We start from the raw sequence: 115,343 nt of genomic DNA on the forward strand, positions 1-115,343 counted from the left end.
GGATGGCACCACGCTGGCACGGGAAAGCGCCGCGATTGACTATGCCACAGCAGCGCTACTTGCGGGCAAAATTGTGGCGATCAAAGGGCTGGGCGGCTTTCATCTTGCCTGCGATGCTACCCAGCAGCAGGCCGTTATGCGTCTGCGCCAGCGCAAACGGCGACCGGCCAAACCGCTGGCGGTGATGCTGCCGGGCATCGGCTGGCTGGCGCGCTGCGGCAAGAGCGATCGGGCGCGACAGGCGCTGATGCTGTCTGCCGCCGCGCCCATTGTGCTCACGGAAAAAAACGCGACGTCGCCGCTGTGCGCAGCCGTTGCGCCGGGGCTGGATGAAACGGGGCTGATGCTGCCTTTTACGCCGCTGCACCATCTGCTGATGCAGGCCTGCCGGGTGCCGCTGGTGATGACTTCCGGCAACGGCGCCGACCGCGCGCCGGCGCTGACCAACGAAGAGGCGCTGAGCCAGCTTGCTGGCATTGCCGATATCTGGCTGCTGCACGACCGCGATATCATCCAGCGCGCCGATGACTCTCTGGTTCGTCTGGGGCCGCAGGGATTGGAAATACTGCGCCGCGCCCGAGGCTATGTGCCGGATGCCGTCACGCTTCCTCCCGGCCTGACGGCCCGCTCGCCGCTGCTGGCGATGGGCGGCGACCTGAAAAACACCTTCTGCCTGGTGCAGGGCGATCGGGCTATGCTCAGCACGCATTTCGGATCGCTGGCAAACAGCGATATTGCGTGCCAGCGGCAGCAGGCCGTTACCCATTTTCAGCAGCTGTATAACTGCACGCCTACAACGATCGTGCAGGATGCGCATCCTGCTTACGTCGGCAGCCAGCAGAGCGAACGGCCGGTGCTGGAGGTGCTTCATCATCATGCGCATATCGCCGCCTGCCTGGCGGAACATCGCCGGCCGCTGGCGCACGGCCCGGTCATCGGCCTGGCGCTGGACGGGCTGGGCTACGGCGAAAACGGCGCGCTCTGGGGCGGTGAATGCCTGCTGGCAGACTATCACCGCTGTCAGCATCTGGGAGGGTTGCCCGCCGTCGCGCTGCCGGGCGGCGACCGTGCCGCGCGGGAACCCTGGCGCAACCTGTTGGCGCACTGGCTGGCCTTTGTCCCGGACTGGCAGCAGCGGCCAGAGTCTAAGGCGCTGCTGGGCAAGCCCTGGCAGCCGCTTGCGCGCGCGGTGGCCGCTGGCGTTAACTCCCCTTTGGCTTCTTCCTGCGGCCGGTTGTTTGACGCGATAGCCGCCGTGCTCGGCTGCGCGCCTGCCGTGCTTAGTTGGGAAGGAGAAGCCGCCTGCCGCCTGGAGGTTCTGGCCAGGCAGGCAGCAGACATAGCGCATCCCGTTACGCTGCCGCTGCGCCATACGGCAACGGGCACGCGGCTGGACCTGGCGGTGTTCTGGCAGCAATGGCTGGACTGGCAGGCAGCCCCTGCGGCGCGCGCGTTTGCCTTCCATGACGCGCTGGCGCGGGGATTTGCCGCCCTCGCCCATTATCATGCCGGACAAACGGGTCTGGATACCGTCGCGGCTGGCGGCGGCGTCCTGCAATCGCGCCTGCTGCGCCAGCTTTTACAACGCTATTTATCGCCTCTTCATGTGCTGATGCCGCAGCATATTCCCGCTGGCGACGGCGGGCTGGCGCTGGGCCAGGCCGTTATTGCCTGCGCCCGCTTGCACAACGCGGCTCCTCATACTGTTACCAGGGATTGTTATGACTAACTCTGCTTTTTTTTGTACTCATCGCCGGGCTTTCTGGCTGTTAAGCGCCCTGCTGATGGCCAATCTGCTGGCCTGGGGCTGGGCGCTGGTGCTTTTCCGCCACCATGCCACGCTGATTGCGGCGGCCGTGCTTGCCTATGGTTACGGCCTGCGCCATGCGGTAGACGCTGACCACATCGCCGCCATTGATAACGTCACCCGTAAACTGATGCAGCAAAATCAGCGGCCTGTGGCGGTCGGCGCGTTTTTCTCTCTCGGCCATTCCAGCATCGTGGTGCTGGCGTGCGTGGCGATTGCCGCCGCCGCTCTGCTCTCCGGCAGCGAAATCAGCTGGCTGCATCACTATGGCAGCGTTATCGGCACGCTGGTTTCCGCGCTGTTTTTGTTGCTGATGGCGCTGCTGAATACGCTGATCCTGCGTGATGTTTATCACCGTTTTCAGCAGGCGAAACAGAGAAAAACCTTCAGCGATCGGCCTCCCCTGCCGGGCGCTGTAATGAGCAGGCTGTTTGGCCGCGCCTTTACCCTGGTTAATAAAAGCTGGCAGATGTATCTGGTGGGTTTTTTGTTCGGTCTGGGCTTTGATACGGCTACGGAGATCGGCCTGCTGGGCCTCTCTGCGGCAGGCGCTTCCAGCGGGATGTCGGTCTGGAGCATTCTGGTGTTCCCGGCGCTGTTCGCCAGCGGCATGGCGCTGGTGGATTCCCTGGACAATTTTATGATGGTGGGCGCCTATGGCTGGGCGTTTAAGCAGCCGGTACGCAAGCTCTACTACAATATGATGATTACGGCGACCAGCGTGCTGATTGCCTTGCTGATCGGCGGACTGGAAGCGCTGGGATTACTGGCGGATAAGCTCGATTTACACGGCGGGATATGGACAATCGTCAACAATCTGAACGGCAATATGGGCAGCGTCGGCTACCTCTGCGTGGCAATTTTCGTCGCTGCCTGGGGCTTCTCGGTGCTGAACTATCGCCGTAAAAATTATGATGCGCTAAATATTACCCAGCCGTAACCGGGAGCGGCATTGCCGACAGCGGTCGAAAGGCTCGCGCGGTCGGCAATGCTGTGAAAACAACGGCCTCCGCCTCGCCGCTACGCGCTGACCGTAAAGCCAGGCATCATACCGGTATCTTCATGCTCCAGCAGATGACAGTGCGCCATACAGGCCCGGTCCCTGTCCGCAAGATTTTCTAAGCTGCCTGTACGGCAGTGAACTTTTTCCTCTTGATCATCAGAATTACCTCGCCTTTCTAAGCTGCCTGTACGGCAGTGAACTATAAAGCGTTCTTGTTCAACCTCGGGAAGTTTTTCTAAGCTGCCTGTACGGCAGTGAACACCATAGGTGCCGTCGGTTTGTCCGGCTGATTTTTCTAAGCTGCCTGTACGGCAGTGAACCAATTTGCACCACAACGCCGCAGGCCTCGTTTTTTCTAAGCTGCCTGTACGGCAGTGAACCCCGATGACGGAAGACCGCGCACCGTGCAGCTTTTCTAAGCTGCCTGTACGGCAGTGAACAGTTGCATCTTTAGCTTAACCCAATATTTTTTCAGCGAAATTGACCTTAGCCCTGTAAAAACCCTTTTTTCAGCCACGTGATTCAGTGCATTAAAAATCAATCACTTAAGCAAGCCACCAAAAAAAGGGTGCCGTCCGTCAGCCGCTACGCACTGACCGTAAAGCCAAGCATCATGCCGGTATCTTCGTGCTCCAGCAGATGACAGTGCGCCATATAGGCCCGCTCTTTGTCCGCCAGATGGTCAAAGCGCACCAGCACTTCGCTGCGCCAGCCTTCCACCCGAACCGTGTCTTTCCAGCCGCTGCGGTGCGGCGCTGGCGGCTTGCCGTTTTCAGAGATAATACGAAACTGCGTGCCGTGAATATGGAATGGATGCAGCATCTCGTCGCCCTCGCCGGAAATCGTCCACTTTTCCGTCACGCCCTGCTTTACATCGAAAGCGGGTTTGGTCATATCAAAAGCGACCCCGTTGATCTTATTGCCGTTATGAAAATCGTACTGCTCAGGCTGCTGATGCGCCATCGCGTGGTCTGCGCCGCCGTCCATAGCGTGGCCCTGCATTCCCGGCATTGCCGCGTGGTCTACGCCCGTGTCCTCGCCGTCGTGCGCATCGCCGCTCATACCGGCCATCGCCGCGTGGCCGTATCTTTGCATCAATGCCACCATGCCGCGACGATCCAGCTCGGGATCCATCGACAGCTGTAGCCAGCGAGTTTTCAGGTTGGCCTGGGCGGGCAGCGGCGGCACGTCCACCAGCTTATCCGGCAGCGATCCGCTGGCCATCACCCGGAGCGGCTGAATGCTCAGCAGCGGCAGCGGCTGGTTGAAAGGCGCCAGCGACATGCCCATCTGCCGCACCGGCAGCGTCTGCAAATCAAACGGCTTGCCGTCCAGCGTGTCGACCAGCACCTCAAAGCGCTCGCCCGGCATCATCGACAGCTCGGTCACTTTTACCGGCTCGCTCAGCAGGCCGCCGTCGCCGCCAATCACATAAAGCGGGCGCCGATCGCTGGCGGCAATATTCAGCGAGCGGGCGTTACAGCCGTTGAGCAGCCGCAGCCGCAGCCAGCCGCGCGGCACGGCGTGTTGCGGATAAATCGCGCCGTTGGTCAGCATTGTATTGCCAAACCAGCCCACGGCAGCGCTCATCACGTCCAGCTCGTAGTCAATTTTGCTGCCGTCCGCCGACAGTTTTTTATCCTGGAGGATCACCGGAATATCGTCGATGCCCCAGATTTTCGGCAGCAGCAGTTTCTCCGTTGCGTCGTCTTTCAGGATAACCAGACCGGCCAGGCCCTGGGCGACCTGATAGCCGGAGCGGCCATGCTGATGAGGATGGAACCAGCAGGTCGCGCCGGGCTGATCGGGGGTAAAGCTGACGGTGCGCGTGGCGCCGGGGGCAATCTGCGCCTGCGGGCCGCCGTCTACGCCGCCAGGCAGCTCCAGCCCGTGCCAGTGAACCGTGGTGGCTTCCGGCAGCTGATTGCGCAGGTTGATGGTGACCGGCTTGCCGCGCTCCAGCTGGATCGCCGGGCCGAGCAGGCTGCCGTTATAGCCCCAGGTCGGCACCGCTTTATCCAGCCAGCGGGTGCTGCCCTGCTGCGCCGTTACGGTCATCTCGCCACGCGCATCCGGCGTTAATAAGGCCGGAATGGGCAGCGCGGGACGTGGCTGCGCGGCCATCAGCGATCGGCTCCACAGGGGTAGTGCGCTGGCCGCGCCCAGCGCGGTGCTCAGCTTTATAAAATCACGACGTTGCATCAGTCTTCCTCGACCCGGCTCTTATTTATTGCCTGCAGCATAAACCCTTCCCCCAAGGGAAGGTCAAGTTTCACCGCGCCCTGCTGGAAAATTGCGTTTTACGGACATTTCTCTGCTGAAATTGACTGTCGGCCGACGGTAACTGTGCTAACGTCAGAGTATTGACACCCTTTGAGTACAGTTATGAAGAAAAGCATCAAGGCTCTGTTGTTACTGGGCCTGTTTGGCTTCTCATCGACAAGTTTTGCGCTGAGCGAGTCGGAAGCGGAAGATCTGGCGGATCTGACCGCTGTTTTTGTTTACCTGAAAAATGACTGCGGCTATCAGGATCTTCCGGACGGACAGATCCGTCGCGCGCTGGTCTTTTTCGCCCGGCAGAACCGCTGGGATCTGAGCAACTACAGCAGCTTTAATATGAAATCGCTGGGCGCGGACAGCTATCGCGATTTAAGCGGCATCGCCGTGCCCAACGACACCAAATGCAAATCACTGGCCCGCGATTCGCTCAGCCTGCTTGCCTACGTGAAGTAACCCCCGCCGTTTTCCGCCGCCAGTTTGACCGTGCAAGCACGGTCAGAGTTGGCTATCATATCGCGCCCATTTTTCGTGGCTGCTACAACCAGGAGAGCCGTACCATGGCCGAAAAAGAGATGTGGTATGAAACGCTTCATACCGGTTTTGGGCAGTATTTTGCTGTCGATAAAATTTTATACCGCGAACAAACCGGACATCAGGATCTGGTTATCTTTGAAAACGCCGAGCTGGGTCGGGTGATGGCGCTGGACGGCGTGGTGCAAACCACCGAGCGCGATGAATTTATCTATCACGAGATGATGACCCACGTGCCGCTGCTGGCGCACGGCGCGGCGAAGCGCGTGCTGATTATCGGCGGCGGCGACGGCGCAATGCTGCGTGAAGTCAGCCGTCATCAAAACATTGAACAGATTACGATGGTAGAAATCGACGCGGGCGTGGTGACGTTCTGCAAAGAGTATCTGCCGAATCATAATGCGGGGGCTTATGAAGATCCGCGCTTCAGGCTGGTAATCGATGACGGCGTCAATTTCGTGCGCCAGTGCAATGAAAAATTCGACGTCATTATTTCTGACTGCACCGATCCGATTGGGCCGGGCGAAAGTCTGTTTACCTCGGAATTTTATGAAGGATGCCGGCGCTGCCTCAATGAAAACGGCATTTTTGTGGCGCAGAATGGCGTCTGCTTCCTGCAGCAGGACGAAGCGGTCAACAGCCATCGCAAGCTGAGCCACTATTTCCGCGACGTCAGCTTTTACCAGGCGGCCGTACCGACCTATTACGGCGGCATCATGACCTTTGCCTGGGCAAGCGACAACCCGGCGCTGCGCCAGCTGGATACGGCCACGCTTGCGGCGCGTTATCAGCAGGCCGGCCTGACCTGTCGCTATTACAATCCGGCGATCCACACCGGCAGCTTTGCCCTGCCGCAATATCTGTTGAATGCGCTGGCTGACCAGCCGGGCATTTTAAGGGGGTGAACGAAATTGCAAAAGCTTAAACTACATGGCTTCAACAACCTGACGAAAAGCCTGAGTTTTTGTATCTACGATATCTGTTACGCGAATACCGATGCGGAGCGTGACGGCTACATTGCGTACATTGATGAGCAGTACAATGCCAACCGTCTGACGGAGATCCTTAGCGAAACCTGCTCGATTATCGGCGCTAACGTGCTGAATATTGCGCGCCAGGACTATGAGCCACAGGGCGCCAGCGTCACCATTCTGGTGAGCGAAGAGCCGATCGATCCGAAAGATATCGATAAGTCGGAGCATCCTGGCCCGCTGCCGGGTTCGGTGGTCGCGCACCTGGATAAAAGCCATATCTGCGTGCATACCTATCCGGAGAGCCACCCGGAAGGCGGACTCTGCACCTTCCGCGCGGATATTGAGGTGTCGACCTGCGGCGTGATTTCGCCACTGAAAGCGCTGAACTATCTGATCCACCAGCTGGAATCGGATATCGTCACCATCGACTATCGCGTGCGCGGCTTTACCCGCGACGTGAACGGCGTGAAGCACTTTATCGATCACGAGATCAACTCGATTCAGAATTTTATGTCGGAAGATATGAAGTCGATGTACGACATGATGGACGTCAACGTCTATCAGGAGAACATCTTCCATACCAAGATGCTGCTGAAAGAGTTTGATTTAAAACATTATCTTTTCAATACCCGCCCGGAAGATCTGACACCGCAGGAGCACAAGCGCATTACCGACCTGCTGTGGAAAGAGATGCGGGAAATTTACTACGGCCGCAATATTCCTTCTGTAGGCTTTAAAACGCTGTAAGAAGCTGGTCTCTACCACGGGCGGCCTGCGGGCGGCCCGTTTTGCTCAGGGTTTCGCCAGCGTCAGCGTAAACGGCTGCCCGCTCAGCGCCTTCACTTCCTGCTCGCCCAGCAGCTCGTCGGTAATGATATCGGTCAGGCTTTGCAGCGGCGTGGCGCAGAACAGCGACCAGGAACCATATTTGCTGCTGTCCGCTAACAGCACCCTGCGTCGCGCGTTGATCAGCAAATCCTCTTTCAGCCCCGCTTTTTCTTCGGTCGGCGTGGTAATGCCCTTCTCCAGGCTCCACGAGTTACAGCTGACAAACGCGACGTCCGGGTAGATATTCCGCAGCAGCCTGCGCCCGTGCTCGCCAATGCAGGACTGGCTGGAGTCGTCGATGCGCCCGCCGATAATCGTCACCTCAATCTGCCTGAACTCCGACAGAAACAGCGCGATATGCAGGTCGGCGGTGATCACCCGCAGCGGCAGATGCGTCAGCTGACGCGCCAGTTCCAGCATGGTCGTCCCGGCATCCAGCACCACCGCGTCGTTGGCTTTCACCAGGCTGGCCGCCGCCAGGGCGATAGCCTGTTTTTCCGTGAGATGACGCTGCATTTTTTCCAGCGTGGTGGGCTGAGCGGGAATAAAGCGGTTAAGGGTCACGCCGCCGTGCGTCCGGCTGATGACCCCTTCCCGATCCAGTTTGATCAGATCCCGTCGGATCGTAGCCGGCGACGCGGAAATCGCCGCCACCAGCTGATCGACAGTCACCAGATTATGGCTTTTCAGATAGTCCATGATCTGGTCCAGGCGACTTTGTCCCTTCATAGGTCCTTATGCAAGCTGCATCGCTAGCTGAATGGAAATCGCCATGCTCTCAGACTTCGCTTTACCTGTCCAGGCAATATCAAACGCCGTGCCGTGGTCGGCCGAGGTGCGGATAAACGGCAGGCCAGCGGTAATATTCACGCCGTCGTAAAAGCCCAGCAGCTTAAGCGGAATATGCCCCTGATCGTGGTACATCGCCACCACGATGTCGTACTGGCCTTCATAACACTGCAAAAACACTGTATCCGGCGGGCACGGGCCGAAGGCGTTGACGCCCTGCGCTTTCATGGCTTCTATGGCCGGGCCGACGATGGCGATCTCCTCGCCGCCGAACAGCCCGTTTTCGCCCGCGTGCGGATTAACGCCCGCCACCGCGATGCGCGGCTTATCATAGCCGACGCGCCTGAGGAAGGTTTCCGCCATGCCGATCACCGTCTCCACCCGCTCGCGGCTGAGCGTATCCAGGAACTTACGCAGCGCGATATGCGTGGTGACGTGGATCACCTTCAGGCGATCGGTATAAAGCACCATTGCGTAGTTTTTGCTGTCGGTCAGCTTCGCCAGCAGCTCGGTATGGCCGGGATAGAGATGGCCCGCCGAATGCAGCGCTTCTTTATTCAGCGGCGCGGTGGCGATAGCCTGCACTTCGCCCGCCAGCGCCAGCTCGGTTGCGCGCTTCACGCAGCGGTAGGCCAAATCGCCTGCGGCTACCTGCACCACGCCGGGCTTTAACGCATCAGGATCGGCCAGCGGCTCGTCGATAACGTTAATAATGCCCGGCGCAAAGCGCGCTTCGGCCACGCTGTTAACTATCCGCAGCTCCGCCTGCGGCGTAATGCCCATCGTCATAATCCGCCGCAGCGTGCTGGCGCAGCCCACTACCACCGCAGGCGCGCCGGAAAGCTCGCCCTCCGCCAGGGATTTGATGATTATTTCCGGGCCAATACCCGCCGGATCGCCCATGGTAACCGCAATAATTTTACTCACTCGCCTTCTCCTCAATAAAACGAAAAACTTCTACCAGGGTGTTTTCATCACCAAAACCGCCAGCCTTGGTAAGCACCAGCAGGTTGTCGTTACCTTGCAGCAGATGGCCGTAAGGCACGCAGCCCGCCACCTGCCCTGAAATCTGAAAGCCCTGCGCGCCCAGCCCGCGCGCCACCGCTATCGCCACGTCGCCGCCGGAGAGATAAAGCGCTGAAGGCGTAACGTCGCACAGCACGTCGGCGGTCAGTTCCGCCAGATAAGCGCAAATCTGTTCGCCAAGCTGCTGGCGGCTGAGATCGAGCCGTTCGCACAGCGAGGCGATAGCCTGACGCTGCTCCGCCTGCTGGCAGGTGCGGATCACGCAGTGTCGGCCCTGCTGTAGCGCCTCCGTCACCGCCTGTCGCCAGCGCTGTCCCGGCGCGCCGCCGCTAAAAAGCTGACTGATATCCACATCGATCAGCCGGATTGCCTTTTGCTGCATCAGCTGCGTTATCTGCCGCTGCGCGACTTCACTCATCGATCCTATAACCGCCAGCCCGGCCTTTACCGGAGCGGGCGAGCCTGCCATCCCGCCCGGCGCCAGCCTCGTCAGCCGCCTGCCCAGCGCGTCGCTCAGCCCGGCGGCGCCCACCAGCAAAGGGCGCTCGTCCAGCTCGTCCGCCGCCTGCATGATGCGTTGCAGATCGGCGTCCGTTTGCGCATCCAGCACGATCAGCCGCTTGCCGTCAGCAATAGCCGCTTCGATGCGTTGCCGCAGATCCGCCTGCGCCGACAGCGGGATCAGGCCAACCGGCAGCGTGGTTTGCTCGCCAAGGCGCGCCGCTATGCTGGCACTGCTTACCGGCGTTTTAGGATCGCTGGCATATTCCGTTTCCGTCAGCAGGCGGCCATCGATATAGCAGCAGCCTTCTACGGTGGTACGGCCCAGCGCGGGCACCGCTGGCGCTATCAGCGCCACGCGTTTATCGCCTGCCAGTAAAGCCGCTTCGATTTCCGCGCCGGGATTGCCGCGCAGCGTCGAGTCGATTTTTTTAAACAGCCAGCCGTCGCGGGCCACATCCCTTCTGCCCGCTATCGCCGCAGCGGTACGCCGGGCGGCCTGTTCCGCGCTGGTCGCCCGGCTGTCGGTATTGACGACCCAGGCATCGGCCTGTTCCACGGTGGGCGTGGCCGCATCAAACAGCACATGAACCCGCGCGCCGACGTTGGCAAGCCCGACCCCGGCATCGTTCGCGCCGGTAAAGTCATCCGCAATCACCAGCACAGGCATCTTCCATTTTGTGCGCATCTTCATCACTCCCTAAGTTCGACAAGCCGGTTTTCATTGGGAGTGATTATATTCAATCACAATTGATTATATGTGAGCACGGTCAAATTAATCAAAATCAATTTGCCCTATAAATTCCTCCTGCCTGCCGCGAATGAGCAGGTTAATGACCAAATGTAATCAATTCACCCTCAGCCAGGACAGGACTTATGACCATTAACAGCACCGTGATTGCTGGTTACCAGGCGCTTAGCGACATCGGCTATCTGTTGCAAAACCATCGGCACGTGCTGCTGGTGACGGATAAAAACATTGTCGGCATTCCGGCGGTGCAAACGCTGATCCAACAGATTGGCAGCAGAGCGACGCTGAGCATTGTGGACAGCGTGCCGCCGGAGCCGAGCCAGCATGACGTGGCGGCGATAGTGGCGTCGCTGCCGGGGAAAAAGGTGGATATGGTGGCTGGCGTCGGCGGCGGCAGCGTGCTGGACGTCGCCAAACTGCTTTCCGTGCTCTGCGTTGAGGACGCGCCTTCGCTGGAAGCGCTGCTGGCCGGTGAAAAACCGCTGCGCCGCACGGCCTCGCTGCTGATCCCAACGACCGCAGGCACGGGTTCCGAAGCCACGCCAAACGCGATCCTCGCTATCCCGGAGAAAGAAACCAAGGTCGGCATTATCTCGCCGGTGATGCTGCCGGATTACGTGGTGCTGGCGCCCGAGCTGACCACCAGTATGCCCGCGCATATCGCCTCTTCCACCGGCATCGATGCGCTTTGCCATCTGATTGAGTGCTTCACCGCCACCGTCGCCAATCCGGTCAGCGACAACTACGCGCTGATCGGCATGAAAAAGCTGTTCGCCAGCCTGGAAAAGACGATTGCGGAGCCGGATAACCTGGCGGCGCGTCTGGATATGCTCTGGGCATCGTATTACGGCGGCGCGGCCATTGCCCATGCCGGTACGCACCTGGTGCACGCCATGTCCTATCCGCTGGGCGGCAAATATCACCTGCCGCACGGCGTGGCGAACGCCATTTTGCTGGCACCGTGTATGCGTTTTGTCCGTCCTGCGGCGGTCAGCAAGTTCGCCCAGGCTTACGACCTGCTGCCGGACGCTGACGCCTCGCTGAGCGAAGAAGCGAAGTCCGTGGCGCTGGTTGACTATTTCGCCGCGCTGGTGAAGCGCCTGAAGCTGCCTGCCAGCCTGGACGAGCTGGGCATCAACGCTGAGCATCTGCCTTATCTGGTCGAGGCCGCGCTGGACGTGCAGCGCCTGATGAAAAACGTGCCGTGTGCGGTCAGCGCCGACGACGTCCGCGAGGTCTATCTGACCCTGTTTCCGACCCTGAATCACTAAACGAATAATGAGGCCATGATGAACACAATCACCGGCGTACTGACCGCCATCGTCACCCCTTTTACCGCTGACGGCGACTACTGCGAGCAGGCGATGCGCCAGCAGATCCAGCGCCAGCTTGCCGCTGGCAACGGTATTTTTTGCGGCGGCACCAACGGCGAGTTTTTTGTGCTTAACGAGCAGGAAAAGCTGGCGGTCACCGCCACCTGCGTGGAGGAAGTCGCGGGCAAAGCGCCGCTGGTGGCGCACGTGGGCGAAATCTCCACCCGCGAAACCATTCGCCTGGGCAAGCAGGTCGCCAGACTGGGCGTGGATGCCGTTTCGGTTATCACGCCTTACTTCGTGCCGCTAAAACAGGAGGAGCTGATCGCCCATTACGAGGCGGTCGCCGACGCGCTGGAGGTGCCGGTCTTTCTGTATAACATTCCGGCCCGCACCGGCAACACGCTCCAGCCGCAGACGGTGCGCAAACTGGCCGCGCATCCCAATATCGTTGGCATCAAAGACAGCGCGGGCAGTTATGAGAGCCTGAGCGGCTTTTTGCAGGCGGCGCAGGGCACGGAAAATTTCAGCGTGCTGAACGGCCCGGACTCGCTGATCCATCAGGGCTTTGTTGACGGCTGCGCCGCCTGCATCTCCGGGCTGGCCAACGTCGCGCCGAAAGAGATCAACGCCATCTGGGCGCGTTTTAACGACGGCGATATCGAGGGGTCGCGCCGCGCGCAGGAAAACGTGACCGGTCTGCGCACCGACCTTTACAGCGTCGCCTTCTCGCCAGCGGCGGTGAAAAAAGCCGTGGCGCTGATGGGCTATGACGTAGGCGAAAGCCGCTATGCCGTGCGCTTCAGCGCCGAAGAAGAGCAGCGTATTCGCCAGATTGTTAATCAGTACACCCGGTAACCCGACCATTACCGCAGGCGTCGCATCAGGCGCTTAACCCTACAAAGGCGTGAAAAGAGCCGCAAGGCCGCCGCGTCTGCTCATAGTGAGGCATCACAATGAAAGCGTTTTCTACTGAAGGCACGTTGATTATTATCTGTATGGTGGTCGCCTATATTTTATTTACCACCTGGCTGACTTACCGCTTAAGAAGTAAAAGCTCCGGCGACTTTATGGAAGGGTCGCGCGCTATGCCCGCTTTTATCGTGGGTATTATGCTGATGTCAGAATATATCGGCGCCAAATCCACCATCGGCACGGCGCAGGCCGCCTTTGAGGATGGTTTTGCCGCTTCCTGGTCGGTCATCGGCGCGGCAATTGGCTTTCCCATTTTCGGGCTGCTGCTGGTCAAGCGTATCTATAATACCGGCAAGATTACTATTTCCGGCGCGATAGCGGAAAAGTACGGCAGCACCACCAAAAATATTATCTCTATTATTATGATTTATGCGCTGCTGCTGGTGAACGTAGGGAATTACGTCAGCGGCGCGGCGGCTATTTCCACCGTATTAAAAGTTAATCTGCCCGTTGCGGCCTTTATTACCGCTATCGTCAGCACCTTCTATTTCGCCTTTGGCGGCATGAAAGGTATGGCGTGGGTCACCATGCTGCACAGCGCGCTGAAATATGTCGGCATCCTGATTATTCTTGGCGTGGCGCTGAAAATGACCGGCGGCATCACGCCGATGGTCGAGAAAATGCCGTCCTTTTACTGGACGTGGGACGGCCATGTCGGCGCCAGCACCATCGTCGCCTGGCTGATTGGCACCATTGGCTCCATCTTCTGCACCCAGTTTGTGATTCAGGCGATCTCTTCCACTAAAAGCCCGGCGGCGGCCAGACGCGCCACCTGGGTCGCCTTTTTCTTCTGCCTGCCTATCGGTATCGCTATCGCCATGATCGGCGTGGCGGCGAAATATCTGCACCCCGAGATCAACAGCCTCTATGCGCTGCCGGTATTTTTGCAGGATATGAGCCCGTGGCTGGCCGGCATCGTCACCACCTCGCTGGTCGCGTCGATTTTCGTCAGCGTCGGCACCGTGGCGCTGGCTATCGCGTCGCTGATTGTAAAAGATTTCTATGTGCCGTACCGCAACCCCACGCCGGAGCGCGAATTCAAAATGACGCGCTGGCTGTCGCTGGCAATCGGCTTTGCGCCGCTGGTCTTTGTGCTGTTCGTGCCGGAAGTGCTTAAGCTTTCGTTCTTTACCCGCGCCATTCGCCTGTCGATTTCCGTGGTGGCGATCATCGCCTTCTATCTGCCGATGTTTAAAAGCGCGCGCGGCGCAAACTGGGGGCTGATTGGCGCCTGCGTAATGACCTCCGTCTGGTTTGTGCTGGGCGATCCTTTCGGCATCAACAACATGTATATCGCGCTGATTACGCCAGCGGTGATTATGGCTATCGACTATATGATCCCGAGCCGTCAGAGCGTGAAGAAAACCGACAACCGTATGCAAAAAAGTGGAGCCTGAGATGAGTGAAACCCTGACCGTAGAACGCAGCGGCCTTGTGCAGCGCGCGGATAACGCCTCGCGACTGCGCAGCGCCATGCTGCCCTCGCCCTGCCCGCAAAATCACGCGGCTAATCTGCTGCCTTTGCCGGATGGCGATCTGCTTTGCGTCTGGTTTGGCGGCACTCAGGAAGGCATTGCCGATATCTCCATCTGGTGCTCGCGGCTGGCGAAAAACAGCGAGCGCTGGAGCGAACCGCAGAAACTTTCCGACGACAGCAGCCGTTCCGAGCAAAATCCGGTGCTGTTTTTAGCGCCCGACAACGTGCTGTGGCTGCTGTGGACGGCGCAGAAATCCGGCAATCAGGACACCGCCATCGTGCGTTTTCGTCAGTCGCAGGATTTCGGCAAAAGCTGGGGGCCGATCGCCACGCTGCTGGACAAGCCCGGCACCTTTATTCGTCAGCCGATTGTGGTGTTAGCCAACGGCAACTGGCTGCTGCCGGTGTTCTACTGCACCACGCGGCCCGGCGAAAAATGGGTCGGCAACGAGGATACCAGCGCGGTGAAAATCTCCGCTGACTGCGGTAAAACCTGGCGCGACGTGGCCGTCCCGGAAAGCACCGGCTGCGTGCATATGAATATTACCCTGCTGAAAGATGGCTCGCTGCTGGCGCTGTTTCGCAGCCGCTGGGCGGATAATATTTACGCCAGCCGTTCCGTTGATAACGGCGAAAGCTGGTCGGCGCCGCAACCGACGGAACTGCCGAATAATAACTCGTCAATCCAGGTCACGACGCTGACCAACGGCGATCTGGCGCTGGTATTTAACGCCATGAGCGCCGAGGGCGCCAGCGAGCGGCGTCTTTCCCTCTACGATGAAATTGAGGATGAGGAAGGCGATACTGCCGTTACGCCCGCGACGCACGCCGGAAAAACGGCGTTCTGGGGGGCGCCGCGCGCGCCGATGACGCTGGCGATTTCAGCCGACGGCGGCCGCAGCTGGCCGTGGCAACGCAACCTGGATGAAGGCGACGGTTACTGCATGACCAATAACTCGCAGCAGAAGCTGAACCGCGAGTTCTCCTATCCCAGCATCAAACAGGGCATCAATGGCGAACTGCATATTGCCTACACCTATTTCCGCCAGGCGATTAAATACGTCTGCGTGGACGAGGCCTGGGCTAAGGAGGCCCCATGATTACCGGTAATCTGTCGACGCTGAAAATGGCAACGCTGCCGCCCGTGCTTACCGCGCTGCTTGCCAGGCCGGAACATCATCTGGCGGCGCTACAGGCGCGGGATGACGGCCGCATCCAGCCGGAAGGGGAAAGCTGGTTCTGCACGCTGAGTCCGACGCGCACCGCACCGGCGGCAACGCGGCATACCGAATTTCACCGACAGTATCTGGATATTCAGATCCTGCTGGCGGGTGAAGAGATCGTCCACTTTTCCTGTGCCGATGCCCGTAACCAGCAGGCGGAAGAGCGCAAGCCGGATCTGTTTATCGTTGAGCGCCCCTGGCTGCCGCATTCGGTGCGTTTGCAGCCCGGCGATTTCGTGATTTTCTATCCTGGCGAAGCGCATCAGGCGCTTTGCGCGGTCGGCGAACCGGCAGCGGTACGCAAGGCGGTATTTAAGATCCCGCTGGCGATGCTGGAGGCGCGCGCATGAGCCGTCACGCGTTGATCACGGGCGTCAGCTCCGGCATTGGCGCCGCCACCGCCGATAAGCTGTTGGAAGAAGGCTGGCGCGTAACCGGGCTGAGCCGCACGCTGGTTAAGCGCGACAGCGACGCTTTCGTCTCGCTTTCGGTGGATCTGTTTGACACCGCCGCGCTGAAGCGGGCGCTGGTTAGCTTGCCGCCGGTCGATGCGGTTATTCACGCCGCTGGCATGATGAAGGCCGCGCCGCTGGGCGATCTGGATGAGGAGACAAGCGAAAAGCTCTGGCAACTGCATATTCGGGTAGCAGAGGTGCTGGCGAATCAGCTGGCGCCGCAGCTACCCACGGGCGGGCGCATTGTACTGATCGGCAGCCGCACTTCAACCGGCGCGGCGGGACGCAGCCAGTATGTCAGTACCAAATCGGCGATGAAAGGCATGGTAAGAAGCTGGGCGGCGGAGCTGGCGCCGCGCGGCATTACCGCCAATATTGTCGCGCCGGGCGCAACGGCGACGCCGATGTTAAGCCAGCCCGGACGGGAAAGCTCGCCGCCGAAAATGCCGCCGATCGGGCGTTATATCCAGCCGGAAGAGGTCGCCGCGCTGGTCGGCTATCTGCTCTCCCCCGCCGCCGATGCTATCACCGGCCAGGAGCTGGTGATCTGCGGCGGCGGATCGCTGTAGCCGAGGTTTTAAGGGCAAGCAGCTGCCGCCAACGGCAGCTCCTTTGATCTCAGGAAATATGGCAACGGTCAGAAATGCTATAGTGCCTGCCTGTTTTTTATTCAGCATGGAAAGGAAAAAACATGGCGATCCTGAATATTCTGGATTTCGGTGCGGTACCTGACGGAACAACCTTAACAACCGGCGCGATACAAAGCGCCATCAACCAGGCGGCGGCGGGCGACCGCGTCCTTATCCCTGCCGGACGCTATCTTACCGGCTCGCTGTTTTTAAAAAGCGAGATGACGCTGGAACTGGCCGAAGGCGCGGTTTTGCTCGGCAGCCAGCACCTGGAGGATTACCCTAAAATCGCCACCCGCGTTGCCGGTATTGATATGCTCTGGCCGGCGGGGATCGTTAATATCAACCGGTGTCAGGCGGTGAAAATCACGGGCGAGGGCACGATTGACGGCCAGGGCGCGGTCTGGTGGCATAAATTCTGGGGCGAGGATGAAAACGGCGGCATGCTGGCGGAATACAGTCGGCAGGGCTTGCGCTGGGTAGTGGATTACGAATGCGAGCGCCCGCGCAACGTGGTGGTTTACCAGAGCGAAGCGGTAGAGCTGAACGGTTTTCATTCACGCGAATCCGGCTTCTGGAATATTCATCTTTGCTATTCGCATCGGGTCTTTTTACAGGATCTGCGGGTGAGTAACGCGACCGGTCCCAGTACCGACGGCATTGATATCGATTCGTGCGAGCATGTTCGCGTGGAACGATGCGTGGTTTCCTGCAATGACGATAATATCTGCGTCAAATCGGGACGCGGCGCGGAAGCGCAGCGACTGGCAAAAACGACGAGCGATATTGTTATTCGCGACTGTGAGCTGCATAAAGGCTCCGGCATTACGCTGGGCAGCGAAACGTCCGGCGGGATCGAAAATGTGCTGATTGAACATAACCGCTTTTTTGGCACCGGCGTCGGTTTTCGCATCAAATCTGCGCGTAATCGCGGCGGCTGGATCAGGAATATTACCGTGCGCCATCTGCGGCTGGAAGACGTCAGCTATCCCTTTATGATGCAGCTTAACTGGTTTCCGCAGTACAGCTACGGCCAGCAGGTGGGTGAGGATAGCCCCCCGCACTGGCGCAAACTCAGCGAAGGCGTGGAAGGCGCGGCGGGACTCACGCAGGTAGAAAACATTGCCGTTTCTCACGTTACCGGCCGCTTAACCGCGCCGCACCATTTCTCTCGCGCATTTTTTATCGAAGGCGCAGAGGAACGTCCGATCGAACGGCTGCACTTCAGCCATATTACCTTGCAGGCGCAGGAGTTCGGCAAAATCGCTGGCGTGAATAAGCTGAGCTTTGAACAGGTTAGCGTGGATGCCCCCGCCGTCACGCTGGAAAAAAACGACGCTTACGAACGGTAAACCTGATGGGGATGCACATCATCCCCGTATCTTATCCGGCCTGCTGCAATAATTCTCGGGCGCACCGGATTTGCGTTGCTGCCGCAAAAACTTAACGGCAAACCGTGCACCTGCCCTGCATCCCTCAGCCTGTCTATTGCTCGACCTTTTGGGCGGCAACGCTTTGCCGGACGTTGCGCCTGGCTATCCATGAGGTAAATAACGGGGTAAGGATGGCCGTGGTGATCACAGAAGCGGCAATCAGCGGCGTAGCGGCGGAAGCCACGTGCAGAAGAGAAGGATCGGCTTGCGCAATTGCCAACGGGGTGGCAACCGCGTTCCCCGCCGTACTGGAGGCCGCGGCGCCTGCTATTCCCGTTCCGCCAACGAGGCGATCGATACGAACGTTAAAAAAGCCGCCGAAAAAAGTAGTCAGCAGGCCCAACGCGACGCCAGCCAGGCCGCCTTCAATCAGCATCGCCAGATCGATCCCCGTGCCCAGCGCAAAAGCGAAGAAGGGGATCAGCAGCGGCCCGCCAGCGGTAAGAAACTGCCGCATATCGGCATCAAGATTCCCCAGCATCATGCCGACCAGTAGCGGCACGATCACGGCAACCAGCGCCATCAGCGGGACGGAAGCCATACCGGCCGCGCCCAACGCAATCAGCGTGAAAAAGGGACCATCGCTCAACGTCATCAGCGGGATCGCGCCGATATCGCTTTCGCTGCCGAACTCCCCGACCAGCGCCGCATAGAGACCGCCGTTGGCATTGCTCATCGCGGCAATAATCGCTACGCTGCTCAGCCCCCAAACGCCTTCCGCCCCCATGAACTTATCGACAGCAAACCCAAGCGCCACCGCGACGAGCAGCTTAACCAGCGTAATGCTGCCGCCCTGAAGAATGGCGCGAGGTGCCGCGCCGAAACCGATGCCGGCCCCCATGCAGATTAAAAAAGCGCCAATAAGCGGCGCGGCGCCCTGTTTAAACAAGGCCGTGGTGAAGCCGCCGATTTCCAGCAGCTGTGGCGCGAAGGTATTGAGGGTGGTTCCGGCAACCAGCGGCACGACCATCATGCCGCCGGGAATTTTCTCAATCATCCTTTTCAGTTTCATCAGCATCCTGCCTCGTTTTAAGGTTATCCCCCCGTTTGATTCTAATGAATCAAAAGTGAATAAAAACGATCACGATCGCAGATAAAAGCATCCAGATTGATTAAAAAATGTCAAAGAAGGCGGATCAACGCCCCTGAAGAAAACCGCGATAGGCGGCAATCACCGCCAGAAAATCCTCGACGCCGCAGAAGCACAGGCTCTCTTCATCGTAGTAGCTCATGCCCTCTTCCATCTCGTCGCCTTCAATACTGAGCAGATTGGCGCGCACGATCACCTCTTCTTCATCCAGCCAGATCGTATATTCGCGGCCCACGCGCTGCCACTGGCGCTCGCTGCCTTTCACTTCGGCGACGGCGGCCTCTACCTCATCCAGCAGCGCTAAATTGTCCGCTGCCTCTTCATTAAACCAGTGGCCGATAGCTTCATGCCCCATCGACATGCGTACTTTTACCGTGCCGGTAACGTCGCGTAAAAATTCATATTCCATACTGCTTTCCTCTGACCTTACCGGGCTGCGGCCTCAATCTGCCGCCTGCGCCGGCCCGCTCCTGTGAACGGGTTAACCTTTCTATTATCGCAGCATAAGGGCCAAAGAAAAGGAAAGAGAGAAGAAATGAAACAACGATCTCGCAAAAACGGCAGACGTATGATCAACCGCTCGGGCGGCTCTGTCCGGGAACGTAAGATAAACTCGCTATAATGCATATACACTAAACTTCGGGCCGTTCGGCATACAGAAAAGGGCTAAAAACATTGGATTAATTAGCTTCAGTAAAGTAGATCGAGCTGCGAAGGTGGAGAAAGCACCACCAGCTTGCCTGAATTTTCTTTTCGGAAAACGATTTCATATCTGGCATGGCCGATCCCCATAACGTCATTATCCAGATCGGTATAGGCCACTCTGACGGCTTTGTTTTTAGCCCATGCGGGTAAAGCGGTTATCTGGTAGGTAAAATCAACGGTCACCGTGCCATCGTTATGATGATTGAGATCGGTTATCTTACTAACCTTAAAATTACCGTAGCAAAAGTCACCGGACTGGTTGAAAGCTTTTTGGCCGTATGTGGTCAGCCGCCAGTCTATTTTTCCGCCTGTAGTTTTTTTAGTAATCAGACCGGCCTCTTTTAACGCCTCCATTTTTGCATTTATCCAGCTATAGCCCTGCGTATTTGTAACGGCTGGCCAGATTTTCTCGCCAAGACAAAGTGGCGGCTGGTTATCTAATGCCTGCTGTATCGCCGCTTTATAGTTATTATCATTCACGCCAGCGTTACTGGCATGACAAGATACAGTAAATAACGCTGCCGCCAGCATGATAATTGCTTTCATTTAAACTCATCCATATTAATATTTTTAAGCGCTTCGTCCACGTCGTTGAATTTTTCTTTGGTGATGTAGCTTCCCGCCAGGCTCCATTGAAACGCAGGGACGCCCGGATCGTTTTCCCCTTCCGTTATAACATAGCGATTTATCCTGACCAGGCCTGAGTTCAATACGTCGCTGCCATCATTATCAGTAGCGAATTTTTCAGCGCTAACTACAGAATATCCGTTGTGGTAAACGAGCAATCTGTAATCATATATTTTAACGCCAGAGGCGGAAAGCCTGATATCGGCCCATGTAAAACCGCTGGCCTGCGGGCAGGGAACGCTGTTGTAACCACCCTGCTTATTTTTTATAAAAACATTCATCGTCTGGCTGGGATGAGACGTGTTATTTTCATAATCCGCGATAAACAAAATATCTTTCAGACCATCGGCATTAATATCAATAACGTTCTGCCCGCTGTGTAAAGAAACGTATTCAGCCTGAGCGCTGGCGAATCCTGAAAAAAGCAGACCCATCAGTAAAAATTTATTTTTCACTGACGGCATTCCTGACCAGGCGAAAACCGATATCAGACATGACGAATTTTGCACTATGCGAGTCACAGCTTGCCAGGGAAGCAGAATGGGCAATATAGCTTCCTCCGCAAAAATAGTGCATGGCAACGCCTGCCGTCTCACTTTTGTCGTTTATCCATTCATAGACGTTACCGCTCATATCATAAATATCCGCATCATTTGGTTTTAACGAACTTACTTTGGCCGTGCCAAATTGCTGACTGTTAAACGGTGGATACCAGGCAACGCTGTCGGCTCTGTCACTGCCAGAAAAACGATTGCCATAGCGACCTTTGGCTACTGCTTTTTCTCCGCCTCGCGCGGCTACCTGCCATTCATTAATATCAGGTAAGCGATAACCGTCTGCGTGGCTGTCCTCATGCAGGTTGTCAGTCTCTTCAACATTATAGACAATAGCTCCTTTGTTCGTCAGATAGACGGGCTGCAAATGCTGTAACACGCTTAACGCATTGGCAAAGACAACGGCATCGCCCCATTCGATATTAGTTACCGGATGCTTTCCCTGTTCGTAATCAGGCTCGCGACAATCTTCATAAATAGCGCCATTGCAGCCGGGGTTAAACAAATAGTTATTATTCTGCCCCCACGCATAGATCTGTTGATAAAGCGCGTAGCTAACCTCGGTTTGCATGATGTAAAAGCTTTTTATTTTTGCATTGGCATGCTGTGCATAGTCGTGTTTGCCAAAAACGTCGCCTACGTAATAATCACCGCCCTTTATTAAAACTTCAGAGATATCGGGTTGAGCAAAAACCTTATAAGAAAAGAAGCATAGAAAGATGATGAGATTTCTTGCCAGGATGTTCATTGAGCCTCGACATATCAGAAGATAGTTACAGGATATTTTCAAAACCAGTATAGGGACATTCACACAATAACCGAACTGGTCTTTAAAAGGAAGGTTATGCGCTTACCTGCCCTTCCTGAAAAATAATGAGACGCTGTATCATTTTTTTTGCGTAGTGATTTATCATGCGCTAATTTATAAACAGGCAATGCGTGGTTTGTCGGCATAAGTCAGCTTTAGTTTTCAGCCCACATCTATATTATCTTTTCTTGTTGGACTGCGCTTTTATCCGACGTTATTTTTCCTGAGCGTTTGCCGCTACACTATTTTCCTTTTTAAATGGACGGCAAGGTAGCGGCTTATCTGAAGGGGCACAGAAATGTCTCCTGGCGTTCACTTTTGCCATAGGAGGGTAAGAGTGGTGCTTAGGGATAAAAATGGCGGATACGTATCATTCCCTGATTTTAAACTGCCTGTACGGCAGTGAACACTGAGCGCTTTAAAAGCTGCGTAACCGAAATTTTCTAAGCTGCCTGTGCGGCAGTGAACTGCGGCATCGCGCTGCACGACTGGCGCTACGTTTTCTAAGCTGCCTGTGCGGCAGTGAACTGAGATGTGGACTGATGATGGGGCGCAGTTCTTTTCTAAGCTGCCTGTGCGGCAGTGAACCAGCAGAAATTTTTATAACCCTCCCGCTCTCATTTCTAAGCTGCCTGTGCGGCAGTGAACGGCCACGCGCATAGTGCTGCCATCTTTCAGCTTTTCTAAGCTGCCTGTGCGGCAGTGAACTTGAAGTTGCTTATAAAACAACTGGGCAGGGCTTTCTAAGCTGCCTGTGCGGCAGTGAACAGTAACGCTTTCAGTTTAACATCATGTATTGCAGGGAAAATTGACCTATCTCGGGTAAAAACCCTTTTTTTAGCCCTTCATTAAAACCACTTAAAATCAATAGATTAAATAACCACTCTAAAAAAGGGTTTCAAAGAACCTGCCTGATTCCTTCATACGATCCTCTGATTTACGCCCATAAAAAATCCGGGACTGAAAACAGCCCCGGACTTTTATTTACCGCGAAAGCGCTATTCGGCTCTGAATAACGCTTATTGAGGATTTAAACCGCAGTCTGGAAAATCACGCCGTCGGCTTTCTCCGTATACTGGCTCAGCTGATCGAAGTTCAGATAGCGATAAGTATCCACCGCCGTCTTATCAACCTGCGCCATAAACTGCTGATATTCGTCCGGCGTTGGCAGTTTGCCCAACAGCGAAGCGACCGCAGCCAGCTCTGCTGAAGCCAGATAAACGTTCGCGCCGGTGCCCAGGCGGTTCGGGAAGTTACGGGTTGAGGTGGAAACCACCGTCGCACCGTCCGCCACGCGTGCCTGGTTACCCATGCACAGTGAACAGCCAGGGATTTCGATACGCGCGCCGCTCTTGCCAAAGACGCTGTAGTAACCCTCTTCCGTCAGCTGCGCCGCATCCATCTTGGTTGGCGGAGCCACCCACAGGCGCGTTGGCAGCTGGCCTTTATGACTGTCCAGCAGCTTACCGGCGGCACGGAAGTGACCGATGTTGGTCATACAGGAACCGATAAAGACCTCGTCAATCTTCTCGCCCTGCACGTCCGACAGCAGACGAGCATCATCCGGATCGTTTGGCGCGCACAGGATTGGCTCTTTGATTTCAGCCAGATCGATTTCGATAACCGCCGCGTATTCCGCATCCGCATCGCCTTCCAGCAGCTGCGGATCCGCCAGCCATTTTTCCATTCCCTGAATACGACGTTCCAGCGTGCGGCGATCGCCGTAGCCTTCCGCAATCATCCACTTCAGCAGCACGATATTGGAGTTGAGGTATTCAATAATAGGATCTTTGCCCAGCTTGATCGTACAGCCAGCCGCAGAACGCTCGGCGGACGCATCGGACAGCTCAAACGCCTGTTCGACTTTCAGATCCGGCAGGCCTTCGATTTCCAGGATGCGGCCGGAGAAGATGTTTTTCTTGCCCTTCTTCTCCACGGTCAGCAGGCCCTGCTTGATGGCATACAGCGGAATGGCGTGAACCAAATCGCGCAGCGTAATGCCCGGCTCCATTTTGCCCTTGAAGCGCACCAGCACGGACTCTGGCATATCCAGAGGCATCACGCCGGTTGCCGCCGCAAACGCCACCAGCCCGGAACCGGCCGGGAAAGAGATGCCGATTGGGAAACGGGTATGCGAGTCGCCGCCTGTTCCTACGGTATCCGGCAGCAGCATACGGTTCAGCCAGCTGTGGATAATGCCGTCGCCTGGACGCAGCGATACGCCGCCACGGTTCATAATAAAGTCCGGCAGCGTGTGGTGCGTAGAGACGTCAACCGGCTTCGGATAAGCTGCCGTGTGGCAGAAAGACTGCATCACCAGATCGGCAGAGAAGCCCAGGCAGGCCAGGTCTTTCAGCTCGTCACGGGTCATTGGGCCGGTGGTGTCCTGCGAACCCACGGAAGTCATTTTTGGCTCGCAGTATGCGCCCGGACGCACACCTTCCGTACCACAGGCGCGGCCAACCATTTTCTGCGCCAGCGAGTAGCCGCGCGTGCTTGCCGCCACGTCTTTCGCCTGACGGAACACGTCGCTTTGCGGCAGGCCCAGCGCTTCACGAGCTTTAGTCGTCAGACCGCGACCGATGATCAGCGGGATACGACCACCCGCACGAACTTCATCGAGCAGAACGTCAGTTTTCAGCGCAAAGTTAGCTAACACTTCGCCCGTCTCGTGGTTACGGACTTCGCCTTTATAAGGATAGATGTCGATAACATCGCCCATATGCAGGTTTTGCACATCCACTTCAATTGGCAGCGCGCCAGCATCTTCCATCGTGTTGAAGAAGATTGGCGCAATGTTGTTACCCAGCACCACGCCGCCGCCTTTTTTGTTCGGCACGTAAGGGATGTCGTCGCCCATAAACCACAGCACCGAGTTGGTGGCGGATTTACGGGAAGAACCGGTGCCGACTACGTCGCCGACATAAGCCAGCGGGAAGCCTTTGGCCTGAAGCGCCTCGATCTGTTTGATCGGGCCAACGGCACCAGGCTGATCCGGCTCGATGCCTTCGCGGGTATTCTTCAACATCGCCAGCGCGTGCAGAGGGATATCCGGGCGTGACCAGGCATCAGGTGCAGGAGAAAGATCGTCGGTATTGGTTTCGCCGGTGACCTTGAACACGGTGACGGTGATTTTTTCCGCCAGCTCCGGACGGGAAAGATACCATTCGGCATCTGCCCAGGATTGCAGGATCTGTTTTGCGTGTGGGTTGCCGGCTTTGGCTTTTTCTTCTACGTCGTAGAAGCTGTCGAACATCAGCAGCGTGTGGGACAAGGCTTTAGCGGCAATCGGCGCCAGCTTTTCGTCATCCAGCGCGTCAATCAGCGGATGGATGTTGTAGCCGCCCTGCATGGTGCCCAGCAGTTCAATCGCTTTTTCAGGAGTAACCAGAGGAGAGGTCGCTTCGCCTTTGGCGACAGCAGCCAGGAATCCGGCTTTTACATAGGCCGCTTCGTCAACGCCCGGCGGAACTCGATTAATCAACAGATCGGACAGGAATTCTTCTTCACCCGCTGGCGGGTTTTTCAGCAGTTCAACCAGCGCGGCCATTTGGGAAGCATCTAATGGTTTAGGAACGATCCCTTCGGCAGCACGCTCGGCAACGTGCTTACGGTATTCTTCTAGCACGACGTTCTCCTCGCTCACAGTGTAATGACCGGGCGCCTTCAGGCTTATCGCAAATGCTTTGCGCTCTTTTCTGTAGGGTAAGGTGCCCGGTTTCGCGAGGGCCAGCATAGCAGGATTTTGATGCGGTGTTAATCTGTTTACAAAAAAGCAACATCATTAACAGAGTGGATCAGGCACGGATTACTCGACCGGAAAGGCCTTTTAAGCGGCTTGCGGGGACGGCAACTGCACCGTGTTGCCTGGTTATCCGCACTTTTTGTATTGCGAGCGTGGCGGTGGATTAACTAGCCGTTATAGGGATAGCAGGACGGGATATTAATTGGGACGGCCGAGCTGCCTATACGGCAGTGAATAATAAAGGGAACGCCTGCGGCCCCTTGAGCCTACATTTCTGAGCTGTCTGTGCGGCAGTGAACGATCCAAATCAGCGGCGCGTGGTCGAATGTATTTTCTAAGCTGCCTGTGCGGCAGTGAACCCACTGAGCGGGCCGGTATGGCCTTGTCTTGATTTCTAAGCTGCCTGTGCGGCAGTGAACTTTCGGTAAAGACACATGGCCGCGCCGCTTAATTTTCTAAGCTGCCTGTGCGGCAGTGAACTAGTTTTTCTTCGGTAGCCGCCTCGTTCTCAGTTTCTAAGCTGCCTGTGCGGCAGTGAACAGCCTGGTTACTGAAATCCAGGCACTGCTATCTTTCTAAGCTGCCTGTGCGGCAGTGAACTTGGAGCATGCCAGGCTGCGTACAGAACTGTTTTTCTAAGCTGCCTGTGCGGCAGTGAACGGCTCTTTCTATTGCGGTGAAGATGCAATTAATTTCTAAGCTGCCTGTACGGCAGTGAACAATAATATCCGGCGGGGTTCCCCGCCGGTTAATTTTTAAGCTGCCTGTACGGCAGTGAACGTGCTGCTGATGCCGTTAGCGGCGTGGTAGACTTTCTAAGCTGCCTGTACGGCAGTGAACACAGGTTTTTCTCTGCTGCAATAGATCTGTCATTTCTAAGCTGCCTGTACGGCAGTGAACAAGTCCTTTTTCTGGCATAGCCGTCTCCTTGATTTCTAAGCTGCCTGTACGGCAGTGAACAGTTGGCGACACAACATAACGCACTTATGTTAAAAGAATTTTGACCAAAACCCGATAAAACCCCTCTTTTTCATCCATTACTTAATCTCCTTATAAAACAGCCCGTTGAAATACCCCTCAAAAAAAGGGTTTCAGCGCCCTGCTTTAAACTCATCCGCGGCCTGCTACCCACTTTCGTGGCAAAAAACGCAGTTATAATCGGATAACCCTGCACACTATAAGTCTTGCATTTTTCATCAAAGGAATGGCGCTGCGCTGTTTTATTGAGTATTTGCAGGCGTTTAATCAGAAAAATGACGCGGAAATGAGATAAAAAAACGGCCCCTTTCGGAGCCGCTTCGAATGCTTTTAGCGCTTACTTCTTCTTCGCTTTCGCATTTGGCAGATCGGTGATGCTGCCTTCGAAGATTTCCGCCGCCAGGCCTACCGACTCGTGCAGCGTCGGGTGAGCATGGATAGTCAGCGCGATATCTTCGGCGTCGCAGCCCATTTCGATAGCCAGACCGATTTCGCCCAGCAGCTCGCCGCCGTTGGTGCCAACAACGGCCCCGCCGATCACGCGATGCGTCTCTTTATCGAAAATCAGCTTGGTCATGCCGTCTGCGCAATCGGAAGCGATAGCACGGCCTGATGCCGCCCACGGGAAGGTCGCCGTCTCGTAGCTGATGCCCTTCTCTTTCGCTTCTTTCTCGGTCAGGCCAACCCAGGCAACTTCCGGCTCGGTATAGGCGATAGATGGGATCACTTTTGGATCGAAGTAGTGCTTCTTGCCGGAGATCACTTCCGCCGCTACGTGGCCTTCGTGCACGCCTTTATGCGCCAGCATTGGCTGACCAACGATGTCGCCGATAGCGAAAATGTGCGGCACGTTGGTACGCATCTGCTTATCGACACGGATAAAGCCGCGATCGTCCACTTCCACGCCCGCTTTACCGGCATCCAGACCTTTACCGTTCGGCACGCGGCCAATCGCCACCAGCACCGCGTCGTAACGCTGTGGTTCAGCAGGCGCTTTTTTGCCTTCCATCGTGACGTAGATACCATCTTCTTTGGCTTCTACCGCGGTCACTTTGGTTTCCAGCATCAGGTTGAACTGCTTCTCGATGCGCCTGGTGAAGACTTTCACCACGTCTTTATCGGCCGCAGGGATCACCTGATCGAACATCTCAACCACGTCAATCTGAGAACCCAGCGCGTGATAAACGGTACCCATTTCCAGGCCGATGATGCCGCCGCCCATGACCAGCATACGCTCAGGCACTTCTTTCAGCTCCAGCGCGGCGGTGGAATCCCACACACGTGGATCTTCATGCGGAATAAACGGCAGCTGAATAGGACGAGAACCGGCAGCGATAATCGCGTTATCGAAGTTGATAGTGGTGCCGCCGTTTTCGCCGTCAACGAACATAGTGTTCGCGCCGGTGAACTTAGCTTCGCCGGTGACCACTTTCACTTTACGGCCTTTCGCCATACCGGCCAGACCGCCGGTCAGCTGATTAATGACCTTCTCTTTCCAGGTACGGATTTTGTTGATGTCGGTTTGCGGCTTGCCGAACACCACGCCGTGTTCTTCCAGCGCTTTGGCTTCTTCAATGACTTTCGCCACGTGCAGCAGCGCTTTGGAAGGAATACAGCCCACGTTCAGGCAAACGCCGCCCAGGGTGCTGTAACGCTCAACAATCACGGTCTCCAGACCTAAATCAGCAGCGCGAAATGCCGCAGAGTAACCTGCCGGACCTGCCCCAAGTACCACGACCTGAGTTTTAATTTCTGTACTCATCATGACCTCTTAGTTAACTGGCGGATATCCATCCACCGGTTCGTATTCAGGGCAAGAGTTTACAGAATTGTTAACAGAGTGCAAACAACCTGCCCCAAACCATCACAACTTGTCGACTAAAACAGCGAGAGTCGGCTATAAGAAGGCCGGCATAAGCCGGCCAGAGTACTTTTACATCACCAGTCGGCGAATATCGGCTAACAGATTGCCGACGATGGTGATAAAGCGGGCACCGTCAGCCCCGTCGATAACGCGGTGGTCGAAGGAAAGAGAGATTGGCATCATCAGACGCGGCACAAACTCTTTACCGTTCCAGACCGGCTCCATCGCGGATTTAGAGACGCCCAGGATAGCTACTTCCGGCGCGTTGACGATCGGCGCAAAGTGCGTGGTGCCAAGACCGCCAAGGCTGGAGATAGTGAAGCAGCCGCCCTGCATGTCGCTGGCCGTCAGCTTGCCGTCGCGCGCTTTTTTCGAGGTTGCCATCAGCTCGCGGGAAAGCTCGGTGATGCCTTTTTTATTCACGTCCTTAAAGACCGGAACCACCAGGCCGTTAGGCGTATCGACCGCCACGCCGATGTTGATATATTTTTTCAACGTCAGCTTCTGCGCGTCTTCAGAAAGCGAGCTGTTAAAGCGCGGCATCTGCTCCAGCGCGGCGGCAACGGCTTTCATAATGAACACAACCGGCGTGTATTTCACGTCCAGCTTGCGCTTCTCGGCTTCGGCGTTCTGCTGTTTACGGAACGCTTCCAGATCGGTGATATCGGTTTTGTCGAAGTGCGTAACGTGCGGGATCATCACCCAGTTACGGCTCAGGTTCGCGCCAGAGATTTTCTGGATGCGGCCCAGCTCGACTTCTTCGATTTCGCCGAACTTGCTGAAGTCCACTTTCGGCCACGGCAGCATGCCTGGCAGACCACCGCCGCTGGCGGCAGCCGCTGGCGCGGTCTCGGCGCGTTTCACCGCGTCTTTCACGTACGCCTGCACGTCTTCTTTCAGAATACGGCCTTTACGTCCCGTACCTTTTACCTTCGCCAGGTTAACGCCGAACTCGCGCGCCAGACGACGGATAACCGGCGTGGCGTGGACGTAGGCGTCGTTCTCGGAGAAGTCGCCTTTTGCTTCCGCTTTCGCCGGAGCCGGTGCCGTAGCAGGCGCCGCTTTGGCTTCCTGCGGAGCCGGAGCCGCTTCCTGTTTCGCTGCCGGAGCAGGCGCCGCGCCTGCCACTTCAAAGATCATAATCAGCGAGCCGGTGCTGACTTTGTCACCGGTCGCGATTTTGATCTCTTTTACCGTGCCGGCAAACGGCGCAGGCACTTCCATCGAGGCCTTGTCGCCTTCGACGGTGATCAGTGACTGCTCGGCTTCGACTTTGTCGCCAACCTTAACCATCACCTCGGTGACTTCAACTTCGTCGCCGCCGATGTCCGGCACCTGCACTTCTTTCGCGCCGCTGGTCGCCGCAGGCGCCGCTGCCGCTTCTTCTTTCATTGCTGGCTTCGGCGCTTCGGCCGGTGCTGCGCCTTCCGCTTCGAAGATCATAATCAGCGAGCCGGTGCTGACTTTGTCGCCGGTCGCGATTTTGATCTCTTTTACCGTGCCGGCAAACGGCGCAGGCACTTCCATTGAGGCCTTGTCGCCTTCGACGGTAATCAGCGACTGCTCGGCTTCGACTTTATCGCCAACCTTGACCAGGATCTCGGTGACTTCAACTTCATCACCACCGATGTCCGGCACGTTGACCTCTTTGCTTTCCGCTTTGGCAGCCGGCGCCGCTTCTTTCTTCTCTTCTTTTGCTTCCGCTTTGGCTGGCGCTGGCGCAGCCGTGTCGGCAGATTCAAAGATCATAATCAGCGAGCCGGTTTCCACTTTGTCGCCGGTAGAAATTTTAATTTCTTTGACCACGCCCGCTTCTGGCGAAGGCACTTCCATTGAGGCTTTGTCGCCTTCAACGACGATCAACGACTGCTCTGCTTCCACTTTGTCGCCGACCTTGACCAGGATCTCGGTGACTTCCACTTCGTCGGAACCGATGTCCGGTACTTTAATTTCGATAGCCATTACTCTTTACCTCTTATGCCAGACGCGGGTTGACTTTATCGGCATCGATATTGAATTTGGTGATGGCTTCCGCCACCACTTTCTTATCGATCTCGCCGCGTTTAGCCAGTTCGCCCAGCGCTGCAACCACCACGTAAGACGCGTCCACTTCGAAGTGGTGACGCAGATTTTCGCGGCTGTCGGAACGACCGAAACCATCCGTGCCCAGCACGCGATAGTCGCTGGCTGGAATATAGGTACGGATCTGCTCGGCGAACAGTTTCATATAGTCGGTTGAAGCCACGGCCGGTGCGTCGTGCATGATCTGCGCAACGTAAGGCACGCGAGGCGCTTCAGTTGGGTGCAGCATGTTCCAGCGCTCGCAGTCCTGACCGTCACGAGCCAGTTCGGTGAAGGAGGTCACGCTGTAAACATCGGAGCCAACGCCGTAGTCTTTCGCCAGGATCTGTGCCGCTTCACGAACGTGACGCAGGATAGAGCCTGAACCCAACAGCTGGACTTTACCTTTGCTGCCTTCTACCGTTTCCAGCTTGTAGATACCTTTACGGATACCTTCTTCTGCGCCCTGCGGCATCGCCGGCATGTGGTAGTTTTCGTTCAGCGTGGTGATGTAGTAGTAGATGTTTTCCTGCGCTTCGCCGTACATACGCACCAGACCGTCATGCATGATAACGGCGACTTCGTAAGCGTAAGCCGGATCGTAAGAGATGCAGTTAGGGATAGTCAGCGACTGAATGTGGCTGTGACCATCTTCATGCTGCAAGCCTTCGCCATTCAGCGTGGTACGACCGGAGGTGCCGCCAACCAGGAAGCCGCGCGCCTGCTGGTCGCCCGCCGCCCAGCACAGATCGCCGATACGCTGGAAGCCAAACATCGAGTAGTAGATGTAGAACGGGATCATCGGCAGGTTGTTGGTGCTGTAGGACGTTGCCGCCGCCAGCCAGGATGCGCCTGCGCCCAGTTCGTTGATGCCTTCCTGCAGGATCTGACCTTTCTCATCTTCTTTGTAGTAGGCAACCTGCTCACGGTCCTGCGGCGTGTACTGCTGGCCGTTCGGGCTGTAGATGCCGATCTGACGGAACAGGCCTTCCATACCAAAGGTACGCGCTTCGTCGGCGATGATCGGCACCAGACGATCTTTGATCGACTTGTTCTTCAGCATCACGTTCAGGGCACGCACAAAGGCGATCGTGGTGGAAATCTCTTTGTTCTGCTCATCCAGCAGCTGACGGAAGTCTTCCAGCGCAGGCATCTCCAGCTTCTCGCTGAAGTTAGGCTGACGCGTCGGCAGATAGCCGCCCAGCTTCTCGCGCTGGCCATGCAGATATTTGTACTCTTCCGACTCTTTGTCGAAGGTGACGTACGGCAGGCTTTCGATTTTGTCATCTTCTACCGGCACGTTGAAACGATCGCGGATGTAGCGTACGCCATCCATGTTCATTTTCTTCACCTGGTGAGCGATGTTCTTGCCTTCTGCCGTGTCGCCCATACCATAGCCTTTAATGGTATGCGCCAGGATCACCACAGGTTTGCCTTTGGTGTCCTGCGCTTTTTTCAGCGCCGCGTAGATTTTCTTCGGATCGTGGCCGCCACGGTTCAGCGCCCAAATCTCGTCGTCGGTCATATCTTTGACCAGCTCGGCGGTCTCCGGATATTTACCGAAGAAGTGCTCGCGCACGTAGGCGCCATCGCGGGATTTAAAGGTCTGATAGTCGCCGTCAACGGTTTCATTCATCAGCTGGATCAGCTTGCCGCTGGTATCTTTGCGCAGCAGCTCGTCCCAGCGTCCGCCCCAGATAACCTTGATCACTTCCCAGCCTGCGCCGCCAAAGATGCCGCTCAGCTCGTTGATGATTTTGCCGTTGCCGGTTACCGGGCCGTCCAGGCGCTGCAGGTTACAGTTGATGATGAACACCAGGTTGTCCAGCTTCTCGCGGGTGGCGATGGTGATCGCGCCTTTGGATTCCGGCTCGTCCATCTCGCCATCGCCCAGGAAGGCGTAAACGGTCTGCTGTGAGGTATCTTTCAGGCCACGGTGCTCAAGATACTTGAGGAATTTCGCCTGGTAGATCGCGCCGATTGGGCCAAGACCCATCGAAACGGTCGGGAACTGCCAGAAATCCGGCATCAGTTTTGGATGCGGATAAGAAGAGAGGCCTTTGCCGTGCACTTCCTGACGGAAGTTGTTCATCTGCTCTTCGGTCAGGCGGCCTTCCAGGAAAGCACGCGCGTAAACGCCCGGCGAAATGTGGCCCTGGAAGTACACCAGGTCGCCGCCGTCTTTTTCGCTGCGCGCGCGGAAGAAGTGGTTAAAGCACACTTCATAAATGGTCGCCGAGGACTGGAAGGAAGACATATGGCCGCCCAGCTCCAGATCTTTCTTCGATGCACGCAGAACGGTCATGATGGCGTTCCAGCGGATGGCGGAACGGATACGACGTTCCAGCGAGGTATTACCCGGATAGTCAGGTTCGTCCTCAACGGCGATAGAGTTAATGTAGCTGCCGGCCCCAGTGCCCGCCGCTACCTTTACGCCGCCTTTGCGTGCTTCGCTCAATACCTGATCGATCAGGAACTGCGCGCGCTCCACGCCCTCTTCACGGATGACCGATTCGATCGCCTGTAGCCAGTCGCGAGTTTCAATCGGATCCACGTCATTGTGTAAACGTTCTGACATGGGGGTATTCCTTATCTGTGTCTAATACGTTGAATTGTCTGGAGCCTGTCTCTCTGTCCTCTGGCTCAGTGCAAAACACAGAGAGACAGGCCCTTCGTGGTTGTCGCGTTATGATTACGCGTTAATCCTTACGCTGCTGTAATCGGCGCAGGGAGCGCTCTCTTCGGCTCTGTTCCCGGCTTCTGTCCAGCAATATTTCCTCGATAAACGCCAGATGGCGGTGTGAGGCCTCGCGTGCCTTTTCGGGTTCGCGCGCCACAATCGCCTCGAAAATACTGGCGCGGTGACCGCTCACTTTCGCCAGCATTTCGCGGCGCGAGTAGAGCAATTCAAAATTCTGTCGGACGTTCTGTTGCAGCATCGGCCCCATTGAGCGTAGCAAATGCAGCAGCACCACATTATGAGCCGCCTCTGTGACAGCTATCTGATACTGCATGACCGCGTTGGCTTCGGCATCAAGGTCGCCGCTCTCCTGCGCGGTCTGGATTTGCAGATGGCAATCCCGGATACGTGCCAGATCTTCTTCCGTTCCTCGTAGCGCCGCATAGTAGGCCGCTATCCCTTCCAGCGCGTGGCGCGTTTCCAGCAGATCGAACTGCGATTCAGGGTGATCGGCCAGCAGTTCCACCAGCGGATCGCTCAGGCTTTGCCAGAGGTTAGTCTTTACAAAAGTGCCACCGCCCTGACGGCGCAGCAGCAGGCCTTTTGCTTCCAGACGCTGGATAGCTTCACGCAAAGAGGGACGGGAGACGTCGAACTGTTTAGCCAGCTCGCGTTCAGGGAGGAGCTTTTCACCGGGACGCAGCGTCCCTTCCATAATCAAGGACTCAAGCTGCTGCTCGATAGCATCGGATAGCTTTGGTTGGCGGATTTTGCTGTAGGCCATCATCCCTTCTTCGTGCCGTTTGCCCGAGTAAATTGGTCATACCAATTGCAAAAAGGAGCCCGTAAAGTAACAAAGTATTCACCTGATGTCTATATGGCAACGGCGCAAAACCAGACGCATGTCTCGTTTTACGGGCGCGAATTAACGCCTTATAACAGGTTAAACGCGTCAGAAAGAATGTTAAAAAAATTAACTTTTCTGAAGGAGACCAGGCAGTTAATGGCGCCCGATTAACGGCGTCATAAGTAAAATCGATTCGTCTTCAGGCATCCTTTATGACAAAAACAAACGTTGCCGAAACCTGTTTTTTTTTGCAGCCGTCCCGGCTTAAACAGAAAGCGAGTGCATTACCCGGCGCTTATCATTATTCTTATCGCGAAAGTAGAGGCAGCCCCGCTTTTGCGGGGTTTCTTATGTAAACATTTAAGTACACCTATCGTAATAAAATGATGACAAAGGCTCGCCCTTAGTACAATAACGAGACCAAGAGGATCACTATGGAACAACAGCAGGGCGATATGCTGAAGCGCGGCCTGAAAAACCGCCATATTCAGCTAATTGCATTAGGCGGCGCCGTCGGCACCGGCCTTTTTCTGGGGATCGCACAAACCATTAAAATGGCGGGCCCGTCCGTCTTACTGGGCTACGCCATCGGCGGCTTTATCGCCTTTTTAATTATGCGCCAGCTGGGCGAAATGATCGTGGAAGAGCCGGTTGCCGGTTCTTTCAGCCATTTTGCCTATAAATACTGGGGCAACTTTGCCGGTTTCGCTTCCGGCTGGAACTACTGGGTGCTCTATATCCTGGTCGCGATGGCGGAACTGACCGCCGTCGGGCAGTATATTCAGGTCTGGTGGCCCGCGTTTCCTTCCTGGGCCGCCGCCGCCATCTTCTTTGTGCTGATTAACGCTATCAACCTGACCAGCGTAAAAATCTTTGGCGAAATGGAGTTCTGGCTGGCGATTGTGAAAGTGGTCGCCGTGGTGGCGATGATTGTGTTCGGCTGCTGGCTGCTGTTCAGCGGTCATGGCGGCCCGGATGCGAAGATCAGCAATATCTGGGCGATCGGCGGCTTTTTCCCGCACGGCGTGGGCGGACTGGTGATGGCGATGGCGATCATTATGTTCTCTTTCGGCGGCCTGGAGCTGGTAGGCATCACGGCGGCCGAAGCGGATGACCCGCAAAAAAGCATTCCGCAGGCCACCAACCAGGTGATCTGGCGTATCCTGATCTTTTATGTCGGCTCGATTATCGTGCTGCTTTCGCTTTATCCCTGGACAAAAGTTACCGCCAACAGCAGCCCGTTTGTGATGATTTTCCACGACCTGGGTGAAAGCCTGGCGGCGAACGTGCTGAACCTGGTGTTTTTAACGGCGGCGCTCTCCGTTTATAACAGCTGCGTCTATTCCAACAGCCGGATGCTTTACGGCCTGGCCCGTCAGGGCAACGGCCCGAAGGCGCTGCTGAAGGTTGACCGTCGTGGCGTGCCTTACGTGGCACTGGCGCTCTCAGCCGCTACCACGGCGATTTGCGTGCTGGTGAACTATCTGATGCCGGGCGAGGCGCTGGGCCTGTTTATGGCGCTGGTGGTCTCCGCGCTGGTGATCAACTGGGCGATGATCAGCTACGCCCATCTGAAGTTCCGCCAGGCGAAAGCGCGCGAAGGCGTGCAGACTCGCTTCAAGGCGCTGCTCTATCCCGCCGGCAACTGGATTTGCCTGCTGTTTATGATCGGCATTCTGGTCATTATGGCGATGACGCCGGGCATGGCGATTTCCGTATGGCTTATTCCGCCGTGGATTATCGTGCTGGCCATTGGCTACGCGGTAAAAAACCGGCTGCAAAAAGCCTGATGACCCGGGGCGCTTCGGCGCCCTTTTTACTGCGCGCTAATCCTCCAGCCTGCCTTACCTTTTATGGCCCTCACCGCGCGAATTGCCAGCTTACTCACACTTTTCCGGTTACAGCCGTTTTGTCCATCTCTGCAACCTTTTGCGCCAGCGCAAGACGCTATTAAGCCAGTGATAATCTCTGCTTCATCCTGTGGGAGAGATTATCCATGAAGAGCGCGGCGCTTTCGGTAAAAGAGAAGATTGGCTATGGCATGGGAGACGCGGGCTGCAATATGATCGGCGGCGCGATCATGCTTTTCCTTAACTATTTTTATACGGATGTCTTTGGCCTTGCGCCCGCGCTGGTCGGCGTCCTGCTGCTTTCCGTGCGCGTGCTGGATGCGATTACCGACCCCATTATGGGCGCGCTGGCCGACAGAACGCAGAGCCGCTGGGGACGTTTTCGCCCCTGGCTGCTATGGATTTCCCTGCCCTATGTGCTGTTCAGCGTGCTGATGTTTACCACGCCGGACTGGAGCTATGACAATAAGGTTATCTATGCGTTTGCCACCTACTTTCTGATGTCGTTAACCTATACCGCTATCAATATTCCTTACTGCTCGCTTGGCGGCGTGATTACCAACGATCCCGGCGAACGCGTCTCCTGCCAGTCTTACCGCTTTGTGATGGTCGGCATCGCCACGCTGATCCTGTCGCTCTCCCTGCTGCCGATGGCGGAATGGTTCGGCGGCGACGACAAAGCGCGCGGCTACCAGATGGCGATGAGCGTGCTGGCCTTTATCGGTCTCTGCATGTTCCTTTTTTGCTTCGCCACGGTGCGTGAACGCATTCATCCTGCCGTACCGAGCAACAGCGATCTGAAATCCGATTTACGGGACGTGTGGAAAAACGACCAGTGGGTGCGCATCCTGCTGCTGACCTTTTGTAACGTCTGTCCCGGCTTTATCCGCATGGCGGCCACCATGTACTACGTCACCTGGGTCATGGGGCAAACGACCCATTTCGCCACGCTGTTTATCAGCCTGGGCGTAATAGGCATGATGCTGGGCAGCACGTTGGCCAAAGTGTTGACCGATCGCTGGTGCAAACTGAAAGTCTTCTTCTGGACCAATATCGTGCTGGCGCTGTTCTCCTGCGGCTTCTATTTCCTGGATCCGCACGCTACGGTACTGATTGTGGTGATGTACTTCCTGCTGAATATTCTGCATCAGATCCCTTCGCCGCTGCACTGGTCGCTGATGGCGGACGTGGACGATTACGGCGAGTGGAAAACCGGCAAGCGCATTACCGGCATCAGCTTTTCAGGCAATCTGTTTTTCCTCAAGGTTGGCCTGGCCGTAGCGGGCGCGATGGTTGGCTTCCTGCTCTCTTTTTACGGCTACGACGCGGGCGCGAAAGCCCAGTCGCCGCTGGCCGTCAACGGCATCACGCTGCTGTTTACCATTATTCCGGGCGTCGGTTATCTGATTACCGCTGGCGTGGTCAGGCTGCTGAAGGTTGACCGACCAACGATGCAAAAAATCCAGCTGGATTTGGAACAGCGTCGCCATAATTTCCGCGAACTTAACGATTATCATCACGGCAAAGCGCCGGTTAAACCAGAAGGAACAGGAGCATGAGCAGTCACTGGCCCGTCCCCCTTATTGCACAGCGCGCCGATCCCTTTATTCTGCGCCATCGGCAGCATTACTATTTTATCGCCTCCGTACCTGAATACGATCGGCTTGAGCTGCGCCGCGCCGCGACCTTAGCCGATCTGGCGGCAGCCGAAGCCGTCGTGGTCTGGAAAAAACACGCCAGCGGCGAAATGAGCGAGCTGATTTGGGCGCCTGAACTGCATCTTATTGATAACGTCTGGGTCATCTTTTTTGCCGCCGCGCCGTCCAGAGAAATCAAAGATGGGCTGTTCCAGCACCGCATGTTCGCTATCGCCTGTCATGATGACGATCCGCTTACCGGCGCCTGGCATGAATGCGGTCAGGTCGTGACGCCCATCGACAGTTTTGCGCTGGACGCGACCCACTTCGTGCATCAGGACAGAAACTGGTATCTGTGGGCGCAAAAAGATCCGGCGATCCCCGGCAACTCCAATCTCTATCTGGCCGAACTGGAAACGCCCTGGTCGCTGAAAAGCGCGCCGGTGATGCTGAGTCGGCCTGAGTTCGACTGGGAATGCGTGGGCTTCAGCGTCAACGAAGGGCCTGCGGTTATTCGTCACGGCAACCGCCTGTTCGTCAGCTATTCGGCCAGCGCGACGGATGAAAACTACTGTATGGGCCTGCTGTGGATCGACGTTGCTGCCGATCCGATGAAAGCGGAAAACTGGCAAAAATCCCCTCAGCCGGTCTTTAAAACCAGTTGGGAAAACCGCCAGTTCGGGCCGGGGCATAACAGCTTTACGGTAACGGAAAAGGGTGAGGACGTACTGGTTTATCATGCGAGAGACTACACGGAAATCGAAGGCGATCCGCTTTACGATCCCAACCGGCACACCTGCATTAAAACCTTTACCTGGGATAGCGACGGCATGCCGGTCTTTGGCGAACCGCCGGCGGCCGTGGATTAACAAAGCCGTTAATTTGATGCCGGGCAGGCGAGTTTATTGGCGCTGCGGTCGGCAACCTGACGACTATCCCGGTTATTTCCACTTTGGTATCCAAAGCAACCGGCTATATTGGAAAACGGATCGGTAGCTGGATTGGCAGCAGCGTGGGTAATCTTATCGAGGGAGGGTTTGGCACCAACGACAGCGCGGCTGCCTGAGCAATAACCTGACAGCCAATAATCCGGCCTGCGGGCCGGATTATTCCTGCTATACCAGCGCGCCGTAAATAGTCAGCAGCGCCACCACTACCACGATCACCAGCGACACTTTCTTGGCCAGCGCAACGGCAATTCGCGGCGTTTGCACCTTGTCCGTATGCAGATCGCGCGCCAGCGAAAACTGCGCCAGTCGGGTCAGCACCTGATATTGCGAGGTATGCCGGTCGCCCAATGAAGCAAACCAGGCCGGCAGCGCGCGTTCGCCATGTCCCAATAAGGCATAGGCAACTCCCGCCAGTCTTACCGGGATCCAGTCAACGCAGTGCAGAATAGCATCCACGCCGGATTGCGACCGTTCCAGTGGCGTATAACGACGCGCCAGCCAGCTCTGCCACGCGCGCAGAAAAGCATATCCCACCAGCAGAACCGGTCCCCATGGGCCGCCCACGACAAACCAGAACAGCGGTGCCAGATAAAAGCGGTAGTTAATCCACAGCAGCGCATTTTGCAGTTCGCAGAGATATTCGCGCTCGTTACACTCCATCGGCAGGCCGTGGATCAGCGTCAGCTCTTCTGCCATGGCGCTGTGCGCGTCCGTATCGTTATGGCTGGCCGCTTTCAGATAGGCATGATAATGCAGCCTTACCGACCCCGCACCGATGCATAACAGCCCAACGGCAATCCAGAACAGCAGCTGTAAAACGCCGAAAAAAAGGCCCTTCAGCGCCAGTAAACAGAGTGCGACCACCGCCATCGCCGCCAGCGTCATCGCCAGCGTGCGCAGCAGCGAAAAGCGCCGCTGACGACGGAACAACCGGGCCAGATGGTGATCCAACTGCCAGTGCTCGCCCATTTTAAACAAGCGTTCCCAACCCAGAACCAATAACAAACTAAAAAGCGTCATGCCTGTTACTCCTGCTGTACAGCGGAGGGATCGTGCTCCAGCCCGCTCCGAAATCTTTCCCAGTCAAACGCCGGTCCGGGATCGGTTTTTCTTTCCGGCGCGATATCACTATGCCCGGTAATATTTTCGACTATTTGCGGATAGTGCTTTGCCAGTAAACGGGTCACCGCCTGCAAAGCCTGGTATTGCGCATCGGTGTAGGGCAGCACATCGGTGCCTTCCAGCTCAATGCCAACAGAAAAATCATTGCAGGCCTCCCGTCCCTGATAGCAGGAAACGCCCGCGTGCCAGGCGCGTAAATCAAAAGGCACGTACTGGATGATTTCGCCATCGCGACGGATCAGGCAATGCGCGGAAACCCGCAGATGCGCGATATCCGCAAAGAAAGGATGGGCCCCGGCATCCAGCTGGCCGGTAAATAGCGCATCGATCCACGGGCCGCCGAACTCGCCCGGCGGCAGGCTGATATTATGAATAACCAGAAGCGTGGGCGTTTCGTTTTGCGGGCGCTGATTAAAATGCGGCGACGGCACCCGCTTCACGCCGGTCAGCCAGCCTGACTGCAACTGCATGGCCTGCTCTCCTTTTCTATAGATAACATCAGAGTAACATGAATCCCTGACGCGGGAAGCCCCGCCGCCGCAGAAACAGCTCGGGGAAGTTTCGTCGCTTTTTGCCCTGTCAGGCGGCAAAAAATCGGCTGCCCTGGCGCAGTAACCGACTCGCCAGCCGCAGGTAAAAAAGCTAGCATGGTTCTCTCTTCAATCCGCCCTTTTGGAGTTTGACCATGACAACCCGTCGCTACGATGCGGACAGCCGCCGTGCCGCGCTGTTGGAACGTATTAAGGATGATATTCCTCCTGCCGTCGCCCTGGCGCTGCGAGAAGACCTGGGCGGCGAGATCGACGCCAGCCGGGATATTACCGCCAGCCTGTTACCAGAAGATGCCCGCTCTCATGCCGTAGTGATTACCCGTGAACCGGGTATTTTCTGCGGGAAACGCTGGGTCGAAGAAGTTTTTATCCAGCTTGGTAATAAGACGCAGATGATTTGGCACGTGGAGGATGGTGACGCGATCGTCGCCAACCAGCCGCTGTTTGAAGTAACCGGCCCTTCCTCGCTGATACTGACAGCGGAACGCACCGCGCTGAATTTTGTCCAGACGTTATCCGGCGTGGCGACCGAGGTCAGCCGCTATGTGGCTATGCTTGAAGGCACCAAAACGCAGCTGCTGGATACGAGAAAAACGCTGCCGGGACTGCGCACCGCGCTGAAGTATGCCGTGCTGTGCGGCGGCGGCGCTAACCACCGACTGGGCCTTTCCGACGCTTTCCTGATCAAGGAAAACCATATTATCGCCACCGGTTCAGTACGCCAGGCCGTGGAAAAGGCGTTTTGGCTGCATCCGGACGTGCCGGTGGAAGTTGAGGTTGAATCGCTGGACGAGCTTAGTCAGGCGATCGAGGCCGGGGCGGATATCATCATGCTGGATAACTTCAGCGTTGAGCAGATGCGGGAAGCGGTGCGCCTGACCAACGGCCGCGCGCTGCTGGAGGTTTCCGGCAACGTCACCGACGAGACGTTACGGACTTTCGCCGAAACGGGCGTGGATTACATCTCGGTCGGCGCGCTAACCAAGCACGTGCGGGCGTTGGATCTCTCCATGCGCTTTCGCCCCGCTGCCGCCCATTAATTTTACCTGTCATTTTAACGCCGTCTCCGGATGGCGTTTTCGCTCCCATCACTGAATTTTGCGAGCCGTCTTCCCGCCTTTTTGTGTGCTGATGTAATAGCGAAAGAATTCCTGCTGCCCTTCTTCGGAAACGTTTTTTTGCCGCTGGCCTGCGTTTTTTTTCAGCGGTACGTTGCTGACTCCTTAAACACATGGAAGTCAACATCATGAAAAATCAGCAGGGATTTACCCTGGTCGAACTAATGATAGTTATCGCTATCATCGCCATTCTCAGCGCTATCGGCCTGCCGGCTTACCAGAACTATCTGCAAAAAGCCGCGCTGACCGATATGCTGCAAACGGCAATGCCTTTTAAAACCGCCGTGGAGCTGTGCGCCATCGAGCACGGCGGCGCGGAAAGCTGTAGCGCAGGCAGCAACGGCGTGCCGTCCGGGAAAGGGTCGCGCTATGTTGCCACTGTGGCCGTGCAGGGCGGCGCGCTGACGCTGACGGGCCAGGAGAGCCTGAATGGCCTGACGGTAACAATGAAACCGCAGTGGGACGGTGCCGAAGGCCAAATCGGCTGGCAGCGCACCTGCGCCACCCAGCAAACGGGGCTGAAAGAAGCCTGTGAAAATATCTTCCGCTTTGACGATGACAGCGAGGTGGCGGAATGACAGCGTCTTCCTCTCTGCAGGCCGTCGAGGCCCTTTGTCAACGTCATCACGCCGTGGTGCTTTCGCTTACGCCGCAGCGGCTGCACATCGCGATGGCGACGCCGCCCTCGGCCGATATGATGGCGGCGCTGCGTTTTACCGCTCAGGGCGCGATTGAGATTGAGTACTGGCCACCGGCGCGACTGGAACAGTATCGACAGGATCGTCCGGCCGCATCGGAACCTGCGGCGGCACAAAGCGAAACCACCATCCAGCGTATCGACAATCTGTTGGCGCTGGCGATACAGCAGCGCGCGTCCGATATCCACATCGAACCTCAGGCCGACGCGTTACGCATCCGTTTTCGGGTGGATGGCGTGCTGCAAAACGTGCCGACTTCGCCAGCCGACAACGCCGCGGCGCTGCTGGCAAGGCTGAAAATAGTCGCTAACCTGGATATCGCCGAACGCCGGATCCCGCAGGATGGCCAGTTCACGCTGGCACTGTTGGGAAAACCCGCTTCCTTTCGCCTCTCGACGCTGCCCACGCGCTGCGGTGAAAAAGCGGTTATCCGACTGCTGCAAACTGACACCCAGTCCGTGTCGCTGGAGAATCTCGGCATGTCGCCAGCGGCGCTGCGCTGCTTTCGCGAGGCGCTGGCGAGGCCGCAGGGGCTGATTCTGGTTACCGGCCCTACCGGCAGCGGGAAAACCTTTACCCTTTACAGCGGGCTGAGCTCGCTTAACACGCCGGGCCGCAACCTGTGCAGCGTGGAAGATCCCGTGGAAATCCCGCTGCCGGGCATTAATCAAACCCAGGTACATCCTAAAACCGGACTTGATTTCAACCGCGTGCTACGCGCTCTTCTGCGTCAGGATCCCGACGTAATTATGATTGGCGAAATCCGCGATGCGGAAACGGCGGAAATCGCCATCAAGGCGGCGCAGACCGGCCATCTGGTTCTGTCGACTTTGCATACCAACTCCACGGCGGAAACGCTGACCCGGCTAAGGCAAATCGGCATTCCCGGCTACCAGCTTGCCTCCGCGCTAAAGCTGGTTATCGCCCAGCGTCTGGTACGCCGTCTCTGCCCGCACTGTCGCGAACCCGCCGAAGCGCTGGCCCATTTCCCTCAGGATCTCTGGCCGGGTACGGTGCAAAACTGGCGCGCCGTCGGCTGCGAACGCTGCTATTCCGGCTTTTATGGCAGGCTGGCGCTGTTCGAGCTGCTTCCCGTTAATGCGCGGCTGCAAAATGCTATCGCGACCGACAGCGCTCAGGAGGCGCTGCTGAAAATTACCCGGCAGCAAAATATAAACTCGCTGTTTGTAGAAGGACTACATAGCGTGAATAAAGGCGAAACCACGCTGGCAGAGCTGAATCGAATTGTCGGTAATGACGATGACTGATCCGCTGTTAGTGGAATGGCAGGCCATGGACAAAGAAGGCGCTTTTCATCAGGGAGCCTGTTTTTGCCGTGGCCGCCAGGAAGCAACGGAACGGCTCATGGCGCTCGACCTGCTGCCGCTAAAGGTTAGCAAAGGGCGCCGCTATCGCGCCGGCGACTGGAAATGGCAGCACAAGATTACCTTTTTCCGCGAGCTGGCTACGCTTTTGCAGGCAGGCATGACGCTTTCTGCCAGCCTGCGGCTGACGGCTGAAGGCCATGCCGATCCCGGCTGGCAGGCTTTACTCACGCAGATAGAGCAAAGCGTGTCGGAAGGCATACCCTTTTCACAGGCGCTGGCCGACTGGCCTGTAGTTTTCCCACCGCTCTACCCTGCCCTGATCGCGGTTGGCGAACTGACCGGCAGAATGGACGAATGCTGTCTGCGGCTGGCCGGTCAGCAGGAAAGAGAACAACAGCTGCAAAAGAAAGTAATGAAAGCGCTGCGCTACCCGCTGTTTGTGGTCGCCGTCGCGCTGCTGGTCAGCATCGGGATGCTGGTTTTCGTTTTGCCGGAGTTTGTAGCTATCTATCGTTCCTTTAACGCGCCGCTACCGGCTTTTACCGCGGCCATAATCGCGCTGTCCGAGGGGCTGCAGCGTTATGGCATGCTTATTTTGCCGCTGGCCTTCGGCAGCCTCGCTTACTGGCGCTGGCAGAGCCGTCGCCTGCCCGTCTGGCAGCGTAACGAGCAGCGATGTCTGTTACAGCTGCCGCTTATCGGCAGGCTTTATCGCGGTGGCCAGCTCAGCCGTATCTTTCTGACCCTGACGCTGACGCAGCAGGCTGGTCTGACGCTGTTGCAGGGGCTGCAGGCGGTAGAGAAAACGCTCGATCATCTGCTGTGGCGGGAGGCGATAGTCGCCCTGCAGCAGCATATCGCCGCCGGTAACCCGCTGTACCAGGCGCTGGCACAGCACGAGCTTTTCACGCCGCTGTGTTACCAGCTGATTAAGGTGGGCGAAGAGGCTGGCGCGCTGGACAGCCTGCTGCTGCGGCTGGGGGAATGGCATGAGGCCAGCACGCATGAGCTGGCGGATAATCTGGCCGCCGCGCTGGAACCGTTAATGATGATCGTTACCGGCGTGCTGGTCGGCACGCTGGTAGTCGCGATGTACTTGCCCATCTTTAACCTGGGCGATGCTTTGGGATAGTGACCGTTTTGACCAGGCGATATATTCACACAGAGGACGTATTAAGACAGACAACGCTTTAAGGCAGGCAATGTTTTGAAGCAGGTAACATTTTGGGACAGGCGACGCTTTAAGGCAGGCAAAGTGATGCCGTTCTGCCAGGCAGGGTGTGAAAGCGACAGCGTAAAAACCTGCCGCTCAGCGCAAGCGGCAGGCCGGTTGCCGACTTTAACGGTTGAACACCCGGTTTTCCTGCTCCGCCACGCGGATAAAGGTCGTGCGCTTGGTCAGCTCTTTCAGCCGCTCAGCGCCAACGTAGGTACAGGCAGAGCGCAGGCCGCCAAGAATGTCTCGCGCCGTGTTGTCTACCGGGCCGCGAACGGGAAGCTTAACGGTTTTGCCTTCTGCCGCCCGATAGCCCGCCACGCCGCCAACGTGCCGGTTCATCGCAGATTCAGAACTCATGCCGTAAAACAGCATAAACTGCTCGCCGTCCTCTTCCACCAGCGTGCCTTCGCATTCATCATGCGCGGCCAGCATCCCGCCGAGCATCACAAAATCGGCGCCGCCGCCGAAGGCTTTCGCCACGTCGCCCGGTACCGAACAGCCGCCGTCGCTGACAATTTGACCGCCCAGCCCATGCGCCGCATCCGCACATTCAATTACGGCGGAAAGCTGCGGATAGCCTACGCCAGTTTTCACCCTTGTAGTACAGACGGATCCGGGGCCGATGCCCACCTTCACGATATCGGCACCGGAAAGGATAAGCTCCTCCACCATTTCGCCCGTCACTACGTTACCCGCACAGATAGTTTTATCCGGGCAGGCCTCGCGAGCGCGCTGTAAAAACTCGACAAAGTGTTCGGAGTAGCCGTTAGCAACGTCAATACAAATGAAATTTAACGCGGGCGACAGCGCGAGGATCTGCTGCATTTTAACGAAATCGGCATCGGAAGTGCCGGTAGAAACCATCACGTATTGCAGTACGCTTTCAGGTACGCGATCGATAAAGGCCTGCCATTGTGCCACGCTATAATGCTTGTGAACGGCGGTAAGGACCTGGAATGAGGCCAGCGCTTCCGCCATGCTGAAGGTGCCGACGGTATCCATATTGGCGGCAATGATCGGCACGCCTGACCAGGCGACGCCGGAGTGTTTGAAGGTGAACTGACGGTTCAGGTCAACCTGTGAACGACTCTTCAACGTGGAACGCTTGGGGCGGATCAGGACATCTTTAAAACCTAGCTTAATATCTTCTTCAATACGCATAAATCACTTCCTGGTTGATGGCGCAATCTGATGATTGGGTGCTGCTGCCAGCTCCAGTAGCCTTATCATACGCGCTAAAAACGCACGGACAAGACTGCGAAAACAGGTTTATTTAGGCTACAATCCCATAAATTTATCTGTGATTCTCTTATGTGATCTGCACCCCACTTTTAGCGGCCGCGTCAATGCTGGCCTGAGCGGATGCGGCCACATCGGAGCCGTGAGAATCGGGACTATGAGCTATACTGTTGCGCTGACCGGCGGTATCGGCAGCGGGAAAACCACTATCGCTAACGCCTTCGCGGCCAGAGGCGTGGATATCGTTGACGCCGATATTATTGCCCGTCAGGTCGTGGAGCCCGGTCAACCCGCGCTGAAAGCGATACAAGAGCGGTTCGGTGCGGCGGTCATTCGCCCGGACGGCTCGTTAGATCGCGCCTCGCTGCGTCATCGGATTTTCAGTTCCGCGCAGGAAAAAGCCTGGCTGAACGCCCTTCTGCATCCGCTGATCCATAGTGAGACCCGTCGCCAGCTGGCGTTAACCCGCTCCGTCTGGTGCCTGTGGGTCGTTCCTTTGCTGGTTGAAAACAATCTGCAACAGCTGGCCGATCGGGTGCTGGTTGTGGATGTCGATCGCGAAACGCAGCTGGCGCGTACCATGAGCAGAGACCACATCAGCCGTGAACAGGCTGAACATATTTTGGCTGCGCAGGCCACGCGTGAAGCGCGACTTGCCGTAGCCGACGACATTATCGATAACGGCGGCACACCTGATGATGTGGCCGCCAAAGTTGCCCGGCTGGATCAGCGCTATCGCCAGCTTGCCGGAGCAACAGATCAGGATTAAAGCATGAGCACAACGGTTTTATTTGAGTACCCATTAAATGAAAAAATGCGGACCTGGCTGCGCATTGAATTTTTGATGAATCAGCTGGACAGCAGCCGCACCATCGTCGATTCAGTCAGCGCGCTAACTTTTTTCCGCAATGCGGCCGAGCTGCTGGATGTATTTGAACGCGGCGAACTGCGTACCGAAATTGTCAAAGAGCTGGATAAGCAGCAGCAGAAGCTGCGCTCCTGGGCGGAAGTGCCGGGCGTGGATATGGATCTGGTGCATAAGCTGCACGACAGTCTGAAAACGCGTTCGACTGCGCTGATGGCCGCTCCGCGTATGGGACAGATGATGCGTGAAGATCGGTTGATCGGACTGGTGCGTCAGCGCTTAAGTATTCCCGGCGGCTGCTGCAGTTTCGACCTGCCTACGCTGCATATCTGGCTGCATATAGAACAGGAGAAACGGGACAGTCAGGTGGCGCTGTGGATGAACTCGCTGGCGCCTATCCGCGACGCGCTGACGCTGATTTTGGACTTAATTCGCCAGTCGGGCGCTTTTCGCCATCAGACCAGCCTGAACGGATTTTATCAGGACACTGCGGAAGGCGCCGATCTGCTGCGCCTGCAGCTGATGCTGGAGGACTCGCTTTATCCGCAGGTTTCCGGCCATAAAAGCCGCTATGCTATCCGCTTTCTGCCGCTCGACAGCGAGCACGGCGAGGTGCCGGCGCGCCTCGATTTTCAACTTGCCTGCTGCTGAGGTAACGATCAATGAATGAAGTCATCACCGTAAACTGTCCAACCTGTGATAAAGAGGTTATCTGGGATGAGCTGAGCCCCTGGCGGCCCTTCTGCAGCAAGCGCTGCCAACTGATCGATTTGGGCGAATGGGCTAACGAAGAGAAACGTATTCCCAGCGAGGGCGATCTTTCCGACAGCGATGAATGGAGCGAAGAACCGAAAGATCGCTACTGAAAGCCTACTACCAGGAAGATGACCGCTGGCTGAATATGGCCCTTTTCAGCCAGCAGCGAGGCAATATCGTCTACGTTGACCCGCTCTGAAGACGAACAATATCGCCTGTATCAGCCCCGGCCTGCGAGCGATATCGCCTGAATCCACCCAAGCCTACGGGCAACGATCGCGTCTAAATCAGTCCGGCCTGCAGGCGAGCGATCAGTTCTGCATTGGCGGGAGGAAATTCTTCCGCCACCAGCGCCTGCTGCGCGACCCAACGTTGCGGCTGCCCTTCACGTCCCCACGGTTCGCCCTGCCAGGCCTCTACCAGAAAGAAATGCAGCGTGACCTGTAGCTCGCTGTCCGTATGGCTGGCCATACCGCAGGCCGATGCGCTCAGCGGAGTGATGCCCGTTTCTTCCTGTAGCTCGCGCTTCAGCGCCTGTTCCGGCGTTTCGCCTGCTTCGATTTTCCCGCCGGGAAATTCCCATCGGTTAGCCATATGGGATTTAGCGGAGCGCTGGGTTAGAAATATTCTTTTCTGCCCGTCACGAATGATGCCTACTGCCACCTGCAAATGCTTCATAACTGTTCTCTGGATTGCCTGAAGTACGCCGCCACTATTCCAGCGTTGCGGCACAATCGCAAGCCCGATTGTAAACTGCGAGCCGTTACGAAAATCAGCTATGTAACAGCATGAAAATGGCCGAAGGCCGGTACGGCAGTAAAAACAAAGCGTAGAATTTCGTTCCAGGGAAGCCCGTCTTAAGCAAAGCAGACAGGCACGGCGACGTCTGCCGACTCACGGATAAGAGGAGAGAAATATGCGCCGCATCTTTAGCCTTCAGGTAAACATGTTCATGCTGCCAGCGCTACTGGCAGTGACAACAATCGTTATAGCGCAGCTGCCTCTGAGGCTGTGGCTGCCGGCGCTGCTGCTAAGCTGGACGTTATTAGCACTGGCAGTCGTGGATTATCGCCTGTTTCTGCTGCCGGATATGCTGACGCTGCCGCTGCTCTGGCTTGGACTGCTTGCCAGCACGATCGGATTGCTGCCGGGCCTGACGCCGGAGCAGGCCGTTTATGGCGCAGCGGCGGGTTACAGCACGCTTTGGCTGCTCTCGCGCGGCTATTGGCTGCTGAGAAACAAAGAGGGGCTGGGGCTGGGCGATGCCAAATTACTGGCGGCGCTGGGCGCCTGGACGGGCCTGGAGCGGCTGCCCTGGATCGTGCTGCTGGCGACGCTTATCACCTCAGCCGCGCTTTTTGCCGCGTGGCTGATGTTCAGGCATCCGCTTAATGCGCCTTTCCCTTTTGGGCCTGCGCTGGCCTTTGCAGGCTGGACGATATTTCTCTGGCTCTATGGATAACGGCCAGGAGGCCGGCCCTGACGTGGCAAAGACTATAACTGGCATAACACGGCCTCGCTTTGGCAAAGACTATAACTGACGCAAGGTGAGCTGGCTTTAGTAAAAATTATGTGGCTGTGGCTGTGGCTGTGCAAGAGCGTACTGGTTTGCCCTGTCTCTCCGCCATAAAAAAAACCGGGGAATTCCCCGGTTTTTTAAAGCGTGGTCAGCAATACCCGTCAGGCCAGGCGGCCGTGACACTGCTTATATTTTTTTCCTGAGCCGCAAGGGCAAGGGTCGTTACGTCCGACTTTGCGCTCGCCGGTCTGCTCAGCCAGCGCCATCGCTGCTTCCGTTTCGGTATCCACATGGCTCAGCTGCTGCTGCTGCGCCAGACGCTCGGCTTCTTCACGACGCTGCTCTTCCATCGCTTCGACTTCTTCCGGCATCCGCACCTGCACCTTGCTCAGCGTGCTGATCACCTCATACTTCAGCGACTCCAGCATTGCGGCGAACATGGCGAAAGACTCGCGCTTGTACTCCTGCTTAGGATCCTTCTGCGCATAGCCACGCAGATGGATGCCCTGACGCAGATAGTCCATTGCAGCCAGATGCTCTTTCCACAGCGAATCCAGCGTTTGCAGCATCACGCCTTTTTCAAAGTTGCGCATCATCTCAATGCCGACCACTTCTTCTTTACGCTGATACTGCTCTTTGGCCTGCGTCATAATACGTTCGCGCAGCGTCTCTTCATGCAGGTCAGGCTCTTTGTCCAGCCACTCTGCAATCGGCAGCTCCAGGTCGAAATCGTTTTTCAGACGTTCCTGCAGGCCTGGCACATCCCACATCTCTTCCAGCGACTGCGGTGGAATGTAGGTATCGATCGTGGTTTTAAACACGTCTTCACGGATGCTGGTGATAGTTTCCGATACGTCGGAAACGTCCAGCAGCTCGTTACGCTGGGTGTAGATAGCGCGACGCTGATCGTTAGCCACGTCATCATATTCCAGCAGCTGCTTACGGATATCAAAGTTGCGGCTTTCCACTTTGCGCTGTGCATTGGCAATAGCTTTGGTCACCCACGGATGCTCAATCGCTTCGCCCGGCTTCATGCCCAGTTTACGCATCATATTAGAGACGCGATCGGAGGCGAAAATACGCATCAGCGCATCTTCCATCGACAGATAGAAGCGTGAGGAGCCGTTATCGCCCTGACGACCGGAGCGGCCGCGCAGCTGGTTATCGATACGGCGTGATTCATGACGCTCGGTGCCGATGATATGCAGACCGCCGGAGGCCAGTACCGCATCGTGACGCACTTTCCAGGCGCTCTTGATCGCTTCGATCTGCTCAGGGGTTGGATCGGTCAGCGCGGCGATTTCCGCCTGCCAGCTGCCGCCCAGCACGATATCCGTACCGCGACCCGCCATGTTGGTTGCGATGGTAACCGCGCCCGGCTGACCAGCCTGCGCCACGATATCCGCTTCACGGGCGTGGAACTTGGCGTTCAGCACCTCGTGTTTGATCCCGGCGCGAGTCAGCTCGGCTGACACCACTTCCGATTTCTCAATAGAGATCGTTCCCACCAGCACCGGCTGGCCATTAGCGGTACGCTCGCGGATATCTTCAATGATCGCGTCGATCTTCTCTTTCTCGGTCATATAGACCAGATCCGGCAGATCTTTACGCACCATTGGGCGGTTGGTCGGCACGACAATCGTTTCCAGCTTGTAGATAGAGCTGAACTCAAAAGCCTCGGTATCTGCCGTACCGGTCATACCGGCCAGCTTGTCGTAAAGGCGGAAATAGTTCTGGAAGGTAATAGAAGCCAGCGTCTGGTTTTCGTTCTGGATCTCCACGCCTTCTTTCGCTTCTACCGCCTGATGCAGACCATCCGACCAGCGACGGCCCTGCATGGTACGACCAGTATGTTCATCGACGATAATCACTTCGCCGTCTTTCACGATATAGTCCACGTCGCGGGTAAAGAGCGCATGGGCGCGCAGCGCCGCCGTGACGTGGTGCATCATCATGATGTTGCCTGGCGAATAAAGCGACTCGCCCTCTTCCATGATGCCTTCGCTGACCAGCAGCTCTTCCACCTTCATCAGGCCGCGCTCGGTCAGATGCACCTGACGCCCTTTTTCATCCACGGAGAAGTCGCCTTCGCCCTGGAAGGTGTCGGAGTCTTCTTTGTCCTGACGGATCAGGTGAGGGATGATTTTGTTAACTTTGATATAGAGTTCGGAGCTGTCTTCCGCCGGGCCGGAGATAATCAGCGGCGTACGCGCTTCATCGATCAGGATGGAGTCGACCTCATCCACCAGCGCATAGTTGAGCTTGCGCTGCACGCGATCCTCAGGGCTGAACGCCATGTTATCGCGCAGATAGTCAAAGCCATATTCGTTGTTGGTGCCGTAGGTAATATCGGCAGCGTAGGCTTCACGTTTGGCCGGAGCAGGCATTCCCGGCAGGTTGATGCCGATGCTTAGTCCCAGGAACTCGAACAGCGCGCGGTTGTTTTCCGCATCACGCTGCGCCAGATAGTCGTTGACCGTGACGACGTGCACGCCTTTGCCGCTAAGGGCGTTCAGGTAAGCAGGCAGCGTAGCGGTCAGGGTTTTACCTTCACCGGTACGCATTTCCGCGATGCAGCGATCGTTCAGTACCATGCCGCCCAGCAGCTGCACGTCAAAGTGACGCATGTTAAAGACGCGCTTGCTGGCCTCACGTACGGTCGCAAAGGCTTCCGGGATCAGGTTTTCCAGCACTTCGCCTTTTTCCAGACGCGCGCGGAACTCGGCGGTCTTCGCCTTCAGCTCATCATCGGACAGCTTCTCAAAGTCCGGTTCCATCTTGTTGATCTGCTCAACCACTTTGCGCATACGGCGCAGCGTACGGTCGTTACTGCTACCAAAAACCTTGGTTAATAATTTGATTAACATAAACAATATTCTCTCAGCCACTGCTTCTACAGCGCATCACTAAACTTTTAATGGGGGAACTATAGTCGATTTATGCGAGAGAGACAGGCCCGGCGCGAATGCCCTGCACGCTGGCCAGCCACAGGCCGGTCTGATAGCGAGGCGCGTCGGTTGTTTGCTGCGGCGTGGTCTGGCGAACAATCGCGGGCGGTCTGGCTTCATGCGTGAGTAGCGCATTCAGCGTATCCAGCAGCGCCAGCCGGTGCACCTCAAGCGGCGTGGCCTGCTCAATAACGGCAGCGGGCGTCAGCGTAAAAGAGAGATGGCGAATAACGGTGCGGATGGCGTGTTGATGCCAGTAATCCACATTAAAGCTGGCGCGACGCGCGTTCAACAACGCAAGACTGTCGAAGCGCACGCTATTATTGATATTCAGGCTTCTGGAAGCCGTTTCTGGTAAGGTATCACCTGAGGCGTGAGGCAGACCAAAGCTCGCCGCGACCATCCCCAACAGGAGATGCGGCCAGAAGTAACGTCTGCCAAATTGTCGCCAACAATTAAGAATACCCACTGTTTTCCGCCGGAGCCTGCTATGCGCGATAGTCGCCCGCAATCAATTGAAAGTTTTTTCGAAGCTGCCGAAGGCCAGAGTATGCTGCAATCCATTCAGCAACGCGCTATTGCGCTGAATAAGCTGAACCGTGCGTTGCAGGGTATTATCCCGGCTCAGCTGCATCCCTGGTGCCGCGTGGCGAATTTCCGCCAGGGCGTTCTGGTGCTTGAAACCGCTAACGCCAGCTGGATGATGCGCTTACGCTATGAACAATCCAGCCTGCTGTCAGCTTTACGAGCGCAAATATTACCATCATTGACGTCAATCGACATCAGGATAAATCCAACGATGGCGGCAAAAGCTCAGGAAAACGCGCAGGAAAACAGCGTTCGGCCAGCAAAAGAGAATAATCTGGGGCGTCAGCTTAGCGAAGAGAGTGCGGAAATTTTACGGGGAGTCGCGAGCCGTAGCCCGGAAAAACTAAAGAAAACATTAGAACGACTGGCCTTGCTGGCCGGAGAGAGTACCCGCTCAACCAGTCGTCATAAATAGTGCTTAAGCCAGCACCAGGTTTGGCGCACGGAAGGTCACCGGCAGCTCGGCTTCGTCTTCAAACGTTGCCCATTCCCAGGCTTCCTGCTTCGCCAGCACGGCCTGCAGCAGCTTGTTGTTCAGCGCGTGACCACCTTTGAACGCGGTAAACGCGCCAATGATGTTGTGTCCGCACATAAACAGGTCGCCGATCGCATCCAGCATTTTGTGACGCACGAACTCGTCCTCAAAACGCAGGCCGTCTTCGTTCAGCACGCGATAGTCGTCCACCACGATGGCGCAGTCGAAGCTGCCGCCCAGGCAAAGACCGCGAGACTGTAACGCCTCGATGTCGCGCATAAAGCCGAACGTACGGGCACGGCTGATTTGACGCGCAAAGGCTTCAGCGGAAAAATCCATGCTGTAGCGCTGTGAGCTGGCGTCGATAGCCGGGTGCTTAAAGTCGATGGTGAAATCGAGCTTAAAGCCGTTGTGCGGGACCAGTTCGGCCCATTTGTCGCCGTCTTCAACCCGGACAGGCTGTTTGATGCGCACAAATTTTTTCGCGCAGTTCAGCTCCTGAATACCCGCGTCCATCAGCAGATAAATAAAGGGCGCCGCGCTGCCATCCATAATAGGGATTTCAGGCGCGTTAACTTCCACCACGATATTATCAATGCCAAGGCCGGCAAGGGCCGCATTCAGGTGCTCGACCGTGGAAATACGCACGTCATGCTCGTTGACCAGACAGGTACAGAGCATGGTATCACGCACGGATTTGGCATCAGCCGGGAAATCAACCGGTGGATTCAAGTCAGTGCGACGATAGATGACCCCGGTGTTAGCCGGCGCAGGGCGTAGCGTCAGAGTGACTTTCTTGCCGGTATGCAAACCGACGCCAGTCGCCTGAACAATACGTTTTAATGTCCGTTGTTTGATCATCGCATTATCTCGCAAAATTACTCATCCGACCGCCAGTATAAATCACTGACGGGCGAACACTTTAACACAAAGAGCGGAGAACCCCAACCTTCAGGGAATTCTTAGTCCGCCTGCTTACGCAGGAAGGCCGGAATATCCAGATAGTCAGGCTCTTTGTTGGTTTGCGTGCCGGGCTCGTTGACCACCTTCGCCGCAGGCTTTTGTTCCTGAGGCAGCGGCGCCATACCGTGCTGCTGATAACGATGATCCATAACAGGCTGAGTCTGTGCCTGCTTGTTGGTCACCAGCGTGATTTCCGGACGTTTGTCCATGCCGATGCCGGTTGCGACCACGGTCACACGCAGCTCGTCGTTCATTTCCGGATCCAGCGAGGTACCGATAACCACGGTCGCGTTGTCGGAAGCGAAGGCGCGGATAGTGTTACCCACGGTTTCAAATTCATCCAGACGCAGGTCGAAACCAGCCGTGATGTTGACCAGTACGCCGCGCGCGCCGGAAAGGTCGATATCTTCCAGCAGCGGGCTGGAGATCGCCATTTCGGCCGCTTCTTCCGCACGGTCTTCGCCGCACGCCACGCCGGAGCCCATCATCGCATAGCCCATTTCGGACATCACGGTGCGCACGTCGGCAAAGTCGACGTTCATCAGGCCCGGACGGGTAATCAGTTCGGCAATGCCCTGCACTGCGCCTTTCAGCACGTCGTTAGCCGCGCCGAACGCGTCCAGCAGAGAAATACCGCGACCCAGCACTTTCAGCAGCTTGTCGTTTGGAATAGTAATCAGAGAATCGACATGCTTGGAGAGCTCGGCAATACCCTGCTCCGCGAAAGCCATACGCTTCTTGCCTTCAAAATTGAAAGGCTTGGTCACGACGGCCACGGTCAGGATACCTAAATCTTTGGCTACTTCGGCCACGACCGGCGCCGCGCCGGTACCGGTGCCGCCGCCCATACCTGCGGCGATAAACACCATGTCCGCGCCTTCCAGCGCCTGACGTAATGCTTCACGATCTTCTTCCGCTGAATTGCGTCCTACTTCCGGGTTTGCCCCGGCACCCAGACCCTTGGTAATCCCGTTACCGATTTGGATGGTCTGGCCTACTGCCGTTTTGCGCAACGCCTGAGCGTCGGTGTTAACGGCAAAGAATTCTACGCCTTCGATGCGCTCACGCACCATATGCTCTACGGCGTTACCGCCGCCGCCGCCGACGCCGATGACTTTAATCACCGCGTCATTGGTTAATTCCATAGGTTCAAACATAATTTCTCTCCGTTATGTGCCTGTCGCCTGGAGATCATAAAATAAGCCTAGCATGATCTCCTTTTCTCTAAATTAAAACTCTTTTTTCAGCCAGCTGTTGATTCGCTTGAACCAGTTGCCCACTGACGCTCTTTTTTCCACATCCGCCTCACCGTTAAGATGAGACTCTTTTCCGTAGTGCAGCAGCCCGACAGCCGTCGAGTAGTAAGGCTCCTGCGCATAATCTGTTAAGCCGGTGATATTCAGCGGCTGGCCGATGCGTACCTGCGTATGAAACACGCGCTGCGCGCAGGCCGCCAGGCCTTCAATCTGCGCTGCGCCGCCGGTCAGGACGATGCCTGCGGCCAGGTGATGCTTGACGCCCTGCTGACGCAGCTGCTCCTGCAGCTGTAAAATCTCGTCGTTGACCAGGTTCAGCAGCTCGGTATAGCGCGGCTCAATGACCTCTGCCAGCGTCTGGCGCTGCAGGCTGCGCGGCGGCCGACCGCCCACGCTGGGCACCTCGACGTTTTCGTCTTTGCCGACGATTGAGCCGAGCGCGCAGCCGTGACGCACTTTAATGGCTTCCGCATCGGTCGGCGGCGTGCCGAACGCATAGGCGATGTCGCTGGTGACCACGTTGCCCGCATACGGGATAACCTTGGTGTGGCGCAGCGCCCCGCCAGTATAGACCGCGATATCCATTGTGCCGCCGCCGACGTCCACAACGCAAACGCCCAGCTCGCGTTCATCTTCGGTCAGCACGGCGAAACTGGAGGCCAGACCGGCGAAAATCAGTTGGTCAACTTTCAGGCCGCATCGTTCAACCGCTTTAACGATGTTTTTCGCCATATCGTTATGGCAGGTGATCAAATGGACTTTCGCCTGCATACGCACGCCCGATAAGCCTACCGGATTTTTGATCCCTTCCTGATAATCGATCGCATATTCTTGCGGAATAACGTGCAAAATCCGGTGTTCGTCACGAACACGCACGGATTTCGCGGTGTGCACCACGTTTTCCACATCTTCCTGGGTCACTTCCTCTTCTGAAATAGGAACCATCCCTATTTCGTTCTGACAGCTGATGTGTTTTCCGGACAGCGCCAGATAAACCGACGAAATCTGGCAGTCCGCCATCAGTTCGGCCTGGTCAATTGCACGCTGTACGCACTTGACGACCGACTCCAGGTCATTGACGCCGCCTTTATCCATGCCGCGAGAAGGACAGCTACCCACCCCAATGATATTGACCATACCATCGGGCAAAACTTCCCCTACCAAAGCGGCGACCTTCGCGGTGCCGATTTCCAGTCCAACTACCAGTTTTCTGTCCGTCGCCTTGATCATTGTTGTTTAACCTGTGCCTGATTCTGTTGCTTGTTACCGTCAGTGGTCTGAATAAGTGGCGGTGCCCAGCCTACTGCCGCGCCAGAGTCGTATCGCAGGTCCACATAACCGATCCGCTTATTTTCCGCTTGCGCCTGCTGCTGGAGCGTCGGCCAGAGCTGAATGAAGCGTTTCAGCCGCTTCATATCCTCGTTGCGTCCCAGTTCCAGACGCGTATCGTCATCCAGCACCAGCTGCCATGAACGCCGCGCCGTCATTGACGCCGCCTTCAGCTTAAATTTTCCGGCGGCCAGCATAGCGTCCATCTGATGGTAGCCTGCCAGCACTTCGGATTCGCTGCCTTCCGGCCCGTAAAGCATCACCATCTTCTCTTTGCCGAGGTGATTAGCCGGCACGCTGAACGATTTTCCCGTTGCATCAACCAGATGCAGGTCATTCCAGCGGGCAACGGGCACATATTCAACCAGATGAATCTTTAATTCGTCCGGCCACTGCTTACGCACGCTGACCTGTTGGATCCAGGGCAGCCGTTCGATCTGCTGCTGGATAACATCCACGTCCTGCGACATAAAAGTGCCAGGCTCGCCCAGCGACAGGATAGCCTGACGAATATCGTCGTTGGTGGTGTAGTGCATTTGCCCCGTCACCACCAGCCTGGACAGCGGCAGCCGGGACGCGTCGTTCATCCAGCGTACCACTACGTAACCGCCTGCCGACATCACGCCAAGCACTATCAACAGGAAAAGAATGCCGGCCAGCCGCGAGCCGTTGCTGCGGCCGGTGCGCGCTTTTTCCTGCGCCTCGCGATTGCGAACATTCAGAGCAGCCTGGGACATATCAGTCCGCCAGTTCCAGAATGCGGGCTACCAGCTGCGAAAAGCTCATGCCGGCCTGCTTAGCGGCCATCGGCACCAGGCTGTGGCTGGTCATGCCGGGCGAGGTATTCACCTCCAGCAGGTAAAACTGGCCGTCGCCGCCCATCATCAGATCGACGCGTCCCCAGCCGCTACAGCCCAGCGCGCGCCACGCTTTAATCACGATCTCGCTCAGTTCCGCTTCCCGCTCGGCCGATAAACCGCTTGGACAGAAGTACTGCGTTTCGTCAGAAAAGTATTTTGCTTCATAGTCATAGAACTCCGAAGCCACCTGAATACGAATGGAAGGCAGAATATCGTCGCCGATCACCGCTACGGTGTATTCCGGGCCGCTCAGAAACGCCTCTACCAGCACGTCGTCGTCGTGACGGAAAGCCTCGGTCAGCGCAGCCTGAAGCGAGTCAGCGTCGTTAACGCGGCTGATGCCGACGCTGGAGCCTTCGCTGCTGGGCTTAACGAAAACCGGCAGGCCCAGCGCTGCGATACGGGCGCGGATCTCGTCGTTAAGCCCGGCGTCCATCTCTTTACGGGTAATCGCCACGTAAGGCGATACCGGCAGGCCGCAGCCCTGCCACAGGCATTTGGTGCGCAGCTTGTCCATGGTAATGGCGGAAGCCATCACGCCGCTGCCGGTATAGGGAATAGCCAGAAACTCCAGCAGCCCCTGCAGGGTGCCGTCTTCGCCGCCGCGACCGTGCAGCGCGATAAAAGCTTTATCGAAGCCTTCTTCTTTCAGGCGCGTTACCGGAAAATCACGGATATCGACGGCATGCGCGTCGATGCCCGCCTCAAGCAGTCCGCTCACCACGGCGTTGCCCGACATCAGGGAAACGTCGCGTTCCGCAGAAGTGCCACCCAGCAATACCGCTACTTTCTCAGCCATGATGTTTACCTTCTTTCTGCGGTTGTAACTTATTTTCAGCAAGCGTGCGGGCAATACGGCCAACGTTGCCCGCGCCCTGCACCAGAATTAAATCGTTGCCGGACAGCTTCGGCGCCAGCATTTCCAGCACGGCGTCATGGTCCGACACCAGGATAGGATCCACTTTGCCGCGCCCACGGATGGTGCGGCACAGCGAGCGACTGTCGGCACCGGGGATCGGCGTTTCGCCAGCGGAGTAAACGTCCAGCATCAGCAGCACATCCACCTGAGACAGCACGTTCGCGAAATCGTCATAGAGATCGCGGGTGCGCGTATAGCGATGCGGCTGGAAGATCATTACCAGCTGCTTGTCCGGCCAGCCCGCGCGGGCCGCTTTGATCGTGGCGTCAACTTCCGTGGGATGATGACCATAATCGTCAACCAGCATCGCGGTGCCCTGCACGCCGTTCACTTCCTGTAGCGGATACTCGCCCAGGAAATCGAAGCGACGACCGGTGCCCTGGAAGCTTTCCAGCGCGCTCAGGATTTCTGCATCGTCAATGCCCTCTTCCGTCGCGACGGCTACCGCGGCGGCGGCGTTCAGCGCATTGTGGCGGCCAGGCGCGTTCAGCGTCACCTGCATCAGCGGCTTATCGTGGCGGGCCAGCGTGAAGTGGCCCTGCGCGCCGTGCTGCTCGTAGCTGGCGATACGCACGTCGGCATCTTCGCTAAAGCCGTAAGTGGTGATCTGGCGGCCTACGCGCGGGATCAGATCGCGGATCACCGCGTCATCCACGCAGAGCACCGCGCGGCCATAGAACGGCAGGTTGTGCAGGAAATTGATAAAGGTCTGCTTCAGGTTCTCAAAATCGCCCTGATAGGTATCCATGTGGTCAGCTTCGATATTAGTGACGATAGCCACCATCGGCTGAAGGTGCAGGAAGGACGCATCGCTTTCATCCGCTTCCGCAATCAGATAGCGGCTGCTGCCCAGACGCGCATGGGTGCCGGCCGCTTTGACCAGGCCACCGTTAACGAAGGTCGGATCCAGGCCGCCTTCCGCATAAATGCTGGATACCATGGCCGTGGTCGTGGTTTTTCCGTGCGTCCCGGCGACGGCGATGCCGTGACGGAAGCGCATCAGCTCGGCCAGCATTTCCGCCCGACGGATCACCGGAATGCGGGCTTCACGCGCCGCGATAAGTTCCGGGTTATCCTGCGACACCGCGGTGGATACCACCACCACGCTGGCATCGCTGACATTTTCAGGACGATGGTTAAAATAGATGGTCGCTCCCAGCGCGCTCAAATGCTGCGTGACCGCATTCGGCGCCAGATCGGAACCGCTGATTTCATAGCCTTCGTTGGCCAACACTTCGGCAATACCACCCATGCCGGCACCACCGATGCCAACAAAGTGAATGTGCCGGACGCGACGCATCTCGGGCACGATAGAACGCAGTTTTGCCAGTTGTTGTGTATTCATCTCTTTCTGCCTGTCGGTACCTGCTGGCACCCTGTTCCGGGACAAGTCTCGTCCTGTGCTATAGCGCCGCTTTGCTGACTTCGGCTGCGACACGCTCGGTCGCATCCGGGATCGCCACGGCACGGGCCTTCGCCGCCATCGCCATCAGCGTTGGGCGATCCCATGCGGCCAGCGTCTGCGCCACGGTGTCAGCCGTAAACTGCGGCTGCTCGTAAATTTTTGCCGCGCCCGCTTTTTCCAGCGGCAGCGCGTTCCAGTACTGCTGACGATCTTTATGCTGAAACGGCACGAAGATCGCCGGTAAGCCTGCGGCGGCCACTTCGCTGACCGTCAGCGCGCCGGAGCGACAGACGATAACGTCCGCCCAGGCGTAGGCCGCTGCCATATCGTCAATAAATTCGGTGACTTTATGCTGCGTCTGTCCAACCTTACCGTAGGCGTCGTTGACTTCAGCCAGCGCGCCTTTGCCCGTCTGGTGCCACAGCGTAATGCTGTCGCCCAGCTTCGCGGCCACCTGAGGCAGCGTCTGGTTCAGCACGCGGGCGCCCTGGCTGCCGCCGATAACCAATACGCGAACCGGGCCGCTGCGATTGGCCATACGTTCAGCAGGCAACGGCAGAGCAAGCACGTCTGTCCGTACCGGGTTGCCGACCACATCCGCATCAGGGAACGCGCCGGGAAACGCCTGCATCACTTTTTTGGCGATTTTCGCCAGCCACTTATTGGTTAATCCGGCGATGCCGTTTTGTTCATGCAGCACCACCGGAATACCGCAGCTCCACGCCGCCAGGCCGCCCGGCCCGGAAACGTAGCCGCCCATGCCCAGCACCACGTCCGGTTTATAAGCCTTCATGATCGCGCGGGCCTGGCGTACGGCGTGGAAAATCCGCAGCGGCGCGGCCAGCTGCGCCTTCAGCCCTTTGCCGCGCAGGCCGCTGATGCGAATAAAATCGATGTCGATGCCGTGTTTCGGCACCAGATCGGCCTCCATACGGTCAGCCGTGCCGAGCCAGCGCACCTGCCAGCCCTGCGCCATCAGATGGTGCGCCACCGCCAGCCCCGGAAAAACGTGTCCTCCGGTGCCGCCGGCCATAACCATCAGTCGCTTCCCTTTCATCGACTACCTCGCGTAAACGCCTGGGCTTTTGCCAGACGCGTTTCATAATCTATGCGTAACAAAAATACGATGGCGGTTGACATAATTATCAGGCTGGAGCCGCCGTAACTGATCAGCGGCAGCGTCAGGCCTTTGGTCGGCAGCATACCTGCTGCGGCGCCAACGTTAACCAGCGCCTGGAAGCTGAACCAGACGCCGATAGAGCAGCCCAGAAAACCGGCGAAGCGCTGGTCAAGCTCCAGCGCGCGGCGCCCGATGGACATCGCGCGAAAAGCGACGAAGAATACCATTAACAGCGCTAAAACCACACCGATATAACCCAGCTCTTCACCGATAATCGAGAAGATAAAGTCGGTGTGCGCTTCCGGTAAATATTCCAGTTTCTGTACCGAGTTGCCCAGCCCCTGGCCCCAGAATTCGCCACGGCCAAACGCCATCAGCGACTGGGTCAGCTGGTAGCCGCTGCCAAAGGGATCTTCCCACGGGTTCCAGAAAGAGGTGACGCGCCGCATACGGTAAGGTTCGGCAATAATCAGCAGGCAAACCGCAAAAATACCGGAGCCGATGATCGCCAGAAACTGCCATAATTTTGCGCCAGCCAGGAACAGCATCGCCAGCGTGGTGACAAACAGCACCACCACGGTACCCAGATCGGGCTGCGCCAGCAGCAGGACCGCCAGCACCACCATCACGCCCATCGGCTTGCAGAAACCCCAGAAGTTGTTGCGCACTTCCTCTACCTTGCGCACCAGATAGCTGGCGAGATAGCAGAACAGCGAAAGCTTGGAGAGCTCCGCAGGCTGGATACGCAGCGGGCCGAGCGCAATCCAGCGCGAGGCGCCGTTTACCGAACTGCCCACCACCAGCACAATCAGCAGCATCACCACCGTGACCAGCAGCATAATGTTGCTGTAGCGCTGCCAGAAAGCCATCGGCACGCGCAGCGTGACCAGCCCGATGCCGAACGCCAGCACGATGTAAAAGGCATCGCGCTTGGCGAAGTAAAAAGGATCGTCCGATAAACGCTGGCCCACCGGCATGGAGGCCGACGTCACCATCACGAAGCCGATAATCGCCAGCCCTATCGTCAGCCAGAGCAGCGTGCGGTCGTAAAGCACCATGGTGCTGGCATCGCTCTCGCGCGAGCCCATCACCCACTCTTTCAGGCGTTCTGACAGCCAGCTGGCAACGCTTAAACCCGGAACACGCATCAGCCCAGCTCCTTTGCCAGTCGAGTGAACACGTCGCCGCGCTGCTCGAAGTTTTTAAACTGATCGAGGCTGGCGCAGGCCGGCGACAGCAGCACCATATCGCCCGACTGCGCTTTGGCGGCAATCTGCTGCATGGCTTCCTGCATCGTTGCGGTCTGCACTGCCCTTTCCGGGCGCAGCGCCGCTAGCGCGGCCGCATCCCGACCAAAGCAGTAAATTCTGATGTTATTGCCCTGTAAGTAGCGAGCCAGCGGGCTGAAGTCGGCGGATTTGCCGTCACCGCCCAGCAGCAGCCAGAGCGTGCCCTGCACGGTCAGACCGTTCAGCGCCGCCTCGGTGCTGCCGACGTTGGTCGCTTTGGAGTCGTTGATCCAGCGAATGCCGTTACGCTCGTGCGCCAGCTGGAAGCGGTGCGCCAGGCCGGTAAAGGTAGTCAGCGCTTTCAGGCTGGAGGCGCGAGGCAAACCCACGGCATCGGCCAGCGCAAGGGCCGCCAGCGCGTTAGTGTAGTTATGCTGGCCGACCAGGGACATCTCGCTGGTGTTCAGCACTTTTTCGCCCTTAACGCGCAGCCAGGTGCTGCCCTGCTGGCGCGTCAGGTGATAGTCGCCGACGTCGACGCCAAAGCTGATGCAGCGTTTATCCGCGCCGCGTACCGGCATGGTCATCGCATCGTCCGCATTCACAATGCACGCGTCTGCCTGTTCGTAAACGCGCAGCTTGGCCGCCCGATACTGCTGCATCCCGAACGGATAGCGATCCATATGATCTTCCGTCACGTTCAGGATGGTCGCCGCCGCCGCTTTCAGGCTGTGGGTCGTTTCCAGCTGGAAGCTGGAGAGTTCCAGCACGTAGAGCCGGGCGGGCTGAGCAAGCAGCATCAGCGCCGGCAGGCCAATATTGCCGCCCACGCCGACCTGCCAGCCTGCGGCTGTAGCCATCTCGCCCACCAGCGTGGTCACGGTGCTTTTGCCGTTAGAGCCGGTGATCGCCACAATCGGCGCCTGCGCCTCGCGGCAAAACAGCTCGATGTCGCCTACGATCTCCACGCCCGCTTTCGCCGCCGCCGTCAGGGACGGATGCGACAGCGCCAGCCCGGGGCTGGCGACAATCAGATCGGCGCTTTGCAGCCAGTCGTCGTTCAACGAACCCAGCCAGCGTTCCACTTCTGCTGGCAGCTTTTCCAGGCCCGGCGGAACAAGTCGGGTATCCATGACGCGCGGCGTGACGCCACGCGCTAAAAAGAAGTCAACGCACGACTGCCCGGTCAATCCCAGACCGATAATGACGACTTTTTTACCCTGGTAATCAGTCATTATTACCGCACCTTCAGCGTCGCCAGGCCAATCAGCACCAGCATCAGTGAAATGATCCAGAAACGTACGATAACGCGCGGTTCCGGCCAGCCTTTAAGTTCGTAATGATGATGAATAGGCGCCATGCGGAAAATTCGCTGGCCGCGCAGCTTGAACGACCCCACCTGTAGGATCACCGACAGGGTTTCCACCACAAAGACGCCGCCCATAATCACCAGCAAAAACTCCTGACGCAGCAGCACGGCGATGGTGCCCAGCGCGCCGCCCAGCGCCAGCGATCCGACGTCGCCCATAAAGACCTGCGCCGGATAGGTGTTAAACCATAAAAAGCCCAGCCCGGCACCGACGATTGCCGTACAGACAATCACCAGTTCGCCTGCGTGGCGCAGATAGGGAATATGCAGGTAGTTAGCGAAGTTCATATTACCGGTGGCCCAGGCAACCAACGCAAAACCGGCGGCCACAAAAACGGTAGGCATGATCGCCAGGCCGTCCAGCCCGTCGGTCAGGTTCACCGCATTACCGGTGCCGACGATAACGAAGTAGGCGAGCACCACGTAAAACAGGCCAAGCTGCGGCATGATGTCCTTGAAGAACGGCACCACCAGCTGCGTCGCCGGCGTGCCTTTTCCTGTCGCATAGAGCGTAAAGGCGACGCCCAGCGAAATCACCGACATCCAGAAATATTTCCAGCGCGCGATCAGCCCTTTCGTGTCTTTACGCACCACCTTGCGATAATCGTCCACAAACCCAATGATGCCAAAGCCCACCAGCACCACCAGCACGCACCAGACGTAAGGGTTGGACGGATAGGCCCACATCAGCACCGAGACGGTAATGGAGAACAGGATCATAATGCCGCCCATGGTCGGCGTGCCGCGCTTGCTGAAGTGCGATTCCGGGCCGTCGTTACGCACGACCTGACCGAAAGACATTTCCTGCAGGCGGGCGATCATGCGCGGCCCCATCCACAGCGAGATAAACAGCGCGGTCAGCAGGCTGACGATGGCGCGAAACGTCAGATAGGAAAAGACGTTAAAGCCTGAATAAAAAGCGACCAGATGTTCGGCCAGCCAGACTAGCATGTTCTTTTCTCCTGTAAGCTCTGTACTACCTGCTCCATGGCGGCACTACGTGAACCTTTAACTAAAATGGTGATCGTCGGCTGTTCCGCCAGCAGCGTCCGCAGACGCGCCGTGACGGCAGCCTTATCGGTAAAATGTTCGCCCACGCCGCTGGCCTCGCCGATAGCACGGCTTAATGTGCCCACGCTAAGCACCTTATCAATACCGGCACGACGGGCCGCTTCGCCCACTTCGCGATGGCACGCTTCGGCCTCCTCGCCCAGCTCCGCCATATCGCCGGTGACCATCACGCGATAGCCCGGCATGTCCGCCAGCACCTGAGCCGCTGCGGTCATCGAACCGACGTTGGCGTTATAGCTGTCGTCCAGCAGCAGCTGATTTTCCGCCAGCAGAACCGGGAAAAGGCGGCCCGGCACGGCTTCAAGCTGGCCTAAGCCAAGCTGTACCGCTTCCAGGGAAGCGCCGACGGAGATAGCCAGCGCGGCGGCGGCCAGCGCATTCGCGATATTGTGACGCCCCGGCAGCGGCAGCTGAACGGCTACGCTACCTACAGGCGTTTTCATCACAAAATGGGTGCCCGCGCTGGTGATTTGCACATCGCTGGCGGCGAACTCGCTTTCGGCCTGCGGTTGGGAAGAGAAGTGCCAGACCGTTTTGCCCTTCAGCATCGGCTGCCAGTGAGCCTCGTCGTTGCTGTCGGCGTTCAGAATGGCGGTGCCGTTGTCCGGCAGCCCCTGAAAAATTTCGCCTTTGGCTTTGGCCACGCCTGCCAGCGAGCCGAACCCTTCCAGGTGCGCGGCCGCCAGGTTGTTGACCAGCGCCGTTTCCGGTCGCGCCAGGCTGGTGGTCCAGGCGATTTCGCCCTGATGGTTAGCGCCCAGCTCAATCACCGCGTACTGGTGCTGCGCGCTCAGACGCAGCAGCGTCAGCGGGACGCCGATATCGTTATTCAGATTGCCTGCGGTATACAGCGTTTCGCCGCACTGGCGCAGAATGGCGGCGGTCATCTCTTTGACCGAGGTTTTGCCGGAAGAGCCGGTCAGCGCCACGACGCGCGCCGTCGACTGCTGGCGAACCCAGCCGGCCAGTTGGCCCAGCGCTATGCGCGTATCACTGACCACCACCTGAGGAACCGCAACAGGTAAGTGCTTACTGACTAACAGAGCCGCCGAACCGGCCGCTATTGCGTCGCCGACCAGCTCGTGCGCGTCAAAACGCTCGCCCTTCAGCGCGATAAACAGACAGCCGGCGCTTATCTTGCGCGTATCGGTGGTCACTTCGCTAAAGGTAAGGTCGCTGCCGATTAGTTCACCGCCGGTGATCTCAGCCAGCTTTTGCAGAGAGAGTGCGATCATGCCATCACCCCCAGCAGACGCGCCACGGTTTCGCGGTCGGAATAGTCCAGCCGACGGTTGCCGACGATTTGATAATCTTCATGACCTTTACCGGCAACCAGCACGATATCTTCTTCTTTAGCCTGCATGATGGCGTTAGTGACCGCCTGTGCTCGCCCGGCTACCACGCGGGCGCGGCCCGGATCGAGCAGGCCGGTCAGAATGTCGGCCACGATAGCGGCAGGATCTTCGCTGCGCGGGTTATCGTCGGTGATCACCACCACGTCGGAGAACTGCTCGGCAATGGCGCCCATCAGCGGACGCTTGCCTTTGTCGCGATCGCCGCCGCAGCCGAAGACGCACCACAGCTTGCCTTTACAGTGCAGGCGAGCGGCCTCCAGCGCTTTTTCCAGCGCGTCCGGCGTGTGGGCATAATCCACCACTACCGTTGGCTTCGCGGGCGCGCTGAAGACTTCCATACGGCCGGTGACCGGCTGTAGTCGGTTGCCGGTCGCCACCAGCTCGTTGAGCGGATAACCCAGCGCCAACAGCGTTGCCAGCGCCACCAGCAGATTGCTGACGTTAAACGCGCCCATCAGACGGCTTTCCAGCTCGCCGCCGCCCCAGCTGGAGTCAAAACGGATAGCGGCGCCGTTGTCGTGATAGCGCACGTCCGTCGCCTTCAGCCAGCGGCCATGACAGCCCGGCTCCAGGTTATCTTCCAGCGTAACGGCAACGGCGTCCGGCAGGTTCGCCAGCCAGCGGCGTCCCGTCTCGTCATCGGCATTGATAATGGCCTGGCCGACCATGTGCTCGGAGAAAAGCAGCCATTTGGCGGACTCATAGCGCGTCATATCACCGTGGTAGTCCAGGTGATCGCGGCTGAGGTTGGTAAAGGCCGCAGCGGCAAAAGGCAGCGCCGCTACGCGATGCTGCACCAGACCGTGGGAGGAAACCTCCATCGCGGCCAGCGTCGCGCCCTGCTCCACCAGCGAAGCCAGCGTCTGCTGTACCTCAACCGCCGAGCCGGTCGTGTTTTCAACCGGCGCCAGATGCCCGTAAAGGCCGTTGCCGACGGTGCCCATCACCGCGCCGGTTTCGCCCAGCAGCTGCGCCCATTGCGCCAGCAGCTGAGTGGTGGTGGTTTTGCCATTGGTGCCGGTCACGCCAATCAGGCGCAGTTTTTCGCCCGGCTGCTGGTAAAAGCGCCCGGCCAGCGCGGAAAGCCGCTGGCTCAGCTGCGCCAGATAAATCACCGGCACGCCGTGCACGGTAGTGATGTCGCCATCTTCCGCTTCGCCTTCCGCTTCGGCGATAATCGCCGCCACGCCCTGCGCGATAGCCTGGGGAATAAAACGACGGCCGTCTGCCGTATGGCCTTTTACGGCGACAAAGAGATCGCCGGCAGCCGCTAAACGGCTGTCCAGGATCATTTCACGCAGCGGCAGCGCGGGCGCGCCAGGCACCCACGGCGCCAGTAAGTCGTGCAGATTACGATCTGTCACTTGATCCCTCACTTATTGTCTACCAGCTCGTTTTTCTCAACGACCGGTAGCGCATCAGGTTCGATATTCATGGTGCGCAATACACCGCCCATAATGGCGCCAAACACCGGAGCCGAAACCGCGCCGCCGTAATATTTACCGGCCTGGGGATCGTTGATCACCACCACCAGCGCAAAACGGGGACGGCTTGCCGGGGCCACGCCGGCGGTGTACGCGATATATTTGTTGACGTAGCGCCCGTCCGGCCCGACTTTTTTCGCCGTACCGGTTTTAATGGCGATGCGGTAGCCTTTGATGGCCGCTTTTACGCCGCCGCCGCCGGGCAGCGCCACGCTCTCCATCATATGCATGACGGTGCGAACCACTTCTTCAGAAAATACGCGCTGTCCGCCCACGGGCGGATCGACTTTGGTAATCGACAGCGGGCGATAGAGACCATAGCTGCCGATTGTGGCGTAGACTCGCGCTAACTGTAACGGCGTTACCATCAGCCCGTAGCCGAAAGAGAAGGTGGCCCTCTCTATGTCAGACCACCGTTGTTTTTGGGGATATAAGCCACTACTTTCTCCGACCAGTCCCAGATTGGTCGCTTTACCCAGTCCAAAGTGCGAGTAGGTTTCTACCAGCGCCGAGGACGGCATCGCTAACGCCAGCCTGGAAACGCCGACGTTACTCGATTTTTGCAGAACGCCGGTCAGCGTCAGCTCGTTATAGCGGGCCACGTCTTTGATCTCATGGCCGTTAATGCGGTAAGGCACGGTGTTCAGCACGCTGTTTTCCCGCACCACGCCGCGCTGTAGCGCGGTCATGACCACCATCGGTTTGACGGTTGAACCCGGCTCGAAAATATCGGTGATGGCGCGGTTGCGCATTACGTCTTTGGTGACGCCGGTAAGGTTGTTCGGGTTATAGGCCGGGCTGTTGGCCATCGCCAGCACTTCGCCGGTGTTAACATCCACCAGCACGGCGGTGCCCGACTCCGCCTTGTTAAAGGCGACTGCATTGTTCAGTTCGCGATAGACCAGCGCCTGCAGGCGTTCGTCAATGCTCAGCGCCAGGTTGTGCGCCGCCCGGCTGTCTACGGAAGAGACATCCTCAATCACGCGGCCATGGCGGTCTTTGCGCACGGTGCGCTCGCCCGGCTCGCCCGTCAGCCATTTATCAAAGCTCTTTTCGACGCCTTCAATGCCCTGACCATCAATGTTGGTAAAGCCGATCAGATGTGACGTGACCTGCCCTGCCGGATAGTAGCGACGCGACTCTTCCCGTAAAAAGATGCCGGGAAGCTTGAGTTTTTTAATGTAGTCGCCGATGGCCGGATTGACCTGGCGCGCCAGATAGACGAAGCGCCCTTTGGGGTTGGCGTTAACGCGCGCCGCCAGCTGATCCAGCGGAATGGAAAGCGCATCGGAAAGCGCCTGCCAGCGGCTGTCCAGCGTGATGCCGCCTTTGGCGTGCAGCTCTTTCGGATCGGCCCAGATAGCGTTGACCGGCACGCTGACGGCCAGCGGCCGCCCGGCGCGATCGGTGATCATGCCACGAGAGGTCGGAACGGCCTGGACGCGCAGCGAGCGCATATCGCCTTCCCGCACCAGCTTATCCGGGTTGATCACCTGCAGATAAGCCATGCGCGCCAGCAGTCCGCCCAGCGCGAGTAAAATACAGCCGCACAACAACGCAAAACGCCAGCTGACAAAGCTGGCCTGATCTTCCTGACGTTTTGTCTTAAGCGTCTTAACTGCGGCTTTCATTTATGCCCTTATGGCTGTACCACAATATTTTCCTGCGAAGGATCGACATGCTGCATTTGCAGTTTTTCCATCGCCGTTCTTTCCACGCGGCTGTGATCGCCCAGCGCATTCTCTTCCAGAATCAGGTTGCGCCATTCGATATCCAGCGCGTCGCGTTCCAGCACCAGCTGCTCGCGCTGCGCGGTGAGCAGGCGGGTTTTATGCGCCGTGGTCACCACCAGCACCGCAGACACCAGCACGGCGACAGCCAGGATCAGCGGGATTTTGCCGTGGCGTAAAAGATCGCCTGCAATCACGCCGGGTAAACTGTGTCGCTCGTTGCCGATCATGCGTCTGTTCTCTCAGCAATACGTAATACGGAACTGCGCGCGCGCGGGTTTTCCGCCACTTCCGCTTCGCCCGGCATCATTTTGCCCAGCGCTTTAAGCTGACGGCCGCCGAGCTTGCTCAGCTGCGCTTCCGTCATCGGAATACCGGCCGGAACCTGCGGGCCACGGCTCTGTTCGCGCATAAAGCGTTTGACGATACGGTCTTCCAGCGAGTGGAAGCTGATCACCGACAGGCGGCCCTGCGGCGCCAGCGCGGAAAGCGCGCCTTTCAGCGCTTTTTCAATCTCTTCCAGCTCGCTGTTGACCCAAATACGGATAGCCTGGAAGCTGCGCGTCGCCGGATGCTTGAATTTATCTTTTACCGGCGTAGCGGCATAAATCACGTCCGCCAGCTCTTTGGTGCGGGTCATTGGCTGCTCGCGGTTGCGCTCGACGATGGCGCGCGCGATGCGTTTTGCGAAGCGCTCTTCGCCAAAGGTTTTCAGCACAAAGGCGATATCGCTCTCCTCTGCCTGAAGCAGCCACTGCGCAGCAGATAAGCCTTTGGTCGGATCCATGCGCATATCCAGCGGGCCGTCGCGCATAAAAGAGAAGCCGCGTTCGGCATCATCCAGCTGCGGCGAAGAGACGCCCAAATCCAGTAAAATGCCGTCGATGCGGCCGGTCAGCCCGCGCGCGTCAACATACTCCGCCAGCGCGGAGAAAGGCCCATGTATAATGGTAAAGCGCGGATCGGTAATGGCGGCGGCGGCGGCAATAGCCTGCGGGTCGCGGTCGATGGCGTACAGACGCCCCTGTTCGCCCAGCGCGGAGAGGATCAGTCGGGAATGCCCGCCTCGTCCAAAGGTGCCATCAATATAGATGCCGTCTGGTTTGATATTGAGGCCGTTGACCGCCTCGTCCAGCAGCACCGTGGTATGTTTAAAATTTTCCTGCATAGCTATAATGACAAGTCCTGCAAGCGCTCAGATAGCGGTTCCTGAGACGACTGCTCCGCGTCAATATCCTCCCTGACTTGTTGATACCAGGTCTGTTCATCCCACAGCTCAAACTTGTTAAACTGTCCAACCAGCATCACTTCTTTGGTCAGATTCGCGTGCTGACGGAGCGTACCCGCAATCAGCAAACGGCCTGCATTATCCATCTGGCATTCGCTGGCATGACCAAGCAACAAGCGCTGAATACGGCGCTCTACCGGGTTCATGCTCGATAAGCGAGCCAGCTTACGTTCAATAATTTCCCATTCAGGCAGGGTGTAAAGCAGCAGGCATGGCTGATGGAGGTCAATAGTACACACCATTTGCCCCTGAGATTCCCCGATCAGCGTTTCGCGGTAGCGCATGGGCACAGCCAGTCGCCCTTTGCCGTCGAGATTGACTAACGTTGCTCCACGGAACATGCCAGTCTTCCCCTTTGGTTACCCTTAAGTCCCACTTTACACCACAAATTCCCACCCGGAGGAGTGTACGGAGCGGAGGAAATCATTGTCAAGCGACAGCGCAGGCCCTGAAGAATTATTTCTTTTCCAGAAAAAACAGCAAAGAGTTAAAAAAGAAGCGCCTTTAGCGCGCTATCGAAAATTAAACTAATGAATAGTGACGGGAAATTGATGAGAAAGTCTGAGTTGTTCAAAAATATACCAGCCGTTACCCGTAAAATTCCGGCCGCCAACTTTAGCCGTTGACCGGTATTTTAAGGAATTTCCTAAGAAAATGACCTGATAGTGCCGTTCTGCCTGATGCGGCAGCGAAGGCGTGTCGCTAACGTTTTAATAAGCGTGCATTTTCGGAAAGTTAAAATCATTTGAAACTTTATCTTTACTTTTATTTACGCTAACGACAAACCAAAAACGCACCGGTCTTATTTGGGCATCCGGCACCGCGCGAAAAGTTGCGAAACCAGAAAAATAAAAGGTGCCAATAAAAGACACCCTTTTAGCAACTGATTAACTTCCTTTACGGCTCAGGCGTCCACGCCGGTAAAGATTGCGACGGATACGCGTCAGGCCGGGTTTTGGCTTACGCGGCTCGTCCAGGCTGGCCAGCACCAGTTCCAGCACCCGCTCGGCCACGTCGCGATGACGCTGACCTACCGCCAGTACCGGACAATCCAGAAAATCCAGCAGCTCATGATCGCCGAAAGTGGCTATTGATAAATCGGTCGGCATCCGCCCTTCCCGCTTCAGCGCCACGTCCATCACGCCCTGCAGCAGACCAAAAGAGGTGGTAAACAGCGCATCGGGCATGGCGTGCGTTTCCAGCCAGGTTTCAAACAGCGCCGCCGCCGCCGTGCGCTCAAAGCTGTTGGCATAGATATAGTCGATATGGCGCTCGTCGCCCTGCCACGCCTGGCGAAAGCCCATTTCACGCAGGAAGCTGACGGACAGCTCCGGCAGCGCGCCGAGGTAAAGAATGGATTCAGCTGGCTGCTTGCGCAGTTCGGCCGCCAGCATCTCGGCATCATCCTGATCGGCGCCGACGACGCTGGTGAAGTGTTCGCGATCCAGCGCGCGATCCAGCGCTACGATCGGCAGCGGATCGTTAATCCAGCGCTGGTAAAAAGGGTGTTCCGGCGGCAGGGAGGTCGAAACGATAATCGCGTCTACCTTGCGCTGTAACAGGTGTTCCACGCAGCGCATTTCGTTATCCGGCTGATCTTCGGAGCAGGCGATCAGCAGCTGATAGCCGCGCTGACGGGCCTGGCGCTCCAGATAATTCGCGATCCGCGTATAGCTGGTATTCTCTAAATCGGGAATAACCAGGCCTATCGAGCGGGTACGCCCTGCCCTTAAACCTGCGGCGACCGCATTAGGGTGATAATTATGCTCGCGAACCACCGCCATGACTTTTTCTACGGTCTTGTCGCTGACACGATACTGCCGGGCTTTTCCGTTTATAACGTAGCTGGCCGTCGTGCGCGATACACCAGCAAGACGCGCAATTTCATCCAGTTTCACAATAACTCCACGCTTCAGGCACCATGACGGCGCAGAAAAAATAGCCATGTCGCGGCTAAGGATAAGATAATCTTACATCTAACGGCTGCGCCAGCAACCTCTTTTAGCCCCAGTCGGGAGCTTTCTGGCAAAAATAAAAAAACCCGGCATTACGCCGGGTTAGAAGCTTTTCGCAATTATCACGCGGGGCAATCAGCGCATAATTCGCTCGCCGCGCGCAACGCCGACAACGCCTGAACGTGCAACCTCAACGATTTCCGCCACTTCACGAACGGTGCTTAAAAAAGCGTCCAGCTTGTCGCTGGTGCCCGCCAGCTGAACCGTATAAAGCGAAGGCGTCACGTCGACGATCTGCCCACGGAAGATTTCCGCGCTACGCTTAACCTCTTCACGCCCGTAGCCGGTCGCCTGGATTTTCACCAGCATGATCTCGCGCTCGACAAACGCGCCCTGGCCCAGCTCCGTGACGCGCAGCACGTCCACCAGCTTGTGCAGCTGCTTTTCAATCTGCTCCAGCACCTTCTCGTCGCCCACGGTCTGAATAGTCATCCGCGACAGCGTCGGATCGTCAGTAGGCGCGACGGTCAGGCTTTCGATGTTGTAGCCGCGCTGAGAAAAAAGCCCCACTACCCGCGATAATGCGCCGGATTCGTTTTCCAGCAGTACCGATAAAACACGACGCATAATTATGTCCTCTCCGTTTTGCTCAGCCACATTTCGTCCATTCCGCCGCCGCGGATCTGCATCGGGTAAACGTGCTCGCTGCCGTCAACGTTAACGTCCACAAACACCAGGCGGCCTTTACGCAGCTCTACCAGCGCCTGGCTCAGTTTTTCTTCCAGCTCATGCGGATGATTAATGCCGATGCCGACATGGCCGTAAGCCTCCGCCAGCCTGATAAAATCGGGCAGCGACTCCATATAGGATTGCGAATGCCGTCCCGAATAGATCATATCCTGCCACTGCTTCACCATGCCCAGATAGCGATTGTTAAGGCTCAGCACCAGCACCGGCAGATTATATTGCAGCGCGGTCGACAGCTCCTGAATATTCATCTGAATACTGCCGTCGCCCGTGACGCAAACCACGGTTTCCTCCGGCAGCGCCAGCTTGACGCCCAGCGCGGCAGGCAGGCCGAAGCCCATCGTGCCCAGACCGCCCGAGTTGATCCAGCGGCGCGGCTTGTCAAAGGGGTAATAAAGCGCGGCGAACATCTGATGCTGCCCCACGTCGGAGGTCACGTAGGCGTCGCCGTTGGTCAGACGCCAGATCGTTTCGATTACCGCCTGCGGTTTGATTTTCTCGCTGCTGCGATCGAACGCCAGACACTGACGTGCTCGCCACTGTTCGATGCTCTGCCACCAGTCGCGCAGGCTGTCGCAATCCTGCTCGCTGTGCTGTTTTAGCATCTCCAGCATCTGCTTCAGCACATCGCGGGCATCGCCGACGATAGGCACATCTGCCGGCACGGTTTTGGAGATAGTCGCGGGATCGATATCAATATGCAGCACCGTCGCGTTCGGACAATACTTCATTAAATTATTGGTGGTGCGGTCATCGAAACGCACGCCAACGGCGAAAATAACGTCGGCATTGTGCATCGTCATATTCGCTTCATAGGTGCCGTGCATCCCCAACATGCCTAAACACTGGCGATGGGTGCCGGGGAAAGCGCCCAGGCCCATCAGCGAGCAGGTCACCGGCAAATTGAGTTGTTCGGCGAACTCGCGCAGCTCGTTGGCGCAGTCGGCATTGATTACGCCGCCGCCCGCATAGAGAACGGGTTTTTTCGCCGCCAGCAGGCTTTGCAGCGCGCGCTTGATTTGGCCCCGATGCCCCTGCGTCGTGGGATTGTAAGAGCGCATACTGATCGATTCCGGCCACTGATACGGCAGCTTGTTCGCCGGATTCATCATATCTTTTGGCAGGTCGATCACCACCGGGCCGGGACGCCCGCTGGCCGCCAGCCAGAAGGCTTTTTTCACGACGGTGGGGATATCTTCAACCTGCCTCACCATAAAGCTGTGTTTGACGATCGGCCGCGAAATACCGACCATGTCGCACTCCTGGAAGGCGTCATAGCCAATAAGGGAGGAAGGAACCTGCCCGGAGAGCACGACCATAGGAATAGAATCCATATAGGCGGTGGCAATGCCGGTAATAGCGTTGGTGGCGCCCGGCCCGGACGTGACCAGCACCACGCCGGTTTCGCCGGTAGCGCGTGCGTAGCCATCGGCCATATGTACAGCGCCCTGCTCATGGCGCACCAGCACGTGGTCAATGCCGCCCACGGTTTGCAATGCGTCATAGATATCCAGTACTGCCCCGCCGGGGTAGCCGAACACATGTTTTACGCCCTGATCGATTAACGATCGGACCACCATCTCGGCTCCTGACAACATCTCCATTTTTGCCTCCAGGCTTTAAGGTGCTGATTTACCGACGTGCTTAACGCGCTTATGCAGAAAATAACGCCTGCCTGCCGATAAGTTCAAAACCTGTGTTTATTCAACCGCTAAAAATATTTTCAGCGGCCAGGTACAGGGCGATGCCCGTTTTATTTTTGCTTTGAGTGAAGATTTACCATAACCGCAGAAAACCCGACAGGCAAACGTCCTGCACGTGACTGATGAATGAAAGCCCTCATTAAGGCACTACCTGTTTCGCTAACGCGTCGACGTTTACACTAACTATTCGCCAGGAAAAAAGCGGTTTATGCTGACTGCGCTTTATTTTCCAGTGTGATCGTTTCGTTATTAATGAGTGAACTTCTTTGAATAAAGTTTACCTGTTCAAACATCGCGGCGGATTTAGTTTTTTCTGCTGCTTCCCGATCTATCTGAAAAAGAATGCGCTAACTAACCGGGCATTGTTGGTGAAAGTTGTTTATAAGAAAAACCTATGTAATATCCTGATAAAAAAGGCTATTTTTGCTAAAAACCGCCAGCACTCCCTTTTGTTTTTCGATGGTTTTCTGCTGGGCGGCCTGCCGTACGCCTTTTTGTTCTGTCTGCCTTTGCTGAGCCAGAATAATTTCTCTGCGCTGATTTTACGTCGCTAATTATAACCTTGTGACTCGCCTTGACATCGCCCCCCGCTTTCAAGTATCAATAAAGGAACAGCAAATTTATGAGGCCTGACTCAATGATCCGTACCCTCCTCCTACCTGGTCTACTACTAAACGCATATTTATGCGCGGTAGACTTGTGGGCGGAATGAATCACTGATTCAGGCTTGCAAACTAAAAAACCCGCGCTACTGCGCGGGTTTTTTTATGCTCGTAGCATTAGCGATGCAAACATGAAAGGAATTATCTGATGAGCCAACAAGTTATTATTTTCGATACCACGCTGCGTGATGGCGAACAGGCATTGCAGGCCAGCCTGAGCGTGAAAGAGAAATTGCAGATAGCGCTGGCGCTGGAGCGTATGGGCGTTGACGTGATGGAGGTCGGTTTTCCGGTTTCTTCGCCAGGCGACTTCGAATCCGTGCAGACTATCGCTCGCCAGGTAAAAAACAGCCGTGTTTGCGCGCTGGCCCGCTGTGTGGAAAAAGATATCGATGCGGCTTACGAAGCGCTGCGCGTGGCCGAAGCCTACCGCATCCACACCTTTCTGGCGACGTCGCCCATGCATATCGCCACCAAGCTGCGCAGCACGCTGCCGGAAGTGATCGAGCGCGCCGTGCGCATGGTAAAACATGCGCGTAACTACACCGACGACGTCGAATTTTCCTGCGAAGACGGCGGTCGGACGCCAATCGACGATCTGTGCCGCGTCGTGGAAGCCGCCATCAACGCCGGCGCCACTACCATCAATATCCCTGACACCGTGGGCTACACCCTGCCGAGCGAGTACAGCAACATTTTCACCCAGCTGCGCAACCGCGTACCCAATATCGACAAAGCGATCCTGTCAGTGCATACCCATGACGATTTGGGCATGGCGGTCGGCAATTCTATCGCCGCCGTGCAGGCTGGCGCGCGCCAGATTGAGGGCACCATTAACGGTTTGGGCGAGCGTGCGGGCAACTGTGCGCTGGAAGAAGCCATCATGGCGATAAAAACCCGCAGCCAGCTGATGAACGTGCATACCCATATTCACCATCAGGAAATCTACCGCACCAGCCAGCTGGTCAGCCAGATCTGCAATATGCCAATCCCGGCCAATAAAGCCGTGGTGGGCAGCGGCGCTTTCGCCCACTCCTCCGGTATTCACCAGGACGGCGTGCTGAAAAACCGCGAAAACTACGAAATTATGACGCCGGAATCGATCGGCCTGCACCAAATCCAGCTGAACCTGACCTCTCGCTCCGGTCGTGCGGCCGTGAAACACCGCATGGAGGAGATGGGTTACAAAGAGCAGGATTACAATCTGGACAGCCTGTACGACGCCTTCCTGAAGCTGGCCGATAAAAAGGGCCAGGTGTTCGATTACGATCTGGAAGCACTGGCCTTTATTAACAAGCAGAACGAAGAGCCGGAACATTTCCGCCTGGACTACTTCAGCGTGCAGTCCGGCTCCAGCGTGATGGCAACCGCTTCGGTCAAGCTGAACTGCGGAGAAGAATCTATCGCCGAAGCCGCGACGGGCAACGGGCCGGTGGATGCCGTTTACCAGGCGATCAACCGTATTACCGACTTTGATATCGAGCTGGTGAAATATCAGCTGACCGCCAAAGGCCACGGCAAAGACGCGCTGGGCCAGGTTGATATCGTGGTGAACTATAACGGCCGTAAATTCCACGGCGTGGGCCTGGCGACGGATATCGTGGAATCCTCCGCCAAAGCCATGATTAACGCCCTGAACAATATCTGGCGCGCGCGTCAGGTCGAGCAGGAACTGCAGCGCAAAGCCAACGAAAAGGAAGCCGTATAATGACAAGGACTTATCATATTGCCGTATTGCCGGGCGACGGCATCGGGCCGGAAGTCATGGCGCAGGCCGCGAAGGTGCTGGATGCGGTACGTCAGCGTTTCGATCTGCGCATCACCACCAGCGAGTATGACGTCGGCGGCATTGCCATCGACCGTCACGGCGAGCCGCTGCCGCCAGCCACCGTGGCGGGCTGCGAACAGGCGGATGCGATCCTGTTTGGCTCCGTCGGCGGCCCGAAATGGGAACACCTGCCGCCAGCGGAGCAGCCAGAGCGCGGCGCGCTGCTGCCGTTGCGTAAGCACTTCAGACTGTTCAGCAACCTGCGGCCGGCCAGCCTGCATCAGGGGCTGGAAGCGTTCTGCCCGCTACGCGCAGATATCGCCGCCAAAGGCTTCGATATTCTGGTGGTGCGCGAGCTGACCGGCGGCATCTATTTCGGCCAGCCGAAAGGCCGTGAAGGCAGCGGCCAGCACGAGCGCGCCTTTGATACCGAGGTTTATCACCGCTTCGAGATCGAACGCATCGCCCGCATCGCCTTTGAATCTGCCCGCAAGCGCCGTAAAAAAGTGACGTCGATTGATAAAGCAAACGTGCTGCAATCGTCCATTTTATGGCGGCAGATCGTAACGGAAGTGGCGCAGGATTACCCGGATGTCGAGCTGCATCATATGTATATTGATAACGCCACGATGCAGCTGATCAAAGAACCTTCACAGTTCGACGTTATGCTTTGCTCTAACCTGTTTGGCGATATTCTCTCCGACGAGTGCGCGATGATTACCGGCTCGATGGGGATGCTGCCTTCCGCCAGCCTTAACGAACAGGGTTTTGGCCTGTTTGAACCGGCAGGCGGCTCCGCGCCGGATATCGCCGGAAAAAATATTGCCAATCCTGTCGCTCAGATCCTGTCGCTGGCGCTGCTGCTGCGCTACAGCCTGCAAGCCGCCGACGCGGCCGATGCCGTTGAGCAGGCCATCAGCCGCGCGCTGGCAGAAAATTACCGTACCGGCGACCTGGCTGGCGACGGCGACGCCGTCGGCACCGAGGAGATGGGTTCCGTTATCGCCCGATTTATCCGCGAAGCCTGATTATGAAAACATTATACGAGAAGCTGTTTGACGCCCATGTCGTGTATGAAGCGCCTGACGAGACGCCGCTGCTTTATATCGACAGGCACCTGGTGCATGAAGTGACCTCGGCGCAGGCTTTTGACGGTCTGCGCGCGCACGGCCGCCCGGTGCGTCAGCCGGGTAAAACTTTCGCCACGATGGATCACAACGTCTCTACGCAAACGCGGGATATCAACGCCAGCGGCGAGATGGCGCGCATTCAGATGTCGATGCTGATCAAAAACTGCGAAGAATTCGGCGTGCGGCTGTACGATCTGAAGCATCCTTTTCAGGGCATTGTGCACGTTATCGGGCCTGAACAGGGCATGTCGCTGCCCGGTATGACCATCGTCTGCGGCGATTCGCATACTTCTACCCACGGCGCTTTCGGCGCGCTGGCGTTTGGCATCGGCACGTCAGAAGTCGAACACGTGCTGGCAACGCAGACGCTGAAGCAGTCGCGCGCTAAAACCATGAAAATCGAAGTCGTGGGGCAGACGGCGCCGGGCATTACCGCCAAGGATATCGCGCTGGCGATCATCGGTAAAACCGGCAGCGGCGGCGGCAACGGGCACGTGGTGGAGTTCTGCGGCCCGGCCGTGGAGCAGCTCAGCATGGAAGGCCGCATGACGCTATGCAATATGGCGATTGAGCTGGGCGCGAAAGCGGGCCTGGTCGCGCCGGATGAGACCACGTTTAATTATGTGAAGGGCCGCCAGTTTGCGCCCAAAGATCGGGCCTGGGAACAGGCAGTCGCCTACTGGCGCACGCTGAAATCCGACAGCGGTGCCCGCTTTGATAAAGTCGTGACGCTTAATGCCAGTGAGATCGCGCCGCAGGTCACCTGGGGCACCAATCCCGGCCAGGTGATCGCCGTCAACGACGTCATCCCCGATCCGGCCAGCTTCAGCGATCCCATTGAACGCGCCTCGGCGGAAAAAGCGCTGGCCTATATGGATCTCAAACCGGGCATCAGGCTGACTGACGTGCGGATTGATAAGGTATTTATCGGCTCCTGCACCAATTCCCGTATTGAGGATCTGCGCGCGGCGGCCTCCGTGGTCAAAGGGCATAAAATCGCCGCTGGCGTGCAGGCTTACGTCGTGCCCGGCTCCGGGCCGGTCAAAGCGCAGGCCGAAGCGGAAGGTCTGGATCAAATCTTTCTGGCTGCCGGTTTCGAATGGCGCCTGCCCGGCTGCTCGATGTGTCTGGCGATGAATAACGATCGCCTGAGTCCGGGCGAGCGCTGCGCCTCAACCAGCAACCGTAATTTCGAAGGCCGTCAGGGCCGTGGCGGACGTACGCATTTGCTCAGCCCGGCGATGGCCGCCGCTGCGGCGGTAGCCGGTCACTTTGCCGATATCCGCGAGCTGGATCAGGAGTAACTATGGCGAAAAAATTTACGCAGCATACGGGCGTGGTGGTGCCAATGGACGCCGCCAACGTCGACACCGACGCCATTATCCCGAAGCAGTTTTTACAGATGGTGACGCGCACCGGTTTTGGCCGCAACCTGTTTTACGACTGGCGCTACAAGGATGCGGAAGGTCAGATCCCTGACCCTGACTTTATCCTGAATAAACCGGCCTTTCGCGGCGCCAGCATTATGCTGACGAGGGAGAACTTCGGCTGTGGATCTTCGCGCGAACACGCGCCCTGGGCGCTGACCGACTACGGTATCCAGGCGATTATCGGCAGTGATTTCGCCGATATTTTTGCCAATAACGCGTTTAATAATCAGCTGCTGCTGGTGACGTTAAGCGAAGCCGAAATGGATGCGCTGTTTCAACGGGTCGCCGCCGAGCCGGGCGTCAGCTTTACCGTGGATTTGGACAGGCAGGAAGTGGTGGCAGGCGACAAGCGTTACGCTTTCAGCATCGATCCTTTCCGTCGTCACTGCCTGCTGAACGGGCTGGATAGTATTGGCCTGACGCTGCAGCACGAAGCCAGCATCAGCGAGTACGAACGGCGGCAGCCAGCGTTCTTGCGCTAGCTTCAGTCGGTTTAAAAGCGGCCCGAGCGGGCCGCTTCCCTCCACTCAAACATCCTTCACCTTAGCCGACATCGCCAACGCCGCGACGGCGAGGATCAGCGCGCCCCAGTAAACCGAATAGTGGCCGAACGTTTCTGCCAGCGCGCCCTGCAACACGCCCGCCAGGATCACGCCGGTCGAAATGCTGTTGGTAAAAAGCGTGGTGGCCGCACCCGGTCTGCCGGGCATCAGATCCTGAAAATAGAGCATGCCAATCCCGGCGATGATGCCGATAAAAATAGCGTTGAAAATCTGTAGCGCCAGCAGCGCCGCACGCGAGTGAAACAGCACCAGCCCCAGATAAAACAGCACGCCCGCCGCCACGGCAAACAGCATCATATTGCGCTTGCCGAAGCGCTTAACATAGTGCCCGGCCAGCAGCATCGCCGGGATCTCCAGGCCCGCCGCCACGCCCATCAGCAGGCCCGCCAGCCTGTCCGGCAGGCCCAGCACGCTGCTGATATAAAGCGGCATATCAATGATATACATGGTGTTGCAGGTCCACATCAGCAGAGAGGCGATAAACAGCAGCCGCACGTCTCTGTTTTTCCACGCGCTGATTTGCGTGATAACCACCTCCGGCGACTGTTCCACCCGTGGTACAGAAGGCAGCGCAAACCAGATCAGCGCGATGCAGAGCACAAACAGCGCGGCGGCAACGGAAAACATGGTGGTAAAGCCGTAGTTCAACGCCAGCGCGAAAGAGAGCGGCGGGCCAATCACCCACGCCAGCGAAAGCTGGGCGCGCATTACCGAACTGAACATCACGACTTCACGCGCAGAGCTGTCCGCATACTCGCGCGCCAGCGCAAAAATTTGCGGCATGGCGACGCTGGCCAGCGCCGACAGCAGCACGCCAAAAGTGATCAGCGTCAGATAATCGCGGTTAAAAGCGAACAGCAGCGCGTTGCCTGTCGCCATCAGACAGCAAAAGAGGATCAGCATACGTCGATCGCCACGGTTGTCCGATCGTTTCGCCAGCAGCAGGCTGACCGCAATACCGGCAATTGCGTTCACGGTATAAAACAGCCCCACCCAGAATGGCCGCTCGCCCACTTCGCGCGTCAGAAACAGGCTCAGCGTTGGCGCCTGTAGCGCCCCCGCGATACCCACCATAAAAGAGACAGCCATAAAAGCGAGGTAAACCGGGTTAATACGACGTTGACGCGTAAGCAACGATTTCATACCACATCCCTTGCAAATAAAGAGGCCCGCACGCGGGCGCAAACAGCAAGCATAGAAGAAAACGGGAAATGAAAAAAGCCAGCGGGCAAGACGCCTGCTGGCTGGTGAAAGCACACCTTACTCAGATATAAAGTCTTGAAAGCGCGCCATTCAAAAGAATGCCTCCCGCACTTTCATCGCTAACCAGTATTGCCTTAATATAGGGCAAGAAAAACAGGCGACTTTTCAGCAAGAGTTCCCCTTTTATGCAATCAACGCGTTTACAGCAGCAGTTTATCCGGCTCTGGCAGAGCTGCGAGGGCCAGCCGCAGGAAACCACGCTCGACCAGCTGGCGCTCCAGCTTAGCTGTTCGCGTCGCCATATGCGTAACCTGCTTGGCGCCATGCAGCAGGCGGGCTGGCTAACCTGGCAGGCAGAAGCCGGGCGCGGCAAGCGCTCGAAGCTGACGTTTCACTATACGGGCCTGGCGCTTCAGCAGCAGCGCGCGGAAGACCTGCTGGAGCAGGATCGCATCGATCAGCTGGTGCAGCTGGTCGGCGATAAAAATACCGTGCGGCAGATGCTGCTCTCTCATCTCGGCCGCAGCTTTCGCCAGGGAAAACATATCCTGCGGGTGCTCTATTATCGCTCGCTGCTGAACCTGAATCCCGCCACCGCGTTGCGTCGTTCGGAAACGCATCTGGCCCGGCAGATCTTCAGCGGCCTGACGCGCATAAATGAGGAAAACGGGGAAATCGAGCCGGATATCGCCCACCACTGGCAGTCGGTTTCTTCGCTGCACTGGCGCTTCTATTTACGCCCTGCGGTGCATTTCCATCACGGACGCGAGCTGGAGATGGCGGATGTGATCGCCACGCTGGAACGCGCGCGGACGCAGCCGCTTTTCGCCAATATCGTCCGTATTCACTCTTCCACGCCCTGGACGCTGGATATTCATCTGCACCAGCCCGACCGCTGGCTGCCGTGGCTGCTGGCGGGCGTCGGCGCGCTGATCGTGCCGAAAGAGTGGCCTTTTCTGCCCGATTTCAGCCGTCAGCCCGTCGGCACCGGGCCTTATGCCGTGGTGCGTAATCAGCAGAGCCAGCTTAAGATCGAAGCCTTCGACGCCTATTTCGGCTACCGCGCGCTGCTTGATGAGGTCAACATCTGGGTATTACCGGAAATCAGCGAGGAGCTGGTCTATTCCGGCGTCAGGCTGGAAGGCGGCAGCCTGGATGAAAAATCGGAAGAGAGCCGCCTTGAAGAAGGCTGCTATTTTCTGCTGTTCGACCAGCGTTCGCCGCTGGGACGGGACGAGCAGATCCGTCGCTGGGTCAGCGCCATCGCCAACCCGATAGCGCTGCTGAACCGCGCCGGAGCGGGCTATCAGCGCTACTGGTTTCCGGCCTACGGGCTGCTGCCGCGCTGGCATCATCGACGCGATCTGGACGCGCCGGAAAAGCCGACGGGCCTGACCTCGCTTACGCTGACCTGGTATGGCGATCATCTTGAGCATCAGGCTATTGCTAATTTGCTCCATCCGCTGCTGGCTGCGCAAGGGGTGACGCTGGTCACGAAGCAGGTCGATTACGCCAGCTGGCATCAGGGCGAAGCGGAAAGCGACATCTGGCTGGGCAGCGCTAACTTTACCCTGCCGCTGGAGTTTTCGCTGTTTGCCCTGCTGTATGAGATCCCGCTGCTGCAACACTGCGTGCCGATTGACTGGCAGCAGGATGCGCAGCGCTGGCGCGAACAGCAGCTGCCGCTGGCCGACTGGAGCAGGCAGCTGATCGCCGACTGCTACTTTCATCCGCTTTTCCATCACTGGCTGCTGCTGGAAGGCGAACGCAGTATGCGCGGGGTGCGCATGAATACGCTGGGCTGGTTTGACTTCAAGTCCGCATGGTTTGCACCGCCCGAATCATGATGCTTTCGCTACCCTGTAGAAATCATTAGAATAAGCCGTTCTCAACGGGGTGCGCGGCATTGGCCGACGCTGAGATAAACCCGTCGAACCTGACCCGGCTAATACCGGCGTAGGGATTTGAGAGTGCTTCACCTGCTCAGATCGCGCGTCGCCTGACCCTCAAGGAACTCCAGGTGCTAAAAAAAATCCTGCCTCTGCTGCTGCTCTGCTCGCTTTCCGCCGTTGCCGCCAAACCCGCGCTGACGGTCTATACCTATGACTCTTTCTCTTCCGAATGGGGACCCGGTCCGGCCATTAAAAAGGCTTTTGAGGCCGACTGCGGCTGCGAGCTGCGCTATGTCGCCCTGCCCGACGGCGTCGCGCTGCTGAACCGCCTGCGTATGGAAGGGAAAAACAGCCGCGCCGACGTGGTGCTGGGGCTGGATAACAACCTGCTGGACGCGGCGGAAAAAACCGGCCTGTTTGCCGCCAGCGGCGTCGATACGCGCAGCGTCACCGTGCCGGGCGGCTGGTCAAACAGCACTTTCGTTCCCTACGACTACGGCTGGTTCGCCTTTGTCTATGACAAAACTAAACTGCAAAACCCGCCCAAAAGCCTGAAAGAGCTGGTCGAGGGCAGTCAGCCGCTGAAAATTATCTACGAAGATCCGCGCACCAGCACGCCGGGACTGGGCCTGCTGCTGTGGATGCAGAAAGTCTATGGCGATAACGCGCCCGCCGCCTGGCAGAAGCTGGCGCAGAAAACCGTGACCGTGACCAAAGGCTGGAGCGAGGCTTACGGCCTGTTTCTGAAGGGCGAAGCCGACATGGTGCTGAGCTACACCACCTCACCCGCTTATCATTTGATTGCCGAGAAAAAAACGCAGTATGCCGCTGCCGACTTTAGTGAAGGTCATTACCTCCAGGTGGAAGTCGCCGGGCAGCTTAAAACCAGTAAACAGCCGCAGCTGGCGCAGAAGTTTATGCAGTTTATACTGGCTCAGCCTTTCCAGCAGACCATTCCGCAGGGCAACTGGATGTATCCCGCCGTGGCGGGCAAGCTGCCGGCAGGCTTTGACACGCTGACCCTGCCGAAAACCACGCTGCAATATTCGTCGCAGAACGTTGCCAGCCATCGCAGCCAATGGATCAGCGAATGGCAACGCGCCGTCAGCCGCTAGCCAGCTATCAGCCTTCAGGCAGCCTCGTTCCTGGCTGCCTGGCCGCCACGCTGCTGGTCGCCGTGGCGCTGCTCGCCTTTATCGCGCTGGGGCGCAACGCGCCGGTCAGCGCCCGCGCGCTTTGGGAAGACAGCTATCTGTGGCACGTCCTCCGCTTTTCCTTCTGGCAGGCGTTTCTCTCCGCTTTGCTGGCGCTGACGCCCGCCGTGCCGCTGGCGCGGGCGTTGTATCGCCGCCGCTTTCCGGGCAGGCAACTCGTGCTGCGCCTTTGCGCGATGACGCTGGTGCTGCCGGTGCTGGTGGCGGTATTCGGTATCCTCAGCGTTTACGGGCGTACGGGATGGCTGGCGTCGCTGTGCGCCTGGCTGGGCGTGGACTATCACTTTACGCCTTATGGTTTGCAGGGCATTTTGTTGGCGCACGTCTTTTTTAACCTGCCGCTGGCCGCCAGGCTGCTGCTGCAAACGCTGGAGCAAATCCCCACCGAACAGCGCCAGCTGGCCGCGCAGCTGGGCGTCACGGGCTGGCATCAGTTTCGCCTGGTTGAGTGGCCCTGGCTGCGGCGCCAGCTGCTGCCGGTCGGCTCGCTGATCTTTATGCTCTGCTTCGCCAGCTTCGCCACCGTGCTGGCGCTGGGCGGCGGCCCTAAGGCCACCACTATCGAGCTGGCGATTTTTCAGGCGCTGAATTTTGATTACGATCCCGGCCGCGCCGCCTTACTGGCGCTGCTGCAAATGATCTGCTGCCTGAGCCTGGTGTTGCTGAGCCAGCGGCTGAGTAAAGCGCTGCCGTCAGGCACCACTCATCTGCAAGGCTGGCGGGATAAGCAGGAAGCGCCGGGCGCGAAGCTGCTGGACGGCGTACTGCTGTTGCTGCTGCTGCTGCTGATCGCGCCGCCGCTGTTGGCCGTGATTGCCAGCGGCCTGAACAGCAACCTGTTTAGCGTCCTGCAACAGCCCGCGCTCTGGCAGGCGACCTTTACCTCGCTACGCATCGCCCTGGGCGCCGGCGTGCTCTGCGTGCTGCTGACCACGATGCTGCTGTGGAGCAGCCGCGAGCTGCGCCTGCGCCAGCAGCCTTTCGCGGGCCAGCTGATGGAGCTGAGCGGAATGCTGATCCTGGCGATGCCGGGGATCGTGCTGGCGACCGGTTTTTTCCTGTTGCTGAACGATACCCTCGGTCTGCCGCAGTCTGCGGACGGCATTGTTATCTTTACCAATGCGCTGATGGCCGTGCCCTACGCGATGAAAGTGCTGGAAAATCCTCTGCGCGATATCGCCGAGCGCTACAGCCGCCTTTGTCTGGCGCTGGATATTCGCGGGCTGAACCGTCTGCGGCTGATCGAGCTGCGCGCGTTAAAACGGCCGCTGGCGCAGGCGCTGGCGTTTGCCAGCGTGCTGTCGGTCGGCGATTTCGGCGTGGTGGCGCTGTTCGGCAACGAAGATTTCCGCACCCTGCCGTTCTGGCTTTACCAGCAGATGGGCGCCTATCGCAGCGAGGATGGCGCGGTGACCGCGCTGCTGCTGCTGCTGCTCTGCTTTCTTTTGTTTACCCTGATTGAAAAACTGCCGGGACGCCATGCTGACGTTGACTAACCTTACCTGGATCTACCAGCATCTGCCGATGCGCTTTTCCCTGTCGATGCAGGCCGGGGAGCGCCTGGCGATACTTGGCCCCAGCGGCGCAGGTAAAAGCACCCTGCTGAGCCTGGTAGCGGGTTTTCTTACCGCCGACAGTGGCGAACTGCGGCTGAACGGCGAAGATCATCGCGCTACGCCGCCGGCCAGGCGGCCGGTTTCCATGCTGTTTCAGGAAAATAACCTGTTTCCCCATCTTACCGTGGCGCAAAATATCGGGTTGGGGCTGCATCCGGGGCTGCGGCTGACGGCGGAACAGCAGCGAAGCTTGCAGACGATTGCGGAGAGGGTCGGTCTGGAAGACTATCTGACCCGTCTGCCGGGCGAGCTTTCCGGCGGGCAGCGTCAGCGCGCCGCGCTGGCCCGTTGCCTGGTGCGCCAGCAGCCGATCCTGCTGCTGGACGAACCGTTCTCGGCGCTGGATCCGGCACTGCGTAAAGAGATGCTGGCGTTGACGGATGAAGTTTGTCGGGAAAGAAAGATGACGCTGCTGATGGTGTCGCACAGTATTGAGGATGCGGCGCGCATCACGCCGCGCAGCGCCCTGGTGGTCGATGGCCGGATTTTCTGGGACGGCAGCACTTCCGCCTTGCTTAACGGTGAGGTCAAAGAGGCGGCCATATTAGGCATTAGCCTGCGGTAACGGCGGCGGCGCCTGGTTTACATACCGGGCCTCTCTGCCTTAAGCCGAGCCACGTCATAAGCATTCACTGGCATAACTACAGTCCACATTAAACTGGCACTGCTAACGAAGTCATCTTTCCTGCAACGGCACAGATATATTGATATCAACAGGGCCAGACGGCTTTATTTACTTATTAAATAACTTCCTTTTTATTGCCATATATTAACGTACAGGAATAATCACCTTATTCATCTGTTAATTCAACTCAGAAACAAACTATTATCCTGCCATAAATAAAATGAATGATGAATGTCATGTAAGTTACATAAAGATATGTTACTAATGCGATATAGCAAGCATGACCAGAAATCTATTTTATTAAAGGAAAACAGGCAATGATTGATGCGCAAAAAAAGACGATATTAATCACCGGTGGGTCTAAAGGGCTTGGCCTGTCCTATGCCAGAGCGCTGGCGAAAGATCATCGGGTTATTATTACCGGCAGAGATGCGCAAAGACTGGCCGAACTTGAAGAGGAGTTTGGCGGTGCCGTTCACTGCCTCCAGTGCGACGTTACCGATCGGGTCGCGGTTGCCGCCTGCTTTGCCAGCATAGCCGACAAGTTTGGTCATATTGATGTTGTGATCAACAACGCCGGCGTCTGGGGGCCGGTAGATAAATTTGCCGATATCGAACTGGACGACTGGTTTGAGGCCATCAATATTAACCTGCTTGGCCTTTCTTATTGCACGCATGAGGCGCTAAAGCCAATGCGTGTGAAAAAGCGTGGGATTATTATTAATATCGTCAGTAATGCCGGGGTTTACCGCTGGCCTTATTGTACCTCTTATTCCGTAACCAAAGCGGCCGTGATTAAATTAACCGAAAATCTTGCGGTTGAAATGAAGCGTGAAAATATCTCTCTTTACGCCTATCACCCCGGCCTGGTTCATTCCACCGGCATGGTAACGAATCTGATTGATACCATCACCGACAGCAACAGCGCTCGTGGAAAAGCCTTGCAGTGGGTATATGATGAAAAAGATGCCGGGAATACCGTTGATGAAACGCAAAGCCTGATCAATATTGAAAAACTGTGCAGCGGGAAATACAGGTCGTTAAGCGGACTTTATCTTACCGTCAGAGACGATCTCGATTTGCTGCTGGAAAGAAAAAGGGAAATCCGGGAAGGCGACCTGTTTATGTTAAGGGTCAACGGGCTGGCTGTTTAGGCCCGCCGTTTCTTCGTCTGAAAACCGCCTCGTATCTTCAGTCTGCAAAGTATTCACCTGGCCGCTTGCGTTTATGGCAAACGGCCGGGTTTTGTGTAAAACATCATGCCATCTTGTGCGTCATTCCCCGCTGTTTTATGTTTAATCCTCCCTGGCAATTAACCGGAGCAGCCTGATGGTCGAAAACCACACTGTCTGTACTATTTTTCAGGGGCGTGCCGGAGACCATAACGATCTTGCGATCCCAGCGGCCAAATCCCTTGGTAACGCGCTGGCATCCTGCCTCGGCCAGCGGCCGACTGTTATCGGTACGCCCAAACCGGCGCTGAGCGCAGGCTGGCGCGAAGAGCTGGACGCGGCCATGCCCGATTTGCACGCGGTACAACAACATTTTGCCGCCGTGTTTGCCTCCGGAGCCGTTTCCGTAGCGGCCACCAGCCGCTGTGCCGTGTCGCTGGCGACGCTGCCCGCGCTGGCGCAACATTATCCCGATGCTTGTCTGGTGTGGTTCGACGCGCACGCCGATCTCAATACGCCGGCTTCTTCCACCAGTGGATTTCTGGGCGGACTGGCGCTGGCCGGGCCGCTGGGCCTTTGGGACACCGGCCTGGGCAGCGGTATCAGGATGGAACAGGTCGTGCTGGTCGGCCAGCGCGATCTCGATCCTTTTGAAGTGAACCTGATCGAGCAGCACAATATTTCCTGCCTTCCGCCCGGTGAAGATTTGCCGGATCGCCTGCGTAAGGCCGTTGCTGGCCGTGCGGTTTATGTGCATCTGGATTGCGACGTGCTGGCCCCGGGCACGGTGCCGACAGATTATCAGTCAGAGGGAGGATTAACGCTGGCGGAACTGACGGCCTGCTGCGAAGTGCTCGCCTGTTCGTCTTTAATCGGTATAGAGATAGCGGAATTGCAGAACGCCTGGCAGCCGGAAGGGCCGCCAGTTTCGCCTGAAAAATTGGTAGCCGCGCTGATGCCGCTACTGCAATAGCCGCGGCCCGATGGGATCCTGCGGCATTGCGCCGCAGGAAAGCGATGATTATGCGAACTGTTTGAGAAGCAGCGCGGCTGTTGCCGCTGAGGAGCCAGGGTTCTGGCCGGTAATTAACAATCCATCCTGAACCACGTAAGAGCCCCAGTCGGCGCCCTTAGAGTAGATGCCGCCCTGCGCCACCAGCTCATCCTCTACCAGGAAAGGCACCACGTTGGTCAGGCCGACGCCTTCTTCTTCGCTGTTGGCGAAGCCCGTGACCTTTTTCCCTTCCACCAGCGGACGGCCCGCCGGCGTTTTCACATGGCGCAGCACGCCAGGCGCGTGACAAACCAGCGCTACCGGTTTTTCTGCGGCGAGGAAAGATTCAATCAGGGCGATGGAATGCTTGTCCTCAGCCAGATCCCACAGCGGGCCGTGGCCGCCCGGATAAAATACCGTGTCGTAATCGGCCTGGGAAATCGTGTCCAGACGCACGGTAGCGGCAAGCTGCGCAACAGCGTCGGCGTCAGCCTCAAAGCGATGCGTCATCTCAGTCTGAAAATCCGGCTCGTTGCTTTTCGGATCCAGCGGCGGATTGCCGCCAGCCGGCGAAGCCAGAGTTACTTCGGCGCCCGCATCTTTAAAGGCATAATAAGGCGCGGCCAGCTCTTCCAGCCAGAAACCGGTTTTACGGCCGGTGTCGCCCAGTCGATCGTGTGAGGTCAGAACCATTAAAACTTTCATCGTGTCTCTCCGCATGGTGGCATTAATATATAGTAGACCAGTCGTCTAATCTCGGGGTAAAAAAACAGGCCAGCCTGCTGGCCTTGTCGATCGTAAACCTGTAATAAAACTATCCGCCTGGCTTAGCGGCGCTTTGGCCTGCCAGGCCACGCATTTGCCGGACCGCTGAAGCAAACGGCGCTTCAGCCTGCCAGGCCCAGCGTGTGCCGGGTTAACAGCATGGCTGAGGCAAACGGCGCTTCAGCCTGCCAGGCCCAGCGTATGCCGGGTTAACAGCATGGCTGAGGCAAACGGCCCTTTGTGGCGAACGATTTTCACCATCACGCTCGCGCCCAGCCAGAGCTGGTAAAGACTTTCCGCGACCCGGCCTGGCTCGTCGATAATCCGCAGTGACCCCTCCTCTGCGCCAGCCTCAATGGCTTCAGCCAGCCGCGCCACAATTTGCGAAGTGCCTTTTTCCAGCGCAAGTCGCATATTTTCCGACAGGTCGGCCACTTCCGCCCCCAGCTTTACCGCCAGGCATTTGCCCTGACAGTCCTGGAAGGACTGTGTATCCTGCCACTGCTGCCAGTAGTTCATCAGCCGCTGCGCCATATTGGCACCGGGCTGGCTCATCGTGTGGTCAAGCCCGGCCAGGTAGTCGGCAAAATAGCTTTCCAGCATGGCGACAGCAAAGGCATCCTTGGAGCCGAAATAGTGATAGAAGGAGCCTTTAGGCACGCCCGCTTCGGTCAGGATTTCGTTCAGCCCGACGGCCGAATAGCCTCTGCCCGCCATGATGCGCTGTCCGGTGGCGAGGATATGCTCGCGGACATCGTCTTTGTGTTTATGCGTCGCTGTGTTCATGAACTAACCTTACACCTGATTAGACCGGTCGTCTAGAAATTAACGTATATTTTTTCGATCGCGCTTTTTTTGAAGCCGCGCCTGACCAGGACGGTAATAAAAATGAAGTGCCACATCTTAAAAAACCCATACGATTTAATTAATTAACGAATAACTCCGCCGATGCCTCCACTTCTTACTCCTCTTCTTCCTCTCCCTTTTTCTCTGCGTCTTCTTCCTCTTCTCTCTCTTCTCTCTCTTCTCTCTTCTTCTGCCCAGGTAGCTTTATGAATAACATCACAAAAAAGAGAACCCGCTTTTACCCCAGCGACAGCCGCTCAAAAATAAAACCGTAACAAATCCAATCGGTTTTATACGTATCGGCCTTATTCATGCCATCGACACATCAATCAATGCACTTTTTGCACTTATTTACTGCGATTTACTCAGCCAGTCTTCAAAGCAGGCGCGGCAAAAAGCGTCACTGACAAACTGGAGATCGCTATGCACCTTACTTCTGGCTTACCCCTGTCCCTGCGCGCCCGCATCGGCGCCATATTTCGCGTTACCTCAGGCAATTTTCTGGAGCAGTTTGATTTCTTTCTGTTCGGTTTTTACGCCACCTATATCGCGCACACTTTTTTTCCGGCAAGTAGCGAGTTCGCTTCGCTGATGATGACTTTTGCCGTCTTCGGCGCGGGTTTTCTGATGCGGCCTGTCGGCGCAATCGTGCTGGGTGCCTATATCGATAAGGTTGGCCGACGCAAAGGGTTGATTGTGACGCTTTCCATCATGGCGGCGGGGACTTTCCTGATTGTGCTTATCCCGTCTTATCAGGCCATCGGCCTTTGGGCGCCGCTGCTGGTGCTGACGGGGCGTTTACTTCAGGGTTTCTCTGCCGGCGCAGAGCTGGGCGGCGTATCGGTTTATCTGGCTGAAATCGCCACGCCGGGACGCAAGGGCTTCTATACCAGCTGGCAGTCAGCCAGTCAGCAGGTCGCCATCATGGTGGCGGCAGCGATGGGCTTTGCCCTTAACGCCCTCCTTGAGGAAACCGCCATCCGCGAATGGGGCTGGCGTCTGCCGTTTCTGTTTGGCTGCCTGATTGTGCCTTTCATCTTTGTTCTGCGCCGCAAGCTGGAAGAGACGCAGGAGTTTAACGCCCGTCGTACTCATCTGGCGATGAGGCAGGTTTTTGCCACGCTGCTGGCTAACTGGCAGGTGGTTATCGCCGGAATGCTGATGGTCGCAATGACCACCACGGCTTTTTATCTGATTACCGTTTACGCCCCGACCTTCGGCAAGAAAGTGCTGATGCTCAGCGCCTCCGACAGCCTGCTGGTTACGCTGCTGGTCGCTATCTCGAATTTTTGCTGGCTTCCTATAGGCGGCGCGCTGTCCGATCGCTTCGGCCGCAAACCGGTGCTGATTACCATGACGCTGCTGGCGCTCGCCACCGCCTGGCCTGCCCTTCGCCTGCTCGCTGGCGCGCCGGGCTTTTATATGATGCTGGGCGTGCTGCTGTGGCTGTCTTTTATTTATGGCCTTTATAATGGCGCGATGATCCCGGCACTGACAGAAATTATGCCGCCGGAAGTCAGAGTGGCCGGATTCTCGCTCGCCTATAGCCTGGCGACAGCGATCTTTGGCGGATTTACGCCCGTCGTCTCCACCGGCCTGATTGAGCTGACGGGCGATAAAGCCTCGCCGGGATACTGGATGAGCTTTGCCGCCGTATGCGCCCTGCTGGCCACGCTTTATCTCTATCGTCGCAGCGCGACGTCTGTTCAGCCGGTCGCCAGACCGCTCAGCTAAGGAAAAATCATGAATCAGACAGGAAGATTTCTTTGTGTATTGCCGCTTCTTTTTCTCCTCAGCTCGGGCGTGCAGGCCAAAGCGTTGACGGTCATGATATCCGGCGGCTTCAGCGCCGCCTGGGAAAAGCTCGCGCCGCGTTTTGCCGCGCAGGAGGGCTATAAAATCACCACGGTATCCGGCCCGTCGATGGGCCAGTCGCCGCAGGCCATTCCCGCCAGGCTGGCTCGCGGTGAACAGGCGGACGTGGTCATTATGGTTGGCGACGCGCTGGAAAAGCTGGATAAGGCGGGCTGGCTGGCTAAAAACTCCCGCGTGGAGCTGGCCGATTCGCCCGTGGGCGCGGTCGTTAAAAAAGGCACCACGCCCGTCAACATTAAAACGGAGCAGGCGCTGCGGGCGGCGCTGTTACAGGCGCAGTCCGTTGCCTATTCCGACAGCGCAAGCGGCAGATATGTCAGCGGGCAGTTGTTTGCAAAGCTGGGCATTGCGGAGCAAATGAAGAGCAAGGCGCAGATGATAGAGCGGATCCCGGTAGCGCGTGTTGTCGCTGAAGGGCAATACGCGCTGGGCTTTCAGCAGGTTAGCGAGCTGCTTCCCGTTGCCGGCGTCACCTTTATCGGCGAGCTGCCGGCCAGCGTGCAGTACACCACCCGCTTCGCCGGGGCCGTAACGAAAACCTCGGCCAATGCGCAGGAGGCGCAAAAGCTGCTGCGCTATCTTTCGTCGGCGGCGGTGCAGGAGAGCATTCGCGCCACCGGCCTGAAAACCGTGGCAACGCCCCAGGCGGCTACCGTTCAGTAATTAGCTTTTCAAGCTCGGCGGCGACGTGCGACAGCACCCTTCCGCTGCGCTTAAGTAAGCCAACCGTCCGCTGCACTACCGGTTCTGTCAGCGGCACGCTGGTGAGCACGGAATGGCCTGAATACGGCATCGACATAGCGGGTACGGCGGCAATGCCGAGGCCCGCTTCAACCATACCCAGCATGGTGGTGACATGGCGGGTTTCGCAAATACTGGGACGTTCCGGCACGATGTGCGCCAGCGCCTGATCGAGCAGGTTGCGGTTGCCGGAGGTCTTATCAAGGCCAATCCAGGCCTGCTGATAAAACGCCTTCCACGTAAGCGCTTTACTCCCCGCAAGCGGATGCTCATGCCGACAGGCAGCGACGTATCTGTCCGCCAGCAGCGGCAAAAATTCAATATCCGCCTGCGTACGGCCTGCAAAGCTGATGCCGAAATCCGCCTGGCCGCTGACAACGGAGTCGTACACATTGCTGGCGCTGCTGTCGATCAGCTTAACGCGCACTCTGGGATAGCGGCTCTGAAAGCGGCGGATAACATCCGGCATAAAATAATAGGCGGCGGAAGGGACGCTGGCGACAGTGACCAGCCCGGTACGGTTCTGGCTGACCTCGCTCAGATCCGCCATCACATCTTCGAAATCCGTCAGCAGCCGCCCCGATCGCTCGGCAAAGTTTTGTCCGGCCAGCGTCAGGCTGACGCGACGGGTCGTGCGTTCAAACAGCTTCAGGCCCAGCGCATTTTCCAGCTTGTCTATACGGCGGCTAAGGGCGGACTGAGACAAGCAGATCGACTCCGCCGCAAGGCGGAAGTTGCCGTATTCCACCAGCGCCCGAAAGGCGTAAAGATCGTTCAGGTCTACGTTTACCGGCATCTCTGTTTATCCCTTCAGCAGTCGCAGGCGCGGCCCCGGCCGGGCCGCTTTTGATGATCTAGCCGATAAACACCTGCCACAGCAGATGGCGGAAGATGGGCATCATCGGATGGAACTGGATCGCCACGAAGCTGGCGACGCCCGCCGCCATCATCAGCGGCGCGAGCCAGCGCAGGCGGCTCTCCGGCAAATAGGCCGTCGCCCAGTCATGTTGTTTTTTGGCGCGCAGCCAGCGCCAGCCCAGCCAGCCGCCCAGCCACACCAGCAGCGCTACCGCCAGCAGCAGCCATTTAAACAGGCTGCTGCTGGCGTCCTTCGGCACGTCAATCGCCACGCCAGCCAGGATGCCCGGCAGCAGGTACAGAGGCGGCCACAGCACGCAGCCGATTAAATTAGGCGGGATAAACTTCTTTACCGGCAGCTCCAGCATCCCCGCCACCAGCGGGATCAGCGGCCGCGTCGGGCCGATAAAGCGGCCGATAATAATGGTAAACATGCTGTGCTGATGCAGCGCGTGTTCGGTTTTATCCATCAGCGGCTGATGCTTTTTAATAAATGACCAGCGGTGCAGCGGCCCTTTGAACTGCCAGCCGATAAAGTAGGAGATCCAGTCGCCCAGCAGGCAGCCGATAATCCCCACGCCCCAGGCCGGATAAAGACTGATTTGTCCGCTGCCGACCAGTGCGCCCAGCGAGGCCATCAGCACGGTGCCCGGCAGCAGCAGCCCAACCAGCGCCAGCGACTCGAAAAAGGCGACCAGGCCTACTGCCAGTAAAGACCAGGCAACTGATTGAGTTATAAGGTGTTCCAGCCAGGCTTCCATAGATTTCACATTCTGTTTATTGGAAAGCCGGATTGTCCTGGCCCGTCCGGGATCCGTCAAGCGCTGTTTTGTATGGGAATGCGGATATTTCTTCTGTTCAGGTAAAGAAGAAAAGCGCTTGCCGGTGAGCGGCGCTGGCGAAGTAAGAACTGTATAAATAAACATGCTATTATAGGCCCGCATGGCGGTGAACAGCCCCGTATTCCATTCCCAGCCGCTCAGGAGGTTCAGGTGAACGACGCGCGCGCAGGCTTTCTGCTGACCCGACACTGGCGGGATACGCCCAGCGGCACGGAGATCGTGCTGTGGCTGGCCACGGACGACTGCCCGCAGCGGATCGTGCTGCCGCCGCAGGAGTCGGTCGCCTTTATTCCGCAGCAGCAGCTGGCGCAGGCGGAAACCCTGCTGCGTGCCGAAAAAGATATCAGGCTGACGCCGCTGACGCTGAAGGACTTCCGCCAGCGTCCGGTCGCCGGGCTTTACTGCAAACAGTATCGGCAGCTGCAAAAGCTGGAGAAGCTGCTGCGCGAAAACGGCGTGATGGTTTATGAAGCGGATATCCGCCCGCCCGATCGTTTCCTGATGGAGCGTTTTATCACCGCGCCGGTATGGTTCAGCGGCCAGCAGGTCGGCGGCAGCCTGACGCAGGCGCGGCTTAAACCTAACCCGGACTATCGCCCGCCGCTGAAGTGGGTGTCGCTGGACATTGAAACCACGCGCCACGGCGAGCTTTACTGCATCGGGCTGGAAGGCTGCGGCCAGCGCGTGGTTTATATGTTAGGGCCGGAAAACGGCGACGCCAGCCGCCTGGACTTCAGGCTGGAATATGTCGCCAGCCGTCCTGCGCTGCTGGAAAAACTCAACGCCTGGTTTGCCGAACACGATCCGGACGTGCTGATCGGCTGGAACGTGGTGCAGTTTGATCTCAGGATGCTGCAAAAACATGCCGACCGCTATGGCATCCCGCTGCGGCTGGGCCGCAACAGCGAAGCGCTGGAGTGGCGCGAGCACGGCTTCAAGCCGGGGATCTACTTTGCGCAGGCGACCGGGCGGCTGATTATCGACGGCATCGAGGCGCTGAAATCCGCCTTCTGGGATTTCCCCTCCTTTAGCCTGGAATCGGTCTCGCGCGAGCTGCTGGGCGAAGGCAAAGCCATTAATAATCCGTGGGACAGGATGCAGGAGATCGACCAGCGCTTTGCGGAAGACAAACCGGCGCTGGCGCACTACAACCTGAAAGACTGCGAGCTGGTCACGCGCATTTTCCAGCGTACCGAGATCATGCCTTTTCTGCTGGAGCGCGCCACCGTCAACGGCCTGCCTGCGGATCGGCATGGCGGCTCGGTCGCCTCGTTCAGCCATCTTTATCTGCCGCGTATGCATCGCGCCGGCTACGTTGCGCCGAATATGGGCGAAGTCGCGCCGGAGGCGAGTCCGGGCGGCTACGTGATGGACTCGCGGCCAGGCCTTTATGACTCGGTGCTGGTGCTGGATTACAAAAGCCTTTATCCCTCGATTATCCGTACCTTTCTGATTGACCCGGTCGGGCTGGCCGAAGGCATGGCGCATCCCGACGACAGCGAGTCGGTCAGCGGCTTTCGCGGCGCGCGTTTCTCCCGCACCCTGCACTGCCTGCCGGAGATCGTCGGTCAGATCTGGCAGGGCCGCGAAACGGCCAAAAAGCACGGCAACAAGCCGCTGTCGCAGGCGCTGAAAATCATTATGAACGCGCTGTACGGCGTGCTGGGCACCAGCGCCTGTCGCTTTTTCGATCCGCGGCTGGCCTCCTCCATCACGCTGCGCGGCCATGAAATCATGCGCCAGACGCGGGAGCTGATAGAGGCGGAAGGCTATGACGTGATTTATGGCGATACCGACTCCACCTTCGTCTGGCTGAAAACGCCGCACGACGAGGCGTCGGCCGCCGCGATTGGCCGTCGGCTGGTGGAAAAAATCAACGCCTGGTGGCAGCAGCATCTGCAGGAAACGCTGGGGCTGACCAGCGCGCTGGAGCTGGAGTACGAAACCCACTTCAGTCGTTTTCTGATGCCGACCATTCGCGGCGCGGAACAGGGCAGCAAAAAACGCTACGCCGGTTTGATCCGCGAAGGCGACCAGGAGCGCATGGTGTTTAAAGGGCTGGAGACGGTGCGCACCGACTGGACGCCGCTGGCGAAAAATTTTCAGCAGGCGCTTTATCTGCGGATTTTCAAACGGCAGCCCTATCAGGATTACATCCGCGAAACCGTGCGGCAGCTGCTGGATGGCGAACTGGACGAGCAGCTGACCTACAGCAAAAAGCTGCGCCGCCCGCTGGAAGATTATCAGCGCAACGTGCCGCCGCACGTGCGCGCCGCGCGCCTTGCCGATGAGCAGAACCGCCAGCTGGGCCGCCCGTTGCAGTATCAAAAAGGCGGCCGGATCCGCTACGTTATCGCCACGTCAGGGCCGGAGCCGCTGGAGGCACGCCTGACGCCGCTGGACTACGATCACTACCTTTCCCGCCAGCTGCAGCCCGTTGCGGAAGGCATTTTGCCTTTCGTGCAGGATGACTTTGCTACACTGGTAACAGGTCAGTTGGGGCTTTTTTGACAGGTGACGAACGCGCCACCTTCCAGTACCATAGCGCCCTTCCTGCAAAACGAAATGAATCTGCCGGGCTTTATTGCCGGGCAGCCGTGCTATTGCCTGAAATAACCTCTACGAGAATCGAGCCGAATATCTATGCCTTTTACACTTGGTCAACGCTGGATCAGCGATACGGAAAGCGAACTGGGATTAGGAACTATTGTTGCGGTAGATGCGCGCATGGTCACACTGCTTTTCCCCGCCACCGGCGAGAACCGTCTTTACGCTAAAAATGATTCGCCTATTACTCGTGTGATCTTCAACCCGGGCGACACCGTTACCAGTCACGAAGGCTGGCAGCTGGAGGTGGCGGAAGTCGTGACCGAAAACGGTCTGGTCAGCTATATCGGCACCCGGCTTGATACCGAAGAGTCCGGCGTGATGCTGCGTGAAGTCATGCTCGACAGCAAGCTGGTGTTCAGCAAGCCGCAGGACCGCCTGTTTGCCGGCCAGCTGGATCGCATGGATCGCTTCGCGCTGCGTTTTCGCGCGCGTAAATACCAGAGCGAACAGTATCGCCTGCCGGTCAGCGGCCTGCGCGGCATGCGCACCAGCCTGATCCCGCACCAGCTGCATATCGCGCACGACGTAGGCCGTCGCCACGCGCCGCGCGTGCTGCTGGCTGATGAAGTGGGCCTTGGCAAAACCATCGAAGCGGGCATGATTATTCATCAGCAGCTGCTGGCCGGTCGCGCCGAGCGCGTGCTGATCGTCGTGCCGGAAACGCTACAGCACCAGTGGCTGGTGGAAATGCTCCGCCGCTTTAACCTGCGCTTTGCCCTGTTTGACGACGATCGCTACGCGCAGGCGCGCCTGGACAGCGACAACGCTTTCGATACCGAACAGCTGGTAATCTGCTCGCTCGACTTTGTGCGCCGCAACAAGCAGCGTCTGGAGATGCTGGCGGAAGCAGAGTGGGATCTGCTGATCGTCGACGAGGCGCATCACCTGGCCTGGGAAGAGGGTCAGCCAAGCCGCGAATATCAGGTAATTGAGCAGCTGGCCGAGCAGATCCCCGGTGTGCTGCTGCTGACCGCGACGCCGGAACAGCTGGGCATGGAGAGCCACTTTGCCCGTCTGCGCCTGCTGGACCCGGATCGCTTCCACGACTTTGCCACTTTTGTTGAAGAGCAGCAGCATTTTCAGCCGATTGCCGATGCGGTTTCCGGCCTGCTGGCCGATAAGGCGATTGATAACGACGCCCTGAATATGCTGAACGACCTGATGGGCGAGCAGGATATCGAGCCGCTGCTCCAGGTTGCCAACAGCGATCGCGAAGGCAAGCTGGAAGCGCGTCAGGAGCTGATCAGCATGTTGATGGATCGCCACGGCACCAGCCGCGTGCTGTTCCGCAACACCCGTAACGGCGTCAAAGGCTTTCCGAAACGCGAACTGCATCAGATCCGCCTGCCGCTGCCGACGCAGTATCAGACGGCGATCAAGGTGTCCGGCATCATGGGCGCGCGTAAGGCGGCCGATGAGCGCGCGCGCGACATGCTCTATCCGGAGCAGATTTATCAGGAATTTGAAGGCGACAGCGGCACCTGGTGGAACTTCGATCCGCGCGTCGAATGGCTGATGGGCTTTTTGACCAGCCATCGCGACAGCAAGGTGCTGGTTATCTGCGCCAAAGCCACCACCGCGCTCCAGCTGGAGCAGGTGCTGCGCGAGCGTGAAGGCATCCGCGCCGCCGTGTTCCATGAAGGGCTGTCGATTATTGAACGCGACCGCGCGGCGGCCTGGTTCGCCTCCGAAGAGGATGGCGCGCAGGTGCTGCTCTGCTCGGAAATCGGTTCCGAAGGCCGTAACTTCCAGTTCGCCAGCCAGATGGTGATGTTCGATCTGCCTGCCAACCCGGATCTGCTGGAGCAGCGTATTGGCCGTCTTGACCGTATCGGTCAGGCGCACGATATCCAGATCCACGTGCCTTATCTGGAAAAAACCGCCCAGTCGGTGCTGGTGCGCTGGTATCACGAGGGGCTGGACGCCTTTGAGCATACCTGCCCGACCGGCCGCGCTATTTACGATACGGTCAGCGACCAGCTGGTGAACTATCTGGCCTCGCCGGAAAACAGCGAGGGGCTGGACGACTTTATCAGCGACTGCCGCGAGCAGCATAACGCGCTGAAAAGCAAGCTGGAACAGGGCCGCGACCGCCTGCTGGAGCTGAACTCCAACGGCGGTGAAAAAGCGCAGGCGCTGGCGGAAACCATCAGCGAGCAGGATAACCATATCGAGCTGGTTAACTTTGCGCTCAACCTGTTTGATATCGTCGGTATTAATCAGGAAGATCGCAGCGACAACCTGATCGTGCTGACGCCGGGCGATCACATGTTGGTGCCGGACTTCCCTGGTCTGCCGGAAGATGGCTGCACCATTACTTTCGATCGCAATCAGGCACTGTCGCGCGAAGACGCACAGTACGTCACCTGGGAGCATCCGATCATTCGCAACGGCCTGGATCTGATCCTGTCCGGCGATACCGGCAGCTGCGCGCTCTCGCTGTTGAAAAACAAGGCGCTGCCGGTCGGCACGCTGCTGGTGGAGCTGATCTACGTGGTGGAAGCGCAGGCGCCGAAACAGCTTCAGCTGACGCGCTTCCTGCCGCCGACGCCGGTGCGGATGCTGGTTGATCGCAAGGGGACTAACCTGGCGGGTAAGGTCGAGTTCGAGAGCTTCAACCGTCAGCTGAACGCGGTCAATCGCCATACCGGCAGCAAGCTGGTTAACGCCGTACAGCAGGATGTGCACGAGATCCTGAAGCTGGCGGAAGGCCAGGCTGCCGAAGAAGCGCGCAAGCTGATCGAGATTGCCCGCACGGAAGCAAACGAGAACCTGAGCGCGGAGCTGTCGCGTTTGCAGGCGCTGAGCGCGGTCAATCCTAACATCCGTCAGGATGAGATCGACGCGCTGGAAAGCAATCGCGAGCAGGTGCTGGCGGCGCTTGATAGCGCGGGCTGGCGTCTTGACGCGCTGCGCCTGATCGTTGTCACGCATCAGTAATTAGCACGGGGCGGCTGCGGTCGCCCCACACAGGCAAAAAGATGGAACCCTATAATCCTCCGCAAGATCCCTTAGCCGTTCTTTATCAGGACGAGCATATTATCGTGGTCAACAAACCGAGCGGCCTGCTGTCGGTGCCCGGTCGGCTGCCCGAGCATAAAGACAGCGTGATGACGCGTCTTCAGCGCGATTTTCCGCTGGCGGAATCCGTACACCGCCTGGATATGGCAACCAGCGGTATTATCCTGGTCGCACTGACCAAAGCGGCCGAGCGGGAACTGAAACGCCAGTTCCGCGAGCGCGAGCCGAAAAAAACCTATCTGGCACGCGTCTGGGGTCATCCCGCGCAGGAAGAAGGGCTTATCGATTTGCCGCTGATCTGCGACTGGCCGCTGCGACCAAAGCAGAAAGTCTGCTTTGAAACCGGTAAACCGGCGCAGACCGAATATCAGGTGCTGGAGTATGCGGCGGATAACAGCGCACGCGTGCGGTTAAAGCCGATTACCGGCCGTTCTCATCAGCTTCGCGTGCATATGCTGGCGCTGGGGCATCCGATTCTGGGCGATAACTTTTACGCGCATGAAGAGGCCAGAGCGATGGCGCCGCGCCTGCTGCTGCACGCCGAGATGCTCACCATCACCCATCCCAAATACCAGACGCCGATGACTTTCCGTCAGCCGGCGGACTTCTGAACAAAGGCCTCTGTCGCCAGAGGCCTTATTCAGCCGATGCAGTGGGACAGCGTTGTCGTGTTTAACCCATACCGCACGGCCATTTTCTCCAGCTCCGCCACCCGCGGCTTGCCGCGATCGGGGTGCATTTCCTCATAAAGACACCGCCTGTCCGTCAGCACGTATTTGCGCAGGCCGAAATTGTGATAAGGCAGCAGATCGATGCCCTGAAAGCAGCGGCTGCCCTGCGTCAGGCTGGCGATGGCGCGCATCATCTTCTCCGCCTCTTTTCTGCTGTCGTTCACCTCAGGTATGACCGGAATGCGGATGCGCAGCGGGATCGTCTGCGTCAGCAGGCGCGTCAGGTTCTGCCAGATGCTGCGGTTGCTGACGCCGGTGTAGCGCTGGTGCAGGACGTCGTCGGCCAGCTTAACATCGTACAGGATCAGCTGGCTGGCTTCGCAGACCTGCCAGAGCGCGGGCCAGGCGGCAAAGCCGGAGGTTTCAACGGCGGTGTGGATCCCCTCCTGCCTGGCGCGGCGCAGTAAGGCACGGGAAAAATCAGGCTGCATGGCGGCCTCACCGCCGCTGAGCGTCATCCCGCCGCCTGAAGTACGGTAATAAAGCGCATCCGCCGCCACCGTGCGCATCACTTCGTCGACGCTAAGCGTTTTGCCCACCTTGCGCAGCGCCGCCGCCGGGCATTTCTGGTCATCCGGCCAGCTTTCATAGCCGACCGCCGCCATTTTAACGGCCGATCGGCCCGGACAGTGCTGCTCGCAAGGCGCTTTTGCACAGCGTTGCCGATCGAACAGGACTTCCGGCTGCGGCGCCAGGCTTTCCGGGTTGGCGCACCAGGCGCAGCGCATCTGGCACCCTTTCAGAAACACCACGGTGCGCACGCCGGGGCCGTCATGCAGAGAAAAGCGCTGAATATTGAATACGCTCCCGCTGGCGGCCTCAGAAAGACTGGAGCTGGGTACGGCTGATGATTTCATCCTGAACCTCGCGGCTGAGTTCAACGAAAAAGGCGCTGTAGCCCGCAACCCGGATCATCAGGTTGCGATACTGCCCGGGGTTTTCCTGCGCTTTTTTCAGCGTTTCGTTATCCACATAGCTGAACTGCATCTGTGCATTGCCCAGCAGGCTGGCGCTGCGCAGCAGGGTGATAATGCCCTGCTCGCCCTCTTCCGTATCCAGAATGCCGTGCAGCAGCTTAAAGTTATGCACCATGCCGATCTCCATCTCTTCGACATTGATCCGGCCAACGGAATTAATAATCGCCGTCGGGCCTGCATAGTCCGTCTGCTGGGAAGGGCTGATGCCGTCAGCGAGCGGCATACCGGCCAGTCGTCCGCTGGGCAGCGCGCCGGTGGTCAGGCCGAACGGCGTATTGTTAGAGATAGAAAGCGTCCCGTGGGTGAACGGCCCGTACAGCATCGAGTACCGGCGGTGCTCGCTTTCGATAAAGCGGATCAGATCGCGCGCGATCAGATCGACCTCTTCAATATCGTTGCCAAATTTGGCGACGTTCAGGCAGGCGTTGCGCAGCGTTTCGTGCCCGGAGAAATTATCACGCAGCGCCTGCGCCATCTGCGCTGGCGTCACCTGCTGCTGCTGATAAACCAGCTCGCGCATCACCATCATGGCGTTGGCGTAGTCCGCCATTCCCGTCCAGATCAGTCCTGGCCCGTTGTTAATTGCCGCGCCGCCGTGCATCACATCCTTTCCCTGCTCCAGACAGCCTTCGACCAGGCAGGAGATAAACGGCTTGGGCGCCAGCTCTTTATGCAGCTTTTGCATCATCAGCGTGGCTTCTGCGGCCTGCTTCACAATGTGGCACAGCTGCTGCCTGACTGCCTCCTCAAAGGCTTCCCAGCTTTTCAGCGTGGCGGCCTCGCCGGTCTGCGGCCCCATCTGGCTGCCGCTGGCGCTTCTGCCGTTATTTAGCGCCAGCTCAATGGCGCAGGTAAAGGTGGTATAGCCTACCGAGGTCCACTGATAGATGCGGCCAGAACGTTGCGGCTCTACGCAGCCCATCAGGCAGTAGTCGCGCGCATCGTCGTAATCGAAGCCTTTACGCAGCATCATTTTGATATGCGCGTCGTCAAAGTGACAGGCAGGGAAACCGATCCCGGCGCGGATCACCTCGACGATTTTGCGCATAAAAGGCTGCGGCGACTGGTTGTGGATCCGCACTGCCAGGCTTGGCTGATAAATTTTCAGCTTGCGCGAGCAGTCCATAATCAGCATGGAAAGCGGATTGGTGGCATCGCCGCCCTCGCGCTTCTGGCCGCCGACCACCAGATTGACAAAGGGCTGGTAGCCCGCGAAATACATGGCGGAACTGGCGCTGCAAATCCACATGCACTCGGACATTTTGATCATCCAGCAGCAAAGCAGCTCTTCCGCCTGTTCCTCCGTCAGCTCGCCGCTGGCAAGATCGGCCTGCAGCAGCGGCCACAGGTACTGATCGACACGGCCAAGCGAAATGCCGGTCTGGTTTTCTTCCAGAATAAACAGCGACTGCGCAAACCAGATGGCCTGTAGCGCTTCGTAAAAGGTGGCGGGCGGCTGTTCCGGCACGCGACGGCAAATAGCGGCCAGCTTTTCCAGCTCCGTTTTGCGCTGCGCGTCCGGCGTCTGCTCAGCCAGCGCCTGGGCGTAGTCGGCGTAGCGGTTGGCGTAATCCACCACGCCCTGACAGGTTTCCACGACCGCCTCATAGAAATAGCGCTTGTCCTGATCCTCGGGGCAGGTTGGCGAAAGCTTATCCAGCGCCGCCTGCGCTTCCCGCTGCACGCCGCCCATGCCTTTTTTCAGCAGGATGATGTCGTAGCCCGGACAGGTGTCGCCGCCGCCGTTTTGCGTTTTAATACTTAAATCACAAATTCCTTCAACGGTGCTCCATTCCCACAGCCCCGCGTGGCGCAGCCGGGTTTCCGCCACCTCATCCAGCGACCGCCCCTGCCAGAAAGGGAAAATCTCTTCACGCAGCTCGCGCTTTACCTCTTCGCTGATTTCATAGGGATCCTGCGCGCGCGTGGACATGGTATCCAGCTCGTCCGCCACCCAGCGCCAGGCGATTTCCGGCGACACTTCGCCACCGCGCGCCGCGCCTGCCGGATGACTGACAATCAGTTCATCTTCTGCAATCACCAGCGGCGCCGTGCGGCAGGCATGACGAAAGGCCATCGCGCGTAATAAAATAGCCGGCATCCCCGGATAGCGACGGTAAATTTCCGTGACCGCTCTGGCTCGCGCGGCCGAAATAAATGGCTTAGCCTGTAAATAACGCTCGCGCAGACGCTCAGCACGAGGTAAAAGCCGTGTGTTTATATCCTGCATTAAAATATCCCCATGGTAATACAGCCAATGCCGATAAGACCGATTCCCAGAACGGAATACTTATCGATCTTATTTCGATAAAAAATCACGCCAACCAGACTGATAATAACCACGCCCAGCCCGGCCCACAGGGCATAAGAAAGGCCAACGGAAAGCACAACAATCGCTTTTGATAATGCGTAAAAACAGGTGCCGTAAATTGCCATGACGCCCAGGGTCAGTCCCCAGCGTTTAAAATTATCGGTTTTAGGCAGCAGGCTGGTTGCCAGCACCTCCAGCAGGATGGCGATAAAAAGCCATAACAATCCCATCAGCGTACTGTGCATAATTAGTTTTCCTCCACGGTATCGTTACCGCGATCGCTTTTGGCCAGCAGATTAATCACCAGCACCCCGGCTATGATCATTAACAGGCCGACAATCGCGCCGCCGCTCAGGGAAACCTGGAACAGGAAGCGGTTGATCAGCGAAGTGGCGACAATCCCCAGCCCGGCCCACAGGGCATAGGCCAGGCCCAGCGGAATTTTTTTAAGGGACAGCGATAAGAAATAATAGGAGAAACCATAAGCGGCCAGCGCCGTAAATGCCGGTAGCAGCACGGACATGCCTTTAGACAGCGCCAGCATCGTGGTAGCCGTTATTTCAGACGCGATAGCAACACAGAGAAAAAGAAAATATTTATCTTTATTCATATCTCATTAAGCCATTTTAATATTGTCAGGATTTTATTTCTCTATCATAGCGGCCCGCTGATAAACCCAGCATAAACATTTGCCGTTCGCTCAGACAGAACCTGTCTGTATATCATTCTGATTATTTATATTAACAATATAGCGCGCAGACGGGCTGCGGCATGATTACAGCCAGGCGAGATTAACAAGAAAGGGGAATTAAAAGACAAGGAGTTAATAAAAAATCAGCGTGATGTTAAAAAGAATATTAATAATAAAGCTGGCATTAAAAAGGCCGACGAAAACGCTCGTCGGCCGCTAACAAATTATTTAAACCCTTTTTCGCGCTTGATCAGATCGTAAGCCGCCTGGATCTCCTGCGCTTTTTGCTTCGCCATCTCCATCATCTGCGGCGGTAGCCCTTTGGCCACCAGCTTATCGGGATGGTGTTCGCTCATCAGCTTGCGATAGGCGCGCTTGATGGTCGCCGCATCGTCGCTGCTTTTTACGCCCAGCACGCTACAGGCATCTTCCAGCGTTGGCCCGCGCTGCGCCTGCGCATAGCCTTGCGAACCGGCACCGTGCTGATAGCCCCCGCCGCCGAACTGCTGACCGCCCTGCATCATCCGTAAAAACTGATCGAATTGCGCATGCGAAATCCCCAGCTCTTCCGCGATGACATACAGCACCTGACGTTCGTTAGGATGGAGCGAGCCGTCGGCAAACGCGGCCTGGATCTGGATTTCCAGAAACATCCTAATCAGATCGAAGCGGCCGAAGCAGGCGCTGCGCAGCTCCCGCAGCTTGTCGCGCAGCGGGTAGTTGCCCTCTTTCCCCTGGCGAAAAGCCTGCTGCGCGGCCGTTCTCGCCTCGCCGTGCAGCTGCATACGATCCATCAACAATGACGCCATCTGGATGTCCGCATCGGTCACGCGGCCTTTTGACTTGGTCAGATGGCCCATAACCTGAAAGGTGGTGCTGAAAAAGAGCGCCTGACGGGTCTGCTGATTAGCAAAATAGCCCTGCCCCTGAACCGCTCGCGCTTTATCAACCAAATGCCCGAAGAGCAGGCCAATCGCCAGTCCCCAAAAGCCGGTGCCGCTTAACAAACCCAGCACAAGCCCGATTACTTTTCCCCAATAGCGCATATACTCCTCAATTCGCCATGCTGAAGGCTAAAAATTGCATTATCATACCCGTCATTTATCTCTGAGCCTAACGGCAACGCGGTCAAACAGCCTGGATAACACTAGCGCAACGCAGTTGAGTGCGTTAGTCTCTGACCGTTTGTCGGCATGATGCCAGCTATCACGGAATTTTCGATACCGCGTATGAAAAAACGACTACCTACTTTGCTGGCCACGCTTATCGGCTCAGCGCTCTACAGCCAGCAGGGTCTGGCAGATGACCTCGCCTCGCAGTGTATGCTGGGTGTACCGAGCTATAACCGGCCTCTGATTCAGGGTAAAAATACCAATGAACTGCCGGTTACTATCAACGCGGATCAAGCGAAAGGCAACTACCCTGACGATGCGGTGTTCAACGGCAACGTCGATATTCGCCAGGGCAACAGCCGTCTGCTTTCCGACGAGGTGCAGCTGCATCAGCGACAGCAGCCGGGCCAGACGACGCCGGTACGCACCGTTGACGCGCTGGGTAATGTGCAATACGACGACAATCAGGTCATCCTGAAAGGGCCGAAAGCCTGGTCGAATCTGAATACCAAAGACACCAACGTCTGGAACGGCACCTATCAAATGGTGGGCCGCCAGGGACGGGGTACCGGCGATCAGATGAAGCAGCGCGGTGAAAACCGCTATACCATCCTTGAAAACGGTACCTTCACCTCCTGTCTGCCCGGCGACAACAGCTGGAGCGTTGCAGGTACGCAGGTGATCCAGGATCGTGAAGAGCAGGTCGCGGAAATCTGGAACGCCCGCTTTAAGATCGGCGCGGTGCCGGTGCTGTACAGCCCTTATCTACAGCTACCGATTGGCGACCGCCGCCGTTCGGGCTTTTTGATCCCCAACGCGAAATTCGGCAGCTCCAACGGCTTTGAATTTATTCTGCCTTACTACTGGAACATTGCGCCGCAGGCTGATGCCACCATCACGCCGCACTATATGAGCAAGCGCGGCCTGCAGTGGCAGAACGAATTCCGCTACCTGACCAAGGCGGGCGCGGGCTTGGTTGAGTTTGATTATCTGCCGAGCGACGACCAGTACAATAAAGATGCCGCCACGCGCGGGATGACCGACGACAAAGATTCTAACCGCTGGCTCTTCTTCTGGCGGCACTCCGGCGTCTACGATCAGAACTGGCGCTTTAACGTTGATTACACCAAGGTCAGCGATCTTTACTACTTTACCGATCTGGATTCCACCTACGGCGACTCGACCGACGGCTACGTTACGCAGAAATTCAGCGTAGGCTACGCAGAGAAAAACTGGGATGCGACGCTGTCGACCAAGCAGTTCCAGATCTTCTCCACCCAGACCAATAACGACGTTTACCGCGCCGAGCCGCAGTTCGATTATAACTACTATCAGAACAACGTCGGCCCGTTCGATACGCATCTCTATGCGCAGGCGGTGAAGTTTACCAACGTTAACGATAATTACCCGGATGCAACGCGTTTGCACCTGGAACCGACTATCAACCTGCCGCTTTCCAACGGCTGGGGCAGCCTTAATACCGAAGCGAAACTGCTGGCGACGCACTATCAGCAGGATGACGTCGAGTATTACAACAACAACGTTGATACCAGCAAAGTCAACCAGCTGAAAAGCAGCGTAAACCGCGTTATGCCGCAGTTTAAGGTCGACGGCAAGATGGTATTTGACCGCGATATGGACTGGTCGGAAGGCTACACGCAGACGCTGGAACCGCGTATGCAGTACCTCTACCTTCCCTATCGCGATCAGAGCACCGTGCGCGCTTACGACTCAACGCTGCTGCAAAGCGACTATACCGGCCTGTTCCGCGACCGCACCTATAGCGGCCTGGATCGCATCGCTTCCGCTAATCAGCTGACCAGCGGCGTGACTACGCGAATATTTGATAACGATTTGGTTGAACGTTTTAACGCTTCCATTGGTCAAATCTACTCGTTTACCCCGGCCCGTACCGGACTGGAGAACGCAGACAGCGACGATCGCGGCAGCCTGGTCTGGGCTGGCGACACCTACTGGAAGATTAGCGATCGCTGGGGCGCGCGCGGCGGTGTGCAGTACGACACCCGCATCGATAACGTTTCCCAGGGCAACGCCGTTCTGGAATATCGTCGGGATGCCGATCGTCTGGTGCAGCTGAACTACCGCTACACCAGCCCCGAATATATTCAGCAGACGCTGAGCCAGATTAAGAACCCTGGCTACCAGCAGGGGATTTCGCAGGTAGGCGCCACGGCCAGCTGGCCAATCGCCGATGCCTGGTCGGTGGTCGGTGCCTGGTATTACGATACCAAGGCCAAACAGCCTGCCGATCAGCTGCTGGGCGTCCAGTACAGCTCTTGCTGCTACGCTATTCGTCTGGGTTATGAACGTAAAATCACCAATTGGGAAAACGACAGCAGCACGTACGACAACAAAATCTCGTTCAACATTGAGCTGCGCGGCCTGAGCTCATCCTATGGTCTGGGCACCGGGCAAATGCTGCGACAGGGCATCCTGCCTTATCAGCGCTCTTTCTGATGTTGTGATAATTAGTATGCCAACCCGCAGTGCGGATAGAAAAATGGAAAAAGTATGAAGAACTGGAGAATGCTGATCCTGGGGGCTGCGCTCACTGCCAGCACCGCGTTTGCAGCACCGCAAGTTGTTGATAAAGTAGCCGCCGTGGTCAATAACGGCGTTGTGTTAGAAAGCGATGTCGACGGCATGATGCGGTCGGTGAAAAGTCAGGCACAGCAGGCTGGTCAGCAGCTGCCGGATGATAAAACGCTGCGTCACCAGATTGTCGAACGCCTGGTGATGGACAATATTCTGCTGCAAATGGCGAAACAGGCGGGGATCCAGATCCAGGACGATCAGCTCGATCAGGCGATTGCCAATATCGCCGCTCAGAACAAGATGAGCGTGGATCAGCTGCGTAGCCGTCTGGCCTATGACGGTATGAACTACGCCACCTATCGCGAGCAGATCCGTAAAGAGATGACCATTGCCGAAGTCCGCAACAACGAAGTACGTCGTCGCGTGACTATTCTGCCGCAGGAAGTGGATTCGCTGGCGACGCAGGTTTCCTCGCAGAACAACGCGTCTACCGAGCTGAACCTCAGCCACATTCTGCTGCCGCTGCCGGAAAACCCGACGCAGCAGCAGGTGGACGAGCAGGAAGATCTGGCGAAACAGCTGGTCAGCCAGGCTAAAGGCGGCGCGGACTTCGGCAAGCTGGCGATCACCTACTCCGCCGATCCGCAGGCGCTGAAAGGCGGCAATATGGGCTGGGGCCGCATCCAGGAACTGCCTTCGCTGTTCGCGCAGTCGCTGGTTACGGCGAAGAAAGGCGATATCATCGGCCCAATCCGTTCCGGCGTAGGCTTCCATATCCTGAAAGTGAACGACGTTCGCGGCGACAAACAGAGCATCTCCGTGACGGAAGTGCACGCTCGTCATATTCTGCTCAAGCCGTCGCCGGTGATGACGGACGATCAGGCGCGCCAGAAGCTGACGCAGGTTGCGGCTGAAATCAACAGCGGCAAAACCACCTTCGCGCAGGCCGCTAAACAGCTTTCTCAGGATCCCGGCTCCGCCAACCAGGGCGGCGATCTTGGCTGGAGCTCGCCAGAGGTGTACGATCCCGCCTTCCGCGACGCGCTGCTGAAACTGAAAAAAGGCCAGATGAGCGCGCCGGTGCACTCCTCTTTCGGCTGGCACCTGATCCAGCTGATGGATACGCGCCAGGTTGATAAAACCGACGCGGCGCAGAAAGAGCGTGCTTACCGCCTGCTGTTTAACCGTAAATTTGCGGAAGAAGCGCAAACCTGGATGCAGGAGCAGCGCGCCTCTGCCTATGTGAAAATTCTGGATGCCAATGCTCAGTAATATGCGCGTGGCGATCACTCCCGGCGAACCCGCCGGGATTGGTCCCGATGTCACACTACAACTGGCCCAGCGCGACTGGCCAGTTGAACTGGTCGTCGTCGCCGATCCAGCTTTGCTGCGCGAGCGCGCGGCAAAGCTGGGCCTCCCTCTGACGCTGCGTGACTATCAGCCGGGCGTTGCTGCCCGGCCACAGGCTGCCGGCACCCTGACCGTGCTGCCCGTTAGCGCGCCGCAGCCGGTAAAAGCTGGCGAGCTTTGCGTCGCCAACGGCCACTACGTGCTGGATACGCTGGCTCGCGCCTGCGACGGCTGCCTTAACGGCGAATTTGCGGCGCTGGTTACCGGGCCGGTACACAAGGGCGTGATCAACGACGCCGGTATCCCGTTCAGCGGCCATACCGAGTTTTTCGCCGAGCGCGCAGGCTGTGCCCGCGTGGTGATGATGCTGGCGACGGAAGCGCTGCGGGTCGCGCTGGCGACCACGCATCTGCCGTTAAAAGACGTCTCCGCCGCCATTACCCGCGACAGCCTGCATGAAGTGATCAACATCCTGCATGCCGATCTGCAAAGCAAGTTCGGTCTGGCGCAGCCGCATATTTTTGTCTGCGGCCTGAATCCGCACGCGGGCGAAGGCGGCCATATGGGACGTGAAGAAATTGACGTTATCATTCCGGCGCTTGACGAGCTGCGGCGCAGCGGCATCCAGCTGACCGGCCCGCTGCCGGCGGACACGCTGTTTCAGCCTAAATATCTTCAACATGCCGACGCGGTTCTGGCGATGTATCATGACCAGGGCCTGCCGGTACTGAAATACCAGGGCTTCGGGCGAGCGGTGAATATCACGCTCGGCCTGCCCTTTATCCGCACCTCCGTTGACCACGGCACCGCTTTAGAGCTGGCCGGCCAGGGCAACGCGGATGCGGGCAGCTTTATTACGGCGCTTAACCTCGCCATTACCATGATTAAGAGCAGTAATGAATAATCGCGTCCATCAGGGCCACTTCGCCCGCAAACGTTTTGGCCAGAACTTCCTTAACGATCAGTATATTATTGACAGCATCGTTTCCGCCATCCACCCTCAGCCCGGCGAGGCGGTAGTCGAAATCGGCCCCGGTCTGGGCGCGTTAACCGAACCGGTTGGCGACAGGCTGGAAGCGATGACGGTGATCGAACTCGACCGCGATCTGGCGGCTCGTTTGCAGACCCATCCGTTTTTAGGGCCAAAGCTGACGATTTTCCAGCAGGATGCCATGACCTTTGATTTCGCGGCCTACGCTCGTGAGAAAGGCCAGTCTCTGCGCGTCTTCGGCAACCTGCCCTATAACATCTCTACCCCGTTGATGTTCCACCTTTTCAGCTATACTGATGCGATCCGCGACATGCACTTTATGTTGCAGAAAGAGGTGGTCAACCGACTGGTTGCCGGGCCGGGCAGCAAAGCCTATGGTCGTCTGACGGTAATGGCGCAATATTACTGCCAGGTGATCCCGGTGCTGGAAGTGCCGCCGGAATCCTTTACGCCTGCGCCGAAAGTGGATTCCGCCGTGGTTCGTCTGGTTCCACACGCCACGATTATGAATCCGGTGCAGGATCTTAAAGTCCTCAGCAGGATCACCACCGAAGCGTTCGGCAAACGCCGTAAAACGTTGCGCAACAGCCTTGGCCATCTGTTTACGCTGGAAGCGCTGCAGGAGATGAATATCGATCCGACGCTGCGCGCGGAAAACATCTCCGTAGCCCAGTACTGCCAGCTGGCGAACTGGCTGTCTGCGCATCCTCAACAGACGCCGCAGGAGAGTTAAACATGGATACGCCCCGAGTTTGTGTGCATGTACAAAGCGCTTATATTGCGTCGCAGTCCGCGCCGGAAGAGAACCGCTACGTTTTTGCCTACACCATTACCATTCGTAATTTGGGGCGTCACGCCGTTCAACTGCTGGGCCGCTACTGGCTGATTACCAACGGCAACGGCCGCGAAACGGAAGTTCAGGGCGAAGGCGTTATCGGCGAACAGCCGCACATCGCACCCGCTGGCGAATTCCAGTACACCAGCGGCGCGGTACTGGAAACCCCTATGGGCACCATGCAGGGACACTATGGAATGATCGACAGCGAAGGCGAAGCTTTCCGCGTGGCGATCCCGGTGTTCCGGCTGGCCATCCCCAGCCACATACACTAATTCTGATTGCGATCCGGGCGCTGGTCCGGCGCTGAGGTTCGGATTGTTGATGAGCACTTACCTGATTGGCGATATTCACGGCTGCTACGATGAGCTTCGGTCACTGCTGGACCAGGTGGCTTTCGATCCTGCCCGGGACAGCCTGTGGCTGACGGGCGATCTGGTTGCGCGCGGCCCCGCTTCGCTGGAAGTCCTGCGCTACGTTCGTTCATTGGGCGATGCGGTAAAAGTGGTGCTGGGCAATCACGATCTGCATTTACTGGCCGTGTTTGCAGGTATCAGCCGCAACAAGCCAAAGGACAGGCTGACGCCGCTGCTGGAAGCGGAAGACGCCGACGATCTGATTAACTGGCTGCGCCGCCAGCCGCTGATCCAGGTCGATGAAGAGAAGAAGCTGGTGATGGCGCACGCGGGCATCACGCCGCAGTGGGATTTGGCTACGGCACAAAGCTGCGCCCGCGAGGTCGAGGCGGTGCTCTCCAGCGATACCTATCCGCTGTTTCTGGATGCGATGTATGGCGATATGCCCAACAACTGGACGCCGGAGCTGACCGGGCTGGCTCGTCTGCGCTTCAGCACCAATGCGCTAACCCGGATGCGCTTCTGCTTTCCTAACGGCCAGCTGGATATGATCTGCAAAGATACGCCTGATTCGGCGCCCGCGCCGTTAAAGCCGTGGTTTGCTATTCCGGGGCCCGTGTCGCGCGACTACACCATTGCGTTTGGTCACTGGGCTTCGCTGGAAGGAAAAGGCACGCCGGAAAATATCCTGGCGCTGGATACCGGCTGCTGCTGGGGCGGCACGCTGACGATGCTGCGCTGGGAAGATAAAACCTGGTTTACTCAGCCGTCAAAACGGTTGTCAAACGAACATGAGAACGCTATAGCGGCGCCGTCTGCTGACTCATAAGCGTCAATTGCTTTCGCGACAGGCTTTTTGCTATCCGATAAAGAGTGAGCGCCACGCCCTTAAAGGCGTGGCTTTACTCAGCCGATAAACGTATCCGTCCGCTTTCAGGCACCCAATACGCCGCCATCCTTGCGCGTAATCATTATCACGGAAGAGCGGGGACGCGGGCTATTGTCAGGAAAGTGCGAGTCTTTCTCTTCTCCCGGATGTTGCACATTCACAAACATCGTTTTGTAGTCCGGTGTAAAAGTGATCCCGGTCAGCTCACAGGATTTGGGCCCCACCATAAAGCGACGAATTTCTCCGCTCTGCGGATCGCCCACCAGCATCTGATTGTTCCCCTGCCCTTCATAGTCGCCTTTATTACTGTATTTACCATCCGTCAGGATCCACAGGCGTCCGCCTTCATCAAAGCCCAGACCATCAGGGCTATTAAAGGTGTTCTGCTCGGTGATGTTCGGCGTACCGCGATATATGCCCTGCGGATGCGCAATTGGATTACCGCACAGCACAAAAATATCCCAGTCAAACGCCTGGGCCGTAGCGTCCCCTTTCTCATCCCAGCGAATAATCTGCCCATAAATGTTATCCGGCCGAGGATTAGCCGCGTTGATCGGCATTCCCTCATCGCCTCGCTTGCTGTTATTGGTCAGGGTGCAGTAGGCGCGGCCATCATGGGGATTAACGGCAATCCACTCAGGGCGATCCATACGTGTGGCTTTCACCACATCCGCCGCGCCGCGCGTGTTAATCAAAATATCTGCCTGGGTGCGGAAACCGTTGTCGGCGGTCAGGCCGTGCTGCCCCTGAACCAGCGCCACCCAGTGCCCGGTTCCCTTCAGCGGCGTACCGTTTCTGTCGCCGTCAAAGATGGCAACATAGAGCGTTCCCTCATCCAACAGCCTGCTATTTGCCGCCGGATTAGCGCGATCGACCTTGCCTTTGGAAACATATTTGTAGATATACTCGCCGCGTTCATCGTCCCCCATATACACCACCAGCTCGCCGCTTTTCGCTACCGTAACGGCCGCGTTTTCATGCTTAAATCGGCCCAGCGCGGTGCGCTTGACCGGCACGGAATCGGGGGCGAAGGGATCGATCTCGACAATCCAGCCGTGACGATTAAATTCGTTAGGGTTTTTCGCCACATCAAAACGCGGATCGAAATCGGACCAGTTGCGCTCGGGATCGGCGGGGCTCAGCGTGTAGCGCTTTTGCGCCGCCGTCAGGCTGAAATCCGCCTTTTTAGTGCCGAAATAGGTATCGAAATTTTCTTCACAGGTGAGATAAGTACCCCAGGGCGTTTTGCCGTTAGCGCAGTTGCCAAAGGTGCCGAGCACGTTCATTCCTTGCGGATCGGCTGCGGTATGCAGCGCCGCATCGCCAGCGGCAGGGCCGGAAAAACGCATTGGCGTATTGGCAGTGATGCGGCGGTTATAGCGTGAAGGACGGACAACTTCCCAGCGGTTTCCCTGGCCACGACGGACTTCCATCACCGATACGCCGTGCCCCGCCTGCGATTTTTTTACATCTTCAGCATCGTGCGCCTTGCTGTCGCCGTGAGCATAGAGATATTGCTCATTAACATATTCATTGTTAACCGCAATTAAGCCGCGATCCCGGCTTCCCTCCATGGCAAAAAAGCTCATGCCATCATTGTTATCGCCAAACTGTTTTTCCTGATCGGCTGCGCTGTTTTTTCCTTCCGCGTCAAACGCCGGGGCGCCATCGACCAGCGGATCGCCCCATGAAATCAGCACATCAGCCAGATAACCGTCGGCAATGGCAATTTCATCCGCTGTGGAAGCCGGAATACCGTCAAAACCCAGCAATTGACTGCCGCCCGACACGGGCTTCGCCAGCGCCAGAGAGGGAACAGAGAGACCGCCGCCAATAAAGCCTGCCAGACTCAATGCCCCGGTTCCTGCAAGGAATTTACGACGGCCAGGATTAGGCGTGACGGCTTCGTTCGGTAACGGCGATTGATTATTCATAGCGCATTGCTTCCTTTACGGTTTGTAAAATGAAGCAATGCTAGAGATATTTTGTTACACTTAGGTTACAAAATGTTCGAAAGGAGTGTAAAGTTACTTACTGTCGACGGTCCAGAATTTCAAAGCAGTAGCTGTGCGTGTTTTTCTCGTCAGCGTCGTGAAATTCGCTAAAGGTCGACTGCC

94 protein-coding genes, 2 pseudogenes, 3 CRISPR repeat arrays and 1 riboswitch (2 of these 100 cut by a window edge) are annotated in these 115,343 nt (G+C 57.5%); of the genes and pseudogenes, 45 read left to right on the top strand and 51 right to left on the bottom strand.

The window, feature by feature from the left end:
- Together hypF and AB3U87_RS09375 are read left to right on the top strand one after the other, a co-directional pair.
- Positions 1-1,729 carry the 3' portion of a carbamoyltransferase HypF gene (hypF, locus tag AB3U87_RS09370; protein ID WP_394148880.1) on the top strand. It extends 575 nt beyond the left edge of the window, so only the last 1,729 of its 2,304 coding nucleotides appear in the window; its start codon lies off the left edge, out of view; it ends in the stop codon at positions 1,727-1,729.
- Positions 1,722-2,747 (top strand): HoxN/HupN/NixA family nickel/cobalt transporter, encoded by a 1,026-nt coding sequence (locus tag AB3U87_RS09375; RefSeq protein ID WP_394148881.1) that lies wholly within the window; start codon positions 1,722-1,724, stop codon positions 2,745-2,747. The genes hypF and AB3U87_RS09375 overlap by 8 nt, the downstream gene beginning before the upstream one ends.
- 175 nt (positions 2,748-2,922) lie before the next feature.
- Positions 2,923-3,250: a CRISPR direct-repeat array (repeat unit 28 nt; unit sequence TTTCTAAGCTGCCTGTACGGCAGTGAAC).
- 145 nt (positions 3,251-3,395) lie between these two features.
- On the opposite strand, the gene cueO is transcribed toward AB3U87_RS09375, so the two are convergent.
- Complete coding sequence (gene cueO / locus AB3U87_RS09380; RefSeq protein ID WP_394148882.1) at positions 3,396-5,012, bottom strand: multicopper oxidase CueO; 1,617 nt, start codon at positions 5,010-5,012, stop codon at positions 3,396-3,398.
- Between the two features lie 183 nt (positions 5,013-5,195).
- On the opposite strand from cueO, the gene AB3U87_RS09385 reads away from it, so the two are divergent.
- From AB3U87_RS09385 to speD, 3 genes are all read left to right on the top strand, one after another.
- Positions 5,196-5,543, top strand: coding sequence for a YacC family pilotin-like protein (locus tag AB3U87_RS09385; protein ID WP_125289041.1), 348 nt, complete (start codon positions 5,196-5,198; stop codon positions 5,541-5,543).
- Between the two features lie 104 nt (positions 5,544-5,647).
- Positions 5,648-6,526 (top strand): polyamine aminopropyltransferase, encoded by an 879-nt coding sequence (gene speE, locus AB3U87_RS09390; RefSeq protein WP_301251408.1) that lies wholly within the window; start codon positions 5,648-5,650, stop codon positions 6,524-6,526.
- A gap of 6 nt (positions 6,527-6,532) precedes the next feature.
- The gene (speD, locus tag AB3U87_RS09395) at positions 6,533-7,342 is read left to right on the top strand and encodes an adenosylmethionine decarboxylase (RefSeq protein ID WP_125289039.1); all 810 of its coding nucleotides are present in this window, start codon (positions 6,533-6,535) and stop codon (positions 7,340-7,342) included.
- 45 nt (positions 7,343-7,387) lie between these two features.
- Here speD and AB3U87_RS09400 read toward each other — a convergent pair whose 3' ends face one another.
- The 3 genes from AB3U87_RS09400 to dtnK are packed head-to-tail and all read right to left on the bottom strand — an operon-like array spanning position 7,388 to position 10,427.
- On the bottom strand, positions 7,388-8,152 hold the full coding sequence (locus tag AB3U87_RS09400) for a DeoR/GlpR family DNA-binding transcription regulator (protein ID WP_125289038.1): 765 nt from the start codon (positions 8,150-8,152) through the stop codon (positions 7,388-7,390).
- 6 nt (positions 8,153-8,158) lie between these two features.
- Positions 8,159-9,139, bottom strand: coding sequence for a D-threonate 4-phosphate dehydrogenase (locus AB3U87_RS09405; RefSeq protein ID WP_394148883.1), 981 nt, complete (start codon positions 9,137-9,139; stop codon positions 8,159-8,161).
- Positions 9,132-10,427, bottom strand: a complete 1,296-nt coding sequence (gene dtnK, locus AB3U87_RS09410; RefSeq protein WP_394148884.1) for a D-threonate kinase — start codon at positions 10,425-10,427, stop codon at positions 9,132-9,134. Before dtnK ends, AB3U87_RS09405 begins: the two co-directional genes overlap by 8 nt.
- 188 nt (positions 10,428-10,615) lie before the next feature.
- On the opposite strand from dtnK, the gene AB3U87_RS09415 reads away from it, so the two are divergent.
- From AB3U87_RS09415 to AB3U87_RS09445, 7 genes are all read left to right on the top strand, one after another.
- Complete coding sequence (locus AB3U87_RS09415; protein ID WP_301251414.1) at positions 10,616-11,761, top strand: iron-containing alcohol dehydrogenase; 1,146 nt, start codon at positions 10,616-10,618, stop codon at positions 11,759-11,761.
- 15 nt (positions 11,762-11,776) lie between these two features.
- A complete protein-coding gene (locus tag AB3U87_RS09420) occupies positions 11,777-12,661 on the top strand; it encodes a dihydrodipicolinate synthase family protein (RefSeq protein WP_253455243.1) in 885 nt (294 codons plus the stop codon).
- A 98-nt stretch (positions 12,662-12,759) separates the two neighbouring features.
- A complete protein-coding gene (locus AB3U87_RS09425) occupies positions 12,760-14,175 on the top strand; it encodes a sodium:solute symporter family protein (protein ID WP_253455246.1) in 1,416 nt (471 codons plus the stop codon).
- A gap of 1 nt (position 14,176) precedes the next feature.
- The gene (locus AB3U87_RS09430; RefSeq protein ID WP_370734572.1) at positions 14,177-15,355 is read left to right on the top strand and encodes a sialidase family protein; all 1,179 of its coding nucleotides are present in this window, start codon (positions 14,177-14,179) and stop codon (positions 15,353-15,355) included.
- Positions 15,352-15,828: a NanQ anomerase/TabA/YiaL family protein gene (locus AB3U87_RS09435; protein WP_301730701.1), complete on the top strand. Its 477-nt coding sequence runs from the start codon at positions 15,352-15,354 to the stop codon at positions 15,826-15,828. Before AB3U87_RS09430 ends, AB3U87_RS09435 begins: the two co-directional genes overlap by 4 nt.
- Positions 15,825-16,502 carry an SDR family NAD(P)-dependent oxidoreductase gene (locus tag AB3U87_RS09440; protein WP_253455249.1) on the top strand — a complete coding sequence of 226 codons (678 nt, stop codon included), beginning with the start codon at positions 15,825-15,827 and terminating at the stop codon, positions 16,500-16,502. The genes AB3U87_RS09435 and AB3U87_RS09440 overlap by 4 nt, the downstream gene beginning before the upstream one ends.
- 122 nt (positions 16,503-16,624) lie before the next feature.
- The gene (locus tag AB3U87_RS09445) at positions 16,625-17,914 is read left to right on the top strand and encodes a glycoside hydrolase family 28 protein (RefSeq protein WP_394148885.1); all 1,290 of its coding nucleotides are present in this window, start codon (positions 16,625-16,627) and stop codon (positions 17,912-17,914) included.
- Between the two features lie 133 nt (positions 17,915-18,047).
- Here the strand turns inward: AB3U87_RS09445 and AB3U87_RS09450 are convergent, their stop codons facing one another.
- From AB3U87_RS09450 to pdhR, 10 genes are all read right to left on the bottom strand, one after another.
- Positions 18,048-19,007 carry a 2-keto-3-deoxygluconate permease gene (locus tag AB3U87_RS09450; RefSeq protein ID WP_253455251.1) on the bottom strand — a complete coding sequence of 320 codons (960 nt, stop codon included), beginning with the start codon at positions 19,005-19,007 and terminating at the stop codon, positions 18,048-18,050.
- A gap of 124 nt (positions 19,008-19,131) precedes the next feature.
- Entirely contained in the window at positions 19,132-19,494 is a 363-nt protein-coding gene (gene yacL, locus AB3U87_RS09455) for a protein YacL (protein ID WP_369895511.1), read from the bottom strand.
- Positions 19,495-19,775: 281 nt separating this feature from the next.
- A complete protein-coding gene (locus tag AB3U87_RS09460; RefSeq protein WP_394148886.1) occupies positions 19,776-20,336 on the bottom strand; it encodes a CpmK protein in 561 nt (186 codons plus the stop codon).
- Entirely contained in the window at positions 20,333-20,872 is a 540-nt protein-coding gene (locus tag AB3U87_RS09465; RefSeq protein WP_394148887.1) for a carbapenem self-resistance protein CarG family protein, read from the bottom strand. Before AB3U87_RS09465 ends, AB3U87_RS09460 begins: the two co-directional genes overlap by 4 nt.
- A complete protein-coding gene (locus tag AB3U87_RS09470; protein ID WP_301251425.1) occupies positions 20,862-21,719 on the bottom strand; it encodes an SUMF1/EgtB/PvdO family nonheme iron enzyme in 858 nt (285 codons plus the stop codon). Before AB3U87_RS09470 ends, AB3U87_RS09465 begins: the two co-directional genes overlap by 11 nt.
- A 440-nt stretch (positions 21,720-22,159) precedes the next feature.
- Positions 22,160-22,547: a CRISPR direct-repeat array (repeat unit 28 nt; unit sequence TTTCTAAGCTGCCTGTGCGGCAGTGAAC).
- A gap of 262 nt (positions 22,548-22,809) precedes the next feature.
- A complete protein-coding gene (gene acnB / locus AB3U87_RS09475) occupies positions 22,810-25,407 on the bottom strand; it encodes a bifunctional aconitate hydratase 2/2-methylisocitrate dehydratase (protein ID WP_394148888.1) in 2,598 nt (865 codons plus the stop codon).
- 388 nt (positions 25,408-25,795) lie between these two features.
- Positions 25,796-26,484: direct repeats of the CRISPR family, unit length 28 nt; unit sequence TTTCTAAGCTGCCTGTGCGGCAGTGAAC.
- 355 nt (positions 26,485-26,839) lie between these two features.
- On the bottom strand, positions 26,840-28,264 hold the full coding sequence (gene lpdA / locus AB3U87_RS09480) for a dihydrolipoyl dehydrogenase (RefSeq protein WP_125289022.1): 1,425 nt from the start codon (positions 28,262-28,264) through the stop codon (positions 26,840-26,842).
- A gap of 171 nt (positions 28,265-28,435) precedes the next feature.
- Complete coding sequence (gene aceF, locus AB3U87_RS09485; RefSeq protein ID WP_394148889.1) at positions 28,436-30,328, bottom strand: pyruvate dehydrogenase complex dihydrolipoyllysine-residue acetyltransferase; 1,893 nt, start codon at positions 30,326-30,328, stop codon at positions 28,436-28,438.
- Between the two features lie 13 nt (positions 30,329-30,341).
- Complete coding sequence (gene aceE, locus AB3U87_RS09490; RefSeq protein WP_253455258.1) at positions 30,342-33,005, bottom strand: pyruvate dehydrogenase (acetyl-transferring), homodimeric type; 2,664 nt, start codon at positions 33,003-33,005, stop codon at positions 30,342-30,344.
- Positions 33,006-33,126: 121 nt separating this feature from the next.
- Entirely contained in the window at positions 33,127-33,891 is a 765-nt protein-coding gene (gene pdhR, locus AB3U87_RS09495) for a pyruvate dehydrogenase complex transcriptional repressor PdhR (protein WP_253455259.1), read from the bottom strand.
- Positions 33,892-34,388: 497 nt separating this feature from the next.
- Between pdhR and AB3U87_RS09500 the strand changes: the two genes are divergently transcribed.
- The 3 genes from AB3U87_RS09500 (at position 34,389) to AB3U87_RS09510 (ending at position 38,310) form a co-directional block, all read left to right on the top strand.
- Complete coding sequence (locus tag AB3U87_RS09500; RefSeq protein WP_253455260.1) at positions 34,389-35,744, top strand: amino acid permease; 1,356 nt, start codon at positions 34,389-34,391, stop codon at positions 35,742-35,744.
- Between the two features lie 206 nt (positions 35,745-35,950).
- Complete coding sequence (locus AB3U87_RS09505) at positions 35,951-37,363, top strand: glycoside-pentoside-hexuronide (GPH):cation symporter (RefSeq protein WP_253455261.1); 1,413 nt, start codon at positions 35,951-35,953, stop codon at positions 37,361-37,363.
- The gene (locus AB3U87_RS09510; protein ID WP_394148890.1) at positions 37,360-38,310 is read left to right on the top strand and encodes a glycoside hydrolase family 43 protein; all 951 of its coding nucleotides are present in this window, start codon (positions 37,360-37,362) and stop codon (positions 38,308-38,310) included. The genes AB3U87_RS09505 and AB3U87_RS09510 overlap by 4 nt, the downstream gene beginning before the upstream one ends.
- Before the next feature lie 246 nt (positions 38,311-38,556).
- Here the strand turns inward: AB3U87_RS09510 and ampE are convergent, their stop codons facing one another.
- Together ampE and ampD are read right to left on the bottom strand one after the other, a co-directional pair.
- Complete coding sequence (gene ampE / locus AB3U87_RS09515) at positions 38,557-39,411, bottom strand: beta-lactamase regulator AmpE (protein WP_253455263.1); 855 nt, start codon at positions 39,409-39,411, stop codon at positions 38,557-38,559.
- A gap of 5 nt (positions 39,412-39,416) precedes the next feature.
- Positions 39,417-39,983: a 1,6-anhydro-N-acetylmuramyl-L-alanine amidase AmpD gene (ampD, locus tag AB3U87_RS09520; RefSeq protein WP_394148891.1), complete on the bottom strand. Its 567-nt coding sequence runs from the start codon at positions 39,981-39,983 to the stop codon at positions 39,417-39,419.
- Positions 39,984-40,198: 215 nt separating this feature from the next.
- Here ampD and nadC point away from each other — a divergent pair, with 215 nt between their 5' ends.
- The 4 genes from nadC (at position 40,199) to hofC (ending at position 44,340) form a co-directional block, all read left to right on the top strand.
- Positions 40,199-41,104, top strand: coding sequence for a carboxylating nicotinate-nucleotide diphosphorylase (gene nadC, locus AB3U87_RS09525; protein ID WP_301730707.1), 906 nt, complete (start codon positions 40,199-40,201; stop codon positions 41,102-41,104).
- Positions 41,105-41,310: 206 nt separating this feature from the next.
- A complete protein-coding gene (gene ppdD, locus AB3U87_RS09530; RefSeq protein WP_253455266.1) occupies positions 41,311-41,760 on the top strand; it encodes a prepilin peptidase-dependent pilin in 450 nt (149 codons plus the stop codon).
- Positions 41,757-43,148: a type II secretion system protein GspE gene (gene gspE, locus AB3U87_RS09535; protein ID WP_394148892.1), complete on the top strand. Its 1,392-nt coding sequence runs from the start codon at positions 41,757-41,759 to the stop codon at positions 43,146-43,148. The genes ppdD and gspE overlap by 4 nt, the downstream gene beginning before the upstream one ends.
- Complete coding sequence (gene hofC / locus AB3U87_RS09540) at positions 43,141-44,340, top strand: protein transport protein HofC (RefSeq protein WP_394148916.1); 1,200 nt, start codon at positions 43,141-43,143, stop codon at positions 44,338-44,340. The genes gspE and hofC overlap by 8 nt, the downstream gene beginning before the upstream one ends.
- Before the next feature lie 207 nt (positions 44,341-44,547).
- Here the strand turns inward: hofC and AB3U87_RS09545 are convergent, their stop codons facing one another.
- Positions 44,548-45,588 (bottom strand): GMP reductase, encoded by a 1,041-nt coding sequence (locus tag AB3U87_RS09545; RefSeq protein ID WP_253455268.1) that lies wholly within the window; start codon positions 45,586-45,588, stop codon positions 44,548-44,550.
- A 235-nt stretch (positions 45,589-45,823) separates the two neighbouring features.
- Between AB3U87_RS09545 and coaE the strand changes: the two genes are divergently transcribed.
- Genes coaE through yacG form a run of 3 tightly spaced genes read left to right on the top strand, consistent with a single transcriptional unit; the run spans position 45,824 to position 47,397 of the window.
- Positions 45,824-46,435 carry a dephospho-CoA kinase gene (gene coaE, locus AB3U87_RS09550; RefSeq protein ID WP_253455269.1) on the top strand — a complete coding sequence of 204 codons (612 nt, stop codon included), beginning with the start codon at positions 45,824-45,826 and terminating at the stop codon, positions 46,433-46,435.
- A 3-nt stretch (positions 46,436-46,438) separates the two neighbouring features.
- Positions 46,439-47,182, top strand: a complete 744-nt coding sequence (gene zapD / locus AB3U87_RS09555; protein ID WP_394148893.1) for a cell division protein ZapD — start codon at positions 46,439-46,441, stop codon at positions 47,180-47,182.
- An 11-nt stretch (positions 47,183-47,193) separates the two neighbouring features.
- Complete coding sequence (gene yacG / locus AB3U87_RS09560) at positions 47,194-47,397, top strand: DNA gyrase inhibitor YacG (protein WP_253455270.1); 204 nt, start codon at positions 47,194-47,196, stop codon at positions 47,395-47,397.
- 172 nt (positions 47,398-47,569) lie between these two features.
- On the opposite strand, the gene mutT is transcribed toward yacG, so the two are convergent.
- Complete coding sequence (mutT, locus tag AB3U87_RS09565; protein WP_301251449.1) at positions 47,570-47,965, bottom strand: 8-oxo-dGTP diphosphatase MutT; 396 nt, start codon at positions 47,963-47,965, stop codon at positions 47,570-47,572.
- Between the two features lie 238 nt (positions 47,966-48,203).
- On the opposite strand from mutT, the gene AB3U87_RS09570 reads away from it, so the two are divergent.
- The gene (locus AB3U87_RS09570) at positions 48,204-48,749 is read left to right on the top strand and encodes a prepilin peptidase (RefSeq protein WP_370734580.1); all 546 of its coding nucleotides are present in this window, start codon (positions 48,204-48,206) and stop codon (positions 48,747-48,749) included.
- Between the two features lie 218 nt (positions 48,750-48,967).
- On the opposite strand, the gene secA is transcribed toward AB3U87_RS09570, so the two are convergent.
- Together secA and secM are read right to left on the bottom strand one after the other, a co-directional pair.
- Complete coding sequence (secA, locus tag AB3U87_RS09575; RefSeq protein WP_253455274.1) at positions 48,968-51,673, bottom strand: preprotein translocase subunit SecA; 2,706 nt, start codon at positions 51,671-51,673, stop codon at positions 48,968-48,970.
- 70 nt (positions 51,674-51,743) lie between these two features.
- Complete coding sequence (gene secM, locus AB3U87_RS09580) at positions 51,744-52,223, bottom strand: secA translation cis-regulator SecM (RefSeq protein ID WP_253455275.1); 480 nt, start codon at positions 52,221-52,223, stop codon at positions 51,744-51,746.
- Positions 52,224-52,244: 21 nt separating this feature from the next.
- Here secM and AB3U87_RS09585 point away from each other — a divergent pair, with 21 nt between their 5' ends.
- Positions 52,245-52,757, top strand: coding sequence for a DUF721 domain-containing protein (locus tag AB3U87_RS09585; RefSeq protein ID WP_125289002.1), 513 nt, complete (start codon positions 52,245-52,247; stop codon positions 52,755-52,757).
- A 3-nt stretch (positions 52,758-52,760) separates the two neighbouring features.
- On the opposite strand, the gene lpxC is transcribed toward AB3U87_RS09585, so the two are convergent.
- The 19 genes and pseudogenes from lpxC to ilvI form a co-directional block, all read right to left on the bottom strand.
- A complete protein-coding gene (gene lpxC / locus AB3U87_RS09590) occupies positions 52,761-53,678 on the bottom strand; it encodes a UDP-3-O-acyl-N-acetylglucosamine deacetylase (RefSeq protein WP_125289001.1) in 918 nt (305 codons plus the stop codon).
- A gap of 101 nt (positions 53,679-53,779) precedes the next feature.
- Positions 53,780-54,937, bottom strand: coding sequence for a cell division protein FtsZ (gene ftsZ, locus AB3U87_RS09595; RefSeq protein WP_125289000.1), 1,158 nt, complete (start codon positions 54,935-54,937; stop codon positions 53,780-53,782).
- Between the two features lie 72 nt (positions 54,938-55,009).
- Positions 55,010-56,266 (bottom strand): cell division protein FtsA, encoded by a 1,257-nt coding sequence (gene ftsA / locus AB3U87_RS09600; RefSeq protein WP_125288999.1) that lies wholly within the window; start codon positions 56,264-56,266, stop codon positions 55,010-55,012.
- Positions 56,263-57,102: a cell division protein FtsQ gene (gene ftsQ / locus AB3U87_RS09605; RefSeq protein ID WP_253455276.1), complete on the bottom strand. Its 840-nt coding sequence runs from the start codon at positions 57,100-57,102 to the stop codon at positions 56,263-56,265. Before ftsQ ends, ftsA begins: the two co-directional genes overlap by 4 nt.
- Position 57,103: 1 nt before the next feature.
- Complete coding sequence (locus AB3U87_RS09610; RefSeq protein ID WP_253455277.1) at positions 57,104-58,024, bottom strand: D-alanine--D-alanine ligase; 921 nt, start codon at positions 58,022-58,024, stop codon at positions 57,104-57,106.
- Positions 58,017-59,489, bottom strand: coding sequence for a UDP-N-acetylmuramate--L-alanine ligase (murC, locus tag AB3U87_RS09615; RefSeq protein ID WP_301251452.1), 1,473 nt, complete (start codon positions 59,487-59,489; stop codon positions 58,017-58,019). The genes AB3U87_RS09610 and murC overlap by 8 nt, the downstream gene beginning before the upstream one ends.
- A 58-nt stretch (positions 59,490-59,547) precedes the next feature.
- Positions 59,548-60,606, bottom strand: coding sequence for an undecaprenyldiphospho-muramoylpentapeptide beta-N-acetylglucosaminyltransferase (gene murG, locus AB3U87_RS09620; RefSeq protein ID WP_394148894.1), 1,059 nt, complete (start codon positions 60,604-60,606; stop codon positions 59,548-59,550).
- Positions 60,603-61,817 carry a cell division protein FtsW gene (ftsW, locus tag AB3U87_RS09625; RefSeq protein WP_253455280.1) on the bottom strand — a complete coding sequence of 405 codons (1,215 nt, stop codon included), beginning with the start codon at positions 61,815-61,817 and terminating at the stop codon, positions 60,603-60,605. The genes murG and ftsW overlap by 4 nt, the downstream gene beginning before the upstream one ends.
- On the bottom strand, positions 61,817-63,133 hold the full coding sequence (murD, locus tag AB3U87_RS09630) for a UDP-N-acetylmuramoyl-L-alanine--D-glutamate ligase (RefSeq protein WP_394148895.1): 1,317 nt from the start codon (positions 63,131-63,133) through the stop codon (positions 61,817-61,819). Before murD ends, ftsW begins: the two co-directional genes overlap by 1 nt.
- 2 nt (positions 63,134-63,135) lie before the next feature.
- On the bottom strand, positions 63,136-64,218 hold the full coding sequence (gene mraY, locus AB3U87_RS09635) for a phospho-N-acetylmuramoyl-pentapeptide-transferase (RefSeq protein ID WP_253455282.1): 1,083 nt from the start codon (positions 64,216-64,218) through the stop codon (positions 63,136-63,138).
- Positions 64,212-65,573: a UDP-N-acetylmuramoyl-tripeptide--D-alanyl-D-alanine ligase gene (gene murF / locus AB3U87_RS09640; protein ID WP_394148896.1), complete on the bottom strand. Its 1,362-nt coding sequence runs from the start codon at positions 65,571-65,573 to the stop codon at positions 64,212-64,214. The genes mraY and murF overlap by 7 nt, the downstream gene beginning before the upstream one ends.
- Complete coding sequence (gene murE, locus AB3U87_RS09645; RefSeq protein WP_301730715.1) at positions 65,570-67,057, bottom strand: UDP-N-acetylmuramoyl-L-alanyl-D-glutamate--2,6-diaminopimelate ligase; 1,488 nt, start codon at positions 67,055-67,057, stop codon at positions 65,570-65,572. The genes murF and murE overlap by 4 nt, the downstream gene beginning before the upstream one ends.
- Positions 67,044-68,808 (bottom strand): annotated as a pseudogene (locus tag AB3U87_RS09650) (peptidoglycan glycosyltransferase FtsI). Before AB3U87_RS09650 ends, murE begins: the two are co-directional and overlap by 14 nt.
- 8 nt (positions 68,809-68,816) lie before the next feature.
- Entirely contained in the window at positions 68,817-69,137 is a 321-nt protein-coding gene (gene ftsL, locus AB3U87_RS09655; protein WP_253455285.1) for a cell division protein FtsL, read from the bottom strand.
- On the bottom strand, positions 69,134-70,075 hold the full coding sequence (gene rsmH, locus AB3U87_RS09660; RefSeq protein WP_253455286.1) for a 16S rRNA (cytosine(1402)-N(4))-methyltransferase RsmH: 942 nt from the start codon (positions 70,073-70,075) through the stop codon (positions 69,134-69,136). The genes ftsL and rsmH overlap by 4 nt, the downstream gene beginning before the upstream one ends.
- A gap of 2 nt (positions 70,076-70,077) precedes the next feature.
- On the bottom strand, positions 70,078-70,536 hold the full coding sequence (mraZ, locus tag AB3U87_RS09665) for a division/cell wall cluster transcriptional repressor MraZ (protein ID WP_125288986.1): 459 nt from the start codon (positions 70,534-70,536) through the stop codon (positions 70,078-70,080).
- Between the two features lie 546 nt (positions 70,537-71,082).
- Complete coding sequence (gene cra / locus AB3U87_RS09670) at positions 71,083-72,093, bottom strand: catabolite repressor/activator (RefSeq protein WP_253455287.1); 1,011 nt, start codon at positions 72,091-72,093, stop codon at positions 71,083-71,085.
- Between the two features lie 192 nt (positions 72,094-72,285).
- Positions 72,286-72,777, bottom strand: a complete 492-nt coding sequence (ilvN, locus tag AB3U87_RS09675) for an acetolactate synthase small subunit (protein WP_125288984.1) — start codon at positions 72,775-72,777, stop codon at positions 72,286-72,288.
- A 2-nt stretch (positions 72,778-72,779) separates the two neighbouring features.
- Positions 72,780-74,501, bottom strand: a complete 1,722-nt coding sequence (ilvI, locus tag AB3U87_RS09680; protein WP_394148897.1) for an acetolactate synthase 3 large subunit — start codon at positions 74,499-74,501, stop codon at positions 72,780-72,782.
- Between the two features lie 909 nt (positions 74,502-75,410).
- Between ilvI and leuA the strand changes: the two genes are divergently transcribed.
- The 4 genes from leuA to leuD are packed head-to-tail and all read left to right on the top strand — an operon-like array spanning position 75,411 to position 80,072.
- Positions 75,411-76,970 carry a 2-isopropylmalate synthase gene (leuA, locus tag AB3U87_RS09685; RefSeq protein ID WP_253455290.1) on the top strand — a complete coding sequence of 520 codons (1,560 nt, stop codon included), beginning with the start codon at positions 75,411-75,413 and terminating at the stop codon, positions 76,968-76,970.
- Positions 76,970-78,058: a 3-isopropylmalate dehydrogenase gene (leuB, locus tag AB3U87_RS09690; RefSeq protein ID WP_394148898.1), complete on the top strand. Its 1,089-nt coding sequence runs from the start codon at positions 76,970-76,972 to the stop codon at positions 78,056-78,058. The genes leuA and leuB overlap by 1 nt, the downstream gene beginning before the upstream one ends.
- A gap of 2 nt (positions 78,059-78,060) precedes the next feature.
- Complete coding sequence (gene leuC, locus AB3U87_RS09695; protein WP_301730716.1) at positions 78,061-79,464, top strand: 3-isopropylmalate dehydratase large subunit; 1,404 nt, start codon at positions 78,061-78,063, stop codon at positions 79,462-79,464.
- A gap of 2 nt (positions 79,465-79,466) precedes the next feature.
- The gene (gene leuD / locus AB3U87_RS09700) at positions 79,467-80,072 is read left to right on the top strand and encodes a 3-isopropylmalate dehydratase small subunit (RefSeq protein WP_253455293.1); all 606 of its coding nucleotides are present in this window, start codon (positions 79,467-79,469) and stop codon (positions 80,070-80,072) included.
- A 45-nt stretch (positions 80,073-80,117) separates the two neighbouring features.
- Here leuD and AB3U87_RS09705 read toward each other — a convergent pair whose 3' ends face one another.
- The gene (locus tag AB3U87_RS09705; RefSeq protein ID WP_253455294.1) at positions 80,118-81,296 is read right to left on the bottom strand and encodes a sugar efflux transporter; all 1,179 of its coding nucleotides are present in this window, start codon (positions 81,294-81,296) and stop codon (positions 80,118-80,120) included.
- Between the two features lie 245 nt (positions 81,297-81,541).
- Here AB3U87_RS09705 and sgrR point away from each other — a divergent pair, with 245 nt between their 5' ends.
- The 6 genes from sgrR (at position 81,542) to AB3U87_RS09735 (ending at position 88,848) form a co-directional block, all read left to right on the top strand.
- Positions 81,542-83,203: an HTH-type transcriptional regulator SgrR gene (gene sgrR, locus AB3U87_RS09710; protein WP_369895541.1), complete on the top strand. Its 1,662-nt coding sequence runs from the start codon at positions 81,542-81,544 to the stop codon at positions 83,201-83,203.
- Between the two features lie 35 nt (positions 83,204-83,238).
- Positions 83,239-83,337, top strand: a riboswitch (TPP riboswitch).
- 39 nt (positions 83,338-83,376) lie between these two features.
- The gene (gene thiB, locus AB3U87_RS09715) at positions 83,377-84,363 is read left to right on the top strand and encodes a thiamine ABC transporter substrate binding subunit (protein WP_301251463.1); all 987 of its coding nucleotides are present in this window, start codon (positions 83,377-83,379) and stop codon (positions 84,361-84,363) included.
- The gene (thiP, locus tag AB3U87_RS09720) at positions 84,339-85,958 is read left to right on the top strand and encodes a thiamine/thiamine pyrophosphate ABC transporter permease ThiP (protein ID WP_301251464.1); all 1,620 of its coding nucleotides are present in this window, start codon (positions 84,339-84,341) and stop codon (positions 85,956-85,958) included. Before thiB ends, thiP begins: the two co-directional genes overlap by 25 nt.
- Positions 85,942-86,643 (top strand): thiamine ABC transporter ATP-binding protein ThiQ, encoded by a 702-nt coding sequence (thiQ, locus tag AB3U87_RS09725; protein ID WP_301251466.1) that lies wholly within the window; start codon positions 85,942-85,944, stop codon positions 86,641-86,643. Before thiP ends, thiQ begins: the two co-directional genes overlap by 17 nt.
- 377 nt (positions 86,644-87,020) lie before the next feature.
- Positions 87,021-87,857: an SDR family oxidoreductase gene (locus tag AB3U87_RS09730; protein ID WP_253455299.1), complete on the top strand. Its 837-nt coding sequence runs from the start codon at positions 87,021-87,023 to the stop codon at positions 87,855-87,857.
- Positions 87,858-88,032: 175 nt separating this feature from the next.
- Positions 88,033-88,848, top strand: a complete 816-nt coding sequence (locus tag AB3U87_RS09735; protein WP_301251468.1) for an arginase family protein — start codon at positions 88,033-88,035, stop codon at positions 88,846-88,848.
- 48 nt (positions 88,849-88,896) lie between these two features.
- Here the strand turns inward: AB3U87_RS09735 and AB3U87_RS09740 are convergent, their stop codons facing one another.
- Together AB3U87_RS09740 and AB3U87_RS09745 are read right to left on the bottom strand one after the other, a co-directional pair.
- Positions 88,897-89,574, bottom strand: coding sequence for a type 1 glutamine amidotransferase domain-containing protein (locus tag AB3U87_RS09740; protein ID WP_253455301.1), 678 nt, complete (start codon positions 89,572-89,574; stop codon positions 88,897-88,899).
- Between the two features lie 240 nt (positions 89,575-89,814).
- Positions 89,815-90,420 (bottom strand): TetR/AcrR family transcriptional regulator, encoded by a 606-nt coding sequence (locus AB3U87_RS09745; RefSeq protein ID WP_369895544.1) that lies wholly within the window; start codon positions 90,418-90,420, stop codon positions 89,815-89,817.
- A gap of 483 nt (positions 90,421-90,903) precedes the next feature.
- On the opposite strand from AB3U87_RS09745, the gene tcuC reads away from it, so the two are divergent.
- Positions 90,904-92,214, top strand: coding sequence for an MFS transporter (tcuC, locus tag AB3U87_RS09750; protein WP_301730721.1), 1,311 nt, complete (start codon positions 90,904-90,906; stop codon positions 92,212-92,214).
- A 9-nt stretch (positions 92,215-92,223) separates the two neighbouring features.
- Entirely contained in the window at positions 92,224-93,018 is a 795-nt protein-coding gene (locus tag AB3U87_RS09755) for a substrate-binding domain-containing protein (RefSeq protein ID WP_301730722.1), read from the top strand.
- Here the strand turns inward: AB3U87_RS09755 and psrA are convergent.
- Both psrA and AB3U87_RS09765 read right to left on the bottom strand, forming a co-directional pair.
- Positions 93,005-93,892: an L-proline-binding transcription factor PsrA gene (gene psrA, locus AB3U87_RS09760; protein ID WP_301730723.1), complete on the bottom strand. Its 888-nt coding sequence runs from the start codon at positions 93,890-93,892 to the stop codon at positions 93,005-93,007. The two genes, AB3U87_RS09755 and psrA, sit on opposite strands and share 14 nt — an antisense overlap.
- Positions 93,893-93,950: 58 nt before the next feature.
- A complete protein-coding gene (locus AB3U87_RS09765; RefSeq protein WP_253455306.1) occupies positions 93,951-94,715 on the bottom strand; it encodes a DedA family protein in 765 nt (254 codons plus the stop codon).
- A 231-nt stretch (positions 94,716-94,946) separates the two neighbouring features.
- Between AB3U87_RS09765 and polB the strand changes: the two genes are divergently transcribed.
- From polB to rluA, 3 genes are all read left to right on the top strand, one after another.
- Positions 94,947-97,307 carry a DNA polymerase II gene (gene polB, locus AB3U87_RS09770; RefSeq protein ID WP_394148899.1) on the top strand — a complete coding sequence of 787 codons (2,361 nt, stop codon included), beginning with the start codon at positions 94,947-94,949 and terminating at the stop codon, positions 97,305-97,307.
- A gap of 132 nt (positions 97,308-97,439) precedes the next feature.
- Positions 97,440-100,346, top strand: coding sequence for an RNA polymerase-associated protein RapA (gene rapA / locus AB3U87_RS09775; protein WP_253455308.1), 2,907 nt, complete (start codon positions 97,440-97,442; stop codon positions 100,344-100,346).
- Between the two features lie 41 nt (positions 100,347-100,387).
- Positions 100,388-101,038 carry a bifunctional tRNA pseudouridine(32) synthase/23S rRNA pseudouridine(746) synthase RluA gene (rluA, locus tag AB3U87_RS09780; protein ID WP_125288964.1) on the top strand — a complete coding sequence of 217 codons (651 nt, stop codon included), beginning with the start codon at positions 100,388-100,390 and terminating at the stop codon, positions 101,036-101,038.
- A gap of 29 nt (positions 101,039-101,067) precedes the next feature.
- Here the strand turns inward: rluA and AB3U87_RS09785 are convergent, their stop codons facing one another.
- The 5 genes and pseudogenes from AB3U87_RS09785 to djlA form a co-directional block, all read right to left on the bottom strand.
- Positions 101,068-102,015: a glycyl-radical enzyme activating protein gene (locus AB3U87_RS09785; protein ID WP_394148900.1), complete on the bottom strand. Its 948-nt coding sequence runs from the start codon at positions 102,013-102,015 to the stop codon at positions 101,068-101,070.
- A pseudogene (cutC, locus tag AB3U87_RS09790) lies at positions 101,978-104,344 on the bottom strand (choline trimethylamine-lyase); the annotation flags it as partial. The gene AB3U87_RS09785 and the pseudogene cutC, both read right to left, overlap by 38 nt.
- 20 nt (positions 104,345-104,364) lie before the next feature.
- Entirely contained in the window at positions 104,365-104,691 is a 327-nt protein-coding gene (locus AB3U87_RS09795) for a DMT family transporter (RefSeq protein ID WP_253455311.1), read from the bottom strand.
- Positions 104,692-104,693: 2 nt separating this feature from the next.
- Positions 104,694-105,056, bottom strand: a complete 363-nt coding sequence (locus AB3U87_RS09800) for a DMT family transporter (RefSeq protein WP_253455312.1) — start codon at positions 105,054-105,056, stop codon at positions 104,694-104,696.
- A gap of 305 nt (positions 105,057-105,361) precedes the next feature.
- Positions 105,362-106,183, bottom strand: coding sequence for a co-chaperone DjlA (gene djlA, locus AB3U87_RS09805; RefSeq protein WP_253455313.1), 822 nt, complete (start codon positions 106,181-106,183; stop codon positions 105,362-105,364).
- A gap of 147 nt (positions 106,184-106,330) precedes the next feature.
- Between djlA and lptD the strand changes: the two genes are divergently transcribed.
- Genes lptD through apaH form a run of 6 tightly spaced genes read left to right on the top strand, consistent with a single transcriptional unit; the run spans position 106,331 to position 113,166 of the window.
- Positions 106,331-108,727 (top strand): LPS assembly protein LptD, encoded by a 2,397-nt coding sequence (gene lptD / locus AB3U87_RS09810; protein WP_253455314.1) that lies wholly within the window; start codon positions 106,331-106,333, stop codon positions 108,725-108,727.
- 54 nt (positions 108,728-108,781) lie between these two features.
- Positions 108,782-110,077 (top strand): peptidylprolyl isomerase SurA, encoded by a 1,296-nt coding sequence (surA, locus tag AB3U87_RS09815; RefSeq protein ID WP_253455315.1) that lies wholly within the window; start codon positions 108,782-108,784, stop codon positions 110,075-110,077.
- A complete protein-coding gene (pdxA, locus tag AB3U87_RS09820; protein WP_253455316.1) occupies positions 110,067-111,059 on the top strand; it encodes a 4-hydroxythreonine-4-phosphate dehydrogenase PdxA in 993 nt (330 codons plus the stop codon). The genes surA and pdxA overlap by 11 nt, the downstream gene beginning before the upstream one ends.
- The gene (rsmA, locus tag AB3U87_RS09825; RefSeq protein ID WP_253455317.1) at positions 111,052-111,879 is read left to right on the top strand and encodes a 16S rRNA (adenine(1518)-N(6)/adenine(1519)-N(6))-dimethyltransferase RsmA; all 828 of its coding nucleotides are present in this window, start codon (positions 111,052-111,054) and stop codon (positions 111,877-111,879) included. Before pdxA ends, rsmA begins: the two co-directional genes overlap by 8 nt.
- A 2-nt stretch (positions 111,880-111,881) precedes the next feature.
- Entirely contained in the window at positions 111,882-112,256 is a 375-nt protein-coding gene (gene apaG, locus AB3U87_RS09830) for a Co2+/Mg2+ efflux protein ApaG (protein ID WP_394148902.1), read from the top strand.
- A 49-nt stretch (positions 112,257-112,305) separates the two neighbouring features.
- Complete coding sequence (gene apaH, locus AB3U87_RS09835) at positions 112,306-113,166, top strand: bis(5'-nucleosyl)-tetraphosphatase (symmetrical) ApaH (RefSeq protein WP_253455318.1); 861 nt, start codon at positions 112,306-112,308, stop codon at positions 113,164-113,166.
- A 104-nt stretch (positions 113,167-113,270) separates the two neighbouring features.
- Here apaH and AB3U87_RS09840 read toward each other — a convergent pair whose 3' ends face one another.
- The gene (locus AB3U87_RS09840; protein WP_394148903.1) at positions 113,271-115,160 is read right to left on the bottom strand and encodes a PhoX family protein; all 1,890 of its coding nucleotides are present in this window, start codon (positions 115,158-115,160) and stop codon (positions 113,271-113,273) included.
- Between the two features lie 97 nt (positions 115,161-115,257).
- Positions 115,258-115,343 carry the final stretch of a type 3 dihydrofolate reductase gene (gene folA, locus AB3U87_RS09845; RefSeq protein ID WP_394148904.1) on the bottom strand. The gene runs 397 nt beyond the window's last position, so 86 of the gene's 483 nt are visible here — the last part of the coding sequence; its start codon lies beyond the right edge, outside the window; the stop codon is at positions 115,258-115,260.

Source organism: Erwinia plantamica (assembly GCF_043420595.1).
Taxonomy (GTDB): domain Bacteria; phylum Pseudomonadota; class Gammaproteobacteria; order Enterobacterales; family Enterobacteriaceae; genus Erwinia; species Erwinia aeris.

Excerpts from the sequence above, each read along its gene's own strand:
- AB3U87_RS09510 (WP_394148890.1), top strand. The coding sequence starts at position 37,360 with ATGAGCAGTCACTGGCCCGTCCCCCTTATTGCACAGCGCGCCGATCCC.
- ftsL (WP_253455285.1), bottom strand. The coding sequence starts at position 69,137 with ATGATCGGCAACGAGCGACACAGTTTACCCGGCGTGATTGCAGGCGAT.
- AB3U87_RS09765 (WP_253455306.1), bottom strand. The coding sequence starts at position 94,715 with ATGGAAGCCTGGCTGGAACACCTTATAACTCAATCAGTTGCCTGGTCT.
- AB3U87_RS09755 (WP_301730722.1), top strand. The coding sequence starts at position 92,224 with ATGAATCAGACAGGAAGATTTCTTTGTGTATTGCCGCTTCTTTTTCTC.
- AB3U87_RS09745 (WP_369895544.1), bottom strand. The coding sequence starts at position 90,420 with ATGAACACAGCGACGCATAAACACAAAGACGATGTCCGCGAGCATATC.
- dtnK (WP_394148884.1), bottom strand. The coding sequence starts at position 10,427 with ATGCGCACAAAATGGAAGATGCCTGTGCTGGTGATTGCGGATGACTTT.
- AB3U87_RS09730 (WP_253455299.1), top strand. The coding sequence starts at position 87,021 with ATGATTGATGCGCAAAAAAAGACGATATTAATCACCGGTGGGTCTAAA.
- nadC (WP_301730707.1), top strand. The coding sequence starts at position 40,199 with ATGACAACCCGTCGCTACGATGCGGACAGCCGCCGTGCCGCGCTGTTG.
- hofC (WP_394148916.1), top strand. The coding sequence starts at position 43,141 with ATGACTGATCCGCTGTTAGTGGAATGGCAGGCCATGGACAAAGAAGGC.
- ftsZ (WP_125289000.1), bottom strand. The coding sequence starts at position 54,937 with ATGTTTGAACCTATGGAATTAACCAATGACGCGGTGATTAAAGTCATC.
- AB3U87_RS09610 (WP_253455277.1), bottom strand. The coding sequence starts at position 58,024 with ATGGCTGAGAAAGTAGCGGTATTGCTGGGTGGCACTTCTGCGGAACGC.
- leuC (WP_301730716.1), top strand. The coding sequence starts at position 78,061 with ATGAAAACATTATACGAGAAGCTGTTTGACGCCCATGTCGTGTATGAA.
- AB3U87_RS09440 (WP_253455249.1), top strand. The coding sequence starts at position 15,825 with ATGAGCCGTCACGCGTTGATCACGGGCGTCAGCTCCGGCATTGGCGCC.
- ftsQ (WP_253455276.1), bottom strand. The coding sequence starts at position 57,102 with ATGTCCCAGGCTGCTCTGAATGTTCGCAATCGCGAGGCGCAGGAAAAA.
- ampE (WP_253455263.1), bottom strand. The coding sequence starts at position 39,411 with ATGACGCTTTTTAGTTTGTTATTGGTTCTGGGTTGGGAACGCTTGTTT.
- AB3U87_RS09400 (WP_125289038.1), bottom strand. The coding sequence starts at position 8,152 with ATGAAGGGACAAAGTCGCCTGGACCAGATCATGGACTATCTGAAAAGC.
- lpxC (WP_125289001.1), bottom strand. The coding sequence starts at position 53,678 with ATGATCAAACAACGGACATTAAAACGTATTGTTCAGGCGACTGGCGTC.
- AB3U87_RS09375 (WP_394148881.1), top strand. The coding sequence starts at position 1,722 with ATGACTAACTCTGCTTTTTTTTGTACTCATCGCCGGGCTTTCTGGCTG.
- rsmH (WP_253455286.1), bottom strand. The coding sequence starts at position 70,075 with ATGCAGGAAAATTTTAAACATACCACGGTGCTGCTGGACGAGGCGGTC.
- murD (WP_394148895.1), bottom strand. The coding sequence starts at position 63,133 with ATGACTGATTACCAGGGTAAAAAAGTCGTCATTATCGGTCTGGGATTG.
- AB3U87_RS09415 (WP_301251414.1), top strand. The coding sequence starts at position 10,616 with ATGACCATTAACAGCACCGTGATTGCTGGTTACCAGGCGCTTAGCGAC.
- speE (WP_301251408.1), top strand. The coding sequence starts at position 5,648 with ATGGCCGAAAAAGAGATGTGGTATGAAACGCTTCATACCGGTTTTGGG.
- AB3U87_RS09740 (WP_253455301.1), bottom strand. The coding sequence starts at position 89,574 with ATGAAAGTTTTAATGGTTCTGACCTCACACGATCGACTGGGCGACACC.
- thiP (WP_301251464.1), top strand. The coding sequence starts at position 84,339 with ATGGCAACGCGCCGTCAGCCGCTAGCCAGCTATCAGCCTTCAGGCAGC.
- rsmA (WP_253455317.1), top strand. The coding sequence starts at position 111,052 with ATGAATAATCGCGTCCATCAGGGCCACTTCGCCCGCAAACGTTTTGGC.
- yacL (WP_369895511.1), bottom strand. The coding sequence starts at position 19,494 with ATGGAATATGAATTTTTACGCGACGTTACCGGCACGGTAAAAGTACGC.
- AB3U87_RS09450 (WP_253455251.1), bottom strand. The coding sequence starts at position 19,007 with ATGAAACTGAAAAGGATGATTGAGAAAATTCCCGGCGGCATGATGGTC.
- mraZ (WP_125288986.1), bottom strand. The coding sequence starts at position 70,536 with ATGTTCCGTGGAGCAACGTTAGTCAATCTCGACGGCAAAGGGCGACTG.
- mutT (WP_301251449.1), bottom strand. The coding sequence starts at position 47,965 with ATGAAGCATTTGCAGGTGGCAGTAGGCATCATTCGTGACGGGCAGAAA.
- secA (WP_253455274.1), bottom strand. The coding sequence starts at position 51,673 with ATGTTAATCAAATTATTAACCAAGGTTTTTGGTAGCAGTAACGACCGT.
- AB3U87_RS09735 (WP_301251468.1), top strand. The coding sequence starts at position 88,033 with ATGGTCGAAAACCACACTGTCTGTACTATTTTTCAGGGGCGTGCCGGA.
- leuA (WP_253455290.1), top strand. The coding sequence starts at position 75,411 with ATGAGCCAACAAGTTATTATTTTCGATACCACGCTGCGTGATGGCGAA.
- cueO (WP_394148882.1), bottom strand. The coding sequence starts at position 5,012 with ATGCAACGTCGTGATTTTATAAAGCTGAGCACCGCGCTGGGCGCGGCC.
- apaH (WP_253455318.1), top strand. The coding sequence starts at position 112,306 with ATGAGCACTTACCTGATTGGCGATATTCACGGCTGCTACGATGAGCTT.
- pdhR (WP_253455259.1), bottom strand. The coding sequence starts at position 33,891 with ATGGCCTACAGCAAAATCCGCCAACCAAAGCTATCCGATGCTATCGAG.
- ftsA (WP_125288999.1), bottom strand. The coding sequence starts at position 56,266 with ATGATCAAGGCGACGGACAGAAAACTGGTAGTTGGACTGGAAATCGGC.
- aceE (WP_253455258.1), bottom strand. The coding sequence starts at position 33,005 with ATGTCAGAACGTTTACACAATGACGTGGATCCGATTGAAACTCGCGAC.
- AB3U87_RS09840 (WP_394148903.1), bottom strand. The coding sequence starts at position 115,160 with ATGAATAATCAATCGCCGTTACCGAACGAAGCCGTCACGCCTAATCCT.
- AB3U87_RS09585 (WP_125289002.1), top strand. The coding sequence starts at position 52,245 with ATGCGCGATAGTCGCCCGCAATCAATTGAAAGTTTTTTCGAAGCTGCC.
- ilvN (WP_125288984.1), bottom strand. The coding sequence starts at position 72,777 with ATGCGTCGTGTTTTATCGGTACTGCTGGAAAACGAATCCGGCGCATTA.
- surA (WP_253455315.1), top strand. The coding sequence starts at position 108,782 with ATGAAGAACTGGAGAATGCTGATCCTGGGGGCTGCGCTCACTGCCAGC.
- ftsW (WP_253455280.1), bottom strand. The coding sequence starts at position 61,817 with ATGCGTGTTCCGGGTTTAAGCGTTGCCAGCTGGCTGTCAGAACGCCTG.
- mraY (WP_253455282.1), bottom strand. The coding sequence starts at position 64,218 with ATGCTAGTCTGGCTGGCCGAACATCTGGTCGCTTTTTATTCAGGCTTT.
- aceF (WP_394148889.1), bottom strand. The coding sequence starts at position 30,328 with ATGGCTATCGAAATTAAAGTACCGGACATCGGTTCCGACGAAGTGGAA.
- AB3U87_RS09445 (WP_394148885.1), top strand. The coding sequence starts at position 16,625 with ATGGCGATCCTGAATATTCTGGATTTCGGTGCGGTACCTGACGGAACA.
- psrA (WP_301730723.1), bottom strand. The coding sequence starts at position 93,892 with ATGCCGGTAAACGTAGACCTGAACGATCTTTACGCCTTTCGGGCGCTG.
- rluA (WP_125288964.1), top strand. The coding sequence starts at position 100,388 with ATGGAACCCTATAATCCTCCGCAAGATCCCTTAGCCGTTCTTTATCAG.
- AB3U87_RS09800 (WP_253455312.1), bottom strand. The coding sequence starts at position 105,056 with ATGAATAAAGATAAATATTTTCTTTTTCTCTGTGTTGCTATCGCGTCT.
- AB3U87_RS09500 (WP_253455260.1), top strand. The coding sequence starts at position 34,389 with ATGGAACAACAGCAGGGCGATATGCTGAAGCGCGGCCTGAAAAACCGC.
- murG (WP_394148894.1), bottom strand. The coding sequence starts at position 60,606 with ATGAAAGGGAAGCGACTGATGGTTATGGCCGGCGGCACCGGAGGACAC.
- AB3U87_RS09545 (WP_253455268.1), bottom strand. The coding sequence starts at position 45,588 with ATGCGTATTGAAGAAGATATTAAGCTAGGTTTTAAAGATGTCCTGATC.
- AB3U87_RS09785 (WP_394148900.1), bottom strand. The coding sequence starts at position 102,015 with ATGAAATCATCAGCCGTACCCAGCTCCAGTCTTTCTGAGGCCGCCAGC.
- AB3U87_RS09385 (WP_125289041.1), top strand. The coding sequence starts at position 5,196 with ATGAAGAAAAGCATCAAGGCTCTGTTGTTACTGGGCCTGTTTGGCTTC.
- AB3U87_RS09460 (WP_394148886.1), bottom strand. The coding sequence starts at position 20,336 with ATGAAAGCAATTATCATGCTGGCGGCAGCGTTATTTACTGTATCTTGT.
- tcuC (WP_301730721.1), top strand. The coding sequence starts at position 90,904 with ATGCACCTTACTTCTGGCTTACCCCTGTCCCTGCGCGCCCGCATCGGC.
- AB3U87_RS09795 (WP_253455311.1), bottom strand. The coding sequence starts at position 104,691 with ATGCACAGTACGCTGATGGGATTGTTATGGCTTTTTATCGCCATCCTG.
- ampD (WP_394148891.1), bottom strand. The coding sequence starts at position 39,983 with ATGCAGTTGCAGTCAGGCTGGCTGACCGGCGTGAAGCGGGTGCCGTCG.
- djlA (WP_253455313.1), bottom strand. The coding sequence starts at position 106,183 with ATGCGCTATTGGGGAAAAGTAATCGGGCTTGTGCTGGGTTTGTTAAGC.
- AB3U87_RS09435 (WP_301730701.1), top strand. The coding sequence starts at position 15,352 with ATGATTACCGGTAATCTGTCGACGCTGAAAATGGCAACGCTGCCGCCC.
- AB3U87_RS09470 (WP_301251425.1), bottom strand. The coding sequence starts at position 21,719 with ATGAACATCCTGGCAAGAAATCTCATCATCTTTCTATGCTTCTTTTCT.
- leuD (WP_253455293.1), top strand. The coding sequence starts at position 79,467 with ATGGCGAAAAAATTTACGCAGCATACGGGCGTGGTGGTGCCAATGGAC.
- lptD (WP_253455314.1), top strand. The coding sequence starts at position 106,331 with ATGATGCCAGCTATCACGGAATTTTCGATACCGCGTATGAAAAAACGA.
- AB3U87_RS09570 (WP_370734580.1), top strand. The coding sequence starts at position 48,204 with ATGCGCCGCATCTTTAGCCTTCAGGTAAACATGTTCATGCTGCCAGCG.
- leuB (WP_394148898.1), top strand. The coding sequence starts at position 76,970 with ATGACAAGGACTTATCATATTGCCGTATTGCCGGGCGACGGCATCGGG.
- coaE (WP_253455269.1), top strand. The coding sequence starts at position 45,824 with ATGAGCTATACTGTTGCGCTGACCGGCGGTATCGGCAGCGGGAAAACC.
- pdxA (WP_253455316.1), top strand. The coding sequence starts at position 110,067 with ATGCTCAGTAATATGCGCGTGGCGATCACTCCCGGCGAACCCGCCGGG.
- apaG (WP_394148902.1), top strand. The coding sequence starts at position 111,882 with ATGGATACGCCCCGAGTTTGTGTGCATGTACAAAGCGCTTATATTGCG.
- zapD (WP_394148893.1), top strand. The coding sequence starts at position 46,439 with ATGAGCACAACGGTTTTATTTGAGTACCCATTAAATGAAAAAATGCGG.
- yacG (WP_253455270.1), top strand. The coding sequence starts at position 47,194 with ATGAATGAAGTCATCACCGTAAACTGTCCAACCTGTGATAAAGAGGTT.
- AB3U87_RS09705 (WP_253455294.1), bottom strand. The coding sequence starts at position 81,296 with ATGAAATCGTTGCTTACGCGTCAACGTCGTATTAACCCGGTTTACCTC.
- sgrR (WP_369895541.1), top strand. The coding sequence starts at position 81,542 with ATGCAATCAACGCGTTTACAGCAGCAGTTTATCCGGCTCTGGCAGAGC.
- AB3U87_RS09425 (WP_253455246.1), top strand. The coding sequence starts at position 12,760 with ATGAAAGCGTTTTCTACTGAAGGCACGTTGATTATTATCTGTATGGTG.
- AB3U87_RS09420 (WP_253455243.1), top strand. The coding sequence starts at position 11,777 with ATGATGAACACAATCACCGGCGTACTGACCGCCATCGTCACCCCTTTT.
- AB3U87_RS09430 (WP_370734572.1), top strand. The coding sequence starts at position 14,177 with ATGAGTGAAACCCTGACCGTAGAACGCAGCGGCCTTGTGCAGCGCGCG.
- ilvI (WP_394148897.1), bottom strand. The coding sequence starts at position 74,501 with ATGGAGATGTTGTCAGGAGCCGAGATGGTGGTCCGATCGTTAATCGAT.
- ppdD (WP_253455266.1), top strand. The coding sequence starts at position 41,311 with ATGAAAAATCAGCAGGGATTTACCCTGGTCGAACTAATGATAGTTATC.
- murF (WP_394148896.1), bottom strand. The coding sequence starts at position 65,573 with ATGATCGCACTCTCTCTGCAAAAGCTGGCTGAGATCACCGGCGGTGAA.
- rapA (WP_253455308.1), top strand. The coding sequence starts at position 97,440 with ATGCCTTTTACACTTGGTCAACGCTGGATCAGCGATACGGAAAGCGAA.
- gspE (WP_394148892.1), top strand. The coding sequence starts at position 41,757 with ATGACAGCGTCTTCCTCTCTGCAGGCCGTCGAGGCCCTTTGTCAACGT.
- murC (WP_301251452.1), bottom strand. The coding sequence starts at position 59,489 with ATGAATACACAACAACTGGCAAAACTGCGTTCTATCGTGCCCGAGATG.
- thiQ (WP_301251466.1), top strand. The coding sequence starts at position 85,942 with ATGCTGACGTTGACTAACCTTACCTGGATCTACCAGCATCTGCCGATG.
- AB3U87_RS09505 (WP_253455261.1), top strand. The coding sequence starts at position 35,951 with ATGAAGAGCGCGGCGCTTTCGGTAAAAGAGAAGATTGGCTATGGCATG.
- lpdA (WP_125289022.1), bottom strand. The coding sequence starts at position 28,264 with ATGAGTACAGAAATTAAAACTCAGGTCGTGGTACTTGGGGCAGGTCCG.